The organism is Rhodococcus sp. MALMAid1271, from assembly GCF_049195265.1.
Lineage (GTDB): Bacteria > Actinomycetota > Actinomycetes > Mycobacteriales > Mycobacteriaceae > Rhodococcoides.
This window is the reverse complement of the sequence record NZ_JBMIRQ010000067.1, coordinates 172,756-280,012: the sequence shown is the minus strand read 5'-3', so window position 1 is coordinate 280,012 and position 107,257 is coordinate 172,756. Positions and strand designations below refer to the sequence as shown.

The following is a 107,257-nucleotide window of genomic DNA, read 5'->3' as shown; positions in this document are numbered from 1 at the left end:
CGGACACGTCGACTTCACCTACGAGGTCTCACGCGCACTCGAGGCCTGCGAAGGAGCGGTGTTGCTCGTCGACGCCGCACAGGGCATCGAGGCTCAGACATTGGCCAACCTGTACCTGGCCCTCGACAAAGAGCTCACCATCATTCCGGTGCTGAACAAGATCGACCTTCCCGCGGCCGATCCGGATCGCTACGCCGCCGAGATCGCCCACATCATCGGGTGCGAGGCCGACGACGTGCTGCGCGTATCCGGCAAGACCGGTGTGGGCGTGCAGGAACTGCTCAACGAGGTCGTCAAGCTTGTTCCGGCGCCGGTCGGCAACCCCGACGGCCCGGCCCGCGCAATGATCTTCGACTCGGTCTACGACACCTACCGCGGCGTCGTCACCTACGTCCGTGTGGTCGACGGTGCGCTCAACCCGCGGGAGAAGGTCACCATGATGTCGACCGGCTCGACGCACGAGCTGCTCGAGGTCGGCATCGTCTCACCCGACCCGAAGGCCACCAAGGGCCTGGGCGTCGGCGAGGTGGGGTACCTCATCACCGGCGTGAAGGATGTCCGCCAGTCCAAAGTCGGCGATACCGTCACCACCTTCCGCAAGGGTGCGACCGAACCGCTGACCGGCTATCGCGAGCCCCGGCCGATGGTCTACTCCGGTCTGTACCCGGTCGACGGTTCGGACTACCCCGACCTGCGCGACGCTCTCGAGAAGCTGCAACTCAACGACGCAGCCCTGACGTACGAGCCGGAGACCTCTGTCGCTCTGGGCTTCGGCTTCCGCTGCGGCTTCCTCGGTCTGCTGCACATGGAGATCACCCGTGAGCGGCTCGAGCGGGAGTTCAACCTGGATCTGATCTCGACCTCACCGAACGTGGTCTATCGCGTCGAGATGGAGGACGGTGCCGAGCACATCGTCACCAACCCGTCGTACTGGCCCGAGGGCAAGGCGAGGGAAGTATTCGAGCCGATGGTCAAATGCACCATCATCTCGCCCAGCGAGTTCATCGGTTCCATCATGGAACTGTGCCAGGGACGACGCGGAGACCTGGGCGGCATGGACTACCTGTCCGAGACCCGTGTGGAATTGCGCTACACGATTCCGATGGCCGAGATCATCTTCGACTTCTTCGACATCCTCAAGTCCCGAACGCGCGGATACGCCAGCCTCGATTACGAGGAGATCGGCGAGAAGAGCGGGGCGTTGGTGAAGGTCGACATTCTGCTGCAGGGTGAGGCCGTCGATGCGTTCTCGGCGATCGTGCACAAGGACGCCGCTGCCGCGTACGGGAACAAGATGACGACCAAGCTCAAGGAACTGATTCCGCGTCAGCAGTTCGAGGTCCCGATCCAGGCGGCCATCGGATCACGCATCATTGCCCGCGAGAACATCCGCGCGATCCGTAAGGACGTACTCGCGAAGTGCTACGGCGGCGACATCAGCCGCAAGCGCAAACTGCTCGAGAAGCAGAAAGAGGGCAAGAAGCGGATGAAGACGATCGGTCGCGTCGAGGTGCCGCAGGAAGCCTTCGTCGCCGCGTTGTCCTCGGAGTCCTCGGCGGACAAGCCGAAGAAGTAGGACAGTAGTTCCCGGTCGCTGGAACGAACCTCACACCCTTTTCACCGACTGCGCGCCCCTCCTCGCATCAGAGCAGGGGCGCGCGGTCGTCAACAGGGGCGCGCGGTCGGCAACAGGGGCGCGCGGTCCCCACCGAACTCTGTCGTCAACGGCGGGGGAGTACGTTTCGAACCTGTGACCACCTCGATTCTGAAGCAGTTGCGTGTTCCCATTGTCGGTGCTCCCATGGCCGGTGGCCCCAGTACTCCGAAGTTGGCCCGCGCGGTCTCGGAGGCCGGCGGATTGGGGATGATTGCCGGGGGTTTGCTGACGCTCGAAGCGTTTGCAGCGCAGATCGATTCGGTTCGCGATGTGACGATCGGAGTCAATCTGTTCCTGCCGGAAGAGTCGTCCGGTGCCGACGTCAAGGCGTACGCCGAGCGGGTGGCACCCTGGTTCGAGCGCTTCGACGCCGAACCGGGAGTGTTGCCGCGTCGAGACGACTTCTATGCTGACAAGTTCGCCTGGCTGCTGGCACATCCGGTGCCGGTGGTGTCGAGTACGTTCGCGACGTTCGATGCGGACGAGGTCGCGACACTGCACTCGGTGGGTACCGAGGTGTGGGCCACGGTCGCCACGGCGTCCGACGCGTCGGTGGCCACCGCGAACGGAGTCGACGCACTCGTGGTGCAGGGCCCCGAGGCAGGTGGGCACCGAAGTACGTTCGACGGCTCGGCCCCCGAGCTGCCCTTGACGGAACTGCTGGCCGCAGTACGCGAGATTTCCCAGCTACCCCGAATCGCTGCCGGTGGATTGATGGACGGTAACGACGTTGCGCCACTGCTCGATTCGGGTGCAGCGCACGCTGTGCAGCTGGGCACGGCGCTGCTGAACACGCCGGAAGCCGGTACCAAACCGGTACACCGACAGCAGTTGACGCGCGCGACGGACACCGCTGTGACCAGGGCGTTCTCCGGTCGTCCGGCGCGGGGTCTGGTGAACGAGTTCATGCGCGAGAACTCCGAGGCCGCGCCGCTCGCGTACCCCGATCTGCACTATTTGACGGCACCGCTGCGTGCGAAGGCAGCCGCACAGAACGATCCGTCGGCACTGTCGATGTGGGCAGGTACCGGTCATCGCCGAGCGCAGGCGAAGCCCGCGGCCGAGTTGGTCGCCGAATGGGCGAGGCAACTCGGCCGCTGAACGACACTGCTCAGGTGTTGGAGTGCGCAGGCTGGAAATGCCCTGCCGCCTGAGCCTCCTCGGCGCGGATGACGTGCACCACGGCGTTGATGAGTGCCAGGTGGGTGAATGCCTGCGGGAAATTGCCGAGGTGACGGCCGGTGCGATGGTCGATCTCCTCGGCGTAGAGCTTGAGCGGGCTCGCGTAACCGAGGAGCCGTTCGCACAGGTGCTTCGCTCGCGGGAGCTCGCCGATCTCGACCAGCGCCGAGACCAGCCAGAAGGAACAGATCGTGAATGTTCCTTCTTCGCCGGCCAATCCGTCGTCGGTGGTGTCGGTTCGATACCGCAGCACGAGCCCGTCCTCGGTCAACTCGTCGGCAATGGCAAGCACCGTCGCGCGAATACGCTCGTCATCGGCGGGTAGGAACCGCAGCAGCGGCGCGAGCAGCAGTGACGCATCCAGCGAGTCGTGGCCGTAGCGCTGGGTGAGAACACCGCGGGAGTCGATGCCGTTCGCGAGAATGTCTTCCTTGATCTCGTCGGCGATCTCGTTCCACTTGGCCGAATATTCGTCCTGGCCGTGGATGTCGGCGAGCTTGGCACCGCGGTCGAGCGCGACCCAACACATGAGCTTCGAGGACGTGAAGTGCTGCGGTTCACCGCGTACCTCCCAGATGCCACGATCGGGTTTGCGCCAGTTGGCGATCGCTTCCTCGACCTGACGCTTGAGTAGTGGCCACAGGAACTCGGGGACGTGTTCTCGCGATTTGACGTGGAGGTACACCGAGTCGAGCATCGTGCCCCAGATGTCGTGCTGTTCTTGGTTGTAGGCACCGTTGCCGATTCGGACGGGTTGGGCACCGTCGTAGCCGGACAGGTGCGGCAGCTCCTCCTCGTCGAGGGTCTTCTCGCCGCCGATGCCGTACATGACCTGCAGCGGATTGACCTCGCCGTTGGCTGTGGTCGCGACATCGGACATGAACGCGAAGAAGTCGTTGGCCTCCCGGTCGAGTCCCAAGGTGTACAGGCCCCACAGAGCGAAAGTGGAATCCCGCACCCAGGTGTATCGATAGTCCCAGTTACGTTCTCCACCAGGCGTTTCCGGAAGTGACGTGGTCGACGCGGCCAGCAGAGCGCCGGTCGGCGCGTAGGTCAGGCCCTTGAGTGCCAATGCGCTGCGCTGAAGGTATCCGCGCCACGGGTGGTCGGGGAATCGGCCGATCGTGATCCATTGCCGCCAGCATTCCGACGTCTGCCACATCTTGCTCGAGGCTTCCTCGAACGTCTGCGGCGCAGGGAGATCGGACCAGGACAGCGCGACGAACACGTTGTCGCCCTCGGTCAAGCGGGTGCGTGCGCGGGCCTCTCGTCCTTCGATGCCGATCCGCAGATTGGTGGTCAGTTTCAGCGTCGGCTGATCGCCGTCACTGCTCGCGGCGCAGGTTGCCGTCGTCTCCTCGTACACCTTTCCGGTGTATTCCCACTTGGCCGGGGCGCGGTGGTAATCGAAGGCCGGCTCGCAACTCATCTCCAATTCGACCGTCCCACTGACGCACTTGATGGTCCGAAGCAGAATGTGCTCGGCATCCCAGTCGCTCGGCGCACGTTTGTGGGTTCGTGAGCGTTGATCGGTGTTGTGCCATGGGCCCATCACCAAGGCGTCGCGTACGGTGATCCACCCGGTCTCGGTCTGCCACGTGGTTTCGACGATCAGGCCGCCGGGCAGGTAGCGGCGGGCAGCCGGGACGGACTGGCCGTACGGTCCGACCCGAAAGTGACCCGCACTGCGATCGAGAATTGCGCCGAAGACGCTGGGTGAGTCCGGCCGTGGCACACACATCCACTCGACGGACCCGTTGCGTGCGATCAAACAAGTCGTTTCGCAGTCCGAGAGGAACGCGTAGTCGTCGATCGGCGGAAAGGCGCTGCGATACGACGTCGCCGCGTACGCCGGCGAGTCGGTACGTCCCAACGCTCCTTGAACTTCGACTCCGCCCAAACCTGGATGTCCCGATCCCATAGCGGGTTCGTCGGCCACCGGGGGTACGGGCGAAGTATTTTCGAATGCCGTCATGGCGTAATCATCGACGCATCGATGGCAGTCGTCCACTGCTGGTCGTCGGTCGGCGTGGCGTGGGTGTGGAGCCGGCTGGTTTAAGCTGCGAGGGTGGAACCGGTTGCACGATGGTGGGACGGCGTCGAACTGTGGATAACGGGATTGCCGTTCGTGCCGCAGTCGGTCGTCGCGTTGCTGGTCATCGTGCCGACGGCGTTCCTGTTGGCACGGGTGTTCGATCGGCTGCTCGCAGTGTTCCTGCGCCTGCTCGGACGCGACGCCCGTGCTGCTCGGGAGGCGGAGTCGACGGCGACGGCCTCCACCACGACGAAGGACGGATAGTAATGCCACGGTCTCGGGTCACGTTGGCGCTCATCGCGCTGCTGGTGCTGGTTGTCATCGCCTGGTTGCTCACTCGGTAGCCTTTCCGGCGCCGACTCGTCTGCCGAGTTAGAGCCGACACCGATCCTCTGCTAGATTTCTGCCGTGTCGTCTGCAGCCGAGTACCGCGTCCGCCATCAGTTGGCGTTGATTGCTGTCGGCATGTTGGCAGTCGCCGATATCGACTGTTGTTGATTTCTTCCCTCGTCGAACAGGTTCCGTCGATCCGCTGTCGGCATGCGCATGCCTCGCACGCAGCCGGGATTCGTTGTTCATGCGATTGCGCACGGTGATCTCGGCCTCGGCCACACGGCTTCGGTCGACGAGGGTATCGACTCGGCCCAGTTCGTTCTCAGTGCACACCATCATGAAAGGCCCTCGCTCGATGAGGCATGGCTCTCGCTACCTGCTGACCACGTTTGCTGCCGTGGGGGCGTTGGTACTCACCGGCTGCAACGGCGGGTCGAGTGACGTCGTCGGTGGCCCCCCGGACACTGCCAGTGGTCCTTCCCTGACCCTCGTCGGCTACGCAGTGCCCAAGAACGGCTGGGACGCAATCGGTACGGCCTTCGCAGCGACCGAGGACGGCGACGGCACCGCGATCAATGCCGACTACGGCCCTTCGGGTAACCAATCTCGTAAGGTTGCCGACGGCGCGCCCGCCGATATCGTCAACTTCTCCGTGGAGCCCGATATCACGCGACTCGTCGACGCGGGCAAGATCGACGAGGACTGGAACCGCAATGCCTACGGGGGAGTGCCGTTCGGCTCCGTGGTGACGATCGTGGTTCGGGAGGGCAACCCGAAGAACATTCGCACGTGGGACGACTTGCTCGAGCCGGGTGTACAGGTGATCAGCCCGAGCCCCCTCAGTTCCGGATCGGCCAAGTGGAACCTGCTCGCCCCGTACGCGGCGATGAGCAACGGCGGCCAGGACCAGCAGGCGGGTCTCGATTTCGTTCGTACGCTCGTCGCTGATCATTTTCCGGTGCAGCCCGAGTCTGGTCGCGCGGCCACCGAAGCGTTTCTGCAAGGCCAAGGTGATGCGTTGCTGAGTTACGAGAACGAGGCACTCCTCATCGAGCAGCAGGGCCAGCAGGTGGAGCACGTCGACGTTCCCGTGACGTTCCGCATCGACAATCCGGTGGCGGTGGTCAACAGCAGCGCTCACCTGGACCGGGCGAACGCTCTCAACGATTTCGTCTATTCCGACGAGGGGCAGAGGATCTGGGCCGAAGCGGGCTTCCGTCCGGCGAACCCGGAGATCGAGTCGGAGTTCGCCGACAAGTTCTTCGCTCCCGAAAAGCTGTACACCATCGATGATCTGGGCGGCTGGGAGCAGGTCGACGCGGACCTGTTCGGTGACAACGGCGCGATCGCGAAGATCTATCAGGAAAGTACTCGGTAGATATCGATGTCACCTTCGACCACAGATACATCGACTGCGGAATCGACCGTTCCGCCCGGTACGAGATCACGGTTTCGTCCAGGCGGCGAGGGCCGCAAGTTCAGGGGGCCGGGATCGGTAGGGCCACTCGGGCTCGGGGTGGCCGTGCTGTGGCTCAGTGTCATCGTATTGCTTCCGCTGGCAGCGTTGACCGTTCAGTCGTTCGACGACGGTCTGTCCGGTTTCTGGGATGCGATCTCCGAGCCCCGGGCAGTGGCCACGTTCAAGGTGACACTCGAGGTGTCCGTCGCGGCAGCAGTGCTCAATCTGTTCCTCGGCACGCTCATCGCATGGGTGTTGGTGCGGGACGAGTTCCCGGGGAAACGGTTCGTCAATGCACTGATCGATCTGCCGTTCGCACTACCGACCATCGTCGCGAGCCTCGTGCTGCTCTCGCTGTACGGCCCGGCGAGTCCGATCGGGTTGGTGTTCAATGCAACCAAGCCCGCAGTGGTCGTCGCGCTGCTGTTCGTCACGCTGCCGTTCGTGGTGCGGGCGGTGCAGCCGGTGTTGATCGAGCTCGACAAGGACGTCGAGGAGGCGGCTGCCTCTCTCGGGGCGAACAACTGGACCATCTTCCGGCGCATCGTGTTGCCGGTGTTGTTGCCTGCCGTGCTCTCCGGCGGTGGCCTTGCGTTCGCCCGCGCCATCGGTGAGTTCGGATCGGTGGTGCTCATCGGTGGCAACATCCCGAACGACACCCAGGTGGCCTCCCAGTACATCCGTGAGCTGATCGAGTACGACAGGTCCACCGATGCAGCGGCAATCTCCGTGGTGCTGTTGGGAATTGCGTTTGCGGTGCTGTTCGTCCTGCGTGTGGTGGGCAACCGGCTGGCCCGTCGTGAGGAGCAGATCTCGTGAAGATCGGTCTACCGGTCAAGCTGACCCTGCGCACCGTCGCCCTGCTGTATCTCGCCGTACTCGTGCTGCTGCCGCTCGGGACCATTTTGTACCGCACCTTCGAAGACGGTGTCGTCACGTTCTGGGAGCTGATCACCACTCCGGCTGCACAATCGGCACTGCAGCTCTCGCTGTTGATCGTTGCCATCGTGGTGCCGATCAACATCGTGTTCGGTGTGGTCACAGCTCTCGCGCTGGTACGTGGGCGGTTCCGCGGCAGGGGCGTGCTCGAGGCGATCGTGGATCTGCCGTTCGCGGTGTCGCCGATCATCACCGGCGTTGCGCTGATCCTGCTGTGGGGTGCGAACGGTTGGTTCGGCGGCGTCGAAAGCCTGGGCTTCAAGGTCATTTTCGCGCTTCCTGGCATGGTCATCGCGACCATCTTCGTCACGCTGCCGTTCGTTGTTCGCGAGGTCGAACCGGTGCTGTACGAAATCGGTGAAGAACAGGAAGAGGCCGCCTCGACATTGGGCGCGTCGTCCTGGCAGACGTTCTGGCGCATCACGTTGCCTGCGATCCGGTGGGGCCTGACCTACGGCGTGGTACTGACCGTCGCGCGATCCCTCGGCGAGTTCGGTGCCGTCATCATGGTCTCGACCAATCTGCCGGGAATCTCGCAAACACTGACACTGCTGGTCAATTCACGCTACGAGGACTTCAATCAGCAGGGTGCGTATGCGGCCTCCACGCTGCTCATGGCGATCGCCGTGGTCGTGCTGCTGTTGATGACGGCCCTCGAGAAGAAGAGGACGAACCAATGACCGAGACATCCCCGGAGATCGAGATCTCGGTTGCCGGTGCCAACAAGCGGTACGGCGATTTCGCAGCACTCGACGATGTGGACATCGACATTCCCAAGGGTTCGTTGACGGCATTGCTGGGTCCCAGTGGTTCGGGCAAGTCCACTCTGCTGCGCTCGATCGCGGGCCTCGAGCAGCTCGACTCCGGCCGCGTGGTGCTCGCAGGGCAGGACGTGACGTGGGTGAGTCCGCAGCGTCGCGAGATCGGCTTCGTGTTCCAGCACTACGCGGCGTTCAAACACCTCACGGTGCGAGACAACGTCGCGTTCGGTCTGCAGATTCGCAAGCGGCCCAAGGCCGAGATCGCCAAGAAGGTGGACGAGCTACTCGAGATCGTCGGGCTCGCCGGCTTCCAGAGCCGCTACCCGGCGCAGCTGTCCGGCGGACAGCGGCAGCGCATGGCGTTGGCCCGTGCACTGGCCGTCGACCCGCAGGTGTTGCTGCTCGATGAGCCGTTCGGTGCACTCGACGCCAAAGTACGGGCCGACCTCAGGACGTGGCTGCGGCGACTGCACGACGAGGTGCATGTGACGACCGTGCTGGTGACCCACGATCAGGAAGAAGCGCTCGACGTCGCCGATCGAATCGCCGTGCTCAACAAGGGAAGAATCGAACAGATCGGGACGCCGGAGGATCTCTACGACCGTCCGGCCAACAATTTCGTGATGTCGTTCCTCGGCCAGGTCGCCAGACTGAACGGAGTTCTCGTCCGCCCGCACGACATTCGCGTCGGACGCGATCCGTCGTTGGCGCAGGCGCAGGCCAGCGGGACGGCGGAATCGGCCGGAGTGACACGTGCCATCGTCCAGCGCGTGGTGCGTCTCGGTTTCGAGGTCAAGGTCGAATTGGAGAACGCCGCGACCGGTGAGTTGTTCGCCGCGCAGATCACTCGTGGCGACAGCGAAGCCCTCGGTCTTCGTGAGGGCGACACGGTGTACGCGCGAGCGACTCGGGTACCGGAAATTGCCGACGCAGCTCACCAGGCTGCCTCGGCCCCTGTGAACTGACCGTCGCCGCGCATCTCACGCGGTACGGTGCCGACTCGAGCGCTGCAGGGCGGCGTCGTAACGTCGCGAGGCGATCTCGGCTACCGCCGGATGGGAGCCGATGACCTCGGCAAATGCAACGTCTGGGTGCTCTAACAGCAGACGTGTGACTCGGTCGGTCAATCTGCCCGGTGCCAGAAACCATGGTGCCACCACGATGCGAGTGGCACCCATCGAGCGCAGCTGCGCCACGGCCTCGGTAGCAGAGGGTTCGACCGAGGTCGCGAAGCAGGCCACCGCCCCGGCCCAGGAGCTTCCGGACACCAGATCCTGGGCCAGGAGTTCGGTGCGTTCGTTCGCCGAGGCGTCGTTCGAGCCGACTGCGGCCAGCGCAACGCCGACGGTCGTATCGTCGAGCGCAACCCCGGTCTGCACGACACGATCGCGAACGGCATCGACGAGCAGACGATCACCACCGAGTACGTCCGATTGTGCGATGGACAGGTGCGGATGACGACCTCGCGCTGCATTCAGCAGCGCGGGTAGGTCGACCTTAGCGTGATAGGCGCTGCCCAACAGCAGCGGAACTGCGACGATGCGCGTATGACCGGACGAGGCCAGCTCGTCGACCACCGTGTCGACGCCGGGATCGGTCAGATCGAGAAATGCAACCCGTACGTCCAGATCCGGTCGCCGTCGACGCAGCACGTCGACGGCGCGGCGGATCGAAGCGCCCGAGCGCGGGTCGCGGCTGCCGTGGGCAACCGCGATCAGAGCGGTCACGCCGGAACTGCCGACCCCAACTCGACCGCAGCCAATGCGTTCCCGACGAGCCCGGCCGCGAGGGTGTTTCCACCGGCTGGATCGATCAGCAGGAAGCTACCCGTGTGCCGGTTGACGGCGTAGTCGTCGGCCACGATCGGTTCGGCGACGCGCACGGAAATTCGGCCGATTTCGTTGAGCTCGAGCGACTCCGGATTCTCCTGCGCAGTGAGATCCTGCTCGTCGAAACGTTCGATGAGCGTGCCGACGATGGCCTGCGTCGTACGGGTTCCGTGCTTGAGCAGCAGACGGGCACCCGGGCGGAGCGGCTTCTCGGCGAGCCAGCAGACAGTGGCCTCGAAATCGCCGATGGGCTCGGGCGCGTCCTGCGGGGAGGCGATGGTGTCTCCGCGCGAGACGTCGACATCGTCGGTGAGCACGAGAGTGACACTGCGCCCGGCGTGCGCCGTACGCAACTCACCGTCCGCGGTGTCGATGCGTTCGACCGTCGTTCGGGTGCCGGAGGGCAGAATGACCACCTCATCCCCGACGTCGACGGTGCCTGCTGCGACCTGTCCTGCGTACCCGCGATAGTCGGGGAACTCTGCCGTGCGGGGTCGAATCACGTACTGCACGGGGAATCGAAGACCGACGCGGTGTGGCTCGGCGTCGACCGGTACCGACTCGAGGTGCTCGATGAGCGTGGGCCCGTGGTAGTACGGGGTTCTGTCCGACTGCACCGCGACGTTGTCACCGTGTAGCGCAGAGACCGGGATCTCGACGACGTCCTCGCTGGACCAGCCGAGGGAGGATGTCAGCGAGTTGAACTCGGCCGAGATGTCGGCGAACACCTGCGCGGGGTCCTCGACCAGATCGATCTTGTTGACCGCGAGGACCAGTCGTGGAACGCCGAGCAGAGCGAGAACCGCTGCATGCCTGCGGGTCTGGGTGATGACACCCTTGCGGGCATCGACCAGCAGGATGACGAGCTGAGCCGTCGACGCCCCGGAAACGGTGTTGCGGGTGTACTGCACGTGGCCGGGGGTGTCGGCCAGCACGAACGAACGGTGCGGCGTCGCGAAATAGCGGTAGGCGACATCGATGGTGATGCCCTGTTCGCGCTCGGCGCGCAGTCCGTCGACCAGCAGGGACAGATCCGGCGTGGCCAGGCCCTTGTCCACCGATGCCCGAGTGACGGCGTCGATCTGGTCTGCCAGAACGGATTTGGTGTCGTACAACAGCCGTCCGACAAGGGTCGACTTACCGTCGTCGACGCTCCCTGCGGTGGCGAGACGAAGGAGCTGCGTGCCGGTGCTCGAGCTGCTCATCAGAAGTATCCTTCTCGTTTGCGATCTTCCATTGCAGCCTCGGAGACACGGTCGTCGCCGCGGGTCGCTCCGCGTTCGGTCAGCCGCGAGGCGGCGACCTCGGCGAGGATTGCCTGATTGTCGGCGGCCTCGGAGAGTACTGCGCCAGTGGTGGATCCGTCGCCGACGGTGCGGTAGCGCACCGACAGAGTCTGCAGCTCTTCGTTCTCGGCGGGCCCACCCCATACGCCGGGTGTCATCCACATGCCATCACGCTGGTAGACGGGGCGCTGGTGGGCGTAGTAGATGCTCGCCAGTTCCACGTCGTCGCGGGCGATGTAGCGCCAGATGTCGAGTTCGGTGAAGTTGCTGAGCGGGAACACCCGCACCTGCTCGCCGGGGGAATGCTTGCCGTTGTACAGGTTCCACAGTTCGGGTCGCTGCTTCTTGGGCTCCCACTGGCCGAATGCATTGCGCAACGAGAAGATTCGTTCCTTCGCACGGGCCCGCTCCTCGTCGCGTCGGGCACCACCGAAGACGGCGTCGAACCGATTCTCGGAGATCGCGTCGAGAAGAGGCACAGTCTGCAGCGGGTTTCGGATGCCGTCGGGGCGCTCGGTGAGGCGTCCGTCGGCGAGGTAGTCCTCGACCCTGGCCACGTGCAGGCGCAGGTTGTACTTGGCGACCACGTGATCGCGGAAGTCCAGTACCTCCTGCAGGTTGTGGCCGGTGTCGACGTGGAGCAGCGCGAACGGCAGGGGAGCGGGCCAGAACGCCTTGATCGCCAGATGCAGCAGAACGGTCGAGTCCTTGCCTCCGGAGAACAGAATGACGGGACGCTCGAACTCGCCCGCCACCTCCCGGAAGATGTGAATGGCCTCGGATTCGAGTGCGTCGAGGGTGTCGAACCGATCTGCGTCGAGATGGGTTCGACCGACGGTGGCCGAGGTGAGGTCGAGTGTCATGAGGCGTGCAACCCACATTCGGTCTTGGCCTTGCCGGCCCAACGACCGCTACGCGGGTCGGCTCCGGGGGCAGGTTTGACGGTGCACGGTGCGCACCCGATGGACGGATAGCCTTCGTCGACGAGGGGATTGACCAGAATCGAATGCTCGTCGATGTAGGCCTGCATCTGCTCGTCCGACCACGGTGCGATCGGGTTGATCTTCACCAGGCCGAAGGCGTCGTCGAACGAGATGAGCGGAGCATTGGCGCGGGTGGGTGCTTCGACCCGTCGGATGCCGGTGACCCAAGCGCTGTAGTTCGCCAGTTCCTTCTTCAGCGGGGCGACCTTGCGCATCGCGCAGCATCGGTTGGGCTCACGTGCGAACAGGTCCTTGCCCTCGATCGAATCCTGTTCCGCGACAGTCTTCTCGGCGCGGGCATTGATGACGTGCACGCCGTACACGGCTTCGACGGCGTCGCGGGTGCCGATCGTCTCGGCGAAGTGGTAGCCGGTGTCGAGAAACAGCACATCCACACCGGGATGAACCTGTGCTGCGAGATGAACGAGAACCCCGTCCTGCATGTTGGAGGCGACGATGAAGTCCTCACCGAAGGTGTCCTCGGTCCACTGCAACAGCTCCAGTGGGCTCGCCCCGTCGAGTTCGCGGGCACCGCGCTCGGCGATGTCCTTCAACTCCTCCACCGTCAAATTCATCCTGGTACTCATCGCAAATCCGCCTCGTCTGCTCGTACGGCCCATTGAGCGAACCGTTCGCCGTCCTCGCGGTGCTTGTCGAAATTGCGCACCACTCTGTCGATGTAATCGCCCAGCTCGGAGCTGTTGACCTTGTGCTGGCGCAACTTTCGGCCGAACGCACTGTCCAGACCGAGGCTGCCTCCGAGATGAACCTGGAATCCCTCTACTTGATTCCCGGCACCGTCGTCGACCAGCATGCCCTTGAAGCCGATGTCGGCGATCTGTGATCGCGCGCACGAGTTGGGGCAGCCGTTGATGTTGATCGTGATCGGTACATCGAGTCGACTGTTGATGTCGGCCAGGCGCTGCTCGAGCTCGGGCACGAGAACCTGTGAGCGCTTGCGGGTTTCGGCGAAGGAGAGCTTGCAGAACTCGATGCCGCTGCAGGCCATCAGATTCTTGCGCCAGTGCGAGGGTCGGGCCGGCAGGCCCAACGCGTCGAGATCTGCGATCAGCTGCTCGAGCTTGTCGTCCGGAACATCGAGAACGATCAGCTTCTGATACGGCGTGAAGCGAATCCGATCAGACCCGGCTTTCTCGGCGGCATCGGCCACAGCGGCCAGGATGGTGCCCGAGACGCGTCCTGCGATGGGCGCGACACCGACCGCGTTGAGACCGTTCTTCAGCTTCTGCACACCGACGTGATCGCGAGGCCGCGTCGGCTTCTCGGGGGCCGGTCCGTCGATGAGCTTGCGGTGCAGGTATTCGTCCTCGAGGACCTGGCGGAATTTCTCGATACCCCAGTCCTTGATCAGGAACTTCAGCCGCGCCTTCGTGCGGAGCCGGCGATACCCGTAGTCACGGAAGATCGAGACGACGCCTTCCCAGACGTCCGGTACCTCCTCGAGGGGAACCCAGACGCCGACACGTTGCGCGAGCATGGGATTGGTGGACAAGCCACCGCCGACCCACAGGTCGAGTCCGGGACCGTGCTCGGGGTGGTTCACTCCGACGAACGCGCAGTCGTTGATCTCGTGCACCACGTCCTGAAGGCCGGAGATGGCCGTCTTGAACTTGCGCGGCAGGTTGGAGTACTCGGGTTTGCCGATGTACCGCTCGACGATCTCGTCGATGGCCGATGTGGGGTCGAGAATCTCGTCGACGGCCTCACCGGCGAGAGGGGAACCGAGCACCACCCGTGGGCAGTCGCCGCAGGCCTCGGTGGTCTCGAGCCCGACCGCCTCGATTCGACGCCAGATCTCGGGAACGTTCTCGACCTCGACCCAGTGGAACTGGACGTTCTCACGATCGGACAGATCGGCGGTGTCACGGCCGAACTCCTTCGAGATGTACGCGAGGGTACGCAGTTGTTCGAGGTTCAGCGCGCCTGCGTCGCATCTGATCCGCATCATGAAGTACTTCGCCTCGAGCAGATCGATGTTGTCGTCACCGGTGAAGGTGCCGTCGTAGCCCTGCTCGCGCTGTGTGTAGAGGCCCCACCACCGGAAGCGGCCGCGCAGGTCGCTCTTGTCGATGCTGTCGAACCCCTGCTTGGAGTAGATGTTCTCGATGCGGGCACGGACGTTGAGCGGGTTGTCGTCCTTCTTGGACTGCTCGTTGGCGTTGAGTGGCTCTCGGTAGCCCAGGGCCCACTGTCCCTCGGCTCGACGCTTGGTCGGCCGCGGCGTGCGCTCCCGTGGCTTGACGGAGGCAGCGTCGGTGGTCGCGTCGCTGGTCGACGACATGCAATGCTCCTGCATCTTCTGTGCGGGCCGGCTCTCGGGTTGTGCGCGTGGATGTGCGCTACCCACATGAAGGGAGTGCCGGTGAATCGAATGGACGTGCTCGAAGGAGGCTGGTCAGCAGCCGGACGTGCATCGACACGACGCGCTACAGACGCGGCCGAGATCGACATGGCGGCGCGCCACGAGTCGAACTCCTGAGTCGGTCACGGCTGCCATTGTGCCACGTCATCGCAGCATTGCCGACCGCGGAGCCTATTTGCCCCGTTTTTCGGGTAAATAGGCTGGCAGACCTGCCCGACGGCGGGTGGGCAGAGTCGATCGCCGACTCTGGGACACTGGTGAGCGTGAACAACGTCGTCTCCATCCCGTCCGACTTCGAGTTGCCGCACGAGGCATTCGCCGGCGTGGGGGACCGAGCGTTCGGCATCTACGTGCACGTCCCGTTCTGCGCGACGAGATGCGGGTACTGCGATTTCAACACCTACACGGCGGGCGAGTTGGGGACCTCGGCGTCGCCGCAGTCCTGGCTGGAGGGTCTGCGACGTGAGCTCGACACCGCCGCGGCCCTGATCGAGGTTGGGACCGGGCGAGTTCCGACAGCTGACACGGTTTTCGTCGGTGGTGGCACGCCGTCACTGCTGGGGGGCGACGGTCTGGCCGAGGTTCTCGGTGCCGTCCGGTCCAGTTTCGGACTCACCGACGGCGGCGAGGTGACCACCGAATCCAACCCCGAATCGACATCCGCGGAATTCTTCGACCGACTTCGGGGGGCAGGCTTCACCCGAGTCTCGCTCGGAATGCAATCCGCCGCGCCGCACGTACTCGCCGTACTCGATCGAACCCACACACCCGGCCGGGCGGTCGCGGCCGCCAAGGAGGCGCGCGCTGCCGGTTTCGAGCACGTCAACCTCGACCTCATCTACGGCACCCCCGGCGAGCGAGACAGTGACCTCGACCAGTCGCTCGCCGCGGTGCTCGATGCCGGTGTCGACCACGTGTCGGCCTACGCGTTGATCATCGAGGACGGTACTGCCATGGCGCGCAAGGTGCGGCGTGGCGAGTTGCCCGCTCCGGACGACGATGTACTGGCGAGCCGCTACGAGCGCATCGACACAGCCCTCGGTGCTGCTGGCCTGTCCTGGTACGAGGTATCGAATTGGGCCGCCGACGCCGATGCACAGTGCCGGCACAACATCGGTTACTGGGATGGCGGCGACTGGTGGGGTGCCGGCCCTGGAGCGCACAGCCATATCGGCGGTACCCGATTCTGGAACGTCAAGCATCCTGCTGCGTACGCCGATCGCCTCGCAGGTGGGCAGCTGCCGGTCATGGGGAGCGAACTACTCAGTGTCGAGGATCGGCACCTGGAGGAGCTGATGTTGACCGTGCGACTGCGCTCGGGGGTGCCGATGGCTCTGCTCGGCCCGGCCGAGCGCGCCGCTGCCGAGCAGACCGTCGCGGACGGGCTGATGCTGCGGTGCGGCGACCGGCTGGTACTGACCGATCGGGGCCGGCTGCTCGCGGACGCAGTGGTGCGCAGCATCGCCGCGGCGTGAGAACTCGGCCTCAGGCACCGAGTGCGTCGTAGTCGAACACCCTGGCGTGCAACACCGTTCGATTCCGTAGAGCCGCCCGCACCGCTCGGTGCAAGCCGTCCTCCAGATAGATGACGCCGCGGAACTGCACAGCGTGCGGGAAGAGGTCACCGTAGAAGGTGGAGTCCTCGGACAACAACCGGTCCAGTTCGAGCACCTTCGTGGTGGTGACGATCTCGTCCAAACGCAGTTGGCGTGGCGGAATTCTCGACCAGTCCCTGATGGAGAGTCCGTGCTCGGGGTACGGCTTTCCGTCGCGGACGCCTTTGAAGATCATCGCGAGCCCCGAGCCACTGGACCGAATCGACAGACAGTTTCCACTCGGACCACAGTAAGGCCTTGCACCATCATGCGTCGGTCGGCTACTAGACTCGAGCGGCGATTGGAAACGAGAACGGAGGTGGGCACCGATGTCGAGCACCGACGACAGGCGGTTCGAGGTTCTACGAGCGATCGTGGCGGACTACGTGTCCACTCAGGAACCCGTCGGATCACGTGCTTTGGTCGAGCGGCACAACTTGGGGGTGTCGAGTGCAACGGTGCGCAACGACATGGCGGTGCTCGAGGCCGAGGGGTACATCGCGCAGCCACACACCAGTTCGGGCCGGGTCCCCACCGACAAGGGTTACCGGCAATTCGTCGACCGGATTGCCGATGTCAAACCGCTGTCGGCGGCCGAACGCCGCGCCATCCTCGAGTTCCTCGAGAACGGCGTCGACCTGGACGATGTTCTGCGACGCGGCGTGCGATTGCTCGCTCAGTTGACCCGTCAGGTCGCCGTGGTGCAGTACCCGACTCTGTCGGCATCCTCGGTTCGACACCTCGAGGTGGTCGCGCTCACTCCGGCCCGGCTGCTGTTGGTGCTCATCACCGACTCGGGCCGAGTCGATCAACGCATCGTCGAACTCGGTGACGTCATCGACGACGAGAATCTGGCGCAGCTGCGCAGGCTTCTCGGCGGTGCCTTGGAGGGCAAGCGTCTTGCTGCCGCATCCGCCGCCGTGGCCGAACTCGCCGAGAACTCACCGCCCGGCCTGCGCGACGCGATGATTCGTTCGGCCACGGTGCTGGTGGAGACGCTGGTCGAGTACCCCGAAGAACGCTTGGTTCTCGGCGGAACGGCAAACCTGACCCGCAACGCTGCGGACTTCGCAGGCGACGCGGGGTTTCCCGGATCGCTCCGGGCGGTACTCGAGGCGCTGGAAGAACAAGTGGTGGTCCTCAAATTGCTCGCTGTGACACAGGACACCCGCACCGTCACCGTGCGGATCGGCGAGGAAACGCAGGTCGAGGAGATGCGCGGAACCTCGGTGATTTCCACCGGGTACGGCTCGGCTGGCATGGTCCTCGGTGGCATGGGTGTCCTCGGGCCGACCCGAATGGACTACCCAGGAACAATCGCGTCGGTCGCCGCGGTTGCCAGATACATCGGTGAGGTCCTGGCCGAGCGCTGAGAGCAGCACGAACCGATCGAACGCCGGTAGCGGGGGCAAGGCCGCCGGCACACAGCATCAACGAACGAGATTCATCTTCTAGGACGAAAGAGACGACGTGGCACGGGATTATTACGGGACTTTGGGCGTCGGCCAGCAGGCGACGGACCAGGAGATCAAGCGCGCCTACCGCAAGCTGGCGCGAGAGCTGCACCCGGACGTCAACCCGGACGAGGCCGCGCAGGCCCGATTCAAGGAGATCTCCACCGCATACGAGGTGCTCTCCGACCCGGAGAAGCGCCGCATCGTCGACCTCGGCGGCGACCCGTTGCAGCAGGGCGGCGGAGGCGGCGGCGGTGGATTCGGTGGTGCCGGCTTCGGCGGAGGCCTGGGAGATGTGTTCGAGGCCTTCTTCGGCGGCGGCGCAGGCGGCGCGCAGCGCGGCCCCAAGGGGCGGGTGCAGCCGGGAGCGGACTCGCTGCTCAGAACCAAGCTCACGCTCGACGAGTGCGCGACCGGGGTGACCAAGCACATCACCGTCGACACGGCCGTCCTGTGCGATCTGTGCACCGGCTCGGGCACCAACGGCGACTCCAAGCCAGTTCGCTGTGAGACCTGCGGCGGTGCCGGCGAAGTGCAGTCGGTGCAGCGTTCGTTCCTCGGCCAGGTCATGACCAGCCGTCCGTGCCCGACGTGCCGAGGTGCCGGCGAGACCATCCCGGACCCGTGCCGCAAGTGCGGCGGCGACGGACGCGTGCGCTCGCGTCGAGACATCTCCGTCAAGGTTCCGGTCGGCGTGAGCAACGGCATGCGGATTCGACTCGCCTCGCAGGGCGAAGTAGGCCCCGGCGGCGGCCCCGCAGGAGATCTCTACGTCGAAATCGTCGAACAGCAGCACGAGGTGTTCGTCCGTGACGGTGACGATCTGCACTGCACCGTGCGTGTCCCGATGGTCGACGCCGCACTCGGCACGGCCGTGACTGTCGACGCGATCATCGACGGACCCACTGAGATCTCGATCGAGCAAGGTACGCAACCGAACTCGACGACAGTGCTACGCGGTCACGGAATGCCGAAGCTCCGCTCCGGTATCCGCGGCGATCTGCACGCGCACCTCGAGGTCATCGTGCCGACCAAGCTGGACAGCAAGCAGACACAACTGCTCGAACAGCTCAAGTCCATCCGGGATCGTGATGCGGCCGAGGTCGTCACCACCGGTTCGGCGCACAGCGGCGGACTGTTCTCGCGGTTGCGGGAAGCCTTCAGCGGTCGCTGATCCATGGCCCCCACGGTCTTCTACCTCTCCCCGTTGCCGCAGGTCGGCGAACTCGCAGTCCTCGACGGCAAAGAAGGACATCACGCCGCGACGGTTCGACGCATCCGCGTCGGCGAGCGAGTACTGCTCGGTGACGGGGCAGGCGGGTTGGCCGACACGGTCGTCTCGGCTGCGGAGAAGAACCGACTGGAGCTGACCGTCCAATCACGCAGCGAGATGCCGCCGCCGACTCCTGCCGTGACGCTCGTCCAGGCGCTGCCGAAGGCAGATCGGTCCGAGCTTGCGGTCGAGCTGGCCACCGAGGCAGGCGTCGACGCGGTGGTGCCCTGGCAGTCCTCACGATGCGTGGCGCGATGGGAGGGCCCCAAGGCCGTCAAGGGCGTCGCGAAGTGGCGCAGTACGGCCGCCGAGACAGCCAAGCAGTCACGCCGGGCGTACATTCCGGAGGTTGCCGAGCTACACGATTCCCGGTCGGTCTATGCCCTGGTGGGCGACATCGTCGAGCGCGGGGGGATCGTTGCCGTGCTGCACGAGGAGGCCACCTCGGCGTTTCGTGACCTGCCGTTCGGTGAGGTGCCCGAGGTCGCGATCGTCGTCGGACCCGAGGGTGGCCTGGACGACCGCGAAGTCGCCGCCCTCACCGAGGCAGGGGCCACCCCGGTGGTGCTCGGCCCGACGGTGCTGCGGACGTCGACAGCAGGGGCCGTCGCTCTCGGTGCGCTGGGCGTACTGACCTCACGATGGACCCAATTGCCGCCCGACTTCCAGACCGCATGAGCGCACGAATCAAGATCGCCTACGGCGAACACCCGGAGCAGTTCGGCCATCTGTACCTGCCGGCCGAACCCGTCGACACGTCGACGCCGGTGGTCCTGGTGGTGCACGGTGGCTTCTGGAGTGGACAGTACGGATCGAACCTGGGGACACAATTCGCCCGAGCCCTCGCCCGCGCAGGCGCTGTGGCGTGGAACATCGAGTATCGACGCGTCGGTGCGGGTGGGCATTGGCCGCAGATGCAGCAGGACGTGCGCTCGGCACTCGACGTTGTCGCAGGTGACGTGCAGCGGCACGCGCCGGTCGGTGTCGACGATGTCCGCGTTGTCGGGCATTCCGCAGGCGGACACCTCGCAGTGTGGCTCGGCGGCGAGACCGACACGGCGGTGCGCCCGTCGCGCATCGTCGCCCAAGCCGGGGTTCTCGATCTCGAGCCGAGCGCATTCGGACGGACCAACCCCGCGGTCGAGGCGTTGCTGGAGGCTCGGTACGAGGACGACCCCGTGCTGTACCGATCGGCCTCGCCTGCGGCCCGTGCACCCATCGGCATTCCGACGATCTGTCTGCACGGATCGCAGGACGTTCAGGTGCCGGTAGCGCAGAGCGAGCGGTACGTGCAGGCCGCGCGGGCGGCCGGAGACGATGCGCGGCTGACGATCGTGCCAGGCGAGGACCACTTCGCGTTTCTCGATCCCGATTCGCGATGCTGGGCGCTCTCGCTCGACGCCGTGCTGGGCCGAGGCGACGAACAATAGGAATGCGCATCGATCCGTCGGCGTTAAACTTCACCGAACACCACTTGATGTCGTCATCGTCGAAACAAGAGAGCAGGCCATAGCCACCACGTGAGTGAACACAGCGAATTCCCCGCCGAGCGCGATGTTCGGTCCACCTTGGAGCTCGCCCCCGAAGCAGTGATGCCACTGCTGGGACAGTCGGACGAGAACCTGCGGGCGCTCGAACAGATGCTGACGGCAGATGTCCACGTACGAGGAAACGCCGTGACGCTCACCGGGAAAGTGGCAGACGTGGCTCTGGCCGAACGGGTGATCTCCGAGCTGGCAGCGCTGGCCAAACGCGCTCAACCGGTGACACCCGACGCGGTGCGGCGCTCGGTCGCCATGCTCACCGAGGGCGTATCGGATTCACCCGCCGAGGTCCTGAGCTTGGACATCCTGTCGCGTCGCGGCAAGACGATCCGGCCCAAGACTCTGAACCAGAAGCGGTACGTGGACGCGATCGATGCGAACACGATCGTGTTCGGCGTCGGGCCTGCAGGTACCGGCAAGACGTACCTCGCGATGGCCAAGGCCGTACAGGCATTGCAGACCAAGCAGGTCACCCGCATCATCCTGACGCGTCCGGCAGTGGAGGCAGGGGAGCGGCTCGGTTTTCTTCCCGGAACGTTGCACGAGAAGATCGACCCGTACCTGCGCCCGCTGCACGATGCATTGCACGACATGATGGACGACGAAGCGATCCCCAAGTTGATGCAGGCGGGCGTCATCGAGGTCGCTCCACTCGCGTACATGCGCGGTCGTACGCTCAACGACGCCTTCATCATTCTCGACGAGGCGCAGAACACCACCGCCGAACAGATGAAGATGTTCCTGACGCGTCTGGGATTCGGCTCGAAGATCGTCGTCACCGGCGATGTCACTCAGGTCGACCTTCCCGGCGGCGCGAAATCGGGTCTGCGCGCGGCGTCCGAGATTCTCACAGACGTCGACGACATCCACTTCGCTCATCTCACCAGCAGCGATGTGGTGCGGCACCGACTGGTCTCCGAGATCGTCGACGCATACGAGCGCTTCGAGTCGGCATCGGACGGTGTGATTGCGAACCGAGCCCAACGCCGTGCCGGTGGCTCGCGTGCGGCGAGACGATGAATTCAGCGGTACGGAAACGGCAATGCAGGCAACGAGAACGTGGGTAGTGGCTAGATGAGTATCGAAGTGTCCAACGAGTCGGGGATGGACATCTCCGAACCCGAGCTGGTCTCGGTCGCACGATTCGCGATCGCCGGCATGGACGTGCATCCCGCAGCGGAACTGTCGATGGTGCTGGTGGATTCGGCGACGATGGCGGACCTGCACATGCGGTGGATGGATCTGCCCGGCCCCACCGACGTGATGTCGTTTCCGATGGACGAGCTCGAGCCCGGTGGCCGCCCCGATGCCCCCGAGCCGGGGCCGGCGATGCTCGGCGACATCGTGCTGTGTCCGTCGTTCGCCGCGGACCAAGCCGCTGCCGCGGGCCATTCGCTCGAGCACGAGCTGGCGTTGCTGACCGTGCACGGGGTACTGCATCTGCTGGGCTACGACCACGCAGAACCGGACGAAGAGAAAGAGATGTTCGAGTTGCAGAACCGCCTTCTCGCCGAGTGGTACGAGGAGGCCCGGCGGGCGGAGCGGGCTGCCGAACAGGCCGTTCGAGATGCTCGGCTGCTGGGCAAGGCCGGTTTCGTCGACGGTGGGGAGCGATGATGTGTGGGTTCGCACCAGCGGGAGTGCGGGGTTCTAGCGCGTGAGTAGTGCTGTCGCACTCATAGTCTTCGCTGTTCTACTGGTGCCCCTCGGAGGCATGTTCGCCGCTGTCGACTCCGCGCTGAACACGGTCTCGCGGGCGCGCATCGACGACATGGTCAAGGACGAGCGACCGGGTGCAGCCGGCCTCGTCGTCGTGGTCGGCGACCGCCCGAGATACGTCAACTTGATGGTCCTGCTGCGCATCCTGTGCGAGATCGGCGGCGCCGTTCTGCTGGCGGGCGGACTGACTCAATTGATCGATTCGACGACAGCGCTGGTGATCACCGTGGTGGCCATGGTGCTGGTCAGCTATGTCGTGATCGGTGTCGGCCCGCGAACCCTCGGCCGGCAGAACGCGTACTCGATCGCGCTGGCGGCTGCGTTTCCGCTACGGGCGCTCGGTTGGCTCCTCGGCCCGATCTCTCGACTCCTCATCCTCATCGGTAACGCGATCACCCCGGGCAAGGGATTTCGCAACGGCCCCTTCGCTTCCGAGATCGAACTTCGGGAATTGGTGGACATGGCCCGCGAGCGCGGCGTGGTGGCCGACGACGAACGGCGGATGATCCAATCGGTGTTCGAGCTCGGTGACACCTCTGCCCGTGAGGTCATGGTGCCTCGGCCGGAGATGGTGTGGATCGAGTCCGACAAGTCTGCAGGCCAAGCCACTTCCCTGGCCGTGCGTAGCGGCCATTCGCGGATTCCGGTGATAGGCGAGAACGTCGACGACGTCGTCGGCGTCGTGTATCTGAAAGATCTCGTTCAGCGGACGTACTACTCCACCGACGGTGGGCGCGGAGTACAGGTGTCCGAGCTGATGCGTCCGGCTGTGTTCGTGCCGGACTCCAAGCCGCTCGACAGTCTGCTGGCCGAGATGCAGCGAGATCGCAACCATATGGCGCTGCTCGTCGACGAATACGGCGGCATCGCAGGTCTGGTGACCATCGAGGACGTCATCGAGGAAATCGTCGGCGAGATCGCCGATGAATACGACTCCGACGAGGTAGCGCCCATCGAGGAGCTCGACGACGGACGCTATCGAGTGTCCTCGCGGGTTCCACTCGAAGACCTCGGCGAAATTTTCGGTATGGACATCGAATCCGAGGAAGTCGACACCGTCGGTGGGCTGCTCGGCCACGAACTCGGTCGCGTACCGTTGCCGGGTTCGCAGGTGATCACCCACGGCCTGCTCCTGCGCGGTGAAGGGGGAGCGGACCCGAGGGGCCGCGTCCGCATCACCACCGTGCTCGTCGAAAAGCTCGAAGCCGACGAAGAATCCACCGAGGACGACGATCCGTCGGACGTCACCGACCAACACTGAAATCTGGAGGTGCTCGATGTCCGAGCAGCACAACGAAGAGTTCCGATCCGGATTCGTCTGTTTCGTGGGCCGACCCAACACCGGCAAGTCCACCTTGACCAACGCGTTGGTCGGCACCAAGATCGCGATCACGTCCTCGCGTCCGCAGACAACGCGGCACACCATCCGCGGCATCGTTCATCGTGAGCACGCACAGTTGATCCTCGTCGACACCCCCGGATTGCACCGTCCCAGAACGCTTCTGGGGCAGCGTCTCAACGACCTGGTGCAAGAGACCTACTCCGAGGTCGATGTCATCGGCCTCTGCATCCCGGCCGACGAGAAGATCGGGCCGGGAGACCGGTGGATTCTCGAACAGGTCCGGCACATCGCGCCGAAAACGACACTGATCGGCATCGTGACCAAGATCGACAAGGTCAAGAAGGAACGGGTCGTGCAGCAGTTGATGGCGCTGTCCAAGCTCCTCGGGGACTCCAGTCACGTCATCCCGGTGTCGGCCGAATCCGGTGAGCAGGTGGAGAAGCTGGTCGATCTGCTGGCCTCCGAACTACCGCCGGGACCGGCGTTCTACCCCGACGGCGAGCTGACGGACGAGCCCGAGGAAATTCTCATGGCCGAGCTCATCCGCGAGGCAGCACTCGAAGGCGTCCGCGACGAGCTGCCCCACTCGCTGGCCGTCGTCATCGAGGAAGTCGTTCCCCGCGAGGGCCACGACAACATGCTCGACGTGCACGCGATTCTCTATGTCGAGCGATCGAGTCAGAAGGCGATCATCATCGGCAAGGGTGGATCGCGGCTGAAAGACGTCGGCACCGCGTCACGCCTGCAGATCGAGAAGCTGCTCGGTACCAGGATCTACCTGGACCTGCACGTGAAAATTGCGAAGGACTGGCAGACCGACCCCAAGCAGATGGGCAAGCTCGGCTTCTGAACGCACGCGTCACCGCAGCCGGTGATGCACTCGGTTTCGCGGTGTGTGGGAATTCCCCAGATCGTGGTGGGCTACGAAGTTTCGCAGGCCTCGGTCCACCAGGGTTCGGGGCGTCTGCGGTGCCACTGCAGCACGTTCTCGAGTTGAGCCGCAACCGACACCAGCAGTGGCTCCGAGGACTCGTGCCCCATCAATTGCAGGCCGATGGGCAGCCCGTCTCTGGTCAGGCCTGCCGGGACGTTGACGCTCGGCCAGCCCAACACGTTCCACGGCCAGGTGTACGGGCAGTGCTCGGTGATGACGCGATCGGTGTCGGCGTTGGAGATGCCGTCGATGGCATCGACCCGCGGCGGCGGGGTGGCCGTCGTCGGTGCGAGCACGATGTCGTAGTCGTCGAAGAACCGGCCGATACGGCGTCCGATTCGCGGTTCGGCGGCGCGGGCGGCGCGCAACGGTGCTCCGGCGAGGACTCGGCCGCTTGTGGCATTGGCCCGCGTGCGCGGATCGGCAAGAGACGGGTCGGGTAGCCGATCGAGCCATGCGGCGACACCGGCCAATGAGCGAGGTAAGAAGTTCAGGCCCAACAGCATTCCGTACGCCGGATCGTCGACCACCACCGTATGGCCGAGCAATCGCAGCACCGCGGCCATCTCGTATGCGGCAGCGGCGATCTCGGGATCGAGCGCGGCAGGTGTCGGGATGAACGGCTTTCGCAGGCTCAGCGCGATTCGGAGCGGACCGCAGTCGCGACCGATGGCATCGGAGACGGTCACGGGGGCCGGACGATGCTTGTCACCGTCGTGGCTACCCGAGACCACATCGAGGAGAAGAGCCGCATCGGCGACCGTGCGGGCGAGCGGGCCGATGACGGTGATGCCGTTGAAGGCCTCGGGATCCGGCCAGGTCGATATGCGTCCGCGCTGCGGTTTGATGCCCACGAGATTGGTCCACGACGCCGGGATGCGAACCGAGCCGGCACCATCGGAACCCAGTGCAGCAGAAACCAATTCGGCCGAGACCGCGGCGGAGCTACCGCCGGATGAGCCGCCGGGGGTGCGTTCGCGGTTCCACGGGTTGCGGGTGTGGCCGAAGGTGCCGCTGGTGAACGGCCATTGGCCGAGCTCCGGGCTGTTGGTCTTTCCCACGATAACCGCGCCGGCGGCGCGTAGTTTGCGCACCACCTCCGAGTCCGCGGTTGCGGCCGGAAAGTCGCCGGCGCAGCCGAACGCGGTCGGTTCGCCGGCAATATCGACATCGTCCTTGACGGCGATCGGAACACCGAGCAGCGGAGCGCGCGTTCCGGCGGCGAGCAGGCGATCCGCCTCGGCGGCCTCGGCGAGGGCGGCACTGCGGCGCACGATGCGGAAGGCGTTGAGCGTGGGTTGGCTCCTCTCGATCCGATCGAGTGACGCGGTGACCGCCTCTACCGAGGTGATGCGACCCGACGCGAGCTCGGCGGCCTGGGCAACGAGAGTCGACCGATGAAAATCCACGTCTGCACAGTATCGACCGTGTCCAGCGCGGGAAACGGCCACCGACAGGGTGCTCGTGGGACACTGGAGACCGTGAGGCCATACCGTGACAACGCAGTCGTCCTGCGCCAGCACAAGCTGGGCGAGGCCGACCGTATTGTCACGCTGTTGACCAGGGAGAACGGGATCGTGCGGGCCGTCGCGAAGGGGGTTCGCCGTACCAAATCCAAGTTCGGCGCGCGGCTGGAGCCGTTTGCGCACATCGACGTTCTGCTCTATCCGGGGCGCAACCTCGACATCGTCACCCAGGTACACACGGTCGAGGCGTTCGGTGGAGACATCGTCGCAGATTACGGCCGCTACACCACGGGGTGCGCGGTTCTCGAGACCGCCGAACGGCTGGCAGGTGAAGAGCACGCACCCGCGCAGCGACTGCATCAGCTGACCGTCGGTGCTCTGCGTGCTCTCGCACAGCACATTCGGCCTCCCGAGTTGGTGCTCGATGCGTACCTGCTGCGCGCCATGGGTTTTTCCGGCTGGGCTCCCGCCTTGACCGATTGCGCGCGGTGCGCAGCGGCTGGGCCGCACCGGGCATTTCATGTGGCGGCTGGTGGTGCGGTGTGTGTGCACTGCCGACCTCCGGGATCGGCGACGCCGTCGACCGGTGTTCTGGATCTGATGGTGGCGCTGGAGAGAGGGGAGTGGGACTACACCGTCACCACCTCCGATGCCGTTCGCAAGCAGGCCAGCGGACTGGTGGCGGCGCACCTTCAATGGCATCTGGAACGACAGCTACGCACACTTCCGCTCATCGAACGCTCGCACCCGCATCAGGTGCCGCTGGCGCAACCTGGCTCCGTCTTCGCCGACACCGTCGGGCAGGATGGGGACCGTGATTCGACGACGAGAGCCGCAACCTCGGCCTGACGCACAGCCGACGGTGCGCCCTCCCGATCCGCATCCGTCGGGCGCGCGACCGCCGATTGTGCAGCCGGAATTGATACCTCGCCACGTCGCGCTGGTGATGGATGGCAACGGTCGGTGGGCGCAAGACCGGGGTCTGCCGCGTACCGCGGGGCACGAGCAGGGTGAAGCGGTGCTCATGGACACCGTCTGCGGGTGCATCGAGATCGGCGTGCAGTGGTTGTCGGCTTACGCCTTCTCGACGGAGAACTGGAAGCGCAGCCCCGACGAGGTCAAGTTTCTGATGGGCTTCAACCGCGATGTCATTCGGCGTCGACGCGACGAGATGAACGAGATGGGCGTGCGGGTCCGCTGGGCCGGTCGACGGCCGCGATTGTGGGGCAGCGTGATCAAGGAGCTCGAGGTTGCCGAGGAGCTGACCAAGCACAACACCGTGATGACGTTGACGATGTGTGTCAACTATGGTGGGCGTGCCGAGATCGCCGATGCCACAAGGGAAATCGCTCGGCAGGTTGCCGCAGGGAAGCTGAACCCCGAGAAGATCACCGAGGCCACTGTCGCCAAGTACCTCGACGAGGCGGATATGCCGGATGTGGATCTGTTCCTGCGTCCGTCGGGGGAGCAGCGGACGTCGAACTTCTTGCTGTGGCAATCCGCATACGCGGAGTTCGTGTTTCAGAAGAAGCTGTTCCCGGATTTCGACCGCCGGGATCTGTGGGAGGCGTGTATCGAATTCGCTTCGCGTGATCGACGGTTCGGGGGAGTGAAATATGAGTGACGATGTGAACGAGGCAGCGGCCGAAGGGCTTTCGTTACAGACACGCGCGCAGCTGGCGTTGTCCCAGTTCGCGACCGTCACGGTCGGTGAGGAGGGTTCGCTCGGTTTCGACTATGCCGGTGCACTCTGCTCGTTGCGTGCGGTTCGACTCTCGCCCGAGCTCGAGGTCCTCTCGCTCACCGCGGTACTGGCGTGGGATCGGCCGCTCAAGGCTGCTCTGCACAAGAAGGTGGCCGATCGCAATGCCGATTCGCAGTTCGGCTCCATCTCGGTCAATACCCACGACAAGCTCGCAGATGTGTTGCTGCGCTACACCTTTCCGGCCACCGGCTTGGACGACGAAGCCATGCTGACGATGCTGATTCTGGTGCTCGCCGGGGTGGAGAAAGCACGCGAGGGTTTGCTCCCCTGATCGGTCCGCCAAGGCGGGCAAGACTGCAGCGGTGGTGCTTCCGGACGACGGCACCAACTTCTACGTCCCGGTTTCGGCGGAGAACATCTCGATGCTCGATGCGGACCTGGTGCTCTACCTCGGAGCCGGTGACGGTATCGATGTGGTGGCGGAGCACCCGATCGTCGGAACTCCGACAGCCGCCCGCAACGACGCCATCATTGCGTTGTCCACCGATCAGCGCGGGGCGATCACGTACAACTCCGTGCTGTCGATACCGTTCGCCCTCGAGCGGTGGTGCCTCTTATGGCGGGCGCTGTGGCGTGAGACCGGCTCAGCGACCGGCAGCGCTGCATTGACTGCAGGTGCCGAAAATTTCGATCGTGTGGCTCACGTCGGTGAAGCCGTTGGACTCGGCGACGCTCTGCGACCACTTCTCGACGGTGGGCCCTTCGACCTCGATGGTGAAGCCGCACGACCGGCACACCAGGTGGTGGTGATGGCCGGAGGAGCAACGCCGATAGACCGACTCGCCGTTGTCGGTGCGGAGTACGTCGACAGTCCCGGCGTCGGCGAGGGTCTGAAGGGTTCGATAGACGGTGGTCAGCCCGATGCCCTCGCCGCGTTTACGCAACTCGTCGTGTAGATCCTGTGCGGACTTGAATTCCTCGATGGTGTCGAGCAGATCCGAGATCGCACTGCGCTGCTTGGTCGCTCGTACTCCGACGACAACAGGTCGTCTGGGGGTTGCGGTGTCGGTGGACTTGTCGGTCACAGGTTTCGGCCTTCCTCGGCGTGGGCCACGGCGTCGACGACGATATGGGAGAGGTGATCATCGACCAATCGGTACAGCACCTCGCGGCCGTTGCGTTCTCCACGGACAACGCCGGCTGCCTTGAGTACTCGCAGGTGTTGGCTGATCAACGGTTGGGTGACTCCGAGAGCGACCACGAGTTCGTGAACGCAGCGCTCGGATTCGCGCAACTGAAGCACGATGGCGATACGCACCGGGGCCGCGAGCGCGCGGAGGATGTCGCCTGCCGCGGCCAGCGTCTCCTTCGGCGGAATCGCAGCCGGGGGAGCCGCAGCGAACGGGTCGTCCTGGTGCATCGGATGCTCTGGGTCCTGCCGATGCTTCGAGTCTGATTCCACGGCCTGCTCGGTGGACACGGTTGCGGCTCCTTCGGTCGCCGATTCGGTCTCGGCGCACTCGCCCTGCGTGGTCGACGTCATGACGTCAGGGTAATGCAGTTGTTGTTATTGCAAATCGTAATCATTGTGATATGCATAGGTGCGCATGTCAATTTCCGCGCCCGACCGCTGTTCGGACGCACCCGCCGCGCCAGATAGTCTGATCAGGTCCGAAACCGCCCGCGGCACCCCCCGATACGCCGTGACCGAAGATGGAGAGCTCCGCCAGTGGCACCCAAGTCCAAAGTCGACACCGTCGCCAACCTCGCCAAGCGCAGAGGCCTCGTCTACCAGTGCGGCGAGATCTACGGCGGCACCAAATCGGCCTGGGACTACGGCCCGCTCGGCGTCGAGCTCAAGGACAACATCAAGAAGCAGTGGTGGCGCAACATGATCACCAGCCGCGAGGACACCGTCGGGCTCGACTCCTCGGTGATCCTGCCGCGTGAGGTGTGGGAGGCGTCCGGTCACGTCGAGACCTTCTCCGACCCGCTGGTCGAGTCACTGCACACCCACAAGCGCTACCGCGCGGATCACCTCATCGAGGCCTACGAGGAAAAGCACGGTCACCCGCCGGAGAACGGCTTGGCCGACATCCGCGACCCGGAGACCGGAGAACCGGGTTCCTGGACCGAGCCGCGTGCATTCTCGGGCCTGCTCAAGACCTTTCTCGGCCCGGTCGACAACGAAGAGGGCTTGCACTACCTGCGCCCCGAGACCGCGCAGGGCATCTTCGTCAACTTCGCCAACGTGCTGACCACCTCACGCAAGAAGCCGCCGTTCGGCATCGGCCAGATCGGCAAGAGCTTCCGCAACGAGATCACTCCAGGAAACTTCATCTTCCGCACCCGCGAGTTCGAACAGATGGAGATGGAATTCTTCGTCAAGCCGGGCGAGGACGAGCAGTGGCATCAGTACTGGATCGACTACCGCATGAAGTGGTACACCGATCTCGGCATCGACCCGGAGAACCTCCGCCTGTACGAGCACGCTCAGGAAAAGCTCTCGCATTACTCCAAGCGGACCGTGGACATCGAGTACAAGTTCGGGTTCCAGGGCAGTGCATGGGGTGAGCTCGAGGGTGTCGCGAACCGCACCGATTTCGACCTCTCGGTGCACTCGAAGGCATCGGGCCAGGACCTGAGCTACTACGAGCAAGCCACCGACACCCGCTACACCCCCTACGTCATCGAGCCGGCCGCAGGCCTGACGCGTTCGCTGATGGCGTTCCTGGTCGACGCATACAGCGAGGACGAGGCTCCCAACGCCAAGGGCGGAGTCGACAAGCGGGTAGTGCTCAAGCTCGATCGCCGTCTTGCCCCGGTGAAGGTTGCGGTGCTGCCGCTCTCACGCAACGCCGATCTGACGCCCAAGGCGAAAGATCTTGCGCAGCAACTGCGTCAGTACTGGAATGTCGAATTCGACGACGCCGGGGCCATCGGCAGGCGCTACCGTCGTCAGGACGAGATCGGCACCCCGTTCTGCATCACGGTCGACTTCGAGACCCTCGACGATCACGCAGTCACCATCCGCGAACGCGACACGATGGCTCAGGAGCGGGTGGCTCTCGATCAGGTCGAGGGCTACCTCGCCGCTCGCCTGATCGGCGCATAACACCACACCTTCAGCAGCAGGGCCCGATCTCACGGAGAGATCGGGCCCTGCTGCTGTGTCGTGGACGGTCAGAAGCGGCCGCCGCCACCACCGAATCCGCCACCGCCCCCGCCTCCGCCGAAGCCCCCGCCCCCACCGAAGCCGCCACCCCCGCCGAAGCCGCCACCGAATCCTCCGCCACCGCCACGCAGCACGCTGTTGATCAGGATTCCGCCGAGCACGGCACCGGCGACATTGCTGCCGCTACCTCCGCCACGTGGGCCGTGACGGTTTTCCCAGTTCCGCACATCGGACTGGGCGATCTGCGACGCGCGCGAGGCCAACTGGCTGGCGGCATGCGCATGCTTGAGGGCCTCCTCGGGGTTCTCGGGTTCGAGCTGACGAGCCGCCGCGAGATGTCGTTCGGCCTCGGACAACCGAGTTCGAGCATCGGCACCCACCCCGCCGCGCCGTGTCGAGATGTAATCCGCCGCTGCGGTGATCTGCGCCTGAGCGGCCGCGATATCTCGATCCAGCCGCGCCCGCAACTGGTCCTCGGCGGCTTTCTCCTTCGAGGCCTCGTCGACGATCTTCTCGAGTTCGGCGTCGGCCTCGGACAACGCGGTGTAGCCACCGAGCGGATCCGAGGACTGCGCCGTCTCTGCGTTCTTCAGTGCTGTCTGCGCCGCGGAGACTGCCGCCTGCAACTCGGCACCGCCGTGTTCGACCAACCCACGTGCCTGCTCGATGTCGCGTCGGACGTCGGCGATGGCGTCGGGCAGGGTGGCGATCGCGTGGCCGATGTCGTCCCGGGCGTGGTCGACGCCATCGAGCAGGGTTCTGGCCTGATCGACAGCTCGCTCGGCCGTCCGAATCGCGGTCACCGCAGGACCTTGCTTTCCGGGCGGCAGCGCCGCAGCTTTGCGGCCGGCCTCGATGTTCTCCTCGGCCAGGGCCAGCCGTTCCTTGGCCATCGTGACGTTGTCTGCGATGGAGGACAATGCGGTCGCGGCGAAGTCCGAATGTAGCTGAGCAAGAACCGATTCGGACTGAGGAATTCTCACCGTCAACTCGACGACGGCTTGGGTCAGTTCGTCGAGGTGGGATCCGGCGTTCATCACCAGGTCACGGAATCCGTCGAATTCCTCGACGCGTGAATCGAGTTCGCGATCGGCTTGTCCGCAGGAGGAGATGATCTCGACCAGCATCGCCCGCCGCTGGTCCGGGGTTTCGGGAATGGCGTCGTCCAGGCGTTGTCTAATTTCGAAGGCAGAGGCCAGGGCTTTTTTGGCGTTGTCGTGGGCGGTGATGAACGGCGCGGCCGCGGAATCTCCGAATTCGCCTCGTGCGAGGGACAATTCCTCGTTGCTCGCACGAACGGCGTTGTCGGTTTCGATCAGAATTTCCTTGGCCCGGGTGTCGAGTACATCGATCGGGAATCGAGCGAGGGCAGCCGGATCGCTCGGATCGATCTCGGCTATCGCGTCGACCTCGGCGGCGACGCGCGCCTTCTTGCGCCGCGAGGAGTAGACAACGGCTCCGCCGCCCGCCACGGCCAGGGCTCCGACGCCGATCAGCAGCGGAACCGACGATCCACCGCTGCCGCTCGAGGCGTAGGCGTCGCCGAGGGCACCGGCCGCTGCTATCGCGGCACCGGACCAATCTTCCTCGCGCAGGGCTGGTTCGAGGTCGTTGACTCGAATGTCGTCCTGCTCGGAGCTGGTGATCTGCGACAGCCCGGTATTGACGCCGAGGTAGTACGAACGGTCGACGGTCGCCACTGCGAGAAGGATGTCGCGCTGACCGAGGTCACTTCTCTGAGCGGTCTGTTCAGCCCAGTTCGCTGCCGACATGTTGTCGAAATCCGCAACGTAGGTGACCCACAACCGAAGCTGGCTGCTGCTGTAGAGGTCGTCGATGGAGGTCTGCACCTCCGCCATCGAGTCGGGGTCGAGGGCCTGGACGGTGTCGGTGATCTGAGTAGCGAGCCGCGACGGTGCCTCGGCGGACGCGACCCCCGGAGCGAGCAGGACCGCGGCGAACAGGGTCAGCGCGCCCGTGGCGGCGAGCCGACGGAATCGATGGACTGACCTTCTGACGACTGTGGCGTTGGTGTGCCGCCGGTGCTGGACTGCCATGGCGTGAAATCTACCGGCTGTGCGCCGGCGAGATCGAGAAGGTCGATGTGCATGCATGACAGTTGTCACTGCGCAATCGTGACGGTCGGACGAGGTCGATGCTCCTCGATCGCGGGAGAGTTGTTCCCATGACCACAACGAACGCAGTCGAACTGCGAGACGTCACCAAGACTTACGGCTCGGTCCGGGCGGTGGACGGGCTCAGCCTGTCGATCGAACCGGGCGAGGTCGTCGCGTTCCTCGGACCGAACGGAGCGGGAAAGACCACGACGATCGACATGATGCTCGGCCTCGCGACACCCACGACCGGTTCGGTCTCGGTGTTCGGCGGTACCCCCGCGGACGCGATCTCCCAGGGACGTATCTCGGCCGTGATGCAGACCGGTGGCTTGCTCCGCGACCTGACCGTCCGCGAAACCGTCGAGCTGACCGCGGCGTTGTTCGCCCACACCCGGTCGGTGCAGGAAGTGCTCACCCGGGCAGGCATCGCCGACATCGGAGATCGCCGAGTCGCGAAGTGCTCCGGTGGTCAGCAGCAACGGCTGCGGTTTGCGCTCGCGCTGCTGCCCGATCCGGATCTGCTGGTGTTGGACGAGCCGACCACCGGCATGGACGTCGAAGGACGGCGCGACTTCTGGAATGCCATTCGCGAGGACGCCAGCACGGGTCGAACAGTCCTCTTCGCAACGCACTACCTCGACGAGGCCGATGCCTATGCCGATCGCATCGTGCTGGTTCGGCACGGCAAGATCGTTGCCGACGGCAGTGCCGCCGAGGTGAAGAACCTGGCCGCAGGACGCACCGTCACCGCCACGCTGCCCGGCGTCGACCCGTCGCAGTTGCTCGCACTGCCCGGGGTGGACAGCGTCGAATCGCGGGGCGATCGGGTGATCGTGCACGGACGCGATTCGGACGCCGTGGCTCGATACCTGCTCAACGACGCGCACGCGACCGACCTGGAAATTGTCTCGCGCAACCTCGAGGACGCGTTCCTCGCCCTGACAACCGATTCCGAAAACGACCTCGCTGGGAGCGTCCGATGACTACCACCACCACTCAACTCACCACCCGCACGGGCGGCAGAGCCGTTGCCTGGGGCGGATTCTCGCCGACGTTCCTGAGACTGGAAATTCGCCGTCTGTTCCGCAACAAGCGGACGCTGATCTTCACGTTGGTGATGCCGCCGGTGTTCTTCGTCATCTTCGGTACGCAGTCGGACTTCAAGACCGACTACGCCTTCGCGCACGGCAACGTCACCGGTTACATCGCCATCAGTATGGCCGTCTACGGGGCGATGCTCGCCACTACCAGCGGGGGAGCGATGGTCTCGGTCGAGCGCGCCCAAGGTTGGAGCCGCCAGCTGCGGTTGACTCCGCTCAAACCCGTCGCGTACATCATCACCAAAGTTCTCGTGGCCATGACGATGGGTGCTGCCGCAATCGTCGTCGTGTGCGTCGTCGCGAAGTTCTTCGGTGCCGACATGCCGATCTGGGTGTGGCTTGCCTGCGCAGTGATCGCCTGGCTCGGGTCCGCTGTGTTCGCCGCGTTCGGTTTGTTCATGGGCTACCTGTTGCCGTCGGAGAACGTCATGCAGATCCTCGGACCGGTGCTCGCCTTCCTGGCGTTGGCCGGCGGATTGTTCGTCCCCCTCGGCGACAGCGGCTGGTTTCCGATGCTGGCCAAGTTCACCCCGCTCTACGGCCTCGCCACGGTGGCCCGGGCACCGTTCACCTCGGCCGATACCGGCACCCTCGTGATCGCCGTGATCAACCTGGTGGTGTGGGCCGCGGTGTTCGTCGCCGGAGCGGCCCTGCTGTTCCGAAAAGACACCAAGCGTGCCTGACGCGGAAACCGCTGATCGTGTCGCCCACGGGGATACCGTGGGCGACATGGCCACGTTCACCGCTGATCTGCCCGAGGGCAGGGTGTGGCGATACGGTTGGTTGTTCGGGGCCATCTGGCTGATCTATCTGATCTATCCGCTGAACGAGATACTGGGCCTCGAGTCCGTGGTTGCTCGGGTTTTCGGCATCATCGTGATCGTCGCATTCTGTGTCGTGTTCACCACCACGTTCTGGCGATTCCGCAACGGCCATCGCCGTGGACATCCGCTGCCGACCTCGCGGGCGTGGATTGCGTTGGCTGCCATGGTCGCATTGACCGTGGCAATGAGCGCCTTGATCGGAACCTCCGGATTCGGCGCGACCGTCTACGTCGCGGTCCTGGCGATGATGACCCTGCCGGTCCGGCAAGCGTGGACGTTGGTCGCGGTGATGGTACTGATCATCGAGACAGCACCCCGAGTCGTTTCGTCCTGGGAGCCCGACAATTTCTTCGTATTCCAATTGCTGATCAGTTCGGCTGCGGCGTGGGGCATCACTCAGGTGTTCCAGCGCAACCACGAACTCGCGGTGGCGCGGCAACAACTGGCAGATCTGGCCATCGTCGCAGAACGCGAGCGAATGAGTCGAGACGTCCACGACATCCTCGGCCACTCGTTGACGGTCATCACCGTCAAGAGCGAGCTGGCCGGCCGTCTGCTCGAGATCGATCCGGAACGCGCTGCCGTCCAGATCGCCGAACTGGAAGTCCTCGCAAGGCAAGCTCTCGCGGATGTTCGCAGCACTGTCGGCGGCTTGCGGCAGGTCGATATCGGGACCGAATTGGCCAACGCACGGACGGCTCTGACGGCAACGGGCATCGAGGCCGATCTTCCAGCCGACGCCGACCTCGTGCCGCTCCGTCATCGAGAGCTCTTCGGTTGGGTCATCCGGGAGGCGGTGACCAACGTGGTGCGACACTCCAGCGCCCGGCACTGCCGGGTGACGTTGACGGCATCGAGCATCTCGATCGTCGACGACGGCTGCGGGCCCGCCGAGGGGACCGGTGACGGCAACGGGCTGCGCGGTCTCGGCGAACGAGTGGCGGCCGCCGGTGGTTCACTGACGATCGGCCGGGTTCCGACCGGTGGATTCAAGGTGGAGGTGCACTGTGAATAGACCTACAGCGAAGAGAACTACGGCGAAGAGAACTACGGCGCGATGAGCATCAGACTGTTGTTGGCCGACGACCAGGCGCTGGTGCGGGGCGCTCTCGCGGCGCTGTTGGGGCTCGAACACGATCTCGACGTGGTCGCCGAGGTGGGCCGGGGTGACGACGTGATCCCGGCCGTGCTCGAACATCGGCCCGACGTCGTTCTCCTCGACGTGGAGATGCCGGGCAAGAACGGTATCGATGTCGCTGCCGAACTGGCACTGGTGGCACCGGAGGCGAGAGTGCTGATCGTCACCACCTTCGGTCGACCCGGATATCTACGTCGCGCGATCGACGCAGGCGCATCGGGATTCGTGGTCAAGGACACCCCCGCCAAACAACTGGCCGACGCCGTCCGGCGTGTGCACATGGGACTTCGCGTGGTCGATCCGACCCTCGCGACCGAGACCCTGACCGACGGAATATCACCACTGACGGCCCGCGAGCAGGAAGTTCTTCGCGCGGCGGCGCAGGGTGGGACGGCCGGCTCCATCGCCGCAACAGTGCACCTGTCCGAAGGCACGGTGCGCAATCACCTGTCCTCTGCGATCGGCAAGACCGGTACCAGCACCCGGGCCGAAGCTGTCCGGGTTGCCGAGGAGCGCGGCTGGCTGTAGCTCGGCCCGCGAGATCGACTCGAGGCGCGCCGTGACCGTACCGATGCGCGGGCCTGGCAAACTCGAGGTGTGAATTCAACTCTCGACCGAGATTCGTACGGCGATCCGTACGACGATCGGTATGCCCCCGACTCCGGTCCCGAGCGCCTCGGGTTCTTCGGCACGCTCGGGCGCTGGACCGGCCGGTTGGTCGCGGGAGTGGTCCTGATGGCGGTGGTGCTGGTCGCCGGAACAGCGATTCGCGTATGGCAGGTCGCTCGCATCGACGACTACTCGAAGGCAGATGCCATCGTGGTGCTCGGCGCTGCGCAGTACAGCGGTACGCCCTCGACGGTGTTCGAGGCCCGACTGTCTCAGGCCGCTGCACTGTACGAACGGGGCATCGCTCCCGAGATCGTCACCGTCGGCGGCAAACAGGAGGGCGATCTGTTCACCGAGGCGGCGTCGGGGCGCAACTATCTGATCGACCAGGGCGTTCCGCCGGACGCGATAGTGGCCGTCGAGACCGGCTCGGACACTCTCGAGAGCATCGAAGCTGTGAGCGAGACACTCCGCGCACAGGGCAAGTCGTCCGTCGTACTGGTCAGCGATCCCTGGCACTCGCTTCGCACTCGGACGATGGCGCGCGATGCCGGACTCGACGCGTGGACCTCACCGACACGCACCGGCCCAGCTGTCTACACCCGAGAATCGCAGGCACACGGGATCGCCAGGGAGACCGGCGCTCTGCTGTGGTACCAGCTGACTCACTTCACCGCAGACTTCTCCTACACGGCAGGCCAGTGACATGACCGGCACCTATTCGGCGCACGACGTCGAACGATTCGTCCCCGAACCCCCGAAGACAGCCGGGCTACGTCCGGGAGCAGACAACGCCTCGCATCGAAGTGCGTTCGCGCGCGACCGGGCCCGAGTGTTGCACTGCGCCGCATTACGACGGCTCGCAGACAAGACTCAGGTGACCGGGCCCCGAGACGGGGACACCCCACGTACGCGGTTGACGCATTCGCTCGAAGTGGCGCAGATCGGCCGCAGTATCGCCGAAGGGCTCGGCAGTGACCCCGATCTGGTCGACCTCGCCGGGTTGGCTCACGACATCGGTCACCCGCCCTATGGGCACAACGGTGAACGGGCCCTCGACGAAGTGGCCAAGGACTGCGGCGGGTTCGAGGGCAATGCGCAGAACCTGCGCATTCTCACCGGACTCGAGCCGAAGATCCTCGACGCCGACGGTGCCAGCGCCGGATTGAACCTGACCCGAGCATCTCTCGACGCCGCGACCAAGTATCCGTGGATCCGGCCGGCCCCCGGTGCGAAATTCGGTGCCTACGACGACGACTCCGCGATTCTGGACTGGGTCCGCGACGGTGCTCCGAACAGGCACAAGTGCCTCGAAGCGCAGAGCATGGATTGGTCCGACGACGTGGCGTACTCGGTCCACGACGTCGAGGACGGGGTGATCGACGCCCGAATCGACTTGCGGGCGCTCTCCGATCCGATCGAGCAACGCGGACTCGCCGAACTCGGCGTTTCGGAGTTTCGTGGACTCGATGTCGACGAACTGATCGAAGCCGCGAACCGGTTGTCGCGGATGCCTGTGGTGATTGCGGTGGGGCGCTACGACGGCACGCTGGCCGCGTCGGTGGCGCTCAAGCACATGACCAGCGAACTCGTCGGGCGCTTCGCGACCGCGGCGATCGAGGGCACCCACGACAAGTACGGCACCGCGCCGCTGAGCCGATACGACGCAGATCTCGTCGTGCCGTCGATCGTCGGCTCGGAGGTAGCGCTGCTCAAGACGATGGCGCTGCGGTACGTGATGTCCGACGCCGGTCACAAGATTCGCCAGGAGCGCCAGCGCGATCGAATCCACCGCGTCGCGCAATGGTTGCTGCGCTCGGCCCCGGGAGAGCTCGATCCGATCCTGGTCCCTGCCTGGCAGCGCGCAAGCAGTGACGGCGAGAGAACCCGAGTCGTCGTCGACCAGATTGCCTCGTACACCGAGAGCAGACTCGAACTGATCGACAAGCGCTCACTGGGAGCTCAGGCCAGCTGGGGCTGATCGTGCTGCTGCGGGTGTCTGGTTCGGCGCTAGACTGCCCTTCGTGGCCGGCCGAATTCCTGAACGCGACATCGCCGCCATTCGTGAACGCACGCGGATCGAGGACATAGTCGGCGACTACGTCTCGCTCAAGCGTGCGGGAGGCGATTCGATGAAGGGACTCTGTCCCTTCCACGACGAGAAATCCCCGTCGTTCCACGTGCGCCCCAATCACGGTCACTATCACTGCTTCGGTTGCGGCGAGGGTGGCGATGCCTACTCCTTCCTGCAGAAGATCGAGCACATCTCCTTCGTCGAGGCCGTCGAGCAACTCGCCGACCGGCTGAACTACTCGATCTCCTACGAGGGCGGGGGGCCGTCGGTCCAACGTGACCGCGGTACCCGGGCGCGCCTCATCGCCGCCAATGCCGCGGCGCAGGAGTTCTACGCGGGCAGGCTCAGCGGTCCCGACGCCCAGGCCGCACGGGACTACCTCACCGAACGCAACTTCGACGGGCACGCCGCACTGGCGTACGGCTGCGGATACGCGCCCGACGGCTGGGACACCCTCACCAAACATCTGCTGGGCAAAGGCTTCGAGGCCAAGGAGATCGTCGACGCGGGGCTGGCGACACCAGGCAAGCGCGGAACTCCGATCGACCGTTTTCGGCGCAGGTTGGTGTGGCCCATCCGAAGTCAGAGTGGTGACGTGATCGGCTTCGGCGCGCGCAAACTGTTCGACGACGACACGATGCCGGGCAAGTACATCAACACCCCGGAAACCATGCTGTACAAGAAGTCTCAGGTGCTGTTCGGTCTCGATCTGGCACGCAAGGAGATCGCGAAGTCGCATCAGGCCGTCATCGTCGAGGGTTACACCGATGTGATGGCGATGCATCTGGCCGGCGTCAAGACGGCGGTGGCGTCCTGCGGCACCGCATTCGGTGAGGATCACCTGGCGATGCTGCGCAGACTGATGATGGACGACAGCTATTTTCGCGGTGAAGTGATCTACACCTTCGACGGAGACGACGCAGGCCAGGCCGCCGCGATGAAGGCGTTCGAGGGCGATCAGAAGATTGCCGGTCAGACATTCGTCGCCGTCGCACCGGACGGTATGGATCCGTGCGACCTACGCTTGAAGTCCGGTGACAACGCCGTTAGAGACCTCGTCGCACGACGCACCCCGATGTTCGCGTTCGTCGTCAAATCACTGTTGCGAGAACATGATCTGGACACTCCTGAGGGGCGCGTCGAGGCGTTGAGGCGGACCGTTCCGGTGGTCGCACGCATCAAGGACGCGTCGTTGCGGGACGAGTACGCGCGGCAGTTGTCCGGCTGGACCGGTTGGGACGACACCGCGATGGTGCTCGCTCGCGTGCGCGACGAGGCAAAGAAGGGGGCCCGAGGGGAGCCCAGTGGCGCACGCGTTCCCTTCGCCAAGCGCCAACAGGAGCCCGCGGAGGCACCCGCTGGACCGCCCCGGCCCAACCCGACCGATCCGACACTGTGGCCCCAGAGAGAGGCCCTCAAAGCGGTACTGCAGATGCCCGCGATGGCGGGCACGGTGTTCGACTCACTCCCGCCGGAGAGCTTTCACCACCCGGCGTACTCGGCCGTGCGCGATGCGGTGGCCGCGGCAGGCGGCACCGCCGCAGGTCTGGGCGGAGGGGAATGGGTCGATGCCGTGGCCAAGCAGGCCAAGGACGCCGTTGTCGTCTCGTTGGTGACAGAGCTGGCGGTCGATCCGATGCGGGTGGCCGACGACGCCCTCACGCGCTACATCTCGGGTGTACTCGCGAGGCTGCAGGAAGTGTGGGTCGGCCAACAGGTCGCCGAACTGAAATCGAAGCTACAGCGGATGTCGCCGGCCGAGAAGCCCGACGATTACAACGCGCTGTTCGGCGACCTGATTGCCCTGGAGCAGTATCGCCGAAGTCTGCTCGAGCTCGCCGTCGGAAGTGTGGCCGAGGTCGGCTAGCGGCGGAGCTGATCGCGCGGAACGTAGACCTGCGTCTCGTCGTCGATAGGCCGCATCGGCTCGAGTCGGGGCTGGGTGTTGAGGGAGTCGGAGAGCTTCTGGCGGCCGACCTCGATCGCCTTCTTGGTGGCCGGAGACGACGCGACCGCGCTGGCCGTCTTACGAATCTGCTCGTACCGGCCACGGCCCGCCTTGGCACCGAGCACGTATGCAGCCCCAGCCGCCAGTACCAAACGAATCATCAGTGGGTCCTTCCGTAGAACGTGCGGCTGTGCGTCCATCTTGCCCGATGACGCTCGGGCAGGCCGATCAGGTAGGCGAGCGTCTCGCTGCGGGAGTCCGTAGCCCCGATTTGGTGGTTGGCAGGGGGCATGCGCTATTGTTTCCAACGGCTCACGCGAGAGTGTGCAGCAGCACGACAATCCCCCATAGCTCAATTGGCAGAGCATTCGACTGTTAATCGAAGGGTTCCTGGTTCGAGTCCAGGTGGGGGAGCGCAGTCCCCGTCCGGTTCTCCGGGCGGGGGCTTTCTGTATTCCCGGTTTCGATCCACTCGACCGTAACGCTCGTGGCGAGCGCCCACATCTTCAGCACGACGCCCTTGAGGCGAGTCGTTGATCCACTCTCGTAGTTGCTGACCGTTCCGCGTGAGACGCCGATGTGATCGGCGAACTCGGTCTGGTCCATTCCTGTGCGCTCACGGGCCTTACGTAGGCGGTCGTGTGCGGTGAACTCTGGGAACCCTCCGAAACCGGCGTCTGTGCTCATGTGCCCAACGTTAGACGTTCTGGGTAAAGAGCGCAACAGATTGTTTCCGTGTTTCCTTGCACAACGTTCGACAACGATGTAATTTGTGCATGTGAGCAAAAACGAACCAACGCGCATATCTGTCGCAGAGGCTGCGCTCACACTCGGTGTCGATGTCCGCACCATTCACCGCATGATCCGAAGGGGTCAGCTACGTGGCAACAAGGTGCACGAGGGCCTACGGGCTCCATTCCTCGTCGACAAACGAGATGTAGTGAGCATCAGCGCAGCGCGCGAAACAGCCTGAACCGCAAAAGAAATGCCCGCCGAGTTCCAGCTCGACGGGCGATGACAAACATGAAAGGCATTCCGTTGTCTCTTCCCAGTGTACCAACCAGCTCCCCATTCGACCAGACTCGACAGATCGCCGCCGACGGCACCGAGTACTGGTCCACGCGATCCATCCAAGACCAGATGGGCTACCCCACCTGGCAGCACTTCGAGGCGGTCCTCGAGCGCGCCATGAACGCCGCCTCGAACCAGGGCTACGACGTCGATTCCCTTTTCACGGTCAACCGTGAAAAGACTGGTGGGCGTACGCGTATGGACTACAACGTCACCCGATTCGCCGCCTACCTCATCGCCATGAACGGCGACCCCCGCAAGACCGAGGTGGCCGCAGCCCAGGCGTACTTCGCGATCCGTACCCGTGAAGCAGAAGTGACCGCGCCGGCATTGACCGAAGAGCAGATCGTTCACCAGGCCTTGCAGATCACCGTCCGCAAGGTGAAGGAACTCGAATCGGCTGTCGCTGAGATGGCCCCGAAGGTCGACGCGTACGACCGATTCATCGACACCGACGGAACGTACAGTGTCGGGTCGACCGCGAAGATGCTCGGCCGGTCGCAGAACAAGCTGTTCACGGAACTGCGTAACAGCGGGATTCTGATCACGAAGGGCGCGATGCGGAACACCCCGTATCAGCGGTACATGCATCACTTCGCGGTGAAGGCATTCGACTTCGAGCGTTCCGACGGTTCACATGGAACGTCCTACAGCACAAGGGTTCAGCCCTCTGGTGTTGCTTTCATTGCCCGCAAGCTCGGCTTGGCCGCTGTACTCGAATTGGAGGCATCGGCATGACCGATCCGAAGACACTGCCCGTAACGTTCTCCATCCAGAGTCGTGAGTTCGTCGACACCCTGACGACTGCGCTGACCTTCGCACTCCGTGACAGCACCCTTCCGATGCTCGACGGTGTCGACCTGAACATCTTCAAAGGCCAGCTCGTCACCACTGCGACTGACCGGTTCCGTCTCGCACTGATCCGCTCGGAGATCGACGAACTCGACGGTGCCGATGGCCGTCTCGGCTTCCTGGACTACGCAACAGCCCGCAAGCTGATCGCCCTGATGAAGCCTGCCGGTCGTGGTCGTGGGATGACCTTGGCTCCGCTCACCGTCACGGTTGCCGACGGGAGACTCACTGTCGACAACCGCCTCGAGAAGGTCACGGTCGCCATCAGCACCGTCGTGACACCCCCGGATGTCATCAAGCTCATCACCGAATCCATTGCCCGCGAGGCCAAATCGTCACGAGACTGGGCGGTTAACCCGAAACTGCTGGCCAGCTTCGCAAGAGCCAGCAGCGGCGAGATGGCGGCTGTCCGCGTCAACGATCCGACTCGTCCGCTCATCGTGTCGATCGGCGACAACTTCATCGGCCTCCTGATGCCGGTCCGCATGGGCGACCCCGAGGCCGGGCACGACAAAGCGCTCGCGTCGTGGAGCGAGTTCTTCACACCACCGAAGCCCGCCCGTAAGCGCGCACCTCGGAAGGCTGCTCCCCGCAAGGCCGCGCCCGCGAAGGCCGCGGCACCGAAGAAGCGCGCACCGGCCAAGAAGGCGGCGAAGGCATGAGAGACCACCGAGACGACGGCAGCGCACTCTTCGGAGTCGTTGTGTCACTGGCAATCCTGGCCGTCGGCGTCCTCGCTGCGGTCGTCGGCATGAACATCGGAGACTGGCTGTGAGCGTTCAACAGATCTACGAGGTCGCCGGGTATGTGTACCCGCGTACACCGAAGTCCCATGCCCGCCCGGGCTTGTGGTCGAAGGTCACAACCTGGCTGGGGTGGGCTCGATGATCGACCTCGCTGCCCTCCAAGCTCAGGCGGAGCGGTGCGCCGACAGGTTCGACTGCACCCGTTCCGACGCGGATGCTGGCGCGTGGGCTCGTTCGATCGAGCGCCTCGCTGCGGCACGGACGCTGCCGATCAGCGCTGCCCGACTCAAAGCCTTGCAGCTCGAGGTCCAGCAGATGCAACGGAAGGTCAGCTGATGGCGAGCGTGAACGTCTACACCGTGTCCGACACGGTCGGTGTGCGGCTCGCGCATGTGTCGCGGGCCATCGTGATCACCGTCGGCGACAGTGAGATCCGTCTGTCCCCCGACGAGTTCCGGTACATCGTCGAGACCACCAAAGAGTTGCTCAGCGAAAACGCTGCAGCGTGTGCGGAGTTGGGCCTGTGACCATCATCGGCCACCTCATGCAGGCAGCACTGCTGTCGCCATTCATCATCGGCGCGGTGATGGTATTTATGCCAGCCGTCCACGACGCCGAAACGGCATTCGATTCCAACCGATTCTTGTTTGAAAGCGAGTTTCAATCATGACCAGTGCAGTGAAGAACCGCGAGCTGACCGAGGTGCAGGCATCGAAATTGTGGTCTGATCTGCGCGGACACTTTGTCAACGCCGAAAAGAAGATCATCGAGATCATCGAACTGAAGGCCTGGGAGCCTCTCGGATTCGAGTCGTTCGCTGAGGCATGGGCATCGAAGATGGCTGGCGTCCGTCTCGCTACCGACGAGGTTCGGGCGCACGTCGTGTACGCAATGTTCGACGGCGGAATGTCGGACACAGAGATAAACGACCAATTAGGTGTCGGGTCAGGCGTGACCGACCGTCAGGTGAAAATGCTGCGCCGTCAGAAGTCGAACGGCGTTCCTCCCTCTTGTGCCACGACCCGTGTTCGGTCGCACCTGCGAAAGAGTCCATCGACACCGCGAACAATCCACGTGCAGTTTGGTAGTGACGAGTACCTCCAGTTCCGGGACCTCGCCAAGTCGGCCGGGCGTGATGTCGAAGATATTGCAGCCGAAGCTATTCGGGGAGCTTTCGAGGCGCTTCGATGAAACATGGGACTACGACGGGCTACGACCGACACGGCTGTAGGTGCATCCAATGCAAACAGGCAAAGTCTGTGGCGTCGAAAAGGTACTACGAAAAGAAGCGTAGCCACTTGAATGAGAAGAGTAGAAAATACTACGAGGAGAATAAGGAAGCTGCAGCAGAAGGTCAGAGAAGGAGATATTCTCAGAATAGGGCTGCGACCCAAGCGCGGGTAAAGAAGTGGCGCGAGGAAAATCGCGACAAGGTGGCGGCGTATAACCGTGAGTGGGCACTTCGAAATCCCAGCCGAATTCGAGAAATCCGCCGGAAAGCCAGTAGAAAATATCAAGAAGTAAATGCAGAACGTTTAAATGCGGATCGTAGAGCATCCCGCCGAGAGGACTACGAATTCGAGCGTAAGCGTGCAAAGGATTACTACACCGGAAACCGGGACCAGATCCTTGCTCGGAAGTACCAGCGGTTACGCGAGAGCAGCGCCACTGCGGATCGAAAAGGTCAGCCTTGGTCGGATGTAGAGGATCAAATCGCCTGCGATGCATCTATTTCAGCGCGCGAAGCTGCGTACATTCTGCACCGATCCGAAGCGTCTGTTTACACCAGGCGATACAACCTAGCTAATCGAAAGGTCGCGGCATGAGTAACGCCACCGAAGTGATTGAGGCTTTCACGCCTGCGCAATTGGCCGCTAAGGCTGTCATTCAAAAACAGTTCATCAAGCTCATGTCCGACGAGCTACGAAAGACCACAAATCTTGCGCTCGAACAGTTCTCGAAGGGGTCGAACGAGGCCGCGCGATTGGTGATTGATGGTGAGGACACGAAGCTTGGGAAGCTGTCGAAGTCCGACCCGGCGAAGGTCGCGACGGTCGTCGACTACGAGAAGTTCGAGGCGCACCTGCGGGCGACATACGCGGACAAGCTCGAAGAACGGAATGTGCTCGGCGAGCTGTCCGAGATCATCCCGGTGTTGCTCGAGCATGCACCGCATCTCGTCGACATGCAGACCGACGTCATTCCCGACTGGTTGGCGCGCAACGAGTTGGAGCTGGCGAAGTCGACACCGATCCCCGGGGTGGAGGTGCGGGCACCGGAGGGGGTCATGTCGATCACCACCACCGCGGCTGCCGAGACGTTGGTGCGCAGCATGTTGGCCGCGTCGCCGATCGAGCTCCTGACATTGCCGGCCGGTGCGAAATGACACTCTCCGAAATCCTGAACCGTGCCGCTGACCTGCTCGCAGATAAGGGCTGGAACCGCGGCTACTACCAGTCACCGGAAGGCTGCCTGTGCGCTGTCGGGGCGATCACGTTGGCGGCGGGTGGCTGCTTCAGCTACGACGAGGACGGAACTCCCGATGACTTTCAGGGCCCGAACGATGATTCGCGTGGAATCTACGCGGCGATGGAGGCTGTCGAGCAGGCGGTGAGCGGGTCGGTCGGTGTCGATGCTGCACGGGATCTGGTGACGTGGAATGACGACCCGGATCGTACGCAGCAGGAAGTCATCGACACGTTCCGTTCCGTCGCGAAGGAGTACGCGCGATGACCAACTTCGAAGGCGCAAATCGAAGTTCGATTGCCGCCCGCGCAATGGGATCTCATCACTCAGCAAATGCGGGCACCACCACTTGGCTCACGCCGCCGCATGTCATCAAGTCGTTGGGGAAGTTCGACCTGGATCCCTGTGGTGCCCCCGGTTGGGCCACTGCTAACCGACACATAATCCTTCCCGAGGACGGACTCACCGCCGAATGGTCGGGTCGAGTGTGGCTCAACCCACCCTACGGAACCGCCGTCTGGACGTGGCTGAGCAAACTTGCCGAACACGGAGAAGGAACCGCACTGATATTTGCTCGAACCGAAACCGCAGGGTTCGTGGAACAGGTGTGGCAGAAGGCATCAGGGATCCGCTTCCTACATGGACGCCTCAATTTCCACTACCCGGACGGTAAGCGCGCCGCCGCCAATGCCGGTGCGCCGTCCTGCCTTGTGTCTTACGGACGGTCGGATGCCGCCATCCTGGCAGATTGCGGACTGCCCGGATCCTTCGTAACAATCAATTCCACGGCAGGGGCAATCGCATGACCACCACGGAACCGACCGCTGAGACAGGTCTGACCGCCGTCGAGATCGAGAACGGGCTCGCGTTGCTGCGTGCACCGTTCGAGGGCAGTGCGATCAGCCAGCTACCGAAGCCGACCCGCAAGGATGCACCAAAGGGCAACTGCCCGGAGTGCGGCGGCTACCACGGGCTTCCGGCTATTCACCTCGACTATGTCGGGCATGCGGCCCTCACTCACAGATTCCTCGACGTCGACATCCGGTGGACGTGGAAGCCGTTGGCGCGCGACGAGTTCGGCCTGCCACTGTTCGACAAGAACGGTGGACTGTGGATCAGCCTGACGATCCTCGGCGTGACCCGCCTTGGGTATGGCGATGCACCAGGCAAGAGCGGCGGGAACGCGGTGAAGGAAGCGATTGGCGATGCACTCCGCAACGCGGGTATGAGGTTCGGTGCCGCCCTCGACCTGTGGCACAAGGGCGACCTGCACGCGGCGAAAGCCGAACTGCAGCCGCCGACAGCCGCGGACATCCTCCGGGGCCTGATCATCGAAACGCTCGACGGGAAGAAGATCCCCCGTGTCAGCGCCCGGGACAAGTTCGCGGCCGACAACGACGGCGAGAACATCGAGACGACGACGAACGAGCTCGCTCTGCAGTCGCTGCTGGACTTCTTCCGGGCGTTGGATATGTCGGCACCGGATTCGAGTGCTGCTGCTGAGCAGCCGCGTGCGGCCGAACAGGAACCGGCGAAGCCGGAACCGACCGCGACGGACAAAGCACGTGTCGCTCTGCGGGAGCAGCTGAAGTTCCTCGGCATCCCCGATCAGGACGCGGTCGAGAAGTTCGCCCGCGACAACGACGGTGCCTCACTGAAAACCACCGAGGACACAGGCGCGGTCCTGCGTCTCCTCACTCACTATCGGAGCAAGTCGAAATGAGGACGCCGTACATCGGTCGGCCGCTGACTCGGATACCGGTCACCGATCGATCGCAGATGGTTCCGTCGGGCCCGATCGTTGAGCATGTCGGTCGCCTCCTCGGTGTCGGGATGACGCGCAGCATGATCGTCCGCGCGGCAGGTGTCTCACCTATGGCAGTCGTCCGCATCATGTCGGGGCAGCAGAAGGAAACCCGCAAGGTCATTGCCGACGCGATCCTGTCTGTCGACGGCCGACCGAGTAAGCATCAGGCTCTGGTGTTGTCGGTCGGCACGCATCGACGCCTCGGCGGCCTCTTCGCCCTCGGGTACCCGACAGTGGAGATCTCCGCCGCTCTCGGCGTGGACACGTCGTGGACGCTGAAGATACTGCGTCAGCGGTTCGTGACGTGGGAGACGCACATGCAGGTCGCTGAGGTGTACGACGGGTTCGGCATCAACGGCGGCAACGCGAAGGCCCGGGCGTTCGCCGCGCGGCGTGGGTTCATCCATCCGATGCAGTGGGACGACATCGACGACCCATTCGAGGTGCCGACCACGCGCACCGATTCGGGCGAGCCGGACCCTGTCGTGGTCGATCGGTTGGTCGACGGCAAGTCGGTGCCGGCTACTCGGTCGGAGCGGTGGGCGGCGTTTGAGTTGCTTCGTCGCCGAGGCATGCCTGAGTCGGCGATCGCTGAGCGTATCGGTGTGGAACCTCGCACAGTGCAGCGCTATTCGCAGCGAGCAAGGCAGGTGGCAACATGCTGACCGGGTCACTGTTCAGCGGCTACGACGGCCTCGGCCTCGCAGTCGACCAACTGTTCCCCGGCAACGAACGCGCCTGGTTCTGCGAGTACGACGACGCACCATCGAAGATCCTCGCCCACCACTGGCCGACAGTCCCGAACCACCGCGATGTCACCGAAGTCGACTGGTCCGCAATCGAACCCGTCGACATCCTGACCGGTGGATATCCGTGCCAGCCGTTCAGTGCGGCCGGCCAACGCAAAGGTACCGACGATGAACGACACCTCTGGCCCTTCGTCCGAGAAGCAATTCGCCATTTACGACCACGATTCACACTCCTGGAAAACGTGGCCGGGCACCGGTCTCTGGGGTTCGACCGAGTTCTCGGAGACTTGGCCGAAGACGGGATGCATGTTCGGTGGACGAGCATTCGTGCTTCCGACATCGGTGCACCGCATCACCGCGAGCGTGTCTTCATCCTTGTTACCGACCCCGGTGACGCAGCCCGACACGGGGAATGGGCACGCTCGGAATCTCACGAAGGAGCTGAAGGCGTTGCCGACGCCGAACGCAGCGGACGGGACAGGGGGGCCGTTCAACTCGAAGGGTCATCAATCGACTCTGCCGGGAACGGTCCGGATACTTCCTACCCCGAAGGCTACGGCGCGGGGAGAGTGCGCATCGGAGATCGCCAGGCGGTCGCCGGATCTAGTCGCAGTGAGTCACTACTTCCCGACTGTGACGGCGTCGGACGCCGACAAGCAGCGGGACAACCCGGCACAGGCGAACCGCAAAAGCCCGCCGATCTCTGCAGTGTCCGTTCACTTTCCGACGCCCGTCGCGACGGACTCAAAGGACACCAGGAACAAGACGGCGAATCGGAGCAACCCGGATTCGAAGCACCATTCGGGAACGACGCTACTGGACGCGGTGTCGGTGTTGAGTGGGGCAGCTACGCTCCCGCTGTTCGACGTTGGGAGCGACTGACGCGGCCAGCGCCTGCCCCGACCGAGTTGAACTCGAATGGGCGTCCTCGGCTGAATGCTGCGTTCGCCGAATGGATGATGGGTCTCCCGCATAAACACGTCACGGGCGTGCCTATCTCGCGCGCTCATCAGCTCAAGGCCATAGGTAACGGCGTGTGTCCGCAGCAGGCCGCAGCCGCGTATTCGACGCTCCTCGCGGACGTGGCCTAATGGCCGGCGAGTTCACGAATGACGTTCGGACGGTCGGGAATCACGGAGTCCGTGACCCGGAAGTCCGGTTCAAGCGCGCGACCGAATGGGGCGAACGGCCGGAATATCGGCCCGAACTCGGACCCTGCCTGATGTATCTCGGTGCCGACAACGGAAATGGCTACGGTCAGTTCTCCTACCGCCTGTTCGATCGGAAGGGTCAGTACGCGCACCGCTACGCATGGGAGCGCGTGAACGGGAAGATTCCCGACGGTCTGACTGTGGACCATCTGTGTCGAGTTCGCATGTGCGTCAACGTCAATCACTTCGAGCTGGTCTCTGGTGCCGAAAACTACCTGCGCGGCGTCGCGACCCGCACCCATTGCCCCAACGGTCACCCGTACGAAAAGGGAATGGTCGGAGCAGGTAACAGGAGGTGCTCTATCTGCCATACGGCCCAGGTCAAACGGAGCGGCATTCGACGCACCAACGCCTATCGCGGATTGCCTGACGGGAAGGTCAAGTATGACCCGGTCTTGAGAGACGCAATTGTCGAAAGGATCGTTCGGCGCGAATTGACGGTCAGTGAAGGTGCTGCCGAGTTGGGGTGCGCCCTGAAGTACATGGACAAGCGCGCACGTATGCGAAGGCGAGAGCTTGGCCTGCCGGATCTACGCCCGCGGAATTCGTCGTGAACGAGCGGACGGCGCGTGTTGCCGTCTACAACCGATCGCAGGGCCTCTGCGAGGTCGGTGTGCCCGGGTATTGCATCGGTGTCGGCCAGTCTGTGCACCACCGAAAGAACCGGTCTCAGGGCGGCACATGGGATGTGGTCAACCTGCTGCATACGTGCGGTGATGGTGTCCGCCACTGCCACGGCTGGATCACGGCCCATCCGAAGGCGGCGCATCGTGCCGGTTGGGCGGTCAAGTCCTACGAGGACCCTGCGGATCACGCCGTCAAGATGCACGGCCGGTTCGTTCTCCTGACCGCCGACGGCCGCTACGAGGATCTACCAGAGGAGGCAGATTAGATGCCGTATTTCCGTATCGACGATGCCTTCGCGATGCACCCGAAGATCATGTCGCTGTCTCCTGAGGCGGGTTGGTTGTGGGTTCGGTGCGGTACGTGGTGCGCCCAGAACGTGACGGATGGGATGGTCCCGTCTGCGGTTGTCACGGCGTTCGGGGGTCGCCCGGAACTCACCGATGAACTTGTCGACGCGGCGTTGTGGGATGAGACGGGTACCGGGTGGGGGTATCACGATTGGGCGGATCATCAGTTCTCTCGGGAGCAGGTGATGGAGAAGCGTGCGTCGGATCGTGAAAGGCAACGTCAGGCACGGGAGCGCGCCAAGGTTCGGCGTGAGTCTGAAACGAAAAACGCCATGACTCGCGGGGGAGTCGCAGAGGTGTCACGCCGTGACACCGACCGTGAATCACGGGTTCCCAAACCAAACCAAACCAAACCAGAAATACAAGAGACAAAAGATCTTTCGTCGGCAGAGCCGCCGAGAGCAGATGTCGAGCAATTGTGTGAGCGTCTCCGGGATCGCATGGCCGAGAACGGCGCGAAGGGATCGATCACTGCGAAGTGGCGGACCGAGGCTCGGTTGTTGCTCGACAAGGATGGCCGCGACCTCGACCGGGCGTTGCGGTTGATCGATTGGGCTACGGCGGATTCGTTCTGGAAGTCGAACATTTTGTCGATGCCGAAGTTCCGTGAGAAGTACGACCAGCTGCGGTTGAAGGCGAACGAGGAGCTGGCCGCACGCAAGACGGGTCCGATGTCGGCGTCGGAGAAGGTCGCGGGCTGGGGAGCTATCGCCGCTCAGATGGCGTCTGAGACAAATCAAACACAGATCGGGGCATGACCATGACTGATGGACCGACAGCAGCTCGTGTGCTCGCTGAGGCGGGCGCAATCGATGCCACCATGCCGAAGCCCGATGCAGCGATCGCTACGACGTGGGCGGCGACCCTGTCGAAGTACAACCTCCCGATCGACGTGATGCTCGAGGCGGTCCGTGAGCACTACGCCGACGAGACCCGCCGAATCCTGCCGGCTGATGTCACGAGGATCGGCCGGAAGATCCGGCAGGCGCGCGGCGATCAGGAGTCGGAAGCGGAACGCGATGCACGTGCTCTCCGCAATGATGCCCGGCTCGGGTTGGAGCCGTCGATTCAGATTGGGCCTCGGGAGTTGAACGGGGCACCTCGAAATGTGAAGGCGCTTATCGCGTCACTGGCCGACTCGAAACGGGTCGCGCCTCTTACCGACTTCGAACGAGAGCAGGCAAAGAAATGACCGTCTGGAATCAGCAACCGCTGCAGCAGAACATGGAAACCGAGCAGATGGACCGGATGTCGAAGGCAAAGCGCGCACAGCGGCTCGCCAAGGTCACGACCGAGCTGAAACTCGAAGCGCCCAATGCCATCACTCTCGCTGATCTCGACGAGGTCTTGAACCAGACCGCCGGCTGGGACCGCAACACGATCGTCTCGGTGACGAGTCGCTCGGTCGGACAGCGTGACGAGTCGTACGTCCACACCATTTCGATCATCGAAGGGCGGTTGGCCCGATGACTACGACCGAACAGAAGACCGTGGTGCTGACCATCGTCGATCCGAAGCATCCAGGACGCCCCCCGCTCACCATGAACGAGTGGAGAAATTCGCATTGGGCAGTCAAGTCGGAGGCGAAGAACCGCATCCATTGGCAGGTGCTGAAAGCTTTGCAGACGGCTGGCGTGAAGCGGGCGGCCACACCGAATTTCGGGTGCATCTCCGTGCGGATCGTGCAGTGGGCACCGGACGGCCGAAAGCGGGACCGTGACGGTCTCGGCGCATACCGGAAAGACGTCCTCGACGCCATGAAGAACTGCGGTGTCATCGTCGACGATTCCCGCGAATACGTCCTGGACGGCGGGAACGACATCGAGATCGATCGCAAGTTGCCCCGCATGGAGATTCACATCACGGAGGTGCTCGCATGACCGCACGACAGCCGGGAATCACCGTCATCACTGCCCGTGGTATCGGCGAGAAGATCGGGCAGAACATGCTGACGGACACGGTGAAGCGTCTGCCCGCTGACCGGTTCCGTATCCGGGAGCTCGACTACTCGGCAGCGTATGGGCGGGTCGGTGGGAACGAGGCGTTCGGGGTGTCGCAGGAGCAGGGCCGGCAAGCCTTGTTGGCGATGATCGACGCTGACCCGAATCCGGTTGTGTTGTGTGGGTTCTCGGCGGGCGCGAAGCTCGTCGGGGATGTGGCTGCGGAGATCGCAGACGGGAAGCACCCGCACTTGATCGTGGCGGCTGTCGGTTTGATCGCGGACCCGGCCCGGCATGGCTCGCAGATCGTCGGCGACGACCGCGGCGGCTACGGCATCACCGGTGACCGGTGGATCGGGACATCGAAGTTCCCGGTGTGGCAGTTCAGTGCCCCGGGTGACCCGATCTCGGAGTTGCCGATCGGGAATCCGTTGCGGACGTTCGCTGACTTCACCGAGTTCTGGGGCCCCGATCAGGGCCGCTGGATGCAGGAACTCGCTGATCGGGCGCGCGTGAATCAGTGGCAGAAGTGGTGGTCGGCGAAGAATTGGCAGTCGTGGTCGGGTGCGATTTATTGGGCGCAGAACTACTTGAATCGGCAACGGCATATCCGGTATTCGGTGGAGAACATGGTCGGTAGGAACGTCACGTACACGGCGCGCCTGGCCGAGCTGATCGCGGGTCTCCGATGAAGCTGTTCATCGACGACGAACGGCCAGCCCCCGAGGGATGGGAACTCGCACTCACATCAGCCGAGGCCATCGCCATGATAGACGAGCAGGGCTACAAGCTCGCAGCGCTCGAGGCGGTGTCGTTCGATCACGATCTGGGTGGCGACGACACAACCCGCCCGGTTGTTCTGTGGATGTGCGAGAACGACTACTGGCCCGAGTCCGTCTACGTCCATACCGGCAATCCGATCGGTGAGGAGTGGCTAGTGGGCATGGTCCGTCGCTACGCCCCCGCTGGGACGTTGAAGGGCTACGGCCTGAATTACTGGGGCACTGGCCCTGATGCGGTGATTCGACATACGGAGGCATCGTGACTGAAACGAAATGCGTTCTGCCACACCGATATGTGCACGAGAGTGGTACCGTGGAGTGGAACCACTTAGAGCCGAGAAGTGCTGCGGCAGAGGGTTATTTACTTTGCAAAGGTCATTTGTCTCGGCTGCGGGAGATCATCGCATCGACACCGAAATCTGTTGCGTGGATGCGTGAACAGCTCGAGCCCGCGAAGGGTGACGGTGAGAGGACGGCATCGGTGAAGGCAGGGTCGAAGCTCCCGATCTCCGCTGCTGCTGTCGATTCGGCGGATGAGACTGTCGCACTGCTGTGTTCGTGGGTGTCTCATGCTGCGGAGGCGATGCACAATACTGGCCCGGATATGTCGCGGACGTGGCAGGTGTTGGCGTCGCGTCATACGACGGATGGTGAGCGTCGGGTGCAGGGTGTCCGTGCCGAGGATCTGACGGTGGTGGATACGTGTACTCGGTGGTTGTTGGATCGGATCGAGACGATCGCGGGCTGCGATTGGGTGGGTGATTTCATGTCGGAGTTGGCGTCTCAGCGTTCGACAGCACTCGCTCGGTGGCCGTACGAGGAGCGCCCTCGGACGGTGCAGGGTATCCGCTGCGATGTGTGTGAACGTTGCACCCTGGTGGTGTATGCGCCGGCGTTCGAGCCGAAGTATGTGACTCAGCCGCTGCTGGTGGACGGTCAGACGGTGCCGTTGGTCGATCACGTGAACGTGTACGAGCGAACTGTTGACCCGGAGGACGGGACCATCGTCACCCGCACTTCGCAGGTGATCGTCGAGCCACGGTTCTACGCGGACGGCACCCCCGTCGTCGCGACGATCAAGGTCCTGCAGTACGCGCCTCCGCTTCTCGTCCAGTGTCAGGCACAGGACTGCGGTTACGTCGTACTCCCTGCCCGCTGGGATGTCCTGTCGGGCCGCAAACTCGAAGAGAAGGCACACTTATGAGCACTCGACAGCTGGTCATCGTCGATATCGAGACCACATCCCTGAACACCAAGACCTGCGCAATCCTCGAAGTAGCTGCGGTCAACACGGCCACAGGTGCGAGTGTGCGCTTCGTGCCGTTCGTCCACGACGACGACCTTGTGCACGTCGACCCCGTCGCAATGCAGATCAACGGCTACCACGACCGAGGTCTCTACGAGGAGATGCTGTCGCCTGCAGACACCGAAGAGTGGTGGGACATCCTCCGTGGGATGCTCACCGGCAACACATTCGGGGGCTCGAACCCTCGGTTCGATTCGGATCTCGTTGCCCGCGAGATCGACCCAACGGTGTGGCATCACAGGCTCGCGGATATCGCCAACTACACCGCAGGAGCTCTGAAACTCTCGCCGACCGAGTTGCCGGGCCTCGACCGATGCTGCGAGCTCCTCGGTGTACACAATGACGGACCGCACTCGGCTCTGCACGATGCCATCGCGACGGCACGGTGTTTCGCTGCAATTGAGCGCCTGCATGGCGAAGATTCGGAGTGGATTCGATGAGCGCGGTGGTGGCCCGTATCGCGGCCGCACTCGCAGACAAGCTGCGTGAGGACGATGACGCCGACAACTACCACACGATCGACAGGCTCGCGTTGGAGTTGGCGTCTGTGGTTGCTGCCCTCCCCGACATCGCCATCGTGCCCACAACGTCAGTCGAGTACGCGCCGTGTTGGCAGAACGAACATGGCGTTCACCCACTGAACAGCACCACGGCATGGCGCAAGGGTGCTGAGGATGACGTCGAGCGGTTGAGTGCCGATGATCCCGAGATCTTCCTCGGCAAGCACTACCGGACGCCCTGGATCGCTGCTCGCGCTGCGGAAGGCCAAGCATGACCACCTGCAAGAAATGCGGCCGTCCGATCAGCCGCGTCAACTACGCGCTCGGCCCGGAATGGATGCACGGCGGCGGACCTCACGGTGATCAATATCCAATCGGTAGTTACGACATGTTCGCCGCCTACCGCGAGTGCCGCACAACCGTCGCAGAACCAGCCGAGAAGGACGCCGACCATGAGTGACATCGACGCCGAGGGTTTCCAGCGCGGAAGTGCGACGTGCACCTGTGGACCTCTCTATAGCTACGGCGGTCACATCGAGCCCGGCCAGTACAACCCAAGCTGCCCCGAACACTCCACCGAGGAACTGTCGTGACGCCCGTGGAGTTGGCGGCGATCGAAGCCCGAGCGTCGGCATCGTTGCGTGAGATCAGGGCTGAACACATCTTCCAGTCCGGTACTGCGGGGGACGGTGTCCACGAGCCGCAAGAGACTTGGGAAGGCTGCTCGTGCGGGGTTCTTTACGACGAGTGGCAGCAGCACGTCTGCCCTGAGGATTGCCCCTGCCGGGATGCGGAGCCCGTCGACATTCCAACCGCTCATGCTGAGCACCTACTTTCGGTGGCTCTGCGTGCTCGCCTGGTCGGCTTGGCTGCGCTGCGGGAACGGGACAACACCATCGCACGAGTACGGGCCGAAGTCGAAGCCATCGAAGGTCTCTCGCGAGAACCATTGGGCGAGGACATGACGTCTGCATTCAACCTCTGCCTACGTGGCCTCCGCGCTGCCCTCGACCCGCAGGAGACGGAATGAGCATCTGCACCGAAAGCCGAGAGTGTGCCTTGAACGCTGGGCACACCGGAATGCACGCCACCGAATCGGCTGCGCAAGAGATCGTCGCCTGCGAGACGTGCGATCACCGGTACCGCTTCTACGCGCTCAACGACGGCGTGTGCCATCGCTGCATCGCCGAGGATCAAGCGGGGGAGTCGGGGGTGGTGTTGTGAGCACACCGAACCCCACACACATCGACGTCGCGGCAATGGCACTACTCGACGCACTACGCAACGACGAGACGAACTGGCTCAATCAGCGTCGATGGGATCCGGCAACGGCTCGACATCACATCGCGCATGTGGTGTCGAAGCTGACGGACGCCGGCTACAGCATCGCGCCCACTTCCGGCAAGCATCTCGAGATCGAGCCGGACACAGAAATGCGGGGGGTCGTATGCAGGGAATGCGGCTGGCATTTGGCCGGTATCCATGTCGACGTCGATACCCAGAAGCGAAACCATGATGAACACGTTGCTGCCGCTGAGGGGGAGAAGGCATGAGCGCGCTCGAATTGCCGTGGGGCACGAGCCTGAAGATTCACGGCGGCGTCAGTGACAGTGGGGAGAAGTTGCCGCCGTTCGCGCTGTGGATGTGTCCTCGATGCGTAGCGATGGTGGTCGAAGAGTTCCGTGATCACCACGAGCGGTGGCATCGGACCGCTGTCGGTGAGGTGATCCCATGACCGGCCCGATGATCGTGTGCGCGTTGGTGATCGTCCCCCATGTCATCGCTGCATGCATCCTGGTCGCCGCGGCTAGCTCGTGGGTGTATGACCGGCTCTCGGGTGCGTCGGATCGTGCCCGTACGTATCCGGTGGGCAGTCCTGAGCGTCGAGCATTGGAGCGGGTATGAGTGATCGTGAGGCTGAGATTCAGTCGGAGGTGTGGCGGATCAAGGGTCGGGCTCGGGATCAGAAGCGGGGCTTGTCGCGGGGGGAGCGGGCACGGCTCGCGGAACTGCGGTCGGAGGAGAACCGACTGATGGTGGAGGCGGATAAGGCGCGTTCTGCTGCATTGCGGCTCCCGGTCCCGAAACCGGCCATCACCAGACCTGCCGCACCCCGCCCACCTGCCTGGTATCCGCAGGGTAAGAACAAGGGGGACTGGGCGAATGGAGTCTGACGAGCTGGCACCCATCGACGGCGAGATCGTCCCGATGGGTGAACCCGCCGAGATTTACAACCCGGTGTCCATCGAGCAGGCAATCCGGGATTGCGCGAACCGTATCGCGAAGGGTGTGCGGATCTGCAATTCGCGGTACAAGGAGTTCCTCGAGGCCGATCATGCGTACGAGTTGGCTTTCGCGCGTGCATGGGTCGCCGACGACGGAGCCGCAAACGCCAAGAAATACGTCTGCGAGGTCGCGACCGAGACGGAACGCCAAGCCCGCGATGTCGCCGATGCGGCGTACCGGTTCGCGGACCGGCAGGCGAAAGCACTCGAATCAGAGCTCCGCGCTTGGCAATCCGTGGGGGCCAGCGTAAGGCAGGCCTACGCAACAGCAGGGAGAGGTGAGGGAGCGTGACGACCAGCAACGACGATCTGACACGGCTGATGCAGGACATCGCCGAGAAGCGGGATGCGAGACGTGCCGAAGAGGAGCGAATTGCCGCTGAGCGCACCGAAAGACTGCGGGCTGCTGGGATGTCCGACGATCAGATCCGTGTCGCGTGTGGCGTGATGCAGGAACTGCTTGACGAGCAGGTAGCGCTGTGTCGGAAGGAATGGGACCGGGCGATGGAGAAGGTTAAGCGCAGAGTGCGATCGGGTCGGAACACAGGCAGGGGTGACGGATCATGAGCGAGGGTCTCGAGGAAATGAAGGCTATGGAGACGTGGGCCAATCCGTTGCTGCCGCCCGTGTTCCCCGCCCGCCTGGAACTACCGAACAGGAAGGCGATCGACGTCGATATGCTGGACCATCTGATCGCGGGCCTGCCGCCGTGGCAACAGGAATTAGCGCGGAAAGCTTTCGGCCCCGGTGAATTGCAGATTCTGATTCCCCCTCGGGGCTATGGTCCTGCTTACGGATTCGATCTGATGAAGCTGCTTTTCGATGAGGTCAAGCTCCTGCAAGACGGTGGGCACGACGCAGCTGAGCCCGCCGCAAAGTCACTGGCCTCGGTGCCTAAACCGTCGTCGAAGGTTCCGTTCTGGGCCTATGACGCCAATAAGTCTCGCCGGCCCCGGAAGCGCCGTGGCCAACCGAATAGTCAGGGGATCGCATGACAGTCTGGTTCACGTCCGATCTGCACCTCGGGCATCAGAAGGTCGCGCAGGAACGCGGATTCGATGACCCGGATGCGCATGATGTGGCGATCTACGACAGTCTCGAATCCACCTTGAAGCGTGGGGACCAACTGTGGATTCTCGGAGATATGACGGTCGGTGGGAGCGCTGCGGAAGCGGCAGCCCTGTTCGGGCTCGGGGCGATCGCTGCACCAGCACACGGGATCGAACTGCATCTCATCGCGGGCAATCACGACTCGTGCCATCCAATGGCGAACCGCAACAGTCACAATCGTCAGCGCGCATTCCTTGAGACGTTCACGTCAGTGCAGTTGTTCGCCCGTCGTCGGATCGCTGGACAGCCGGTGATGTCGTCCCACTTCCCGTATCGGGGCGATCACAGTCCGCAGGACCGCGGTGTCCAGTATCGACTACCCGACCTCGGGGAGTATGTGCTGCACGGTCATACGCACAGTCCATCGGTTGGAACGGGCAAACAGATCCACGTCGGCTGGGACGCCTGGCACGGTCTGGTGGAACTCGACGAGATTGCCGCGCTCATCGAAGATGACCAGGCGCAGCTGTGAGGGACTACCTGGATGTGGACAGTCCGACGTTGCTGACGATCGCTGATGCCGCCGAGAAGGTGGGTCGTACACCTGCGGCACTGCGGAAATGGATCGAACGGGGCTTGCTGAAACCGGTCGTGACGAAGCCACCGTTCGGGCATCTCGTGGATTTCGATGAGGTGTCTCGGGTAGCTGCTGCGACACGGCATCGGAAAGGTTGCTTAGCCGAAGGAACTATGTCACACTGATTGCCAGCAGCACCCTTGTCTCTATGGCACGGGTGCTGTTGTCGTTGCGTGGGACGTTGCGCCCGAGGCGGTTTCAACCGTGAGGCGACGATGACAACTGAATCCCCGCGCCGCCCCAATCGGTAGCGGGATCATGGAGAGTGAACCGCGATCGGTTCGCGGGACCGCCTCGAAAGCGGCTCGGGTGTAACAGCCAGGGGTTCGATCCCTCCGCTCTCCGCAGCAGGGAAGGTTAACCGGACAGGGTTCCGGGATCGCTTGCTAAGCGAATTGGACGTAACTGTCAGGGGTTCGAGTCCTCAACCTTCCGCAACTCGACACTGCGTCAAGCCCTTCCGCATTGGGGTAAGCGCGCTCATGACCCAGTCCATTGTCTTCGCGGTGAGGCGTCAGCTGCGTGGTGTCGAGGTCTTCTTCTGCCACAACAACATAGGGGAGCCAGTCATGCTGTTCGGTATCTCGTTCGAGACGTATCTGGCTGTCGGCAAGGCGATCATCGGGATCGTCGGCATCATCCTCCCGCTGCTGTCCCTGTTCTGATGCGACCGCCGTGGTGGTTCTGCTGCGGATGGTGGTCGCCATGGTGCGTCCTCGATGTGTACGCACACAAGCTGTTGCCGCATGTGGGCATCTCGTACTTCTGCGGCAAGCATGACGCTGCCGCCATACGCGCCTTGGAACTGTCGTGATCGGCGAACTGTGGGCCGAGTTGGTGGCTGCGATCGTCCGATGGGTGATGAGTAGACCGGCTCACTGACCAGCATGAAAGCTACGGGTTGGTTGCAAGTCGTTGAATCTTTCTCAGTGTCGACTCAAGCTCCTCAACCCGTCTTTCAGTCGCGGTACTGACCGCTATTTCAACGAAGCTTCCGTCATAGAGTGCCCGCGGCTCAACTCTCAGTTGCTCGGCGAACGACATGAGTTCGCTGACACGCAGTGGCCGAGAGCCGGACTCTATTCGGAGAATCGTCTGTTGATGCCAACCGTCGCCTAGCCGTTCGGCAAGTTGGGCTTGAGTCATGCCTCGCATGACCCGGACGTCTTTCACTTTGCCGCCAATGAACTCGTTCAAGGTATCAGTTTTCATGCCTAGGAGAATATCATTAATAGTGTAACCAAGTGGCTCAAAGGACCCCCGGTTACTGCATGAACAGAGTCTCGGGCATAGCAATGAGGGCTTCCACCGACGGGTAAAGCGAGGTTCTGCGATGCAGTCGTTGACCGATCAGATCGAACACGAACTGCTGTTGGTCCGTGGCGCACGGGAGCGCCGCAACATCGTGGAGGAATGCGAGCATCGGAACCTGCTCGATGACCTGCTTGCGAGGGTCCCGCACGACACCCGCTTCTGATGGCAGCCACGAAGACCACCACCCAACGCGGTCTCGGCTGGTCCCACCAGAAGCAGCGTGAACGCCTACTGCGGCAGCATATCGACGGCACACCCTGCTACTGGTGTGCATTGCCGATGTTCCGGGACAGTCGATCGAACTGGGATGGCGACGTCCTCGCGGCTGACCATTCACTGTCCCGTGCGTTCGCTGCCTCAGCTGGCGTCACCTCGAAGGCTGACCGCCTGTTGCACAGCATCTGCAATAAGCGCCGCGGTGATGGCAGCAAGGACGACACGAGACCGGCTCTGACTGGGCTACCCCTCGAAGCTCTCACCCCATCCGAGAAGGCCCTCGGCTTCCGCGCTATGCCGTGGCCGTGATCGAAGGAGACCCGCATGACGACACCGAGACACGCGCTGGACCATCCGACCGAGGCACCCTTCTACGGCGATGATGTGCAGCATCTGCTCAACCAGTTCGAGTACAGCCATCTGCCACCGCATCTAGCTGAGGTGTCACGCCCTCACTCCGAGCTGGCTCACGCGATGGCAGGCACCCTGTTCCCGGGGCCTGAACTGTTGGTCGGTCTCCGCAAGCTGATCGAGGCGAAGGACTGCCTCGTTCGCCAAGCCGTCGAAGACGCGAAAGCATGAGCCTCGGTGAATACCCTGACCTCACTGAGCCGGGGTGGACGTCACTCGAACAGCATGGCTCAGGCATCGAGTCGGTGCACTACCCCGATGGCCGCATCCGCATCAGGCATGAGTGCACTCGGCCACGTGACGGTCGCACCTTAATCGTCGCTCCCGCATTGCAGCTCGAGTTCAAGCCGAACGGACACCACGTCCTCACTCGCAACCCACTCACCGTGTCGCCCTCCATCATGTGCGGCGACTGCGGGTTGCATGGCTTCATCCGTGAAGGCCGATGGGAAGGATGCTGATGGGCGAGTACCGCAGTCTGCGACTGCCGACGCTGATCAGACTGAGGGGGAAGCTCACACGACTCCTCAGCAGACACCACAAGCCCAGTAAACGCCAGCCCTGACCACCTACCCCACCCCCTCGATATTCCTAAGGCCCCCCGGGTAGGGCTCCTGACTGCCTCGGTAGCCAGGAAATTTTTTGACAGGGTCCAAAAGGCCTCACGAAGTGGGGATTCATGCCTTCCGAAGATGTGCTCAATCTGGATGCGGCTGGCCGTCGGTTGTACGACGATCTGGCCGCGGAGACTGACCCGTATTCGCTGACGACTCTGATTGTGGAGGCTGCTCGGACGAAGGACCGGCTCGACAAACTGGACCAGTTGTTGCGCGGTGAAATCGAGACGTGGGCGGTGTTGGTTCACGATCTCCGTACCGAGGATTACGAGCTGAAGATCAACTCGGCCGCAGCGGAGGCCCGCCAGCTTGCGTCGGTTCTGCGGCAGTTGCTCGCTGAGATCCAGCGCCAGAAGGGTGACGGTGGGGGTCCAGATGAGCAGTCCGACGACCTCGCTGGACTCACCGGTACATGAGCATTTCCCGAAGCTGACCGGTCGGCAGGAGCCGCACTTCTTGTCGCGGCAGCCGGGTTCGTCGGAGCACGGCGAGAAGGCGATCGAGCTGTCGGTCCGCATCGGGTCGCGCCCGTTCCCGTGGCAGGCCGATTCGCTGGATGCGATTCTCGCGAAGAACCCGGACGGGACTTGGACGCACCCGGACTGCTGCATCTTGTGCCCGCGCCAGAACGGCAAGTCACTGATTCTGACGCTTCGGATTCTCTACGGGCTGCTGGTCCTCGGAGAGACGATCATCTTCACGGCGCAGCGCTGGACGACGGCCGAGGACATCTACAAGCGGACGTACGCGCTGATCTCGAAGCGGCCATCGTTGGCCGGCCGAATCGCGAACACGACGTGCTCGCAGGGCCGCGGTGTGATCGAGATGAAGAACGGCAACAAGGTCGTCTTCACTACTCGTTCTCAGGATTCCGGCAAGGGCCTGACGAAGCTCGACCTGGTCATCTACGACGAGGCGTACAACCTCACTGAGGGTGAGATGACGGCTCTCGGTCCGACGCAGCTCGCTGCGTTAGATCCGCAGACGATCTACGCGTCGTCGCCGGTCGACGAGGACAAGGACGCGAACGGCAATGTGCTGGCCGCGATCCGTGAGCGGGGACTCGCCGAAGAGCTCGAAATGTACTTCGCAGAATTCATGGCCCCCGAGGAAATGGACCGTGAAGACGAGGAGACCTGGAAGTACGCGAACCCGTCGTACGGCGTGATCCAGACGGCGAAGAAAATCCGAAAGCTGATGCGCGGTATGAGTACCGCTCGCGGCCGGAAGAGCTTCGACGTCGACATGCTGGGTCGTGGTGATTGGCCGGTCGAGGTTGTCGAGTTCGATTCGTTCTCGGTCATTTCGGAGGAGAAGTGGTTGTCGATGGTCGACAAATCTCCTGGCTTGACTGGGCCCATCGCACTCGGGCTGGATCGTTCGATCGACCACAAGTGGTGGGCGATCTCTGCTGCGCAGCGAACGATGGATGGCCGAATTCACGTGGAGGTCGGCTACTTCCAATCAGGCTCGCATACCGAGATCGTCGATCTGCTCGTCGATCTGATTGCGCTGTGGGACCCGTGCGTACTGGTGACGGACTCCCGGTCGTCAGCGGCGATCATCGAACCGCAGCTGCTCGAGGAAGAGATCGAGCTGGTCAAGACGTCGGCGCAGCAGATGGTCACCGCGTGCGGTGGCTTCTACGACGACACCGTCGAGACGCCGATCATGTCGCACACCAATCAGCCCGCCCTGACAGACGCAGTTGAGGGTGCCGTGAAACGCACACTGCCGAAAGGCGACTGGGCGTGGGACAAGCAAGCCGACGCGGTCATCGCTCCGCTCGTCGCCGCGACGCTCGCACGCTGGGGACTCATCACGTACGGGTCCCGGCAGAAGAGCACACCGGTAGCGAGCCCCGCCGTAGAGGAACTCGTCGAAAGAAACGCCAACGACTTCGACGTACTCGAAGACTTCGATGCACTCGAAGCCGCATTCTGAGGGAGGTGAACGATGGCAGATTCTGTTGTGACACCGTCAGTTACAGAGGCTGGGTACGTCAATGGACGCGGCAAGGACTTCCAGAACTGGGACGAAGACGAGAAGGTCCCGGACCTGCAATGGCCGGCGTCGGTTCACGTCTTCTCGCAGATGATGGCCGATGACCCTCGGGTGTCTTCGGTGCTCGAGGCGATCTGGCTGCCGATCATTTCGACGGCGTGGCGTGTTGAGAAGAACGGTGCAAGCCCCGAGGTGACTCAGTTCGTCGCCGACAATCTGGGGTTGCCCATCGACGGCGTCGAGACATCGGTGACGGCGCGGTCGAAGGGCCGGTTCTCCTGGTCGGAGCATCTGCAGGATGTGCTGCTGATGTTGCCGTACGGGCATTCGTTCTTCGAGCAGATATACCGGCTCGACGACGACAAGATGTACCGGATTCGGAAGCTTGCCCCGCGACCGCAGAAGACCATCAGTGAGGTGAATGTCGCGCTCGATGGCGGGCTCGAATCGATTCGCCAGGCGAACGCCATTCAGAACCCGTTGAAGGTGACTGTCAACGACATGCTGCAGAAGCCGATCCCGGTGAGTCGGCTCGTGGCGTACGTACGTAAGCGGGAGCCGGGAGTGTGGACCGGACGGTCGATGCTTCGTCCGGCGTACAAGCACTGGTATTTGAAGAACGAGTTCATGCGCGTCCAGGCCGCTGCAGCGCGACGCAATGGCATAGGCCTCCCGGTTGGTACCGCTGCTTCGGAGGATGACGAGGACGAAGTGAAGAAGATGCAGAAGATCGCATCGGCGTCACGGAGCGGCATGAACTCGGGTGTCGGTCTCGCGAAGGGGCAGACGCTCGAACTGATGGGTGTGACGGGCAACCTCCCGGACATCGGATGGGCGATCACGTACCACGACAAGGCGATTGCTCTGGCGGGTCTCGCGCATTTCCTGAATCTTGACCGAGGCGGTAGTTACAACCTCGCGTCGGTGCTGAACGACACGTTCGTGCAACAGGAGAACAGCATCGCCAAAAGCATCCGCGACACCGCGAATGCCCACATCGTCGAAGACCTTGTCGACATCAATTTCGGGCCGGACGAACCGGCCCCGCGAATTGTGTTCGACGAGATCGGATCTCGGCAGGATGCGACAGCGGCCGCGCTCGCCATGCTCGTTCAGGCCGGACTGCTCGACGTCGACGACCTGATGAAGGTCTCGATCCGGCAGAAGTTCGGTCTGCAGACGGGTGAGGCCGAGCCTGAACCGGAACCGGAGGTGCCAGCAGCGTGACGGCTCCTACAGTTCCGCAGGCTCTTCCGCTTTCCCATCAGCCGAACGTGGAGTTGATGCACGCGGGAACATGGTCGGCATCGACTGGTGTCCACACGTTCACCGCAGATGACTTCGCCTATGCGGTAGCAGCGCTCGACTGTCCTGCTGTGCGCCGCCCGATCCTGAAGCTCGGTCACACCGACCCGCGCTTCGACGGTCAGCCCGCTGTCGGCTACATCGACAACCTGGCTACGGCCAGCGAGGGTCGCGCGCTGAACGGTGACTACGTGGGAATGCCGGGGTGGATGACGACAGAGGTCCTCGCGTCGGCGTACCCGGACCGGTCCATCGAAGGGGCGTGGGACTTCCAATGCGCCCTCGGTCATTCGCATCCGTTCGTGCTCACTGCGGTCGCGCTACTTGGTGAGACTCCGCCAGCTATCGGAACTCTCGCATCACTCCAGGACGTCGCAACTCTGTACGGCGTCGCTGCCAGCGGCACCAGCGGCGGCACCCCCGTAACGGTCCACATGAAAGGCAACACCATGCCCAACCCACGACCCACCACGGTCGCGGCCGGCGTCACCACCGAGGACGTGCGCCGCGCGTACTACGACACAGCCGGCTGGTCCATCTGGATCGAAGAGATGCACCTCGACCCGCTGCAGCTAATCGTCATCGATGACGACACCGGCCAGCGTCTCCGGGTTCCGGTGACCGTGGCCGGTGACGGCACGGACGGTGTCACCTTCGGCCAGGCCGTCCCGGTTGTCGTCCGCTACGAGGACGCCAATGCTGTCGCTGACCCCACTACGGCAGAGCCCGCGCCCGCTGTGGCCGCATCTGCTGCCCTACTTCGGTTCGCGAATCGAACCGAGTCACGCCCGGGCGCAACGCCTCGGGCATCCACAACCCCCGTCGCCGCACCAAGCCCGACCGGGTCTACACAAGAAGGAGGCTCGACAGTGGCACTGACACTGACCGACGAGCAGGAAACCTCCCTCCGCGAGGCCCTCGGGCTTGCAGAGGACGCCGACGTCGACGCGTTGATCGCGGCGATCGAGGAGCTGGCCACCGCGCCGGACCCCGTACCCGCCACCGCGGCAGCGTCGTTCGCGACACCCGCAGCACTGAAGAGCGCGGCAGCGAAGCTCGGCATGAGCGTGCACGACGACGCATCGCTCGAAGCTCGCCTCGCCCGCGGCGATCAGGCGTTCGAGACGCTGCAGAAGCGCGACCGCGATGCTGTCGTCGACACCGCACTCTCCAAGGGCAAGATCGTCCCCGCTCGCCGAGAGCACTACGTCGGCATGATGGCGATGGACCCCGAGGGAACGAAGGCGTTCCTCGAAGGCCTCCCCGACGAGTGCGCTGTACCGATTACCGAAATCGGTCACGGTCAAGGCGATGTCGTGAACGCATCTGCCAACGCCGACGTCCGAACCAGCGACGCCTACAAGGGATTGGAGGGCTTCTGAGATGCCCGGAATAACCGTCAAATTCGAGAAGGGCCGGATCACTCACACGGCCGAAGCGGCTATCGTCGGCGGGCAGGTTGTGATGCCCGGTGCAGGCGTGCGCAGTGCAGTGCCCGCCACCGCCGACACCAGCAAGCCCCTTGGTGTCGCACTGACCGATGCAGCACCGAAGGCCACCCCGGCACCGGGGATGCTCTACGTCGGTACCGATCAGGTCACCGTCGCCTCTGCACCGGCAGTCGTGCCAGTCAAGTCCGATGGCTCCGCGCTCCCCGGCGATCTCGTGGTCGTCGGTACCGGCGCTGGCGTCAAGAAGGCAGCGGTCGAATCGACTGCCGCTCAGATTCTCGGTCGCGTGATCGAGAAGAACACCGACGTGGACAACACCGTTCTCGTCCGATTGGGAGGCTGACCACATGGCACCGAACACACCAGTCGTCTCGATCGACGACGGTAAGAATGTCACTGTCAACCAGGTGATGGGCGATCCCCGTGCCATCCCGCAGCGTGTCATCGATTTGGTGCGCGACAACATCATCGGTGAAACCCTGTTCCGCAACGCGGGCAACCCGGGTGGGCTGCTCGTGCAGTTCCAGCGGTCGACCCCGCTGTTCCTGGATGGTGACCCCGAGGTTGTCGCCGAGTTCGGTGAGATCCCCGTCTTCGACCTGGGGGAAGGTCTTCCTGAGGTTGCTCGCGGCGTCAAGACCGCTGCGGCAGTTCGTGTCTCACGTGAGATGCGCGACTTCAACCAGATCGACAAGGTCCGCAAGCAGGTGACGGGAACCGCCAACACGGTCATCCGCGCCAACGACGCGGCGTTCCGGTCGGCACTCGACGGCGCTTCGGTTCCCGAGATCGCCGCTACCGCTGCATGGGAGGACGCCATCAGCAAGATTCGGACTGACATCAAGGAAGCCGCGAAGACCATCGCGAGCGCTCTCCATGATGGAGACCCGACGAAGCCGAAGGGCTACGTCCCCGACACTCTGGTGCTCAACAGCGCGCTCCTGTACGACTTCATGGACGACGAAGACTTCAACAAGATCTACGTCGGCAACATCGCGGACCAGAACATCAGCTACACAGGCAAGCTCCCGAACAAGGTGCTGAATCTGAACGTGCTGCACTCGCCGCTGTGGCCGATGGACCGAGGCCTGGTCTGCCAGCGCGGCGTGACCGGCTTCTATGCCGACCCGCGACCGCTGGAAAGCACCGGCCTCTACCCCGAGGGCGGTGGACCCAACGGTGGTTCGACCGAAACGTGGCGGTCCGACACCACTCAGATCCGCATGATCGGTGTCGACGAGCCCGAGTCCGCCTGCTGGATCAACGGGATTCAGTGATGGGGGCGAAGTACCGGCTCACGGTGAACTCGTGGCGAGACCTCAAGGGTGTTCGCCACCGTCGCGGCGATGTCGTGGAGCCGCCCGAGTCCGACATCGATCGCCTGTTGAGGGCTCGTGCAATTGCACCGCTCGACGACGAAGCCGCCGAGGTCGGATCAGCGGACTCCGCAGAGCGGGCGGCGGCGCAGGTCGAAGCGGATCGGGTAGCTGCCGAGCAGGAGGCATCACGCGCTGCCGCGATTCAGGTATCCAGCAAAGTTCCGGACCGGCCGAAGATGACCGCCCCGGACCCCGTGTGGATCGCATACGGCACAGCTCGTGGAGTTGCTGTCGACGGGCTCGACAAGGAAGCGATCATCGCTGCTGTCGACGAGCTCGACAAGAAGTAGGACGGGAGGGGTCGCGTCATGGGCGCTTTCGCATCGAAGCAGGATCTGACGGCGCAGTGGCGCGCCCTCCGAGGAACTGAAAGTAAGTGGGCCGAGGAACTTCTCGAGGCCGCTGCTCGGTGGATTCGCAACAAGAGACCGGACATCGCAGACGACGATCCCGACGCGAAGTTGGTGTCGATCGCGGTGGTTCGTTCGGCTATCGGGCTCGGCGAACATCAAGGCCTGAGTCAGTTCTCGTCGGCCCTCGGGCCTCGCTCGAAGTCGGGGACTCTCGTCAACCCTGAGGCTGCACTGGTCTGGCTGCCGTGGATGAAGGAGCAACTCGGCATCGGCGGCATCGCTGACCCGCAGGCGTATTTCGGGGACGGTGATTTCCGTGAGCGATGGTGAAACAGTCCGCATCGTTCCCGGGGAAACACTGGACGCGCAACAGAATCCGATCCAAGCGAACGGCACCGAGTTCGACATCGACGGCTGCATCATCGAGCCACTCGGCTCCGACGAATCGTCGGAGTACGGGCGGTCCGGCACCGTCACCCGGATACGCATCTACACGCCCGGGCCCGTCGAGCGACCGATCACCGCGACAGACACCGTCCGTGTTCGCGGCCGGGACTGGGACATCGAAGGCGAAGCCGACGACTGGCTCTGCGACGACCCGGACCTGACCGGTCCGGTCATCACCGCGCAGAGGGGCATCGGATGAGCAAAGGTCCAAACTTCCGGTTGAACTACAAGGGCCTCGGCGAGGTCCTCCGTTCACCGCGTGCCGCCGCCCTCGTCAACGATGCTGCCGCTCAACTGAGAGATCAGGCCGGTGACGACGCCGAGATGTCGGAGTACACGACGGATCGTCGTGCCGCGTCAGTGTCGGTGCCGGCGAATCTTCAGGCCTCCGACGGGCTCCTCACCAAAGCCGCTGCCGCGGTCGGTCTGACGGTGAGGAACCGATGAAAGCGTTACGTGCTCCCGGTGATTCAGCTGCCCGCGTTCAGGAGTACCTCTCCGAGACGCTGCCGTCTCTCGCGATCGAACCGGTCGTGGTGACACTTGGCCTACCCGATGACCAGTGGTCACCGAAGTCGATACCGCACATCGGGATCTTCGACGACGGCGGCGCGTCGCAGTGGCCGGTCTCGTCGAGCCCGCTCCTGCGGGTCACCGTCTGGTCGAATGGCCGGACACGTTCCCGTGCTGTCGCGGGCTGGGTGATGGGTGTCCTTCTCGCGCACAGAATCCCGGGTGTCGCGAACGTCCGCGAACCGTCGACACTCCTCGATGCCCGGGACCCGAAGAACAAAGGCTTGACCGCCTCTTTCACGGTCCGCACCACCGTCAGAACTTCAGCACTTTAACCGCCACCTCGGTGGCTTTCTCGCCCTTGAAAGGGGTGTATTTGTCATGGCCGGAACTGTCCAGCCCACCGCTTCTCACATCTGGGACGAAGCCGAGGTGTACGTGATCGCGAAGAACGCGGTCGACGACATCGAAGCTCTCGTCCCCGCGACCCTCGCCGAAGAGCTCGATGCTCAGTGGCTCTCCGGTTTCGTCGGACTGCTCGACGCTTCGGCGGGTATCCCGATCACTCCCGAACTCGAGATCACGCACTACGACGCATTCGGTCACGCCCGGTACCGCAGCAAGGCGAAGAAGGGAACCATCACCACCGGGTTCACCGCCTTCGAAGACAACGCGGTCACGAAGCAGTTCGTGCTGCCGGGTTCGCGTGCAGGCAAGGTCGGCGCTCCGAAGACGCTGCACTTCTACACCTGCTACGTCACCCGTGACGAGGACATCGCGACTCGCATCCTGATCTCGTCGGAGCCTGCCCTGCTCGAGCTGTCGTCGCATAGCGGCATGGTCGAAGGTGAGCAGGAGTCGTACGAGATGACTGTCCACCACGCGAACGATGCGGACCGTGACGTGTTCTTCTCCGTCGACAACTCGACGACCGGTGCTGTCGCCGACGATCTGGTGCTCACCACGAGTGCTCTGCCTCCGGGTGTCGTCGGTGCACCGTACACGCAGACGCTGGCCGCGACCGGTGGCACCGGCGCGAAGGTGTGGTCGAAGACGGGCACCCTCCCGGCAGGTCTGACCCTGTCGACGGCTGGTGTCCTGTCGGGTACCCCGACTGCCGCATCGACGGGATCGGTCACGTTCACGGTCACGGACTCCGCCACCCCGACGCCGGATACCGCGTCGAAGGCGATCACGGTCACCGTCACCGCGTCCTGATAGCTCCGGTCGCCTGGTGGTGTGCAGCCCGCCAGGCGACCGGTCCCCATCCGCTGCACGAATCCTTTCTGCACGAAGGAGTCCGATGGACACGACCCGCATTCCGCACACTCTCATTTTCGCGATGATCATGGCGTTCGGCGCATGAAGCGCGTCCCGTCGATGGCTGAACGTGAATCTGCTGCAATCGAACTCGGCATCATCGAGCTGGGTGAGACGCTGTCGCCGCAGTTGCAGAACAAGATGGCGAAGGTCCTCGCTGTGCGCGATGATCTCGCCGCGCAAGAAGTCGCACAGGAAGCCGAGTCCTCTGGATTCGTCACCCCTGTCGCCGACACGTACTCCGGTCTCATCGAGGCCGGCCTGCCCGAATCAGCCGCTGCACAGGTGGTTGCTGCTGTCGCGCCGTTGATTTGGCGTGCGAACCGAGGAGCTGCACATGCCCCAAACTGATGACTTCGAAGATTTCGCCAACACTGATCCGACTGAGGAGCAGCTCGAGGAAGCTCGCCGTGTCCTCGCGAAGTCGGTCGCTGCTACCGAGGCACCCGCGCGCAAGCCCGCTAAGAAGGCTGCCACGAAGAAGAAGCCTCGTAAGTCCGCGGCTACGATCCCCGCGAACGCGCCGAAACCGCAGGACCACAAGCCCAAACAGTCACCCGCCGAGAAGGAAGTGAAGGCCGGGACGATCAACCTCACCCTCTTCGGTGAGGACGTCGACATCGATCAGCGATCGATGCTCGAGTCCTGGGACTGGCAGGTCGGTGTCATCCAGAAGAACCCGCTGCAGATGGTGAAGGGGCTCCTCGGGCAGAAGCGGTTCTCGTGGTTCTGCCTCCGGTCGCAGGCTGCCGGGATGTCCCCGATCGGTGCCGCCACCGAACTGATCGAGATGTTCAGCAAGGAAGCAGGGTTCGAGAGCACGGGAAACTCCTAGGCCTCCTCGCCCTGCTCGACAGCAAAAGCGACATTGTCGAGGCCGATCTCAGTCGATTCCACAACGGAATGGATCTGCGGGACTTGTGGCGTACCGACGACGATGGCCGGCCCCGCCTGACGTTGCGTCAGGTGTGGGTTCGGGTCCGTCGGCTCCCGCACAATTCGGCGCTGGCGATCGACGACAACGGCGGGCAGATGCCGTTCACGATGACCGAGAACCTTCTCGCTGACATCTGGCTCATCGATGCTCGCGTCCACTCGAAGAAAAGCAAGGCACCGAAGGACCATCCGGCTCGCGAGAAGCAACGCAAGACCAGGGCCGTCGGTCAGGCGGAACGTAAGCGTGGCGCATTCGAGCGCGCGAAGGCACGTAATGCCGAAAGGCTTGCGCGCACAAATCAATAGGGGGAGACGATGGCGTCGATCGGTTGGGCCACACTCTCCGTCATACCGGAAGTCCAGAAGGTTCCGTCCGGCATTGCCAAGCGGATCGGTGCGCCGTTGCGTGCCGCTGGTACGCAGGCCGGGCGGGACGCTGGCGATGCTATCGCGGGCGGTATCGCTGCCGCTCAGATGAAGGTCGACAAGGCGACCGAGGCTTTGGCGAAGTCTCAGGACAAGGTCGCCGACGCGGCCGGTCGTACCCGGGTCGCTCAGGCGCAGTTGAATGCGCTCACCGATAAGGGTGTCACCGATTCGGCTCGCCTGACTGCAGCGAACGAGAAGCTCGAGGCGGCTCGACGCAAGGAACTCGCGGCGACTCGCGACGCGACGAAGGCCGCGGACAACCTTGCTGACGCGGAGCGCCGCGCAGCGACCGCAACAGACGACGTCGCTGACACGGCTGAGCGGGCTGGTGGCGGCTTCAAGTCCATGTTCTCGGGTGTCGGTGACGGCACGAAGAAACTGGCCGGTCTCGCAGCAGGTCTGGCGGGTGTCAGTGTCGCAGCCGACGGCATGGGCAAAGCGATGGAGCAGGGCCAGATCGGCAGCAAGCTCGCAGCATCGTTCGGTGAGACCGCCGAGGAAGCGAAACGCTACGGGCAGGTAGCGGGCGACCTCTACGCATCCGGCGTCGGCAGTTCGATAGACGACATATCCGAAGCTGTTTCCGCGGTAGGTGGATCGTTCGGGTCACTCGACTCGATGGGTGCTGGCCGACTCGAGGAGCTGTCCGCGAAGGCGTCCGGTTTCGCGACGATCTTCGACCAGGACATCGCCGGCTCTGTGCAGTCCGCCAGCCTGCTGATGACCAACGGACTCGCAGCGAATGCCGACGAAGCGTTCGACCTGATGACCCGCGGTATGCAGGAAGTGTCCGTCGAGATGCGGAGCGAGCTCCCCGAGATCCTGAACGAGTACGGAACCAACTTCCGCGCTTTGGGTTTCGACGGTGCCGAGTCGTTCAACATACTGATCGCGGCATCGCAGAACGGCGGCATCGCGCTCGACAAGACCGGCGATGCGTTGAAGGAATTCACGATCCGCGCGACTGATGGCAGCAAAGCCACGGCGGAGGCATACGCGGCGATCGGCGGCGACGCCGATCTGATGGCGAACGATGTCGTCGTCGGCGGCGAGCAGGCACAGTACGCGCTGCAGGAGACTGCCCGAAAACTGCTGGAAATGGAAGATCCGGCTGCTCGTGCACAGAACGCGATCGCCCTGTTCGGTAGCCCTCTCGAGGACTTGTCTGTCGATCAGATCCCCGCTTTCCTCGAGGGGATCGCCGGCGCTGACGATGTGATGGGTGACTTCAACGGTGCCCTCGATGGGTCGATCGATGTCCTGAACGACAACGCTGGATCGAGCCTCGAAACGTTCAAGCGTGGCCTCGAGCAGAACATCACGAACATGATCGGCGACAACGTTCTGCCGATGCTCGGCGATTTCACTGGTGCGCTCGAGGAGAACGAGGGCTCGGCCATCGCCGCGGTCGTCGGTATGACCGGGCTCGGTGGCGCTATGGCCGGATTCGAGACTGCCAAGGGCACTTTCGATTCTGTCAAAGAAGGCGTCTTGGGCGTCAAGGATGGGCTCCTCGAGGCGAAGGACACCGCTGCGTCCGCGCTCGATGGGCTGAAGACGGGTGCGTCGGCAGTCAAGGATGGGTTCGGTACCGCGAAAGCTGCGGCCGGGACTGCCGCGTCGTCGGCGAAAGCTGCCGCGACATCGGTGGCGGCCGGGACTGCCGCACTCGCAGCGAATACGGGTGCATGGGTCGCGAACGGCATTGCCACCGCGCGGGCCGGTGTCGCCTATGTCGCGCAGAAGGTTGCGCTCGTCGCATCCACCGTCGCCACGGCTGCCGCTACCGGTGCGCAGTGGCTGCTGAACGTTGCCCTGTCGGCGAACCCGATCGGCCTGATCATCGCTGCTGTCGCCGCTCTCGTCGCCGGTCTGGTGTGGTTCTTCACCCAGACCGAGATCGGTCAGAAGATCGTCACGGCCGCATGGGACGCGATCCTGTCCGGCTGGAACTGGATGTACGACAAGGTCTCGTCGGGCATTCAACTGCTCGGCGACGGCCTCGGCTACATCGGCGAGAAGGCCGGCGAAGCGAAGGACTGGGTCGTCGAGAAGTTCGACAGCCTGGTCGCATTCGTCACCGGCCTGCCGGGGCGTATTGCCTCCGCTGCGAGCGGAATGTGGGACGGCATACAGTCCGCCTTCAAGGGCGCGATCAACTACATCATCCAAGCGTGGAACGCACTCGAGTTCCGTATCCCGGGCTTCGAGGTCGGGCCGATCAAGTGGGATGGATTCACCCTCGGGCTTCCCGATATCCCGATGCTGGCGGGTGGTGGTGTTGCTGGCCGACGTTCTAACGGTGAGCTGTACGGCCCGGGGTCCGGGACGTCCGACTCCATCCTCGGCGTCGACGCGTTCGGCATGCCGACAGCCCTCGTGTCCAACCATGAGGGGGTCGTCAAAGAGACCGCGATGAACGCTGGCGGTGACCGTATCGTCGCGGCCCTCAACGCCGGTTGGGTCCCGACGGCGGACTTCCTGCACGGGATGCTGCAAGGCGACTTCCGGGCGAACTCGCTGGGCATTCAGGAAGACAACCCGCTGGTTGGTGGCGCACTCGATCTGCACCGGATGCTCAGCAGCCTCCCTCGGTTCGCCGACGGCGGCGAGCTGGGTGGCGGAACGATCAACGCGTCGATCTGGGATGTCATCAGTGCCAAGTTCCCTGACGCACAACTGAGTTCGGGATACCGTCCTGGCGACCCCGGATTCCACGGGGTCAAGCAGGCGATCGATGTTGCCGGACCGGACATGCAGGGATACGCGGACTACGCGTTCAACGAGCTGCGCGGGGATCTCGCGCAGATCATCTGGAACAACGGGCCTGTCTGGTACAACGTCAAAGACAACCAGCTGGGTACCGGGGTTGCGACAGCGGAAGGCGCGGAGGCTCGCGGGATCTACGGCGAGGGAACAATGGCCGGCCATGCCGATCATGTGCACCTCGCCGCCGAGAAGCCTCTCGGTCCGGTGGTTGCGCCCACGTCGCCAGATCTCGCGTCGGCTGCGCCTGCTGATATGGGTGCGTGGACTGATTCGACCGCGCCGTCAGCTGCTTCGCCTGCGGGCGCAACCGCGGCATCCCCAGACGTTGAGAAGTCGTTCTCTGCCAGGGATCGGTACAAGAAGATGTTCACCGATATCGGTGGCATCTGGGCTGATGCTTCCCTCGAGATCTTCGGGGCGGGTGAATGGCTGGACCTCGCCGATCGGTACACGATCAAGTCGAGTGACAGCCCGGTATCGACGGTCGGCACTTCGGTGCCGGTCACCCCGATGTCCCCTGACTCGGCAGCCGCAGCAGACCCGGTTACCGCACTCACTGATGTTCCCGACATTAACCGCACGGGCGCGGACTTGTACTCGTACGAGATCGCCCGCGCGGCCAAGGAAATGGGACTCGGTGAAGCGGCAGCGGTAATCGGTGAGGCGACAGCTCTGGTCGAATCCGGTGACCCGCTGAAGATGTGGGCCAACCAGAAGCTGCCCGAGTCGCTGAACCTCCCACACGATGCCGTCGGAAACGACGGCACCTCGACGGGCCTGTTCCAGCAGCAGGACAACGGGGCGTGGGGATCGCTCGAGCAACGGATGAATCCGTTCGAGTCGGCGAAGTTGTTCTACGACGCCCTGCCATCAGGCTGGGAAGGGATGGACCCGGGCGCTGTCGCGCAGCAGGTTCAGCGGTCGGCGTTCGGTGAGAAGTACGGGCCGATGATGGGCCGCGGTCAAGAGCTCGTCGATCAGGCGAACCTCTTCGACACGGGCGGTGTCTGGCAGCCGAATACGTGGGGCTTCAACGGACTCAGCAAACCCGAGCTCGTTCTGAAGGACGCGCACTGGAAGGTCGCCGAGGCGAACATCAGCAAGATCGATGAACTCGTCGGCGCGGGTGGTGGTGCCGGTAATTCCGGCGCGACCATCAACCAGACGTTCCACACCACCGTCGCCGATCAGGCCGGGTTCCATCGTCGGGCCAACCGTGATCGGTCCCTCGCAATGATGCAATACGGAGGGAGGCCCGAAATTGGCCGTTGATATCACCATCATCGGCGCGGATGGGACTCGGCTCGATGTCAGTGGACGTAACGCCGGCCGTCAGGGAATCATCCTGGCGGCCGGTCAGGTCCAGGGCATCTACGATGCTCCGATCACGCGTGAATGGTCCTCGGCCGCTAGGGAGATCGGTGGCCGTCCGAAGGGTACGAGCTACGAGGTTCGTGATCTGATCCTCGGGTTTCACGTGTTCGGTGACGATGATCCTCGCGGTTACGAGTGGCTGGATTCGACGTTGCGGAAATGCTTCACATCCGAGGTCGACAAGTGGGATGTGAACGAGAAGCTGTGCCGTATCTACTACAAGTCGAAGCGTGACCATCGTGTGTTGCATGTGGCGCTCAACGACGTCGTCAATTTCACGCCGGATATGGACCCGACCGAGGACGAGTACGGCAATCCGCAGTATCCGTTGCGTGCTGGTCAGCCGATGTGGGAAGGCAAGAAGGACGTCACCTTCTGGCAGACAACGTCGTCGTCCGGCTCTGGCTTCATCGAGGTGTCGAACCCGACGGACCGGCCACTGCTGCAGACGTGGGTTCTCACGCGCGGTACGTGGACGGTCCCTGACCCGTCGTGGGTCGGGCCGAAGGGTGCCCGTGTGCTCGGCGGGGAATTCCCGACGCGCGCACTACCACTCGCCCCGATCGACTCGGTTCACGGCGGTGCTCGGATCAATCTCGACCCGATGCGGTTGATGGTCGAATCGTGGACGGGAACCAACCTGCTCGGCGAGTTGGCGGGGGAGCGGTTCTTCATGCACGAGATTCCGCCGTACACACCGACGACGCTGTTGCCGATCTCGGTGTCCGGTGCGCCGTCGGGTGGTGCTCGAGCGGAACTGCATCAGCGCCGATTCTGGTCCCGCCCGTCTGGGCTTCAATGGAGGTAGGTGGGTCCGATGGCACTGGCACAAGCTGACTTCGGGCTTTCTCTGATCGATCAGTGCAACGCGATCATGGAGGCCACCGAGGCTCGCCATCAGGAGATGGAGGCCATCCGAGCGAAGGACCCACTGGTCCGGCTGTTCGACGGTAACCGCAAGCTGCAGCACCTGATTCAGAACGATGACGAGTTCACGTTCGACGACCCGGACAACGACACCGGGCCCGGACAGATCACGATGGACTTCGAGTTCGAGGCCGCTCAGTACCTGCACGACATGTACGGGCGCAAGCAGCGCGGTGAGTCGATCAACGTGCTCGTCGTCGTCGATCACTGCGGTGGTCGATGGTCGGGTCTGCTGGACCGCACCGAGGTGGTACAGGACGAGACCGGTCAGTCGAAGCTGATCGCGCATTTCCTGTCCGACTACGAGCAGCTGAAATGGAAGCAGCTGTGGTCGAACCCTGTCCTGCCAGCGTTCATTCAGGCACCTCGCGTGTTCATGCTCGGCGGTCCCGCCCGGTGGGTGCTCCTCACCGCGCTGCTGCTGAACCTGTGGCGTGAGAACCTCAGCCTCTGGCATCTGCCCGACGACCCCCTGAAAATCTCGTCGTGGTTCTCCGGTCTCGACCAGTACAACTGGCCGGTCCGGGTGAAACCGATCTCGTTCCTCGACGACCTCGCGGCGGGCACACCGATGGCTTTGCTGTCGTCTCGGTGGAAGACGTGGCACGACGCGGCGCAGATGATCCTCGAGGACGCGGAACTGTCCGTGACGTGGCGTCGCTGGTTCGAGGGTGACGAACTGCCGTGGCCGGGTGCTGTCATCAAACCGGGCACGCTGATCATCGGCATCGAGGACAAGTCGGGTGTCTACGAGGGAACCGCGAACGGCGGCACCATCTTCGACGGCTTCACCCGCATCTTCCGTGACGTCGCCGAGGACCTCTACGAGGACACCGACTACGCGGCGACGGGCGCGATCCCGACGATCGCCGACTACCGGGTGCCGGGGCGGTTGCTGACGAATCGTCGTGCACCGTACGTGTTCTATCCACCGGACTCGCCTGGTGTGACGCATTCGAGTTTCATCCAGTCACCAGCCAAGGGCAAGCAGATCAACACTGGTGGCGCGTCCATGCCGGGCGTCAACGAGACGATCTCGGCGGCTGTGCAGGGAATTTTCGATGTCATCGGAAATGCGTTGCAGGTGGGAAGCATTGGCGGATCTGTGGATGCCATCGCGAAGATGTTCTACCAGGACACCGTGCTCGCGTGGATCTCGGTGAAGCTGTACGAGAGAGCGCAATCCGGTGGCGACTTCCAACTCTACGAGTATTTCGTGGACTCGGGAGGCAAGGCCTACACACTGTCGTCGTTCATGGTGATCCGAGCTGGCCGGTACGCGACTCGCACCTGGTTCTCCTGCTCGATGGATATCGCTGATGCCGCACCGTATCTCATTGGCGATCAGGGTCAAGGTCACTTCTGGAAGGGTGACCGCGTCTCGACGATGATCAAGGGCGATCGTTCTCGCCGACTCCATATCGATCGAGTCCGCAGGTTGACCCTTTCGCGTAAACGCGGTGAACGCGCAGCGTATGCGCTCGCTATCGGAAACGATGCGGCGCAGGAAGATCCGCTGGTCCGGCTGATGGCCCGTATGGAGCGTGTCAAGTCGGAGATGAAAGACCTCGGGGTGTTTTCGTAAATTCGATCAACTCGAAAGGCTGGCTGCACCATGCCTCCACGCAAGAGAAAACAGTCGACGGCGAAGCGGGATGCACCCGTCGACACGCAAGAGGAACGGTTCCCGACCCGGGAGAACTGCGATCCCACCGACCCGCAAGAGATGTTCTGGTGGATGTTCGCGTCACTCCCGGGGATGAACAATGCGTTCTTCCTGATGCCGATCATCTACTACCGCATCGTGTCCGAGCGCCTGTACCAGTTGGGTGCTCGGGTGAAGTGCGAGAACTGTGGCCATTCGGCTGAGCCGACGCTGAAGTTGCAGATGCCGAACAACGGTGATCCGCACTGGATGTCGGGGCAGGGCAAGTGGGTTCCGATCGACACCCCTGATCCGGTCATGTCGCCGATCAAGAAGGCCGTCGACGGACTGTCGCAGGCCGACCGGGCGGCGTTCTTCCGTGAGCTCGCACGACGCCAACAGGCAGAACAGGAGGGGACCGATGGCAACTGAACAGCAGCTCGTGTACGCGCGGGCCATCGTCGCCGAGGGGCGTCGCCTCGGGGTCACGGACCGCGGTCTGGTCATCGGACTGGCAACTGCGCTCGTCGAGTGCGACCTGGTCATGTACGCCAACAAGGCGGACCCGGAAACGCTGAAGTACCCGCACGAGCGCATCGGGAAGGACTCGAAATCGTCGGGTCTGTTCCAACAGCAGCCACCGTGGTGGGGCACCGCTGCAGAGCGGATGGACCCGACCGCGTCGGCACGCATGTTCTTCGAGGCACTGAAGAAGCTGGACTACAACGGGCCCCGCTCGGCTGGCTGGTATGCGCAGCAGGTCCAGCGGTCCTCGTTCCCGGACCGCTACGACGAGCGGATGCCGCAGGCCGCGGCACTGTTCGCATCCCTCACTGCCGCTCCCGCACCACAACCCGCGAAGGAGGCCGGCGTGTCCGTCCAGGAATTCGACCGATCGGACGAGGGCAACAGCAGCTCCCGCAACGGGGCCAAGGTTCGACTGTTCGTTCTCCACACGGAGGAAGGCAACCAGGATGCCTGGGGCTTGCACGAGTGGATGAAACGCAATCAGGTGTCGTATCACTACATCCTCGCGAAGGGTGTCTGTGTCGACCACGTCAACACGGATCGGTCGTCGTGGTCGGTGCTCGATGCGAACCCGTACTGCATCAACCTCGTGTTCGCGGGGTCGAAAGCATCACAGACCAGGCAGCAGTGGCTCGACCGGTACGCCCTGGAAATCGACTACGCAGCAATGCTGTTCGTGCAGGACGCGAAGAAGTACGACCCGCTCGTCCCGGTAGTGCTCGGCAAGGATTACAAGGCGATCGGCCGCGGCGCTGCCGGTGGCATCGACCACTCAGGGATCACGTACGGCGTCGGCCTCGGGTCGCACACCGACTGCGGACCGAACTTCCCGTTCGATGTGTTCGCCGCCTCGGTAGCCAAGTACGCGAACGAGCAGCAGGTGCCTGTCGTCGTGACACCGCCGCCGAACGAGATCGACCTGATGGCCAAGGCTGCACCCTGGCTCGGCGCTCGGCTGACGGTAGGGGAGATCACACCTGCTGATGGCCGTGGCCGGATCGTGCACTTCGAGAACGGTTCCATCTACTGGACCCCGACGACCGGTGCCCGACCGATCCCGGCGCGCCTGTTCGAAGTGTTCGCCGGACTGAACTTCGAGTTCACCCTCGGCTACCCGGTGGCGTACCACTCGGTGCTGCCTGACGGCGACGTGCAGGCGTTCGAGAACGGTGTCCTGTACCGGAAGAACGGTCAGCCCGGTTTCTGGGTGCACGGTGCGATCGGGGAGCGGTGGCAGCGCTCCGGTTACGAGACCGGCATTTTTGGCTGGCCGACGTCGAACGAGCAGACGTTGCCTGACGGTTCGATCGTGCAGCACTTCGAGAACGGGCAGATCGTCTGGTCTCCCGACAACACGGTCGCGCTCATCCCCCTCGACGGCCCGGACGAAATCGTCCCGGACCGCACCCACTGAAAGAAGGAACCGCTATGTCTTTCCTCACCAAGCTCCGCGCGAACGAACCCGTCCGCCTGTACGTCTACCCACTCTTGGTGGCACTGTTGGTCACCCTCGTCGGCAAGGGCGTCATCGATGCCTCGGTCGGCGACCTCGTCACCGCTGCCGTGACGGCACTCCTCGGCCTGACCGCGACCGAGGCAGCGCGCGCGCAGGTGACCCCGCAGGCGAAGGTCGTCGAAGCGGCTGTCGTCGTCGCCGAGCAGGTCCGCGACGCTGTCAGCAACGGTGTGTCGCCCGAGGTGCAAGCCATCCTGGATCGGGCCCGTGAGACAGCGGAGACGGTCATCGGTAAGCACCGCGCGGCCAACTGATGCCGCGCCCGCTGCGGCACCTCGCCAGGCGTGTGCTCACTGCCAGGCGGGCTATCGACTCGTACCGCCTCGACACGGTGATCGGTCGTAGCGGTACGGACCTGATTCAGGTCGGTGCATTGTTCGTCGCGTTCTCGCGTGGCATCGACTACATCCGGCTGCCCGGTGAGGTGTCGGTGTCGACCCTGTCGGTTGTCGAGCGGGCACTCGCACTCGACACGTGGGGGTGGATCTTTCTGTCGGTCAGCGTGATTGGTTACGCGGGCTTGTTCATTCCACGCCTGCCGGTCACAGCAATCATGCATGGCCTACTCGTCGCGGTGTACGTGATGTTCGCTATCGGTGCGCTCGCTGACGTCGCCAACCGTGACACGTTCTATGGCTGGCGGACCGCTATCGGCTGGCTGTTCGGGGCTGCGATCGTCCATCTGGTGCTGTCCGATTCGAGCAAGGATGCATGGAGGCGAGCCGGTGCCGACTGAAGTGTCGAATGTCCTTGACGGTAACCCGTGGCTGCTGTTGATTTTCGGTGCTGCCATTGCGTTTCGGTTCATCGGTGGCGTGTTGGCGGAGGCGTCGGAGTCGTGGGCGAAGGTGCTCGGCCCGGTCGGTGGTCATCGGTGGCGTGATCGTGCGGAGCGGAAGAAGGCTGCTCGGCGGTCGTCTCAGGCGCAGGACTACGAGGACATGCATGACGAGATCAGAAGGCTCACACGGCGGGTCAACACGTTGGCACCTGCGATGGAGATCCTCGAGGACTATCTGATTTACGACGCGAGTTATCACACGACACTCGAATTGCAGATGATTCAGAACGGCTACACGATGCCTGAGCCTCGGCATATCGGGTGGCTGGAATACAAACGCCAGCATACGTTTTCGGAACCGGAAGGTGGGGCGACATGACGAGTGGCGGACCACTTCCCGAAGGTACTCTCAGCGGTGTCGGCGGTATCGAGGCGTGGGGCCAGAAGACCGGCGATGAGTACAAGCAGGAGATGTACCAGGGTGTAGCGGTGCCCGCGAACAAGACGTCGGCGTTCTCGAATGGCATCCCGGGTGTGATCGGGTTTTTCATCGACCAACTGGTCTCGGCGCTGGTGTTCGGGCTGAAGGGAATCACCGGTGGCCTGATCGACTTGACCGGGGCGTTGAAGGCGACGGACACGAAGGCCGACACGGCGATCAACACCGCCACCGGTGCCGCACAGACCGTGGTGAACGTGCAGAAGGAGATCATCCAGAAGATCGCCGTCTTCGATATCAGGTCACCGACCCCGGGATACGTCGCGATCAATGGCACTGAATGGCCATCGATTCCGCACTCGGATCTGAAAATGCTGGCAGACGAAGTGAAGATCCCTCGACATCGTCACAAGGAAAACAACCAGACCGGGTCTTTCGCGTACACCGACTATGACCCGTCGGTCGGTACGAACGATGTCGCTGTCCAAATGACCAGGCTCCCGGAAAAGCTGCTTCCAGCGAATCAGCAGTGGTTTGCGTTCATTCGGGTACCGGTGGATACGGCACTGTCGGGTCTGAATTTCTATGCGCGGGGCACCCCGACCGAGCTGTACACGCGGGTCTATTCGATGTCGCCGACAGGTGACATGGCCGCGTTGACTCCGACGTCGCCGAACCTCGCGAGCCTGCTCACAAATGCGGAACATATATCCACACCGACCAATTTCGAGGATGCCATCGTCGAAGCCGGGACGTGGGTCGCGGTACGGTTCTGGTCGGTCGGCACGGTGCATCTGGCCGGCACGGAGAACTTCACCCCGGAGCGTCCATCAGGGTTCTACCCCCGGCAGATCAGTGCCACCACGGCTATCTCATCGGCCAGTGCCGCACCTGACACCATCGCAGAGTCCGACGTCACCTGGCCGGTCTACCCGTCTGGCTTCGTTCCCTACGTGGCAGTCGGAAACAACATCGTTGTTGCGCAGCCGAAAAGGTTTTTCGAGGACAACTTCGACCGCGAGGATGCGGGCGGCCTGTTCTCCGGTATCGGCGGCAGTTGGTCGACCAGCCTCAATGTGGGCATACGGTCGAACGACCTCGCGTACATCAGCACCAGTGACGGCATCGGGCATGCCATCTACACCAAGCCACTGACGACGGATTACCAACTCCACGGCTGCCGCGTCGGGCTTCTGCCTGATCCTGGCCAATCACAGGTCGCGTTCTCGCGCATGTACTTCCGGTGCACGCAGAACCGTTCGACGGGCCTGTGTGTCGCGTTCCGGCAGGGGGCGATCATCCTGCAATCGGTCGCCAGCCAGTCGACGTTCACGAACCTGGTGTCCACAACTCGGACGCTGGCGCTGACAGATTCCATCCAGACGCAGGAGGGCGAATGGGTCGACGAGGTGTTCTACCCCGACCGCGTTCTCGTGTTCCATAACGGTGTCGAGATCATCCGCACCGATGTTACCAACGCGACCGTCCCGTACGGGCCGCAGCGGCGATACGGCGGCCTCGGTCTGCAGCGCACACCGTTCCAGAACTCGCCTCGCATCATGGACTGGTTCGAGTCCGACATCTCCGATGTGGAGGCGGCATGACCGAGCATGTGACGTTCACCCAGTTCGTGGAAGTGCTCGAGCACAACAAGGGCAACGACCGCGACACCGACATCTGGGTCCTCCACGAGGACGGGTCGACGTCGATCATCCCCGACCAGGACACCACCGAGTTGCAGTCGCGGCGGTCGTGGCCGATGTACATCTGCCGTGCCGCCGCGATCAACGCTCATGTCACCACCGACACCGAAGCATCGTCCAACCCCGCCACACCGGGGGCCGCGGTGGACGGACTTTTCAGGGCCTACGAGTACCTGAACTGGGCGATCTCGGTGACAGTCGTCGCCGCGTCCCCGACGGAGATCCTGGCGTTCGCCGTGAAATCCGGTTACCGCGCGATCCTCGCAGGCCTCGGCCGCGACACCTGACCAACCCCTGAGCACTGAAAGTGAGGCCGGCTGATGCCTGTCGTGAAGGCCACCATCAAGGACATCGTGAAAGCGCCTGTCGGTGAGGGCACGGTCACGTACGTCTCGTACGACATTCGTGCTGCCGCCGAGGGCGGCAATGTCATCACCGCGCCCGGTTCGTGGGCGCAGCCGATCGAAGACGGGGTCGCGTTGACACCGAGTCTCGACCCGGGCCTGTACGAGGTGGAGATCTCCATCGGCTGGTTCGTGGAGAAGTACAACATCGTCGTCCCCGCGGTGGAGACCGAGCAGCAGTTGAAGACGCTCATCGACGATTTTCTTGCGCTCCCACCCGACACGCCTGCTGTGCGTCTCGCGGCGGCGATCGGGTCCTATTTCGCCGAGAACCCGGTGGATGGGTCGGGTCTCGATCAGACCGCTGTCGACGCCCGCATCGAAACAGTCGGTGACACACGTTATGTCCCGCTTTCTTCGGTCTCCACCAAGATCTTCGCCGACACAGACGGCGTCCCTTATTTCGATCCGGCCGCATCCGGTCCGGGCATCTCAGTCGGCGCAGACACAGACGGCGTCCCCTACCTGATCGGAGCATGACCATGGTTCAGCCAGCATCGAAGAGGCTCATGACCGAGGAGAACAGCGAACGGCCCAACGTCGTCGCGAAACTCCCCACCGGAGTCGCCGCAACAGACACGGCCAATCTCCTCGCGGCAATCGCAGCCGTCCCCGAAGGCGGGCGGCTGTTCATCCCGTCTAGCGCCACGTTCTACAACCTGAACGCGCCTCTCGTGATCACCAAGTCAATGACCATAGAGGGATCGTCACTCACCGAGACGTGGAAGCCGCGGGCGAACGGCGGTGCTCTCAACCATCCGAACGCTCCCGGCGTTGCTGGCGCGGTACTGATGCAGTCGACCGCAGCCGCGGACGTTCTGCAGATCACCGGGTCGGCCATCTCGGTCAACCTCAAGAACCTCGGAATCACCTGGGCACCGGCGATCCTGAACACCAATACCGGTCACGGCGTCACCGCACGGCCGACACTCACTCGGCCCGCTGGTGGACACGACTCCGGACTCCTCGGGTTCAAGTGGGACAACGTCACCGTCTACGGCCACGACGGAAACCACTGGGCCTTCGACCTGCTCAACACCATGTACTTCACCCTGACCCACCTACATTCCTACGGCGGCGGCGGCATCCACTTCGAGTGCGATTCCTTCGAGGGCAACTACGGCAACGCGGTTGTCATCGAGCCGTACGCCGAAATCATCAATACGGGCAACAAGGACGGCTACCGACTGACAGCGCGCACGAAGTACGCCAACACCGGCGTCCTCAATCTGCTCACCTTCGTCCGGCCCCAGGCGAACGTCACCGGCCCCGCTGCCGCAGCTCAGACACAGAAAGCATGGAACAACGTCGCAGGGACCGCGACCCCGTCGTACGTCGACATCATCAGCCCGGACTTCGAGGGCGTCACGTGGGCAGGGGCTGTCGACTTCGGCGGCGCGAATGGTGGCACCATCGTTCGACGTGGCGGGCTCATCACGTCGAAGCCGGTAGGTGGAATGTCCACCGACGCGGGCTACCAAAAATTCACCACGACCGGGAACTTCTTCGTCCCCGAGGGCGTGTATGAACTGCGCTACCGGGTGACCGGCTCGGGCGGTGGTGGCGGTGGCGGCGGATCGAACGCAGCAGCAGCCGCCAACGTCGGTGGTGGCGGCGGCGGTGCAGGTCTGGTGGCAGAAGGCACCATTGCCGTGACACCGCGCCAGACCATCATCATGACCTGCGGACTCGGCGGCACTGGAGGCGCAGGCGGAGCAGCAGGCGGCAACCCCGGCATCAAGGGCAACGACGGCGCGCAGACCAAGATCGCCGAGGACGTGAAGGTTATCGGCGGCGGTGGCGGTGCGCCCGGTCTCGCATCATCGACGACCGCAGCAGCGGGAGGCTGGTATGCACGAACCGGCTCGGTGAGCATGGTGAACTCGCCAGGGTTCGGAGGCAACGGACAATCCCCGAACGGCATCGCAGCAGTGCAGTTGCCGCCTGGAGTAGTCGGTGGCGGTGGCGGCGGCGCGGCGACAGCCTCGCTCGGTGGTGGACCAGGAACAGCGTCGACCGTCACCGCGGGACTCCCGGCCCTGTTCCACGTTGCCGGTGGCAACTCGGGAGCCTCGAGCACAGTTGACGGCGTCAACGGTGTCGCGGCGGTGACCCCAGGCTGCGGTGGTGGCGGTGGCGGCGGCGCGACAATCGGCGGCGCGGGTGGAGCTGGCGGCGCAGGTGCGCCGGGATCTATCGAACTATGGTGGTGAGCTAGCCCTTCGGGGCAGCGGGTAGCAGGCGACCGAGACCGACGTCGAGTTTCCCGTCGATGAGTGTCGCCTGGTCTGCAAAGAACGCCCCGTGATGATCATGGACGCATCATGCCGCACCGCTCGGGTTGCCCGCTATTGGACCGCCTGTACGAACGGGTGCATAACGCGAGATGGTCACGTGGCAGCAGTTCGCGACCGAATATGCCGCCCGTAGTGGCGTGACGGTCGACTTTCTTGCTCTGAGTGGGCAGGCCGTCGCACCATGCGCATGCGGGGAGGACGGCTGCAACGGGTGGCAGATGATCTCGCAGAGTCAGATCGGGTTCCTCACCATGACGGGCAAGGCGCGGCCTGACGAGATCCATGCTCTGGCCGTGGCAGCTGGCGACGGCTGATCTACCAGCCAAGTTTCCTTTTGCCGAAGACTGGCCGCGTAGATGCGATCCAACTCCTGCAACTGCAAGTGCGATTCCGCAAGAGCGATACGGGCGTTCTTCAACGGGCTCTGCTTCGGTTCCATAGCGAGTGATCATGCCTGAGCGGGGTGCAATCGCCTGTCGATTCATCCGTCCGGCCCACCCGGGCGGCGGGTAACGCGAGGGCCCGCACACCCGCCCATAACACCAAGTCTGCTCCCCACCTCCTACCCGGGGGTGGGGAGCATTCGCGTGTGCGGAGAGGGTAGATCGTTCGTTACGCAAAGGAACGAGTATCAACCAATAGGCGCGGCTCGTGATCTCTCCGATGAGGTGTGATCGTTCGTTACGCACACGAACAATGTGACGCCAGGGGCCGAGGCCCTTGGCCCTCAGGCTGCTGCCAGCCAGGGGCAGAGCTGGTAGCTGGTGCCCTGGGTCCCGGTCTCGTCCAGCCACTCGGTGGCGGTCTCGATGTCCACCGGGGCCTCGGTGCCCTCGTCTTCGTTGTGGGCGGTGATGGCTGCGAGGGTGGCCTTGATGTCGAAGTGGCGAGGGTTGTGGCCGGCTGCGGTGATGATGTCGGTGAGTGTCTTTGCGGTGATCTCTGCTTTGCTCATGAACTTAGTCTAGCATGCTGGACTAGCAAGGCGCAAGCCACAATTGGAGAAATCGAGAAATATTTCTACCGCGCTGGACTGAGCCGCTAGACTGGGCCGCATGGAGCCAGAGATCATCCTCGCCAAAATCACTGCTTTGCGTAACGAACGATCTAGAGCCGAGTCAGAGATCGAACGAATCGACGCCGACACCCGGGCGGCGATCGAGGCAGCCTTCGCCGCCGGGATTCACAACACCGACATAATTGAGGCTTCGCAACTATCCAAAGCCCGCGTGTACCAGATCAGGAAAGGCACCCGCAGGTAGTAATGCGGGGGACCAGCGGGCACGAAACCGTGCCCGCTGGAAAGCGCCTTACAGACCAACGCTGAGCTGGCGAAATGGATTGTTTCAGCAACCGTTTCCAGTGTCTGCTTGACCCGCACATGTCGAACATCGAATCCGGCCGAAAACGCTGCACCCCTGAAATGGCCCGCCGCATCGCCGGCGTACTGGGCGTCCCCCTCGCTGCCATCACCACAACGTTCGACGTCGACCAAGTCGCCTGAACGCAAAAGAAGCCGCCCCGGTGCAACGGGACGGCTTCAACGACACAGAAATGAGGATCAATGTCTACACCCATAGTACGACACGGGGCGTCATCTCCGTTCGACGAAATCCGCCGAGTCGGACCAGACGGCTCGGAGTACTGGTCGGCCCGCGAATTGTCGAAAGCTCTGGAATACGAGACCTGGCGCAACTTCGCCGCGGCAATCGATCGAGCGAAGTTGTCGTGTGAGAACAGCGGATCTGCTGCTCGGGATCATTTTGTCGACACCAGCAAGATGATCGAGCTGAGCCAGAACGCGCCGAGCGCGATCAGGACGGTGCCCGCGATCGAGGTCGCGGAAGGAAAACGGGACATGATCATTCCTTCGGGTAAGTAACGATTGTCAGGCTGCGGCGAGAGCGTTCACGGCGGCGCGCAAGTCGTCGTTGCTGGTGGCGAGGTAACGCTGAGTGGTGGCCACGCTCGAGTGACCGAGGAGGCGGCAGACGATCATGATGTCGCGCCCGCACGCCCGGTACATCCGTGTGGCGAATCGGTGGCGGAGCTTGTGCATGGTCCATCCGGGTGGGAGGAGATCACCGACGAGTTTGCCGACGTAGTGCGCCGAGATGTGTCCGTCGACGGCACCGGGGAAGAGGTACCCTCGGCGGCCGAGTCCGTAAGTGTGTCCGCCTGGTCCTCGGAGGATGTCTTTCGCCAGTTTGTCGGTGATCGGAACGGTGCGTTGCTTGCCGCCCTTGCCGTGGACGACGAGCTCGTACCCGTCGAACGATTCGAGTACGTCACTGGTGTGGCACTTGGCGACTTCGTCTCGGCGCATGCCGACCTCGTCGGCCAGCCGCGCTGCCATGAGCTCGCGGGGGTCTGCGTGGACGATGAGCTGTGCCCACATGTTGTCGGGGACCGGTCGAGGGCGGGGCCGTGATTCGGAGACCTTCGGTAGATCGATAGCGGGGTTGGTGGTGGTGATGCCGACCGCGATGGCCCAGTCGAAGAACTTGATCAGCGACGACTTCAGTCCCCGGCGGTGATCCTTCGACCAGTCCTGGTGCGCAGTCACGTGGACGATGTCGTCGGCTGTGACAGTGTTCGGCGATTGCGATCCGAGTTTGCGGGCGACGCCGCGCACATGACTGCGGCGGGTGCGGATGGTGGTGGCGGGGGCCCCGCCGGAGATGAGCCATTCGACCCATTTGATGACGGCGTCTTCCCACGCTGCGGGTAGTGAATACATTTGCTTGTGCATGGTCTGACTGTGATGCAGGTAACGGACCGCATGGTTGTGTTTCGAGACATCCGTCCCTGATCCCGCGTGTACATCTAGCGTCTGATGTACCTGTGTCTGTGTCATGGCAAACTCACGCTACCTGCGGAAACGCGAGAGCCACCACGTTCTGAGACTGGTAATCGAAGGGTTCCTGGTTCGAGTCCAGGTGGGGGAGCGCAATCCCCGTCCGGCATGCCGGACGGGGATTTTTGTTTCCCACCACGAGATCGGGGGACTCGGTTGGTTATCAGACTGCGACGCAGTTGGCTGTATATCGAACGGATGAATCCCTCCTTCGGATGTCAGATTTGTCGGTACCGCACGGGATACTGAACTCACGGTCCGGGAGGCTCAACAGTGCTATAACAAACCGGATCGGTCGGTTTTAAGGGGCTCCATGAGTTTGAGTTACGCGTCCACAGTTCCACGTCACCTCGTCCATCGGCGTTCGCCGGCAGATGTGTTGCTGACCGACTTCGAGACCGTCGACGGGACGCATCGGGCGGCCGTGCAGCTCCCCACGTCTCATCGGACGTTCGCGCCGGTGCGACGAACACACGACTCGCTGATGGTGGCCGAGGCGCTGCGGCAGGCGGTCAGCCTGTTCTGTCACGTCGACCACGGGGTACCCACCGATCATGTGGTGCTCATCGAGCACTTCCGCTTCGATATCCTCGAGCCGCTGTCGGTGGACGACATCGATGATTCGCTCGTGGCAGAGTCGGTGACGTACGACGTGAGCTATGCCAGCGATCGCATGGACGAATTGACGCTCTCGGCCCGGCTGCTCAACGGCACTCACGTCGTGGCGTCGGGGACGGCAACTGTCCGGCCCATCGATCCCGAGATGTTCTCGCAGCACCGCACACCGACCATGGCCGATCCACATTTCCGGCACCTCCCTGCCGGCACCGAAGTGGTTCCGGCCGCCATCGTCGGACGCCTCGATCCCGCCGATGTGGTGTTGGCTCGGCATACGTCCGACGGAACCCTCGTCGTGGCACCCGACCCGCGCAACATGGCGTTGTTCGATCACACGACCGAATACCTACCGGGGGTGACGATGCTCGAAGCAGCACGCCAGGCCCTACGGTTGACCACTGGCATTCGCGAGCTCGATTTCATCTCGCTCGAGGTGACGTTCACGGGGTTCGCCGAGTGGGGCAACCCGTGTTCGGTGACGGTCGATGGTGAGTCGGACGGCGTTCACCAGATCCGATTCGAGCACGACGCGTCGTTGCTGTCGGCGATGTCGGTCAGAGCGACCTCCGAGCCGTGGCTGGCGGTCACCGAGCGCTCCAGTCGGTAACTGGCCCATCGGCCACCGACCGGATCCGCGCGAGCCGTCGACGCGGCACCACCGACGGCAGCACCATGTGCCACAGCTCGGTCATTCGGTCTTGGAGGTCGGCTCGGCCGGTCAGCATCTCCGACACGGTCTGCACGCCGGTGAACGACGCGACGATCAGCCTGGCCAACGACGTCGTATCCACATCCTCGGAGATATCGCCCTCAGCCTGAGCGCGGTCGGTCAACGCCGCGATCCGTCGTATCCAGTCGTCGAACGATTTGGCGTTCGGGTTCTCTGCAGAGGTCGATTCCAACGTCAGCCTCATCCCGCCGCGGGCAATCACCTCGGACTGCAACTGACGCGCCAACTCCTTGGTGATGAGGATCAGCGCGTCGATAGCTTTCGGTGTGTGCTCGATGATGGCGGCAGCCGCCGCCTCGGCCATTGCCATCTGCGCCTCGATGACGGCCTGGGCGAGGTCTTCCTTGGACGAGAAGTGGAAGTACATCGCGCCTTTACTGACGCCCGCGTTGGCAATAATGGTGCTCAAACTGGCTGTGCCATAGCCGAACTTGTCAAAACTGGCCGCAGCACCCTCGAGTACGGCTTGCCTGGTCGATTCTGCGCGCTCCTGCATCGGTAGACCATAACCGCTGCCTGGATCGGCGGCATCGCGTGTGGTGCAGGAAGCACTTCACCGGTAGTCGGTGTCCGAGCCCAACGGCCGAGCCTCACGGCACTGCTCCAGTCGACCCTTCAGATACGTTTCGATCCACTCGAACGACGGCGAACCCAGAGGTAAGCGCAGTGGGGGAGCCTCCGAGGAAATCGCGGTAAGAACAGCATCGGCTCCGCGGCGGGGGTCGCCTGCCTGCTTTCCATGGGTGGCCTCGAATGCCTCCCGAGCGGGTCCGATCAGCGCGGCGTAGTCGTCCAACGGCGTTCCCCACCGCATCGATCGGCCGCTCGCGTCGGTGCGAAACGGGCCCGGTTCCACGATGGTGACTCCGATACCGAGATGGCGCACTTCCGCGGCGAGGGCCTCGGAGAACCCTTCGAGTGCGAACTTGGTTCCGGCATACGCGGTTCCGCCTGGCCCGGGAACCACCCCGATCACCGATGACATCTGAACGATATGGCCGCTACGGCGCGCGCGCATCGAGGGCAGGACTGCCCGGGTGACGGCAAGCGGCCCGAAGAAATTGACCTCGACATTGCTCCGGAACTGATGGTCGTCCATCTCCTCGAACGCGCCGAGCAGTCCGTAGCCTGCATTGTTGACCAGGACATCGATGCGTCCGAATCTGTCGAGAGCGTCGGCCACGGCAGAATCGATCGACCCCTGATCGGTCACGTCGAGCCAAGCGTGCAGCACTCGATCGCTTTCCGGGATCTCGAGATCGGTGACGTCGCGAGCGGTAGCGACCACTCGATCACCCTCGGTGAGGGCCGCACGAACGAATTCGCGTCCGAATCCCGAGCTCGCGCCAGTGATCAACCAGACCCTGCTCGATCCCGTGGTGCTCATTTTCGGTCTCCTCGGGCGTTCTGGATCGGCTGTGAACTGCGAAGACGGTAACGACGGCAGACAACGGCGAGCAAGCGATTTTGATGGCACGCTGACGTGATGGTCGCTACGAGTGCAGGAATTCTGTTGTATCGCCTCGGTGCCGACGGTCCCGAGGTCCTGATCGCTCATCCCGGCGGGCCGTTCTGGTCGCGCAAGGACGAGGGAGCGTGGTCGATCGTCAAGGGTTTGTTGGCCGAGGGTGAAGATCTGTGGACTGCGGCCCGGCGGGAGTTTCGAGAAGAAATGGGTATCGATGTGCCGGCCGGAGCGTACGTGGAACTCGGCACCGTCACTCAACGCGGCGGGAAGATCGTCACGGCGTTCGGTGTCGAATCGGATCTCGATGTTTCGAATGCGGTCAGCAACACATTCGAGATCGAGTGGCCGCCGAAATCCGGTCTGATGAAGTCGTTTCCCGAGGTAGACCGCATCGAATGGTTTCCGCTGGAGCAGGCGAGACAGAAGCTGCTGCCCTCGCAGCTTCCGTTTCTCGACGCGGTGGAGGCGATTGTTGCTGCCAACTAGTTTCGGTGCGGACCACAGGGGTATCCAGCGGCCGGAAATGACGACAGTGGCAGATGCCGGGTGGGAAGCGAATCATGACACAGACGGACACGACCAGTGCACAAGCTCTCGTGGAGACGCAGTGGGGCGGACGCGTCGTCGCCTCGTCGTTCGTGGTGTTGGCTGCGGGACTGTCGTGGGTGTTCGCCGCGACTGCGATGATCAGCTAGCAATAACAGGCCTTTTGGTCGACACTGCTCATCGACTACTGAGAAGGGCAGCAATTTGACCGACGGCATCGCCTCCGGAACTCCGCCTGCGACACAGGTACCCAAGCGTGCGTGGCAGGCGCTCGTGGTGCTGCTGCTGGGCATGTTCATGGCACTCCTGGACACCACGATCGTCAACGTGGCGCTCCCGACGATCCGCACCACATTGGACGCCTCGGAGTCGGTTCTGTCGTGGATCATCTCCGGATACGCACTGGCGTTCGGGCTCGCTTTGATTCCGGCGGGCAAGGTCGGTGACCGCATCGGCCACAAATGGGTGTTCTTCACCGGGCTCGCGCTGTTCACCCTCGCGAGCTTCGCGTGTGGACTGGCGCAGGACGATCTGCAGCTCGTCGTCGCGCGGGTGGTCCAGGGTTTGGCAGGCGGCATGTTCGTGCCCGCTGTGACCGCGTTCATCCAGCTGCTGTTCCCGGCTCCGGTGCGGGGCAAAGCCTTTGCCATCATGGGTGCCGTCATCGGAGTGTCGACCGCGCTCGGGCCCATCATCGGGGGCTTGATCATCCAGGTGTTCGGCGACGAGAACGGGTGGCGGCTGGTCTTCTGGGTCAATCTGCCCATCGGAATCGTCGGACTCGTTGCGGCCGCTGTATTGCTACCGAACAAGAGCGATTCCGCGCCCACGGGTCTCCCCGGAATCGACTGGCTCGGCCTGGTTCTGATCTCCGCGGGCCTCGTCGCTCTGCTCGTTCCGTTGATCGAAGGCCAGGAGCTGGGCTGGCCGCTGTGGACCTACCTGACGATCGCCGCGGGACTGGGTCTGATCGCACTGTTCGGATGGTGGGAAGTGATCCACACCCGTCGCGGCCACAACCCACTGGTTCCACCGCGACTGTTCACACACCCGGCCTTCACCGGGGGTGTGATGCTTGCACTCGTCTATTTCGCTGCCTTCACCAGCATCTTCTTCACCATCTCGTTGCTGTGGCAGACCGGACTCGGCAACACGGCTCTGTCGGCCGGACTGGTGTCGATTCCGTTCGCGATCGGCAGCATCGTCGCTTCCTCGCAGAGCAACAAGTTGACGATCCGACTCGGGCGCACGGTGTTGGTCCTCGGCGCGTCTCTGGTCTCGATCGGCCTGATCTGGTTGTGGATCATCCTGGCGACCAGCTCCGCCGACACGATCTCGCATTGGACCCTGCTGGTGCCGCTCTTCGTGGCGGGCTTGGGCAATGGTGCCTTCATCGCACCCAACGCGCAGTTCATCGTCGCGACCGTGGATCGCGGTGATGCAGGTGCTGCGAGCGGGGTCATCTCGACCATGCAGCGAATCGGTTCGGCAATCGGCATCGCAGTGATCGGCAGCGTCCTGTTCGGATCCTTGAACATCACGGGCCCCGACACCGTCGGATCGGGCTTTCTGCATGGAGCGGCGATGGCGATGGCCGTCAGCGCAGCGTTCAGTGTCGTGGCGCTGGCGCTGGTCTTTGCTCTCCCCAAGAAAGTTCAGGGCGCACACTGAGCAACGGCGCTCAGTTCTTCGAGCCTTTGCTGTGCCTCTCGACAACGCTGGACGCGAGGTCGGCAATCTTGACGTTCAAATCCTGGGAGGATTTGCGAAGTAACGCGAACGCCTCGTCGTCGGAGACGTCGTGCAACGCCATGATCAACCCGACCGCTTTGCCGATCTCGCGGTTGCTTTCCAGGCCGCCACGTAGCGTCGAGGCTTCCTGTCCGTTCATCATCGCGGCGACGGTGACCGCTGTGAACGCGGTCAGGATAATCGCTTCGCCTGCGGTGTCGGAATCGAAGACACCGGGAGTGTCTGTGAACAGATTGAGCGCGCCCACCTTGTGCTCGTTGACCTTGAGCCGGAAACCCATCGCGCCGCGAACGGGCGTTCGATTGAGCACGCCGCGAGCCATCGCAGGCCACTGAGTCGGCGTCTGGAAGTCGGTCTCGAGCTGCGCTGCTTCGCTGGTGATGGCATCGAGACACGGTCCCTCGCCGGTAGCACGCTCGATATCGTCCACCACGCGGGCAATGTCGTCCGAGGCAGCGACTGTGACGGCTTTTCCATGCTGCATCAGCATCAGGCTTGCGTGATCGCAGTGCGGGATCAGGAGGGGAGCCGCATTGCAGATGGCGGTGTAGACCTGTTCGGCGCTGCTGCCGCGGTACACGATGTCGGCCAAGGCGGCGAATACGGTTGCCGGATCGGTCGAAGGCGCGGAAGCAACCGGAGAGGCGTCGAACTGCGAATTGTCGTTCACGTGCTGCTCCCGTCCAGAGTGTCGTAGTTCGAGTGACCAGGACTCGAGATGGCTCAACCGTACCGTTGCCCCGTGGGGTACTCGAACGGGCGGGTACCGACAGTAGCCTCGACGCGTGAGCGATGAGCAGGAGCCGACCGGGTTCGAGTACGGCCACGACGGCCCGAAGTCGATCGTGGTCGGGGTCGACGGTTCCGATTCGTCCTGGCGCGCCGCTGCCTACGCCGCGGGACTCGCCCGCAGGCAACGATCGCTGCTGGTGCTGGTGTACGTCCAACCGATTGTGACCGCATCGTGGGGCCAAGTCGGCATGTCGCTCGTCGAAACCGGTAAGCAGATCGCCGACGAGCTCCTCGACTACATCCGAGCGTCGGCCGCCAAGTTCGGCGACCGGGAGCGCGTGCGGTGGGAGTTCCGCACCGCACAAGGCGATCCGTACAACGGGCTGATCTCCGTGGCGGAACAACTCCGCACCGACGCTGTGGTGGTGGGGGCGTCCGAGCACGCGGGGCACCGACTTGCGGGTTCGGTGGCGGTCCGGTTGGTCAAAGCAGGACGTTGGCCGGTCACAGTGGTGCCCTGAACGAGGCGAAATCGATCCAATACCGGCGTGTGCCCTGTAAAAATAGGCAGTCACCTCGTCGGATGCGAGGCGTACGTGGTACCGATTTCGGAGTTCGAGGAGTTCCATGACCGGTTTGTCACGTAGGCAGTTCATGGCTCGGGTGGGCACCCTCGCGGCGGTGTGGGGAATCGCGCCCCATGTGCTGGGTCAGGCCTCGATCGCGCAGGCGCAGCCGGCAGAACCCACCGGAACCCTGGCGCAGACCATCCTTCGGACTGCGACCGGTCCGGCACGGTATCGCGTGCTCGGTGCCGGGCCCGCGGAGCCGTACGTGACTCGCCTGGACGTATTGGGCCGAGCGCCCCAGGCGTCTCGGGTGCAGTCACGGCGGTCGTTGCTCTATCTCGGGCACCTGTCGGATATGCACGTCATCGACGCTCAGTCGCCGGGCCGGATCGAGCCCATGATCGTGTCCGATCACGCCGCGTGGGGATCGGCATTCCATCCGCAGGACCCGCTGACCGTGCACGTCACCGCGGCGATGGTCAAAGCCTTCGCCGACGCTCGGATCAGCCCGGTCACCGGCGCACCGATGGGAGCCGCGGTGGTCACCGGAGACAGCGCAGACATGCATTCGCATCTCGAATTACGTTGGTACATAGACGTTCTCGATGGTGTTCCGGTTCGGCCCACGAGCGGTTCGGCCGATGTCTTCGAAGGTGTCCAAGCATGGCCGGAGGCACAGTGGGCCTATCGTCCGGGCGATCCGGCGGGAGGGTCATTCGGCGACTACGGATTTCCGATGCTTCCCGACCTTCTCGACCAGGCCATGTCGGGGACGGTCGAATCTGTGGGGCTACCGGTGCCGTGGTATTCGGTGTACGGCAATCACGACACCCTGTTGCTCGGAACGTTCGATCTGTCCTCGCAACTGCGTGCGCTCGCCGTCGGGGGACGCAAGGCCTACACACTCGAAGCGACGGCCACGTCTGCCCTGGCCGGTTATGCGTCGACGGCCAGTCCGCTGCAGCGGATGGCGGACGCGCTGGGCGTCGCATCCGGCGCACGACCGGGATTTCGGGCAGTATCTGCCGATCCAGCTCGATACCTCTTCGAGCAACGTGAGTTCATGCAGGAACACTTCGAGACCACCCCGACGCCTGGGCCGATCGGGCACGGCTTCACCCAGCACAATCTCGATTCGGGCGAGACCTGGTGGACGGCCGATCCCACCCCGAACATCCGCACGTTCGGGCTCGATACCTGCAATGCCGTCGCCGGACCCGACGGTGCCGTGCCGGAACAGCAATTCGACTGGCTCACCGACCAATTGAAGCGTGCGCAGGCCGAGAACAAGCTGGTGCTGATCTACACGCACCACAACAGCCTCACACTCGAGAACCGGGCACAACGGCCCGGGCAGTCGGTGAAGCTCTACGGCGCAGACGAATTCATCGATCTACTGTTGAGGTATCCCGTGGTGATCGGGTGGCTGAACGGTCACACCCACCAGAATCAGATCCTTGCGCATTCGCGAGACGGGCGAGGATTCTGGGAGATCACCACCGCGTCGTGCATCGATTTTCCGCAGCAGCAGCAAGTGGTCGAGATCGTCGACAACCGGGACGGCACAATGTCGCTGTTCACGACGGTGCTGGACCACGCCTCGCCGATCACTCCGGGGAACAGCGGGAGCTATCTGGATCTCGCATCGCGCAGTCGGGAGCTGGCGGCCAACGATTGGGCCGAGAATCCGCTGATGCGACGAGGCTCGCGTCTCGATCGCAACACCGAACTGCTGCTGCCCGCGCCCTTCGACCTGAGCACCATCACCGACGCCGCTCTGGAGAAGCAACACCTCGAAGAGCACGCGAGACTGATCGCCTACCAGACGAGGCAGGGAAGATGACCGGTGTGTGCAGGAAACTCCTTCTGGTGTCGGCTGTCTCGGTGGCATGCGCTGGATGCTCGCAGACCGCTGCGCTCGCCCCGGTCGGTGGTGCCGAGCTCGGAGACCTCCGCTACGCAGTCAACGACGTCCTGACGGATAAGGGGATCGAGATATTGGTCGCGCCGGTGTGCTCCGGCACTGGGGCCGAGATCACCTGCACCGGGACGACGACCGGCAACGAATCGATCACGGCAACAGCTACGTCGGACGACGCGAGCACCGTGAAGATCGAGGTCGGTTCCACTGTTCTGTACTCGGGTTCGGTGCAGGACGTGCTCGATCGGAACTCCACGGTGGGTGCGCCGTGAGGGGGAGTCTGGTCCTTGCGGCCGTCGTGGTCGTGTCGGCTCTTGTGCAGGCGCTGACTGTGTTGGGGGATCCGGTTCCGACGTCGTCTCTCGGTTTCGCGGGATTGGTTCTGGCTTCTGTTGCCGCGGTGGTACTTGCACTGTGGATCACCGCGTCGACGGCACTCGATGTAGTGGACGGCAACGCGTCCGGTGCGCTGAGTCGGGCTTGGCGACGGCCGGGAGTCCTGGTGTGGTGTGTGGGGCTGACTGCCGTCGCCGTTGCGCTCGCAATCCTGTTCCCGATACTTCCCGTCGTGGCGATTGTGGTTGCGCTGCTGATACTCCCGGCGGTAGCGGATGGCAGCAGGAATCCGATCCGCGCAGCACTGCATACTGTCCGACGGTCCCCGGGGCGGAGCGCGATCGCCGTCGCCGTCACGAGTGTTGTCTTCTTCCTCGCCTGGGTCGTGGCGCTGGTACTGGGATTCTTCGTCACCGGTGTGGTGGCGGCGTTCCTGACCTGGCTTTGGTTCGGGGCCAATGCTGCTGCGCTACTGGTGTACTGGTCGCGGCTGTACCGACGGGCAGCGCTGCTCTGACCGGTGTTCAGCCGCGAGCTCGTCGACCGGCTGCGGCCTCGGTGACGATATGAGTGATTCGACCTGCACGAGTGTCGTCTCGCACGGCGCTGACCACCCACCACAGCATCTGCTTGCGGGCGCTCGGCGGAAAGCTGTCCCAGTTGCTCCTTGCGTTCGTGTTTCTGTCCAGCGCAGTCGTCAGCTCGGGTGGTTCCAGGAGGTCCTCGACCTGATCGGCAATCGTCCACCAGCCGTTGGACTTCGCCGCAGCGATGGCGCGGCGGCCTGCGTCGGTCATGAGGCCGCGGCCCTCCATATCGGCGGCGCGTTTCCGGTTGAGCCGGGTCCACGGGCTCTTGGTCCTACGCGGCGTGAACAGCTGCAGGCTGCGGTCCTTGTCGAGATTGCTGCCGGTGGAATCGATCCATCCGAAGCAGATGGCTTCCTCGACAGCTTCGGGGTACGGGCAGCGTGGTAGGTCGGTGGTGCTGCGCCACGAGCACAGCCACACGCCTCGGACGGATGCGTGATTGCGCTCCAGCCAGGTACGCCACTGCGAGCGAGTTTCGGCATGAACGATCGGATAGTCGAATTTCCATGAAGCCGGGTGGTCGGATGCCGACGACGTAGATTTCTCAGCAGTCACGTGCGCGCTCCATCTACTCGTCGTGGTGTTGCACACCGGGCTTTGGATGCGTTCAGTGTGCCCACAATCGAGGACATTTTCTGTCCGCAATGAGGTCGAGGTATTTCATCGATCGGCGCGAATTCCGGCTCGGCTATCGACACCGTGGTGGGGCGGGCGGGGCTCGAACCCGCGACCAATGGATTATGAGTCCACGGCTCTAACCGACTGAGCTACCGCCCCATACTCGTACCAGGTACGAGCCTGCAGAATCGTACAGAATCCGGCCCTCTCAGTGGTGCATCGGGTGCACTACTTGGCCCGGACCTGCACCGGGACCCCGTTGAGGATCGCGTTGGCCGAGACACCGTCGACGCGGCCAGGGTCGGTGATGTCGTTGACACTCGGTCCTTGCACCGTCGTCGCGACCGACAACTGGACACCGGGGCGCTGATGGCCGAAGCCGTGCGGCATGCTCACCACGCCAGGCATCATCTTCTCCGATGCGGCCACCTCGATATCGATCGTTCCGGCAGCGGAGGTGACCGACACCATCGCCCCGTCCTCGATACCGCGGTGCGCGAGATCGTCCGGGTGGGCCAGAAGCTGATGTCGCGCTTTTCCTTTGGTGAGCCGGGTGGTGTTGTGCATCCACGAGTTGTTGCTCCGCAGGTGTCGCCGACCGATCAGAAGCAGCTCGTCACCGCTCGGGACGACGCTCGAGAGCATCAAATCCGTCAGCGCGGGAAGTTCGGCAACCACGACGTCCTGAATCAGCTGGACGCGCTTGTCCCTGGTCTTCAGCTTCTGTGGAAAGCCGGGACGAAGTGGGCCGAGATCGATACCGTGCGGGTTGGCTCGAAGTTTTCTCAGAGACAGCCCTTTTCGCCGACTACGGAGCAGGAGGTCCAGGGTGCGGGCGGGGGACAGGCGTAGGCGGGCTTCGCCGACCAAGCTCTTCGGACTCAGGCGAGACTTCAACCGACCGATCGTCGAACCGGCCAGTTCGTTCTTGTAGCGCAGCGACAGATCTCGGAAGATCTCCCAATCATGCTTGGCATCGGCCTTCTTGGGCAGAACCGCCGGCGAGTACTTTGCCGTGTTGTGTACTGCGAAAGAGCTGAAGATCAAGTCGTAGTGATCTCGTTCGAGCGACATCGTGGGCGGCAGAATCACGTGCGCGTGGCGTGATGTCTCGTTGATGTAGAAATCGAACGACACCATGAAATCCAGCCCCGCGAACGCGTCGTTCAGCGTGGTTCCGCCGGGCATCGACAACACCGGATTACCCGACAGCACGGCCATGGCACGAATCTGGTCTTTGCCCTCGGTGGTGATCTCGTCGACGAGCGTCGAACAGGGGTACTCGCCCGAGAACTCGGGTAGGTCGCGAACGCGGCTGCGCCACTTGTCGAAATGACCGCGGCCGACGATGCCCTGCGAGATCAGATCGATCGCCGGATCTGTCACCATCGCACCACCCGGGCGGTCGAGATTTCCCGTCACGATGTTCAGCACCTGAATCGCCCACTGGCACACGGTGCCGAACTGTTGGGTCGAGACCCCCATGCGCCCGTACGCCACGGCTGATTTCGCTGCAGCGAAATCGCGTGCCAGGGTGGAGATCTCGTCCGCCGGGATACCGACGACGGGGGCCACGGCTTCCGGGGTGAACTCCGCGACGAGGTCGGCGAGTCGATCTGCTCCATCGATGTAGTCGGCTACCCGGGAGATGCCGTCGGCGACGATCGTGTGAATCATCGCGAGGAGCAACAGTGCATCGCTACCGGGGCGGATGAAGAAATGGGTATCGGCGATATCGGCGGTCTCCGTCTTGCGAGGATCGACCACGACGAGCCTTCCGCCCCGTTTGCGCAGTGCCCGTGCACGTTTGGCGAAATCGGGCACGGTCATCATGCTGCCGTTCGACGCCATCGGGTTGCCGCCGAGGACGAGGAAGAAGTCGGTTCGGTCTATGTCCGGGATCGGCAACAGCAGTTGGTGGCCGTACAACAGATGATCGACGAGCTGATGCGGCAACTGATCCAGCGAGGTGGCCGAGTAGCGATTGCGTGTCCGGAGCAACGACGTGAACGGAATCCCGTGAGTCATCGCGCCCATCGAGTGGACATTCGGATTGCCCTGATAGAGACCGACCGCGTTGCGCCCGTACTTCTTGCGCGTCGAGACGAGGCCGTCGACGACGAGGTCGTACGCCTCGTCCCAGCTGATTTTCTGCCACGTGTCACCGACCCGCTTGACCGGCGTGGTGAGCCGATCGGAATCGGCGTGCAGATCGATCAACGAGAGAGCCTTGGGGCAGATGTGACCACGCGAGAGCGGGTCGTTCTCGTCCCCGCGGATCGACACCACAGCGTCGTTCTCCACCGTGAACTCGAGTCCACAAATTGCCTCGCACAGATTGCACGATCCGAACACGACCGACATCGCATGTCTCCCATCCCTGTGGACCGAGAGTAGCCCGGCAGGGGACCGGGCCACGCTGTTCGGCCGACAATTAGGCTCTCAGGCGTGTCTACCCTCGATCTCACCGCCTCGTGGCCCGTCGACCATGTCAGCGCCGCTGTCGTCACAGACTCCGGCGTTCGTGAGGAAGTGGGTGAGGCCGAGCGCGTGTACGAGCTTGCGTCGGTCACCAAGTTGCTCAGTGCATACGCGGTGCTCGTCGCCGTCGAGGAAGGCGCGGTGGAGCTCGATCAGCCCGCGGGGCCGGAAGGGTCGACAGTGCGTCATCTGCTGGCACACGCGTCGGGATTGGCATTCGGCGAACGGACGGTGCAGGCACCGGCCGGTACCAAGCGGATCTATTCCAGCGCCGGGTTCGAGGTGTTGGCCGAGCTGATCGAAACCGAGTCGCACATCGCGTTTCCCGATTACTTGGACGAGGCCGTGTTCCGTCCACTGCAGATGACGAATACCTCGCTGTCGGGATCGGCAGGCCACGGTGCGAGCTCGACCGTGGCAGATCTGACCAGGTTCGCCGCCGAATTGCTCGCACCGACGCTCCTCGCGACGCAGACACTCTCGTCCGCGACCGACGTGCACTTCCCCGGTCTGAACGGAATCGTGCCCGGATACGGATCGCACAAGCCGTGCGACTGGGGGCTGGGGTTCGAGCTGCGCGGAGAGAAAAACCCGCACTGGACCGGGGGCACCAACTCGTCGGCCACGTTCGGCCACTTCGGGCAGGCCGGAACGTTTCTGTGGGTGGATCCCGCCGTGCGGACGGCATGCGTTGTGTTGACGGATCGGGCGTTCGGAGACTGGGCGAAACCGTTGTGGCCCGAACTCTCCGACGCAGTGCTCGCGCGATGAATCTCATTCGTCAACAGATTGCACTGGCGCAACAGGGGCAACTCGGGGCACACTAGTACACACACGTGTTGATTCACTGCATCCACGCGAAGCATGTCGAGGTCGTTGGGGAAGACGTCCCTCGTCGAAGCTGGAGGTAGTGCAATGCGTGGATCGAATCAGTTCGCAGAAGCGACGTCGGGTGTCGTGTACATCCACTCGTCGCCCGCTGCGTTGTGCCCGCATGTCGAATGGGCGTTGACCGACGCTCTCGACTGCCGGGCGAATTTGAAGTGGTCCGTGCAGCCCGCCTCCGATGGGCAACTGCGCGCCACCACCGACTGGGTGGGTCCGGTGGGTACCGGAGCCACCCTGGCCGGCATTCTTCGCTCCTGGCAGATGCTGCGTTTCGAGGTGACCGAAGACCCCAGCGAAGGCGTCGACGGCGAACGGTTCTCGCACGTGCCAGGCTTGGGCCTGTGGCGGGGAACGACGAGCGCGAACGGCGATGTCGTCCTCGGCGAGATGCGCCTGCGCGCCCTCATGGAGAACAACCAGGGCAATTTCACTGCGGCTGTGGAGCACGCACTCGGATCGGACTGGGATGCTGCCCTCGAGCCGTATCGAACCGGTGGGGCCGGAGCAGAAGTGACGTGGTTGAGCCGCAACGTCGGCTAGAAGCAGGAGTTGCCGGGGGGAGTGCATCCCGGTAGTTTCGCGGGCGTGCCTGGTTCGGCATGTGGGAACGACCGTGGAGTGGGTGGGTTCGATGTTGTCGACCGGAAAAGTGATTCGATTCGACGAGTTCAAGGGGTACGGATTCGTAGCGCCGGACGAGGGCGGCGAGGACGTGTTCATTCACGTCAACGATCTGGATTTCGACAAACGACTACTAGCACCGGGCGTTCGCGTCGAGTACGTGGCCGTCGAAGGCGACCGGGGCCTCAAGGCCACCCAGGTACAGATCATCGACGGGCCGGCATCGACCGCGCTGGTCACCCGACACAAGCCGGATGTGCCGTACCACAACACCGTTCCGATCTCTGAGCATCAGCAGCTGGAAGACGTCCTCTGCGACGTGCTGTCCGAGGCCGAATTCACCGCCGAGCTGACCGATACTCTGCTATCTGCCAACGGCACGTTGACGGCGACGCAGATTCTCGACATTCGATCGGCGATGCTGCGGTTGGCTCACGACCACAAATGGATCGAGAGCTGACCGACCCGGCTGACGCCCACCCCGGCCCCGGCTCGACCCACGGGGTCCAGTGCACCTCGAAGCGGCACTGATTCCAACTGGGAGTCAGAGCGGGATGTTCTTGTGATTGCCGCGCGCCACCGGGGCCGCTGCGAGAGCCTTGGCGACGGTGCTGCGAGTCTTGCTCGGCTCGATCACCTCGTCGACGACACCGATCGCCACCGCACGGTCCACGCCGCCTGCGATGCTCTCGTGTTCGACGGTGAGGCGATCATGCAGCGCCTCACGCTCTTCCTCGGGCGCGGCGGCGAGAGCCTTCTTGTGCAAGATGCCGACGGCTGCCTTCGCGCCCATGACAGCGACCTCGGAGCCGGGCCAGGCGTACACAGCGGTGGCACCGAGAGCGCGCGCATTCATCGCGATGTAGGCACCGCCGTAGATCTTGCGGGTGACGAGGGTGACGCGGGGGACGGTCGCTTCGGCGAAGGCATGCAGTAGTTTCGCTCCGCGCCGGACGACGCCTTCCCATTCCATGCTGACGCCGGGGAGGTAGCCGGGTACGTCGACGACCACGATGAGCGGGATTCCGAACGCGTCACACAGCCGCACGAAACGTGCTGCCTTTTCGGCGCTTTCGGAGTTGAGGCAGCCGCCGAGTCGGATGGGATTGTTGGCGATCACGCCGACGGTGCGGCCGCTGATGCGTCCGAGACCGACGACGATGCTGCGCGCCCAGCCACCCTGGAACTCCTCGAACGTCGATTCTCCTTCGACGTTGTCGAGTAGTTCGTGAACGATCGGGTGGACGTCGTATGCGCGGCGGTTGGATTCGGGCATCAACGCCCGCAGGTCGGTATCGCCGTGCTCGGCAGCGGCGATGTCGAACTCGCCCTGCTCACAGAACATCGACACCAGACGGCGGGCGCGGGTGAAGGCGTCCATCTCGCTGTCGGCGACGATATGGCAGACACCGGATTTCTTGTGGTGAGTGTCGGGGCCGCCGAGCGAGGCCATGTCGACCTGCTCACCGGTGACACTGCGGACGACGTCGGGGCCGGTGACGAACACGCGACCCTCGGGAGCCATGATGACGACGTCGGTCAGCGCAGGACCGTAGGCGGCGCCGCCGGCGGCAAAGCCGAGGACGACGGAAATTTGGGGGACGAGGCCGGAGGCTCTGACCATGGCCTCGAAGACGAGTCCGACGGCATGGAGAGCTTCGACGCCCTCGGCGAGGCGAGCACCGCCGGAATGCCAGACGCCGACGATCGGGGCGCGCTGTTCGATAGCGGTATCGATGGCGGCGACGATGTGCTTGCATCCGTCGACACCCATGGCACCACCCATGACGGTGGCATCGGAACAATAAGCGATGGTGTGGACGCCGTCGATCTCTCCCGACGCTGCGAGGATGCCGGACTTGTCCCGATCGTGCAGCGGCACAGTGGTTCCGGTGTCGAAGAGATTCTCGAGGCGGGCGAGAGGATCGCGGGGATCGGTGGAGGTACCGGATCGAGTGACGGGGGCCAGAATTGTCATCGCTTGTCCTTCTTCAGGGCCCCAGTGGGGCGAGGCCCGGGCCGGGGCGTTCCGTGGGAACGACCCCAGCCCGGATCATGCACTGCGAGAGCGTGATTCGCCGAGTCGAACAGTCGACTCAGCGAATCACGCCTTACCGAAGGCGAGCGCTACGTTGTGCCCACCGAATCCGAACGAGTTGTTGATCGCGTAATCGATCTGTCCGACGCGGGGCTCGCCCTTGACGACGTCGAGATCGATCTCGGGATCCTGATTCTCCAAATTCAGCGTGGGAGGGATGATTCCCTCGCGCACTGACAGCACCGTCAGGACCGACTCGAGGGCACCGACAGCACCGATCGAGTGGCCGAGAGCGGATTTCGGTGCGTACACCGCTGCGTGATTTCCGACGGCCTGGTTGATTGCCAGCGCCTCGGCGGTGTCCCCGATGGGAGTTGCCGTTGCGTGGGCGTTCACGTGGGTGATGTCGGACTTCTGCAGGCCAGCGGTCTCGATCGCGCGCTTCATGGCGCGTGCGGCACCCTTGCCCTCCGGATCGGGAGCCACGAGGTGGAATCCGTCCGAGGTGATTCCTGCACCGAGCAGGCGGGCGTGAATCGTTGCGCCGCGTGCCTTGGCGTGCTCTTCGGTCTCGATGACCATGAGCGCACCCGCTTCACCGAACACGAAGCCGTCACGATCCTTGTCGAACGGACGTGAGGCTCCCTTCGGATCGTCGTTGTTGGTGCTCATCGCCCGCATCATGGAGAAGCTGGCGATCGGAACCGCGTCGATGTAGCCCTCGACGCCGCCGGTGACGACCATGTCCGCGTCGCCCATCACGATCATCCGCCATGCATGCGCAATGGCTTCCGATCCCGAGGAGCATGCGGAGACGGGGGTGATGACGCCTGCCTGTGCTTTGAGCTCGAGTCCGACGACCGCGGCGGGACCGTTCGGCATGACCATCTGAACGGCGAGCGGGGATACCTTGCGGTAGCCGCCGTCCTTCATCTTGTCGTTGGCGTCGATCAGTGCGTCGCCGCCGCCGAGACCGGTACCGATCGACACACCGAGGCGAAGCGGATCGACGTCGGGTGTTCCGGCGTTCTTCCATACTTCGCGACCGAGCACGGTGGCCAGCTGCTCCACGTAACTCAGGCGACGAAGTTCGACCCGGGAGAGCAGGCTCTGCGGCTTCACCGCGAGGTGCCCACCGATCCGTACGGGCAAGCCGTACTCGGTGACGAAATCGTCTTCCAGAGCGTGGATACCGCTGTCGCCGTTCAGCAGACCCTTCCACGTTGCATCGACGTCACCCGCGAGTGACGTGGTCGCAGCGAGGCTGGTGACGACGACACTGGGGAAGCGTCCGTTAGCGGTGGATGGGTTGGTCATGGGCCCTGTCACTCGCTCGCGGAGTCGTCGAGCTTGGCCTTGATAGCTTCTGCGGCTTCGGGGTTCTCCGCTTCGAGCTTCTGGATGTAGTTCACGGCGTCGCCGACGGTGCGCAGACCTGCGAGGTCCTCGTCGGGGATCTTGACGCCGTACTTGTCCTCGGTCTGCACTGCGATCTCGACCATGGAGAGCGAGTCGATGTCGAGGTCGTCCACGAAGGACTTCTCGATGGTCACCTCGGACGGTTCGATGCCCGTGACCTCTTCGATGATCTCTGCAAGTCCGGCGATGAGGTCTTCCTGGCTGGCCACTGTTGTGGGTCCCTTCTCTTGAAGTGTAGAACGCCGAAGTCATGTGCTTCGAGACGCGGTTGTGCATTTTTCTGCCACTCGGGGAGTGGAAGTCGATCCGCAGTGCCGAGACTGCGGGGTGTGCTACCGAGCTATCCGAGCTCGGCCAGTGCGGAAATGTCCGCCGGTGTCTTCAGGCCGAGGTTGGCGACGCCGCGCAGTTCACGTTTGGCGATGCCGACCAATGCGCCTGCCGGGGGCAGTTCCACAAGTCCGGTGACCTGCGCGGTGCGCAGGTAGGCGTTGCACAGATCCCATCGCACGGGGCGTGTGACCTGAGCAGCAAGTTTGTCGAGTGCGTCGGCACCGGACGCGACCGGCTGACCGTCCGAGTTGGACAGCAGGGTGCGGGTCGGCGCGGATGCCGTGATTGCGGCGGCCGCAGCGGCAACGGTATCGCCCGCCGAGGCCATGTACTCGGTGTGGAATGCGCCGGCCACCGGGAGGGCGCGAACGCGAGCCTTCTCGGGCGCGCTCTCGGCCAGTTCGGCCAGCTTGGTCAGCAGC

Annotated in this window: 135 protein-coding genes, 4 tRNA genes and 1 pseudogene (2 of these 140 running past the window's edge); 114 read left to right on the top strand and 26 right to left on the bottom strand. The window is 63.6% G+C overall.

Going from position 1 to position 107,257, the window contains the following annotated elements:
* Both lepA and ACOQFP_RS10205 read left to right on the top strand, forming a co-directional pair.
* On the top strand, positions 1-1,576 hold the 3' portion of the coding sequence (gene lepA, locus ACOQFP_RS10210; RefSeq protein ID WP_421584246.1) for a translation elongation factor 4. It extends 272 nt beyond the left edge of the window; only the last 1,576 of its 1,848 coding nucleotides appear in the window; its start codon lies beyond the left edge, outside the window; its stop codon occupies positions 1,574-1,576.
* Positions 1,577-1,750: 174 nt separating this feature from the next.
* The gene (locus ACOQFP_RS10205) at positions 1,751-2,758 is read left to right on the top strand and encodes a nitronate monooxygenase (protein ID WP_421584235.1); all 1,008 of its coding nucleotides are present in this window, start codon (positions 1,751-1,753) and stop codon (positions 2,756-2,758) included.
* Between the two features lie 10 nt (positions 2,759-2,768).
* On the opposite strand, the gene ACOQFP_RS10200 is transcribed toward ACOQFP_RS10205, so the two are convergent.
* Positions 2,769-4,814: a glycoside hydrolase family 15 protein gene (locus ACOQFP_RS10200; protein ID WP_341244013.1), complete on the bottom strand. Its 2,046-nt coding sequence runs from the start codon at positions 4,812-4,814 to the stop codon at positions 2,769-2,771.
* A 93-nt stretch (positions 4,815-4,907) separates the two neighbouring features.
* On the opposite strand from ACOQFP_RS10200, the gene ACOQFP_RS10195 reads away from it, so the two are divergent.
* The 6 genes from ACOQFP_RS10195 (at position 4,908) to ACOQFP_RS10170 (ending at position 9,331) form a co-directional block, all read left to right on the top strand.
* On the top strand, positions 4,908-5,138 hold the full coding sequence (locus ACOQFP_RS10195; RefSeq protein WP_206489352.1) for a hypothetical protein: 231 nt from the start codon (positions 4,908-4,910) through the stop codon (positions 5,136-5,138).
* A 144-nt stretch (positions 5,139-5,282) separates the two neighbouring features.
* Entirely contained in the window at positions 5,283-5,372 is a 90-nt protein-coding gene (locus ACOQFP_RS10190; protein WP_310180897.1) for an Ms4533A family Cys-rich leader peptide, read from the top strand.
* Between the two features lie 190 nt (positions 5,373-5,562).
* Positions 5,563-6,585, top strand: a complete 1,023-nt coding sequence (locus ACOQFP_RS10185) for a sulfate ABC transporter substrate-binding protein (RefSeq protein ID WP_421584234.1) — start codon at positions 5,563-5,565, stop codon at positions 6,583-6,585.
* A gap of 6 nt (positions 6,586-6,591) precedes the next feature.
* The gene (gene cysT, locus ACOQFP_RS10180) at positions 6,592-7,485 is read left to right on the top strand and encodes a sulfate ABC transporter permease subunit CysT (protein ID WP_241256629.1); all 894 of its coding nucleotides are present in this window, start codon (positions 6,592-6,594) and stop codon (positions 7,483-7,485) included.
* On the top strand, positions 7,482-8,285 hold the full coding sequence (cysW, locus tag ACOQFP_RS10175; protein ID WP_206489350.1) for a sulfate ABC transporter permease subunit CysW: 804 nt from the start codon (positions 7,482-7,484) through the stop codon (positions 8,283-8,285). The genes cysT and cysW overlap by 4 nt, the downstream gene beginning before the upstream one ends.
* Positions 8,282-9,331 carry a TOBE-like domain-containing protein gene (locus ACOQFP_RS10170; protein ID WP_341244015.1) on the top strand — a complete coding sequence of 350 codons (1,050 nt, stop codon included), beginning with the start codon at positions 8,282-8,284 and terminating at the stop codon, positions 9,329-9,331. Before cysW ends, ACOQFP_RS10170 begins: the two co-directional genes overlap by 4 nt.
* Before the next feature lie 15 nt (positions 9,332-9,346).
* Here ACOQFP_RS10170 and ACOQFP_RS10165 read toward each other — a convergent pair whose 3' ends face one another.
* From ACOQFP_RS10165 to ACOQFP_RS10145, 5 genes are read right to left on the bottom strand one after another with little or no spacing between them, the layout of a single operon-like run.
* Positions 9,347-10,093: a sirohydrochlorin chelatase gene (locus tag ACOQFP_RS10165; RefSeq protein ID WP_421584233.1), complete on the bottom strand. Its 747-nt coding sequence runs from the start codon at positions 10,091-10,093 to the stop codon at positions 9,347-9,349.
* Positions 10,090-11,400, bottom strand: a complete 1,311-nt coding sequence (locus ACOQFP_RS10160; RefSeq protein WP_421584232.1) for a sulfate adenylyltransferase subunit 1 — start codon at positions 11,398-11,400, stop codon at positions 10,090-10,092. The genes ACOQFP_RS10165 and ACOQFP_RS10160 overlap by 4 nt, the downstream gene beginning before the upstream one ends.
* On the bottom strand, positions 11,400-12,344 hold the full coding sequence (gene cysD, locus ACOQFP_RS10155; protein WP_206489346.1) for a sulfate adenylyltransferase subunit CysD: 945 nt from the start codon (positions 12,342-12,344) through the stop codon (positions 11,400-11,402). The genes ACOQFP_RS10160 and cysD overlap by 1 nt, the downstream gene beginning before the upstream one ends.
* Positions 12,341-13,039: a phosphoadenylyl-sulfate reductase gene (locus ACOQFP_RS10150; RefSeq protein WP_421584245.1), complete on the bottom strand. Its 699-nt coding sequence runs from the start codon at positions 13,037-13,039 to the stop codon at positions 12,341-12,343. Before ACOQFP_RS10150 ends, cysD begins: the two co-directional genes overlap by 4 nt.
* Before the next feature lie 8 nt (positions 13,040-13,047).
* Positions 13,048-14,766 (bottom strand): nitrite/sulfite reductase, encoded by a 1,719-nt coding sequence (locus tag ACOQFP_RS10145; protein ID WP_421584231.1) that lies wholly within the window; start codon positions 14,764-14,766, stop codon positions 13,048-13,050.
* Positions 14,767-15,110: 344 nt separating this feature from the next.
* Between ACOQFP_RS10145 and hemW the strand changes: the two genes are divergently transcribed.
* The gene (gene hemW / locus ACOQFP_RS10140; RefSeq protein ID WP_421584230.1) at positions 15,111-16,322 is read left to right on the top strand and encodes a radical SAM family heme chaperone HemW; all 1,212 of its coding nucleotides are present in this window, start codon (positions 15,111-15,113) and stop codon (positions 16,320-16,322) included.
* A 10-nt stretch (positions 16,323-16,332) separates the two neighbouring features.
* Here the strand turns inward: hemW and ACOQFP_RS10135 are convergent, their stop codons facing one another.
* Positions 16,333-16,638 (bottom strand): type II toxin-antitoxin system VapB family antitoxin, encoded by a 306-nt coding sequence (locus ACOQFP_RS10135; RefSeq protein ID WP_008715485.1) that lies wholly within the window; start codon positions 16,636-16,638, stop codon positions 16,333-16,335.
* 133 nt (positions 16,639-16,771) lie between these two features.
* On the opposite strand from ACOQFP_RS10135, the gene hrcA reads away from it, so the two are divergent.
* The 8 genes from hrcA to era all read left to right on the top strand — a co-directional run bounded on the left by hrcA (position 16,772) and on the right by era (position 24,624).
* Positions 16,772-17,815, top strand: coding sequence for a heat-inducible transcriptional repressor HrcA (hrcA, locus tag ACOQFP_RS10130; RefSeq protein WP_206489342.1), 1,044 nt, complete (start codon positions 16,772-16,774; stop codon positions 17,813-17,815).
* 97 nt (positions 17,816-17,912) lie between these two features.
* Positions 17,913-19,070, top strand: coding sequence for a molecular chaperone DnaJ (dnaJ, locus tag ACOQFP_RS10125; RefSeq protein ID WP_341244021.1), 1,158 nt, complete (start codon positions 17,913-17,915; stop codon positions 19,068-19,070).
* Positions 19,071-19,073: 3 nt separating this feature from the next.
* Positions 19,074-19,847 carry a 16S rRNA (uracil(1498)-N(3))-methyltransferase gene (locus ACOQFP_RS10120; protein ID WP_421584229.1) on the top strand — a complete coding sequence of 258 codons (774 nt, stop codon included), beginning with the start codon at positions 19,074-19,076 and terminating at the stop codon, positions 19,845-19,847.
* The gene (locus tag ACOQFP_RS10115) at positions 19,844-20,599 is read left to right on the top strand and encodes an alpha/beta hydrolase family protein (protein ID WP_421584228.1); all 756 of its coding nucleotides are present in this window, start codon (positions 19,844-19,846) and stop codon (positions 20,597-20,599) included. Before ACOQFP_RS10120 ends, ACOQFP_RS10115 begins: the two co-directional genes overlap by 4 nt.
* A gap of 90 nt (positions 20,600-20,689) precedes the next feature.
* Positions 20,690-21,733: a PhoH family protein gene (locus tag ACOQFP_RS10110; RefSeq protein ID WP_421584227.1), complete on the top strand. Its 1,044-nt coding sequence runs from the start codon at positions 20,690-20,692 to the stop codon at positions 21,731-21,733.
* A 54-nt stretch (positions 21,734-21,787) separates the two neighbouring features.
* Complete coding sequence (gene ybeY / locus ACOQFP_RS10105; RefSeq protein ID WP_206489337.1) at positions 21,788-22,330, top strand: rRNA maturation RNase YbeY; 543 nt, start codon at positions 21,788-21,790, stop codon at positions 22,328-22,330.
* Between the two features lie 40 nt (positions 22,331-22,370).
* A complete protein-coding gene (locus ACOQFP_RS10100) occupies positions 22,371-23,693 on the top strand; it encodes a hemolysin family protein (RefSeq protein WP_206489336.1) in 1,323 nt (440 codons plus the stop codon).
* 16 nt (positions 23,694-23,709) lie between these two features.
* Entirely contained in the window at positions 23,710-24,624 is a 915-nt protein-coding gene (gene era / locus ACOQFP_RS10095; protein ID WP_206489335.1) for a GTPase Era, read from the top strand.
* A gap of 71 nt (positions 24,625-24,695) precedes the next feature.
* On the opposite strand, the gene ACOQFP_RS10090 is transcribed toward era, so the two are convergent.
* Positions 24,696-26,117, bottom strand: coding sequence for an amidase (locus tag ACOQFP_RS10090; RefSeq protein WP_341244026.1), 1,422 nt, complete (start codon positions 26,115-26,117; stop codon positions 24,696-24,698).
* A 72-nt stretch (positions 26,118-26,189) separates the two neighbouring features.
* On the opposite strand from ACOQFP_RS10090, the gene recO reads away from it, so the two are divergent.
* The 3 genes from recO to ACOQFP_RS10075 are packed head-to-tail and all read left to right on the top strand — an operon-like array spanning position 26,190 to position 28,210.
* The gene (gene recO / locus ACOQFP_RS10085; protein ID WP_206489333.1) at positions 26,190-27,023 is read left to right on the top strand and encodes a DNA repair protein RecO; all 834 of its coding nucleotides are present in this window, start codon (positions 26,190-26,192) and stop codon (positions 27,021-27,023) included.
* Positions 26,980-27,798, top strand: a complete 819-nt coding sequence (locus ACOQFP_RS10080; protein WP_341244027.1) for an isoprenyl transferase — start codon at positions 26,980-26,982, stop codon at positions 27,796-27,798. The genes recO and ACOQFP_RS10080 overlap by 44 nt, the downstream gene beginning before the upstream one ends.
* A complete protein-coding gene (locus ACOQFP_RS10075; protein WP_341244028.1) occupies positions 27,791-28,210 on the top strand; it encodes a hypothetical protein in 420 nt (139 codons plus the stop codon). The genes ACOQFP_RS10080 and ACOQFP_RS10075 overlap by 8 nt, the downstream gene beginning before the upstream one ends.
* Before the next feature lie 313 nt (positions 28,211-28,523).
* Here ACOQFP_RS10075 and ACOQFP_RS10070 read toward each other — a convergent pair whose 3' ends face one another.
* Both ACOQFP_RS10070 and ACOQFP_RS10065 read right to left on the bottom strand, forming a co-directional pair.
* A complete protein-coding gene (locus tag ACOQFP_RS10070; protein WP_206489329.1) occupies positions 28,524-28,964 on the bottom strand; it encodes a Fur family transcriptional regulator in 441 nt (146 codons plus the stop codon).
* A complete protein-coding gene (locus tag ACOQFP_RS10065) occupies positions 28,961-29,299 on the bottom strand; it encodes an ArsR/SmtB family transcription factor (RefSeq protein WP_206489629.1) in 339 nt (112 codons plus the stop codon). Before ACOQFP_RS10065 ends, ACOQFP_RS10070 begins: the two co-directional genes overlap by 4 nt.
* 309 nt (positions 29,300-29,608) lie before the next feature.
* On the opposite strand from ACOQFP_RS10065, the gene ACOQFP_RS10060 reads away from it, so the two are divergent.
* Complete coding sequence (locus ACOQFP_RS10060) at positions 29,609-30,994, top strand: glycine--tRNA ligase (RefSeq protein ID WP_206489328.1); 1,386 nt, start codon at positions 29,609-29,611, stop codon at positions 30,992-30,994.
* Positions 30,995-31,062: 68 nt separating this feature from the next.
* On the opposite strand, the gene ACOQFP_RS10055 is transcribed toward ACOQFP_RS10060, so the two are convergent.
* A complete protein-coding gene (locus ACOQFP_RS10055; RefSeq protein WP_421584226.1) occupies positions 31,063-33,111 on the bottom strand; it encodes a TPM domain-containing protein in 2,049 nt (682 codons plus the stop codon).
* Between the two features lie 128 nt (positions 33,112-33,239).
* Between ACOQFP_RS10055 and ACOQFP_RS10050 the strand changes: the two genes are divergently transcribed.
* From ACOQFP_RS10050 to dnaG, 7 genes are all read left to right on the top strand, one after another.
* Positions 33,240-34,154, top strand: coding sequence for an ABC transporter ATP-binding protein (locus ACOQFP_RS10050; protein ID WP_341245021.1), 915 nt, complete (start codon positions 33,240-33,242; stop codon positions 34,152-34,154).
* Complete coding sequence (locus ACOQFP_RS10045) at positions 34,151-34,954, top strand: ABC transporter permease (protein ID WP_341245022.1); 804 nt, start codon at positions 34,151-34,153, stop codon at positions 34,952-34,954. Before ACOQFP_RS10050 ends, ACOQFP_RS10045 begins: the two co-directional genes overlap by 4 nt.
* Before the next feature lie 46 nt (positions 34,955-35,000).
* The gene (locus ACOQFP_RS10040) at positions 35,001-36,110 is read left to right on the top strand and encodes a sensor histidine kinase (protein ID WP_241256627.1); all 1,110 of its coding nucleotides are present in this window, start codon (positions 35,001-35,003) and stop codon (positions 36,108-36,110) included.
* Positions 36,111-36,152: 42 nt separating this feature from the next.
* Positions 36,153-36,761: a response regulator transcription factor gene (locus ACOQFP_RS10035; protein ID WP_341245024.1), complete on the top strand. Its 609-nt coding sequence runs from the start codon at positions 36,153-36,155 to the stop codon at positions 36,759-36,761.
* Positions 36,762-36,830: 69 nt separating this feature from the next.
* Positions 36,831-37,547, top strand: a complete 717-nt coding sequence (locus tag ACOQFP_RS10030) for a YdcF family protein (protein WP_341245025.1) — start codon at positions 36,831-36,833, stop codon at positions 37,545-37,547.
* A 1-nt stretch (position 37,548) separates the two neighbouring features.
* Entirely contained in the window at positions 37,549-38,823 is a 1,275-nt protein-coding gene (locus ACOQFP_RS10025; RefSeq protein ID WP_206489322.1) for a deoxyguanosinetriphosphate triphosphohydrolase, read from the top strand.
* 43 nt (positions 38,824-38,866) lie between these two features.
* On the top strand, positions 38,867-40,783 hold the full coding sequence (gene dnaG, locus ACOQFP_RS10020) for a DNA primase (protein ID WP_421584225.1): 1,917 nt from the start codon (positions 38,867-38,869) through the stop codon (positions 40,781-40,783).
* Here dnaG and ACOQFP_RS10015 read toward each other — a convergent pair.
* Positions 40,780-41,025: a hypothetical protein gene (locus ACOQFP_RS10015; protein WP_037151265.1), complete on the bottom strand. Its 246-nt coding sequence runs from the start codon at positions 41,023-41,025 to the stop codon at positions 40,780-40,782. The two genes, dnaG and ACOQFP_RS10015, sit on opposite strands and share 4 nt — an antisense overlap.
* 180 nt (positions 41,026-41,205) lie before the next feature.
* Here ACOQFP_RS10015 and ACOQFP_RS10010 point away from each other — a divergent pair.
* A tRNA-Asn gene (locus ACOQFP_RS10010) sits at positions 41,206-41,278 on the top strand.
* Here ACOQFP_RS10010 and ACOQFP_RS10005 read toward each other — a convergent pair.
* On the bottom strand, positions 41,240-41,551 hold the full coding sequence (locus ACOQFP_RS10005; RefSeq protein ID WP_421584244.1) for a helix-turn-helix domain-containing protein: 312 nt from the start codon (positions 41,549-41,551) through the stop codon (positions 41,240-41,242). The two genes, ACOQFP_RS10010 and ACOQFP_RS10005, sit on opposite strands and share 39 nt — an antisense overlap.
* 85 nt (positions 41,552-41,636) lie before the next feature.
* On the opposite strand from ACOQFP_RS10005, the gene ACOQFP_RS10000 reads away from it, so the two are divergent.
* From ACOQFP_RS10000 to ACOQFP_RS09805, 40 genes and pseudogenes are all read left to right on the top strand, one after another.
* Positions 41,637-41,837 carry a helix-turn-helix domain-containing protein gene (locus ACOQFP_RS10000; RefSeq protein WP_421584224.1) on the top strand — a complete coding sequence of 67 codons (201 nt, stop codon included), beginning with the start codon at positions 41,637-41,639 and terminating at the stop codon, positions 41,835-41,837.
* 41 nt (positions 41,838-41,878) lie between these two features.
* Positions 41,879-42,673, top strand: a complete 795-nt coding sequence (locus tag ACOQFP_RS09995; protein ID WP_421584223.1) for a phage antirepressor KilAC domain-containing protein — start codon at positions 41,879-41,881, stop codon at positions 42,671-42,673.
* Positions 42,670-43,449, top strand: coding sequence for a hypothetical protein (locus tag ACOQFP_RS09990; protein WP_421584222.1), 780 nt, complete (start codon positions 42,670-42,672; stop codon positions 43,447-43,449). Before ACOQFP_RS09995 ends, ACOQFP_RS09990 begins: the two co-directional genes overlap by 4 nt.
* Positions 43,450-43,671: 222 nt before the next feature.
* Entirely contained in the window at positions 43,672-43,869 is a 198-nt protein-coding gene (locus tag ACOQFP_RS09985; protein WP_421584221.1) for a hypothetical protein, read from the top strand.
* Positions 43,869-44,060: a hypothetical protein gene (locus tag ACOQFP_RS09980; RefSeq protein ID WP_421584220.1), complete on the top strand. Its 192-nt coding sequence runs from the start codon at positions 43,869-43,871 to the stop codon at positions 44,058-44,060. Before ACOQFP_RS09985 ends, ACOQFP_RS09980 begins: the two co-directional genes overlap by 1 nt.
* Positions 44,057-44,203 carry a hypothetical protein gene (locus ACOQFP_RS09975; protein WP_421584219.1) on the top strand — a complete coding sequence of 49 codons (147 nt, stop codon included), beginning with the start codon at positions 44,057-44,059 and terminating at the stop codon, positions 44,201-44,203. Before ACOQFP_RS09980 ends, ACOQFP_RS09975 begins: the two co-directional genes overlap by 4 nt.
* Positions 44,200-44,724 carry a hypothetical protein gene (locus tag ACOQFP_RS09970; RefSeq protein ID WP_421584217.1) on the top strand — a complete coding sequence of 175 codons (525 nt, stop codon included), beginning with the start codon at positions 44,200-44,202 and terminating at the stop codon, positions 44,722-44,724. The genes ACOQFP_RS09975 and ACOQFP_RS09970 overlap by 4 nt, the downstream gene beginning before the upstream one ends.
* A 107-nt stretch (positions 44,725-44,831) precedes the next feature.
* The gene (locus tag ACOQFP_RS09965) at positions 44,832-45,359 is read left to right on the top strand and encodes a hypothetical protein (protein ID WP_421584215.1); all 528 of its coding nucleotides are present in this window, start codon (positions 44,832-44,834) and stop codon (positions 45,357-45,359) included.
* Positions 45,356-45,919, top strand: coding sequence for a hypothetical protein (locus ACOQFP_RS09960; RefSeq protein ID WP_421584213.1), 564 nt, complete (start codon positions 45,356-45,358; stop codon positions 45,917-45,919). Before ACOQFP_RS09965 ends, ACOQFP_RS09960 begins: the two co-directional genes overlap by 4 nt.
* Positions 45,916-46,266: a DUF6197 family protein gene (locus tag ACOQFP_RS09955; protein WP_421584211.1), complete on the top strand. Its 351-nt coding sequence runs from the start codon at positions 45,916-45,918 to the stop codon at positions 46,264-46,266. The genes ACOQFP_RS09960 and ACOQFP_RS09955 overlap by 4 nt, the downstream gene beginning before the upstream one ends.
* Positions 46,263-46,805 (top strand): DNA N-6-adenine-methyltransferase, encoded by a 543-nt coding sequence (locus ACOQFP_RS09950; protein WP_421584209.1) that lies wholly within the window; start codon positions 46,263-46,265, stop codon positions 46,803-46,805. Before ACOQFP_RS09955 ends, ACOQFP_RS09950 begins: the two co-directional genes overlap by 4 nt.
* Complete coding sequence (locus tag ACOQFP_RS09945) at positions 46,802-47,722, top strand: hypothetical protein (RefSeq protein ID WP_421584207.1); 921 nt, start codon at positions 46,802-46,804, stop codon at positions 47,720-47,722. The genes ACOQFP_RS09950 and ACOQFP_RS09945 overlap by 4 nt, the downstream gene beginning before the upstream one ends.
* Positions 47,723-47,832: 110 nt before the next feature.
* Entirely contained in the window at positions 47,833-48,471 is a 639-nt protein-coding gene (locus ACOQFP_RS09940) for a helix-turn-helix domain-containing protein (RefSeq protein ID WP_421584205.1), read from the top strand.
* Positions 48,465-48,890, top strand: a pseudogene (locus ACOQFP_RS09935) (DNA cytosine methyltransferase); the annotation flags it as partial. The gene ACOQFP_RS09940 and the pseudogene ACOQFP_RS09935, both read left to right, overlap by 7 nt.
* Before the next feature lie 755 nt (positions 48,891-49,645).
* On the top strand, positions 49,646-50,320 hold the full coding sequence (locus ACOQFP_RS09930) for an HNH endonuclease signature motif containing protein (RefSeq protein WP_421584203.1): 675 nt from the start codon (positions 49,646-49,648) through the stop codon (positions 50,318-50,320).
* Positions 50,317-50,658 (top strand): HNH endonuclease, encoded by a 342-nt coding sequence (locus ACOQFP_RS09925; protein WP_421584201.1) that lies wholly within the window; start codon positions 50,317-50,319, stop codon positions 50,656-50,658. Before ACOQFP_RS09930 ends, ACOQFP_RS09925 begins: the two co-directional genes overlap by 4 nt.
* A 522-nt stretch (positions 50,659-51,180) precedes the next feature.
* A complete protein-coding gene (locus ACOQFP_RS09920) occupies positions 51,181-51,498 on the top strand; it encodes a hypothetical protein (RefSeq protein ID WP_421584200.1) in 318 nt (105 codons plus the stop codon).
* The gene (locus ACOQFP_RS09915; protein ID WP_421584198.1) at positions 51,495-51,932 is read left to right on the top strand and encodes a hypothetical protein; all 438 of its coding nucleotides are present in this window, start codon (positions 51,495-51,497) and stop codon (positions 51,930-51,932) included. The genes ACOQFP_RS09920 and ACOQFP_RS09915 overlap by 4 nt, the downstream gene beginning before the upstream one ends.
* Positions 51,929-52,210 carry a hypothetical protein gene (locus tag ACOQFP_RS09910; RefSeq protein ID WP_421584196.1) on the top strand — a complete coding sequence of 94 codons (282 nt, stop codon included), beginning with the start codon at positions 51,929-51,931 and terminating at the stop codon, positions 52,208-52,210. The genes ACOQFP_RS09915 and ACOQFP_RS09910 overlap by 4 nt, the downstream gene beginning before the upstream one ends.
* Entirely contained in the window at positions 52,207-52,620 is a 414-nt protein-coding gene (locus ACOQFP_RS09905; RefSeq protein WP_421584195.1) for a hypothetical protein, read from the top strand. The genes ACOQFP_RS09910 and ACOQFP_RS09905 overlap by 4 nt, the downstream gene beginning before the upstream one ends.
* Complete coding sequence (locus ACOQFP_RS09900; RefSeq protein ID WP_421584194.1) at positions 52,617-53,372, top strand: hypothetical protein; 756 nt, start codon at positions 52,617-52,619, stop codon at positions 53,370-53,372. Before ACOQFP_RS09905 ends, ACOQFP_RS09900 begins: the two co-directional genes overlap by 4 nt.
* Positions 53,369-53,725: a cyclic-phosphate processing receiver domain-containing protein gene (locus tag ACOQFP_RS09895; RefSeq protein WP_421584192.1), complete on the top strand. Its 357-nt coding sequence runs from the start codon at positions 53,369-53,371 to the stop codon at positions 53,723-53,725. Before ACOQFP_RS09900 ends, ACOQFP_RS09895 begins: the two co-directional genes overlap by 4 nt.
* A gap of 167 nt (positions 53,726-53,892) precedes the next feature.
* Positions 53,893-54,666 (top strand): hypothetical protein, encoded by a 774-nt coding sequence (locus ACOQFP_RS09890; RefSeq protein WP_421584190.1) that lies wholly within the window; start codon positions 53,893-53,895, stop codon positions 54,664-54,666.
* Positions 54,663-55,208 carry an exonuclease domain-containing protein gene (locus tag ACOQFP_RS09885; RefSeq protein WP_421584188.1) on the top strand — a complete coding sequence of 182 codons (546 nt, stop codon included), beginning with the start codon at positions 54,663-54,665 and terminating at the stop codon, positions 55,206-55,208. Before ACOQFP_RS09890 ends, ACOQFP_RS09885 begins: the two co-directional genes overlap by 4 nt.
* Positions 55,205-55,543, top strand: coding sequence for a hypothetical protein (locus ACOQFP_RS09880; RefSeq protein ID WP_421584187.1), 339 nt, complete (start codon positions 55,205-55,207; stop codon positions 55,541-55,543). Before ACOQFP_RS09885 ends, ACOQFP_RS09880 begins: the two co-directional genes overlap by 4 nt.
* Complete coding sequence (locus tag ACOQFP_RS09875) at positions 55,540-55,728, top strand: hypothetical protein (protein WP_421584185.1); 189 nt, start codon at positions 55,540-55,542, stop codon at positions 55,726-55,728. Before ACOQFP_RS09880 ends, ACOQFP_RS09875 begins: the two co-directional genes overlap by 4 nt.
* A 129-nt stretch (positions 55,729-55,857) precedes the next feature.
* Positions 55,858-56,298: a hypothetical protein gene (locus ACOQFP_RS09870; protein ID WP_421584184.1), complete on the top strand. Its 441-nt coding sequence runs from the start codon at positions 55,858-55,860 to the stop codon at positions 56,296-56,298.
* Positions 56,295-56,492 (top strand): hypothetical protein, encoded by a 198-nt coding sequence (locus ACOQFP_RS09865; RefSeq protein WP_421584183.1) that lies wholly within the window; start codon positions 56,295-56,297, stop codon positions 56,490-56,492. The genes ACOQFP_RS09870 and ACOQFP_RS09865 overlap by 4 nt, the downstream gene beginning before the upstream one ends.
* Complete coding sequence (locus ACOQFP_RS09860; RefSeq protein WP_421584182.1) at positions 56,489-56,821, top strand: hypothetical protein; 333 nt, start codon at positions 56,489-56,491, stop codon at positions 56,819-56,821. The genes ACOQFP_RS09865 and ACOQFP_RS09860 overlap by 4 nt, the downstream gene beginning before the upstream one ends.
* A complete protein-coding gene (locus tag ACOQFP_RS09855; RefSeq protein ID WP_421584181.1) occupies positions 56,818-57,003 on the top strand; it encodes a hypothetical protein in 186 nt (61 codons plus the stop codon). Before ACOQFP_RS09860 ends, ACOQFP_RS09855 begins: the two co-directional genes overlap by 4 nt.
* Complete coding sequence (locus ACOQFP_RS09850) at positions 57,000-57,173, top strand: hypothetical protein (RefSeq protein ID WP_421584180.1); 174 nt, start codon at positions 57,000-57,002, stop codon at positions 57,171-57,173. The genes ACOQFP_RS09855 and ACOQFP_RS09850 overlap by 4 nt, the downstream gene beginning before the upstream one ends.
* Complete coding sequence (locus ACOQFP_RS09845; protein ID WP_421584178.1) at positions 57,170-57,442, top strand: hypothetical protein; 273 nt, start codon at positions 57,170-57,172, stop codon at positions 57,440-57,442. Before ACOQFP_RS09850 ends, ACOQFP_RS09845 begins: the two co-directional genes overlap by 4 nt.
* A complete protein-coding gene (locus ACOQFP_RS09840; RefSeq protein ID WP_421584177.1) occupies positions 57,432-57,845 on the top strand; it encodes a hypothetical protein in 414 nt (137 codons plus the stop codon). Before ACOQFP_RS09845 ends, ACOQFP_RS09840 begins: the two co-directional genes overlap by 11 nt.
* Complete coding sequence (locus ACOQFP_RS09835; protein ID WP_421584175.1) at positions 57,842-58,120, top strand: hypothetical protein; 279 nt, start codon at positions 57,842-57,844, stop codon at positions 58,118-58,120. The genes ACOQFP_RS09840 and ACOQFP_RS09835 overlap by 4 nt, the downstream gene beginning before the upstream one ends.
* Positions 58,117-58,548 carry a hypothetical protein gene (locus ACOQFP_RS09830; protein ID WP_421584173.1) on the top strand — a complete coding sequence of 144 codons (432 nt, stop codon included), beginning with the start codon at positions 58,117-58,119 and terminating at the stop codon, positions 58,546-58,548. The genes ACOQFP_RS09835 and ACOQFP_RS09830 overlap by 4 nt, the downstream gene beginning before the upstream one ends.
* Complete coding sequence (locus tag ACOQFP_RS09825; RefSeq protein WP_421584172.1) at positions 58,545-59,135, top strand: metallophosphoesterase; 591 nt, start codon at positions 58,545-58,547, stop codon at positions 59,133-59,135. Before ACOQFP_RS09830 ends, ACOQFP_RS09825 begins: the two co-directional genes overlap by 4 nt.
* Entirely contained in the window at positions 59,132-59,365 is a 234-nt protein-coding gene (locus ACOQFP_RS09820; RefSeq protein ID WP_421584171.1) for a MerR family transcriptional regulator, read from the top strand. Before ACOQFP_RS09825 ends, ACOQFP_RS09820 begins: the two co-directional genes overlap by 4 nt.
* Before the next feature lie 135 nt (positions 59,366-59,500).
* Positions 59,501-59,585, top strand: a tRNA-Ser gene (locus ACOQFP_RS09815).
* 6 nt (positions 59,586-59,591) lie between these two features.
* A tRNA-Ser gene (locus ACOQFP_RS09810) sits at positions 59,592-59,675 on the top strand.
* 47 nt (positions 59,676-59,722) lie between these two features.
* Entirely contained in the window at positions 59,723-59,905 is a 183-nt protein-coding gene (locus ACOQFP_RS09805) for a hypothetical protein (protein WP_421584170.1), read from the top strand.
* A 229-nt stretch (positions 59,906-60,134) separates the two neighbouring features.
* On the opposite strand, the gene ACOQFP_RS09800 is transcribed toward ACOQFP_RS09805, so the two are convergent.
* A complete protein-coding gene (locus ACOQFP_RS09800) occupies positions 60,135-60,452 on the bottom strand; it encodes a helix-turn-helix domain-containing protein (RefSeq protein WP_421584169.1) in 318 nt (105 codons plus the stop codon).
* A 121-nt stretch (positions 60,453-60,573) separates the two neighbouring features.
* Here ACOQFP_RS09800 and ACOQFP_RS09795 point away from each other — a divergent pair, with 121 nt between their 5' ends.
* From ACOQFP_RS09795 to ACOQFP_RS09645, 31 genes are all read left to right on the top strand, one after another.
* Positions 60,574-60,717, top strand: coding sequence for a hypothetical protein (locus ACOQFP_RS09795; RefSeq protein ID WP_421584167.1), 144 nt, complete (start codon positions 60,574-60,576; stop codon positions 60,715-60,717).
* Positions 60,717-61,079 carry a hypothetical protein gene (locus ACOQFP_RS09790; RefSeq protein WP_421584165.1) on the top strand — a complete coding sequence of 121 codons (363 nt, stop codon included), beginning with the start codon at positions 60,717-60,719 and terminating at the stop codon, positions 61,077-61,079. The genes ACOQFP_RS09795 and ACOQFP_RS09790 overlap by 1 nt, the downstream gene beginning before the upstream one ends.
* Before the next feature lie 15 nt (positions 61,080-61,094).
* Positions 61,095-61,352 carry a hypothetical protein gene (locus ACOQFP_RS09785; protein ID WP_421584164.1) on the top strand — a complete coding sequence of 86 codons (258 nt, stop codon included), beginning with the start codon at positions 61,095-61,097 and terminating at the stop codon, positions 61,350-61,352.
* Positions 61,353-61,860: 508 nt separating this feature from the next.
* Positions 61,861-62,214 carry a hypothetical protein gene (locus tag ACOQFP_RS09780; RefSeq protein WP_421584163.1) on the top strand — a complete coding sequence of 118 codons (354 nt, stop codon included), beginning with the start codon at positions 61,861-61,863 and terminating at the stop codon, positions 62,212-62,214.
* Positions 62,174-63,742, top strand: a complete 1,569-nt coding sequence (locus ACOQFP_RS09775) for a hypothetical protein (RefSeq protein ID WP_421584161.1) — start codon at positions 62,174-62,176, stop codon at positions 63,740-63,742. Before ACOQFP_RS09780 ends, ACOQFP_RS09775 begins: the two co-directional genes overlap by 41 nt.
* 12 nt (positions 63,743-63,754) lie before the next feature.
* The gene (locus ACOQFP_RS09770) at positions 63,755-65,029 is read left to right on the top strand and encodes a phage portal protein family protein (RefSeq protein ID WP_421584160.1); all 1,275 of its coding nucleotides are present in this window, start codon (positions 63,755-63,757) and stop codon (positions 65,027-65,029) included.
* Positions 65,026-66,489 (top strand): phage protease, encoded by a 1,464-nt coding sequence (locus tag ACOQFP_RS09765; RefSeq protein ID WP_421584158.1) that lies wholly within the window; start codon positions 65,026-65,028, stop codon positions 66,487-66,489. The genes ACOQFP_RS09770 and ACOQFP_RS09765 overlap by 4 nt, the downstream gene beginning before the upstream one ends.
* A gap of 1 nt (position 66,490) precedes the next feature.
* On the top strand, positions 66,491-66,901 hold the full coding sequence (locus ACOQFP_RS09760) for a structural cement protein Gp24 (protein WP_421584157.1): 411 nt from the start codon (positions 66,491-66,493) through the stop codon (positions 66,899-66,901).
* A gap of 4 nt (positions 66,902-66,905) precedes the next feature.
* Complete coding sequence (locus tag ACOQFP_RS09755; protein WP_421584156.1) at positions 66,906-67,835, top strand: hypothetical protein; 930 nt, start codon at positions 66,906-66,908, stop codon at positions 67,833-67,835.
* Positions 67,835-68,227 (top strand): lipase chaperone, encoded by a 393-nt coding sequence (locus ACOQFP_RS09750; protein WP_421584155.1) that lies wholly within the window; start codon positions 67,835-67,837, stop codon positions 68,225-68,227. The genes ACOQFP_RS09755 and ACOQFP_RS09750 overlap by 1 nt, the downstream gene beginning before the upstream one ends.
* Positions 68,228-68,245: 18 nt before the next feature.
* Entirely contained in the window at positions 68,246-68,620 is a 375-nt protein-coding gene (locus ACOQFP_RS09745; RefSeq protein WP_421584154.1) for a hypothetical protein, read from the top strand.
* On the top strand, positions 68,607-68,936 hold the full coding sequence (locus tag ACOQFP_RS09740) for a hypothetical protein (RefSeq protein WP_421584153.1): 330 nt from the start codon (positions 68,607-68,609) through the stop codon (positions 68,934-68,936). Before ACOQFP_RS09745 ends, ACOQFP_RS09740 begins: the two co-directional genes overlap by 14 nt.
* Positions 68,933-69,184, top strand: coding sequence for a hypothetical protein (locus ACOQFP_RS09735; protein ID WP_421584152.1), 252 nt, complete (start codon positions 68,933-68,935; stop codon positions 69,182-69,184). Before ACOQFP_RS09740 ends, ACOQFP_RS09735 begins: the two co-directional genes overlap by 4 nt.
* On the top strand, positions 69,181-69,585 hold the full coding sequence (locus tag ACOQFP_RS09730; protein WP_421584151.1) for a hypothetical protein: 405 nt from the start codon (positions 69,181-69,183) through the stop codon (positions 69,583-69,585). Before ACOQFP_RS09735 ends, ACOQFP_RS09730 begins: the two co-directional genes overlap by 4 nt.
* A 46-nt stretch (positions 69,586-69,631) precedes the next feature.
* Positions 69,632-70,468, top strand: a complete 837-nt coding sequence (locus ACOQFP_RS09725; RefSeq protein ID WP_421584150.1) for an Ig domain-containing protein — start codon at positions 69,632-69,634, stop codon at positions 70,466-70,468.
* Between the two features lie 162 nt (positions 70,469-70,630).
* Positions 70,631-70,921: a hypothetical protein gene (locus ACOQFP_RS09720; protein WP_421584149.1), complete on the top strand. Its 291-nt coding sequence runs from the start codon at positions 70,631-70,633 to the stop codon at positions 70,919-70,921.
* On the top strand, positions 70,908-71,405 hold the full coding sequence (locus ACOQFP_RS09715; RefSeq protein WP_421584148.1) for a hypothetical protein: 498 nt from the start codon (positions 70,908-70,910) through the stop codon (positions 71,403-71,405). The genes ACOQFP_RS09720 and ACOQFP_RS09715 overlap by 14 nt, the downstream gene beginning before the upstream one ends.
* Positions 71,406-71,473: 68 nt before the next feature.
* Complete coding sequence (locus ACOQFP_RS09710; RefSeq protein ID WP_421584147.1) at positions 71,474-71,812, top strand: hypothetical protein; 339 nt, start codon at positions 71,474-71,476, stop codon at positions 71,810-71,812.
* Between the two features lie 9 nt (positions 71,813-71,821).
* Positions 71,822-75,976, top strand: a complete 4,155-nt coding sequence (locus ACOQFP_RS09705) for a phage tail tape measure protein (RefSeq protein WP_421584146.1) — start codon at positions 71,822-71,824, stop codon at positions 75,974-75,976.
* Positions 75,966-76,886 (top strand): hypothetical protein, encoded by a 921-nt coding sequence (locus tag ACOQFP_RS09700; RefSeq protein WP_421584145.1) that lies wholly within the window; start codon positions 75,966-75,968, stop codon positions 76,884-76,886. Before ACOQFP_RS09705 ends, ACOQFP_RS09700 begins: the two co-directional genes overlap by 11 nt.
* 9 nt (positions 76,887-76,895) lie before the next feature.
* The gene (locus ACOQFP_RS09695; RefSeq protein WP_421584144.1) at positions 76,896-78,590 is read left to right on the top strand and encodes a hypothetical protein; all 1,695 of its coding nucleotides are present in this window, start codon (positions 76,896-76,898) and stop codon (positions 78,588-78,590) included.
* Between the two features lie 30 nt (positions 78,591-78,620).
* Entirely contained in the window at positions 78,621-79,082 is a 462-nt protein-coding gene (locus tag ACOQFP_RS09690; protein ID WP_421584143.1) for a phage gene 29 protein family protein, read from the top strand.
* Complete coding sequence (locus ACOQFP_RS09685; protein WP_421584142.1) at positions 79,072-80,592, top strand: LGFP repeat-containing protein; 1,521 nt, start codon at positions 79,072-79,074, stop codon at positions 80,590-80,592. Before ACOQFP_RS09690 ends, ACOQFP_RS09685 begins: the two co-directional genes overlap by 11 nt.
* 14 nt (positions 80,593-80,606) lie before the next feature.
* Entirely contained in the window at positions 80,607-80,948 is a 342-nt protein-coding gene (locus ACOQFP_RS09680) for a hypothetical protein (protein ID WP_421584141.1), read from the top strand.
* Positions 80,948-81,430 carry a hypothetical protein gene (locus tag ACOQFP_RS09675; RefSeq protein ID WP_421584140.1) on the top strand — a complete coding sequence of 161 codons (483 nt, stop codon included), beginning with the start codon at positions 80,948-80,950 and terminating at the stop codon, positions 81,428-81,430. The genes ACOQFP_RS09680 and ACOQFP_RS09675 overlap by 1 nt, the downstream gene beginning before the upstream one ends.
* A complete protein-coding gene (locus ACOQFP_RS09670) occupies positions 81,420-81,854 on the top strand; it encodes a hypothetical protein (protein WP_421584139.1) in 435 nt (144 codons plus the stop codon). Before ACOQFP_RS09675 ends, ACOQFP_RS09670 begins: the two co-directional genes overlap by 11 nt.
* Entirely contained in the window at positions 81,851-83,518 is a 1,668-nt protein-coding gene (locus tag ACOQFP_RS09665) for a hypothetical protein (RefSeq protein ID WP_421584138.1), read from the top strand. Before ACOQFP_RS09670 ends, ACOQFP_RS09665 begins: the two co-directional genes overlap by 4 nt.
* On the top strand, positions 83,515-83,904 hold the full coding sequence (locus tag ACOQFP_RS09660; RefSeq protein WP_421584137.1) for a hypothetical protein: 390 nt from the start codon (positions 83,515-83,517) through the stop codon (positions 83,902-83,904). The genes ACOQFP_RS09665 and ACOQFP_RS09660 overlap by 4 nt, the downstream gene beginning before the upstream one ends.
* A gap of 33 nt (positions 83,905-83,937) precedes the next feature.
* Positions 83,938-84,501, top strand: a complete 564-nt coding sequence (locus ACOQFP_RS09655; protein WP_421584136.1) for a hypothetical protein — start codon at positions 83,938-83,940, stop codon at positions 84,499-84,501.
* A 29-nt stretch (positions 84,502-84,530) separates the two neighbouring features.
* Positions 84,531-86,234 carry a hypothetical protein gene (locus ACOQFP_RS09650; RefSeq protein ID WP_421584135.1) on the top strand — a complete coding sequence of 568 codons (1,704 nt, stop codon included), beginning with the start codon at positions 84,531-84,533 and terminating at the stop codon, positions 86,232-86,234.
* Between the two features lie 173 nt (positions 86,235-86,407).
* On the top strand, positions 86,408-86,632 hold the full coding sequence (locus tag ACOQFP_RS09645) for a hypothetical protein (RefSeq protein WP_421584134.1): 225 nt from the start codon (positions 86,408-86,410) through the stop codon (positions 86,630-86,632).
* Positions 86,633-87,045: 413 nt separating this feature from the next.
* Here ACOQFP_RS09645 and ACOQFP_RS09640 read toward each other — a convergent pair whose 3' ends face one another.
* The gene (locus ACOQFP_RS09640; RefSeq protein ID WP_421584133.1) at positions 87,046-87,273 is read right to left on the bottom strand and encodes a hypothetical protein; all 228 of its coding nucleotides are present in this window, start codon (positions 87,271-87,273) and stop codon (positions 87,046-87,048) included.
* 100 nt (positions 87,274-87,373) lie between these two features.
* Here ACOQFP_RS09640 and ACOQFP_RS09635 point away from each other — a divergent pair, with 100 nt between their 5' ends.
* The 3 genes from ACOQFP_RS09635 (at position 87,374) to ACOQFP_RS09625 (ending at position 88,200) form a co-directional block, all read left to right on the top strand.
* The gene (locus ACOQFP_RS09635; RefSeq protein ID WP_421584132.1) at positions 87,374-87,580 is read left to right on the top strand and encodes a hypothetical protein; all 207 of its coding nucleotides are present in this window, start codon (positions 87,374-87,376) and stop codon (positions 87,578-87,580) included.
* A gap of 119 nt (positions 87,581-87,699) precedes the next feature.
* Positions 87,700-87,822 carry a hypothetical protein gene (locus tag ACOQFP_RS09630; RefSeq protein WP_421584131.1) on the top strand — a complete coding sequence of 41 codons (123 nt, stop codon included), beginning with the start codon at positions 87,700-87,702 and terminating at the stop codon, positions 87,820-87,822.
* 60 nt (positions 87,823-87,882) lie between these two features.
* The gene (locus ACOQFP_RS09625) at positions 87,883-88,200 is read left to right on the top strand and encodes a hypothetical protein (RefSeq protein ID WP_421584130.1); all 318 of its coding nucleotides are present in this window, start codon (positions 87,883-87,885) and stop codon (positions 88,198-88,200) included.
* A 6-nt stretch (positions 88,201-88,206) separates the two neighbouring features.
* Here the strand turns inward: ACOQFP_RS09625 and ACOQFP_RS09620 are convergent, their stop codons facing one another.
* Complete coding sequence (locus ACOQFP_RS09620) at positions 88,207-89,070, bottom strand: tyrosine-type recombinase/integrase (RefSeq protein WP_421584129.1); 864 nt, start codon at positions 89,068-89,070, stop codon at positions 88,207-88,209.
* A 418-nt stretch (positions 89,071-89,488) separates the two neighbouring features.
* On the opposite strand from ACOQFP_RS09620, the gene ACOQFP_RS09615 reads away from it, so the two are divergent.
* The gene (locus ACOQFP_RS09615; protein ID WP_421584128.1) at positions 89,489-90,400 is read left to right on the top strand and encodes an AfsA-related hotdog domain-containing protein; all 912 of its coding nucleotides are present in this window, start codon (positions 89,489-89,491) and stop codon (positions 90,398-90,400) included.
* Here ACOQFP_RS09615 and ACOQFP_RS09610 read toward each other — a convergent pair.
* Both ACOQFP_RS09610 and ACOQFP_RS09605 read right to left on the bottom strand, forming a co-directional pair.
* Entirely contained in the window at positions 90,378-91,019 is a 642-nt protein-coding gene (locus ACOQFP_RS09610) for a ScbR family autoregulator-binding transcription factor (protein WP_341245070.1), read from the bottom strand. The genes ACOQFP_RS09615 and ACOQFP_RS09610 overlap by 23 nt on opposite strands.
* Positions 91,020-91,076: 57 nt before the next feature.
* A complete protein-coding gene (locus ACOQFP_RS09605) occupies positions 91,077-91,910 on the bottom strand; it encodes an oxidoreductase (protein WP_421584127.1) in 834 nt (277 codons plus the stop codon).
* A gap of 99 nt (positions 91,911-92,009) precedes the next feature.
* On the opposite strand from ACOQFP_RS09605, the gene ACOQFP_RS09600 reads away from it, so the two are divergent.
* The 3 genes from ACOQFP_RS09600 to ACOQFP_RS09590 all read left to right on the top strand — a co-directional run bounded on the left by ACOQFP_RS09600 (position 92,010) and on the right by ACOQFP_RS09590 (position 94,208).
* The gene (locus tag ACOQFP_RS09600; RefSeq protein ID WP_421584126.1) at positions 92,010-92,477 is read left to right on the top strand and encodes an NUDIX domain-containing protein; all 468 of its coding nucleotides are present in this window, start codon (positions 92,010-92,012) and stop codon (positions 92,475-92,477) included.
* Between the two features lie 74 nt (positions 92,478-92,551).
* On the top strand, positions 92,552-92,686 hold the full coding sequence (locus tag ACOQFP_RS09595; protein ID WP_341245068.1) for a hypothetical protein: 135 nt from the start codon (positions 92,552-92,554) through the stop codon (positions 92,684-92,686).
* Positions 92,687-92,741: 55 nt separating this feature from the next.
* Entirely contained in the window at positions 92,742-94,208 is a 1,467-nt protein-coding gene (locus ACOQFP_RS09590; protein ID WP_421584125.1) for an MFS transporter, read from the top strand.
* Between the two features lie 10 nt (positions 94,209-94,218).
* Here ACOQFP_RS09590 and ACOQFP_RS09585 read toward each other — a convergent pair whose 3' ends face one another.
* Positions 94,219-94,959 (bottom strand): GAF and ANTAR domain-containing protein, encoded by a 741-nt coding sequence (locus ACOQFP_RS09585; protein WP_421584124.1) that lies wholly within the window; start codon positions 94,957-94,959, stop codon positions 94,219-94,221.
* Between the two features lie 115 nt (positions 94,960-95,074).
* Between ACOQFP_RS09585 and ACOQFP_RS09580 the strand changes: the two genes are divergently transcribed.
* The 4 genes from ACOQFP_RS09580 to ACOQFP_RS09565 all read left to right on the top strand — a co-directional run bounded on the left by ACOQFP_RS09580 (position 95,075) and on the right by ACOQFP_RS09565 (position 98,364).
* On the top strand, positions 95,075-95,542 hold the full coding sequence (locus tag ACOQFP_RS09580) for a universal stress protein (RefSeq protein WP_421584123.1): 468 nt from the start codon (positions 95,075-95,077) through the stop codon (positions 95,540-95,542).
* 106 nt (positions 95,543-95,648) lie between these two features.
* On the top strand, positions 95,649-97,433 hold the full coding sequence (locus tag ACOQFP_RS09575) for a TIGR03767 family metallophosphoesterase (protein WP_421584122.1): 1,785 nt from the start codon (positions 95,649-95,651) through the stop codon (positions 97,431-97,433).
* Positions 97,430-97,783, top strand: coding sequence for a hypothetical protein (locus tag ACOQFP_RS09570; RefSeq protein WP_421584121.1), 354 nt, complete (start codon positions 97,430-97,432; stop codon positions 97,781-97,783). Before ACOQFP_RS09575 ends, ACOQFP_RS09570 begins: the two co-directional genes overlap by 4 nt.
* On the top strand, positions 97,780-98,364 hold the full coding sequence (locus tag ACOQFP_RS09565; RefSeq protein ID WP_421584120.1) for a hypothetical protein: 585 nt from the start codon (positions 97,780-97,782) through the stop codon (positions 98,362-98,364). Before ACOQFP_RS09570 ends, ACOQFP_RS09565 begins: the two co-directional genes overlap by 4 nt.
* A gap of 7 nt (positions 98,365-98,371) precedes the next feature.
* Here the strand turns inward: ACOQFP_RS09565 and ACOQFP_RS09560 are convergent, their stop codons facing one another.
* The 3 genes from ACOQFP_RS09560 to ACOQFP_RS09550 all read right to left on the bottom strand — a co-directional run bounded on the left by ACOQFP_RS09560 (position 98,372) and on the right by ACOQFP_RS09550 (position 101,419).
* Positions 98,372-98,992: a YdeI/OmpD-associated family protein gene (locus ACOQFP_RS09560; RefSeq protein WP_421584119.1), complete on the bottom strand. Its 621-nt coding sequence runs from the start codon at positions 98,990-98,992 to the stop codon at positions 98,372-98,374.
* Positions 98,993-99,137: 145 nt separating this feature from the next.
* Positions 99,138-99,214: transfer RNA gene (locus ACOQFP_RS09555), tRNA-Ile, on the bottom strand.
* Between the two features lie 69 nt (positions 99,215-99,283).
* The gene (locus tag ACOQFP_RS09550) at positions 99,284-101,419 is read right to left on the bottom strand and encodes a molybdopterin-dependent oxidoreductase (protein WP_421584118.1); all 2,136 of its coding nucleotides are present in this window, start codon (positions 101,417-101,419) and stop codon (positions 99,284-99,286) included.
* 84 nt (positions 101,420-101,503) lie between these two features.
* On the opposite strand from ACOQFP_RS09550, the gene ACOQFP_RS09545 reads away from it, so the two are divergent.
* From ACOQFP_RS09545 to ACOQFP_RS09535, 3 genes are all read left to right on the top strand, one after another.
* Positions 101,504-102,307 (top strand): serine hydrolase domain-containing protein, encoded by an 804-nt coding sequence (locus tag ACOQFP_RS09545; protein ID WP_206489268.1) that lies wholly within the window; start codon positions 101,504-101,506, stop codon positions 102,305-102,307.
* Between the two features lie 144 nt (positions 102,308-102,451).
* The gene (locus tag ACOQFP_RS09540) at positions 102,452-102,964 is read left to right on the top strand and encodes a DUF3145 domain-containing protein (protein ID WP_206489267.1); all 513 of its coding nucleotides are present in this window, start codon (positions 102,452-102,454) and stop codon (positions 102,962-102,964) included.
* Between the two features lie 91 nt (positions 102,965-103,055).
* Positions 103,056-103,505, top strand: a complete 450-nt coding sequence (locus ACOQFP_RS09535) for a cold-shock protein (protein ID WP_206489266.1) — start codon at positions 103,056-103,058, stop codon at positions 103,503-103,505.
* 84 nt (positions 103,506-103,589) lie between these two features.
* Here the strand turns inward: ACOQFP_RS09535 and ACOQFP_RS09530 are convergent, their stop codons facing one another.
* The 4 genes from ACOQFP_RS09530 to ACOQFP_RS09515 form a co-directional block, all read right to left on the bottom strand.
* Positions 103,590-105,023, bottom strand: coding sequence for an acyl-CoA carboxylase subunit beta (locus tag ACOQFP_RS09530; protein ID WP_206489265.1), 1,434 nt, complete (start codon positions 105,021-105,023; stop codon positions 103,590-103,592).
* Positions 105,024-105,149: 126 nt separating this feature from the next.
* Positions 105,150-106,400 (bottom strand): KasA/KasB family beta-ketoacyl-ACP synthase, encoded by a 1,251-nt coding sequence (locus ACOQFP_RS09525; RefSeq protein WP_206489264.1) that lies wholly within the window; start codon positions 106,398-106,400, stop codon positions 105,150-105,152.
* An 8-nt stretch (positions 106,401-106,408) separates the two neighbouring features.
* Positions 106,409-106,711 (bottom strand): meromycolate extension acyl carrier protein AcpM, encoded by a 303-nt coding sequence (gene acpM / locus ACOQFP_RS09520; RefSeq protein WP_027497448.1) that lies wholly within the window; start codon positions 106,709-106,711, stop codon positions 106,409-106,411.
* Between the two features lie 131 nt (positions 106,712-106,842).
* Positions 106,843-107,257 carry the 3' end of an ACP S-malonyltransferase gene (locus tag ACOQFP_RS09515; RefSeq protein ID WP_206489263.1) on the bottom strand. It continues 494 nt past the right edge of the window, so only the last 415 of its 909 coding nucleotides appear in the window; its start codon lies off the right edge, out of view; the stop codon is at positions 106,843-106,845.

Excerpts from the sequence above, each read along its gene's own strand:
- ACOQFP_RS09825 (WP_421584172.1), top strand. The coding sequence starts at position 58,545 with ATGACAGTCTGGTTCACGTCCGATCTGCACCTCGGGCATCAGAAGGTC.
- ACOQFP_RS09680 (WP_421584141.1), top strand. The coding sequence starts at position 80,607 with ATGTCTTTCCTCACCAAGCTCCGCGCGAACGAACCCGTCCGCCTGTAC.
- ACOQFP_RS09620 (WP_421584129.1), bottom strand. The coding sequence starts at position 89,070 with ATGCACAAGCAAATGTATTCACTACCCGCAGCGTGGGAAGACGCCGTC.
- ACOQFP_RS09685 (WP_421584142.1), top strand. The coding sequence starts at position 79,072 with ATGGCAACTGAACAGCAGCTCGTGTACGCGCGGGCCATCGTCGCCGAG.
- ACOQFP_RS10120 (WP_421584229.1), top strand. The coding sequence starts at position 19,074 with ATGGCCCCCACGGTCTTCTACCTCTCCCCGTTGCCGCAGGTCGGCGAA.
- ACOQFP_RS09930 (WP_421584203.1), top strand. The coding sequence starts at position 49,646 with ATGGCCGGCGAGTTCACGAATGACGTTCGGACGGTCGGGAATCACGGA.
- ACOQFP_RS09550 (WP_421584118.1), bottom strand. The coding sequence starts at position 101,419 with ATGTCGGTCGTGTTCGGATCGTGCAATCTGTGCGAGGCAATTTGTGGA.
- ACOQFP_RS09840 (WP_421584177.1), top strand. The coding sequence starts at position 57,432 with ATGGAGTCTGACGAGCTGGCACCCATCGACGGCGAGATCGTCCCGATG.
- ACOQFP_RS10145 (WP_421584231.1), bottom strand. The coding sequence starts at position 14,766 with ATGTCGTCGACCAGCGACGCGACCACCGACGCTGCCTCCGTCAAGCCA.
- ACOQFP_RS09575 (WP_421584122.1), top strand. The coding sequence starts at position 95,649 with ATGACCGGTTTGTCACGTAGGCAGTTCATGGCTCGGGTGGGCACCCTC.
- ACOQFP_RS09785 (WP_421584164.1), top strand. The coding sequence starts at position 61,095 with ATGACGACACCGAGACACGCGCTGGACCATCCGACCGAGGCACCCTTC.
- ACOQFP_RS09720 (WP_421584149.1), top strand. The coding sequence starts at position 70,631 with ATGGCTGAACGTGAATCTGCTGCAATCGAACTCGGCATCATCGAGCTG.
- ACOQFP_RS09780 (WP_421584163.1), top strand. The coding sequence starts at position 61,861 with ATGCCTTCCGAAGATGTGCTCAATCTGGATGCGGCTGGCCGTCGGTTG.
- era (WP_206489335.1), top strand. The coding sequence starts at position 23,710 with ATGTCCGAGCAGCACAACGAAGAGTTCCGATCCGGATTCGTCTGTTTC.
- ACOQFP_RS09800 (WP_421584169.1), bottom strand. The coding sequence starts at position 60,452 with ATGAAAACTGATACCTTGAACGAGTTCATTGGCGGCAAAGTGAAAGAC.
- ACOQFP_RS09715 (WP_421584148.1), top strand. The coding sequence starts at position 70,908 with ATGCCCCAAACTGATGACTTCGAAGATTTCGCCAACACTGATCCGACT.
- ACOQFP_RS09955 (WP_421584211.1), top strand. The coding sequence starts at position 45,916 with ATGACACTCTCCGAAATCCTGAACCGTGCCGCTGACCTGCTCGCAGAT.
- ACOQFP_RS09660 (WP_421584137.1), top strand. The coding sequence starts at position 83,515 with ATGACCGAGCATGTGACGTTCACCCAGTTCGTGGAAGTGCTCGAGCAC.
- ACOQFP_RS09950 (WP_421584209.1), top strand. The coding sequence starts at position 46,263 with ATGACCAACTTCGAAGGCGCAAATCGAAGTTCGATTGCCGCCCGCGCA.
- ACOQFP_RS09725 (WP_421584150.1), top strand. The coding sequence starts at position 69,632 with ATGGCCGGAACTGTCCAGCCCACCGCTTCTCACATCTGGGACGAAGCC.
- ACOQFP_RS09830 (WP_421584173.1), top strand. The coding sequence starts at position 58,117 with ATGAGCGAGGGTCTCGAGGAAATGAAGGCTATGGAGACGTGGGCCAAT.
- ACOQFP_RS09775 (WP_421584161.1), top strand. The coding sequence starts at position 62,174 with ATGAGCAGTCCGACGACCTCGCTGGACTCACCGGTACATGAGCATTTC.
- ACOQFP_RS09750 (WP_421584155.1), top strand. The coding sequence starts at position 67,835 with ATGGGGGCGAAGTACCGGCTCACGGTGAACTCGTGGCGAGACCTCAAG.
- ACOQFP_RS09735 (WP_421584152.1), top strand. The coding sequence starts at position 68,933 with ATGAGCAAAGGTCCAAACTTCCGGTTGAACTACAAGGGCCTCGGCGAG.
- ACOQFP_RS09600 (WP_421584126.1), top strand. The coding sequence starts at position 92,010 with ATGGTCGCTACGAGTGCAGGAATTCTGTTGTATCGCCTCGGTGCCGAC.
- ACOQFP_RS09640 (WP_421584133.1), bottom strand. The coding sequence starts at position 87,273 with ATGAGCAAAGCAGAGATCACCGCAAAGACACTCACCGACATCATCACC.
- ACOQFP_RS09845 (WP_421584178.1), top strand. The coding sequence starts at position 57,170 with ATGAGTGATCGTGAGGCTGAGATTCAGTCGGAGGTGTGGCGGATCAAG.
- ACOQFP_RS09570 (WP_421584121.1), top strand. The coding sequence starts at position 97,430 with ATGACCGGTGTGTGCAGGAAACTCCTTCTGGTGTCGGCTGTCTCGGTG.
- ACOQFP_RS09855 (WP_421584181.1), top strand. The coding sequence starts at position 56,818 with ATGAGCGCGCTCGAATTGCCGTGGGGCACGAGCCTGAAGATTCACGGC.
- ACOQFP_RS10170 (WP_341244015.1), top strand. The coding sequence starts at position 8,282 with ATGACCGAGACATCCCCGGAGATCGAGATCTCGGTTGCCGGTGCCAAC.
- ACOQFP_RS10115 (WP_421584228.1), top strand. The coding sequence starts at position 19,844 with ATGAGCGCACGAATCAAGATCGCCTACGGCGAACACCCGGAGCAGTTC.
- ACOQFP_RS09905 (WP_421584195.1), top strand. The coding sequence starts at position 52,207 with ATGACTACGACCGAACAGAAGACCGTGGTGCTGACCATCGTCGATCCG.
- cysT (WP_241256629.1), top strand. The coding sequence starts at position 6,592 with ATGTCACCTTCGACCACAGATACATCGACTGCGGAATCGACCGTTCCG.
- ybeY (WP_206489337.1), top strand. The coding sequence starts at position 21,788 with ATGAGTATCGAAGTGTCCAACGAGTCGGGGATGGACATCTCCGAACCC.
- ACOQFP_RS09795 (WP_421584167.1), top strand. The coding sequence starts at position 60,574 with ATGCAGTCGTTGACCGATCAGATCGAACACGAACTGCTGTTGGTCCGT.
- ACOQFP_RS10135 (WP_008715485.1), bottom strand. The coding sequence starts at position 16,638 with ATGATCTTCAAAGGCGTCCGCGACGGAAAGCCGTACCCCGAGCACGGA.
- ACOQFP_RS09595 (WP_341245068.1), top strand. The coding sequence starts at position 92,552 with ATGACACAGACGGACACGACCAGTGCACAAGCTCTCGTGGAGACGCAG.
- ACOQFP_RS09635 (WP_421584132.1), top strand. The coding sequence starts at position 87,374 with ATGGAGCCAGAGATCATCCTCGCCAAAATCACTGCTTTGCGTAACGAA.
- ACOQFP_RS09890 (WP_421584190.1), top strand. The coding sequence starts at position 53,893 with ATGCGTGAACAGCTCGAGCCCGCGAAGGGTGACGGTGAGAGGACGGCA.
- ACOQFP_RS09980 (WP_421584220.1), top strand. The coding sequence starts at position 43,869 with ATGGCGAGCGTGAACGTCTACACCGTGTCCGACACGGTCGGTGTGCGG.
- ACOQFP_RS09960 (WP_421584213.1), top strand. The coding sequence starts at position 45,356 with ATGAGTAACGCCACCGAAGTGATTGAGGCTTTCACGCCTGCGCAATTG.
- hrcA (WP_206489342.1), top strand. The coding sequence starts at position 16,772 with ATGTCGAGCACCGACGACAGGCGGTTCGAGGTTCTACGAGCGATCGTG.
- ACOQFP_RS10005 (WP_421584244.1), bottom strand. The coding sequence starts at position 41,551 with ATGAGCACAGACGCCGGTTTCGGAGGGTTCCCAGAGTTCACCGCACAC.
- ACOQFP_RS09540 (WP_206489267.1), top strand. The coding sequence starts at position 102,452 with ATGCGTGGATCGAATCAGTTCGCAGAAGCGACGTCGGGTGTCGTGTAC.
- ACOQFP_RS09985 (WP_421584221.1), top strand. The coding sequence starts at position 43,672 with ATGATCGACCTCGCTGCCCTCCAAGCTCAGGCGGAGCGGTGCGCCGAC.
- ACOQFP_RS10055 (WP_421584226.1), bottom strand. The coding sequence starts at position 33,111 with ATGGCAGTCCAGCACCGGCGGCACACCAACGCCACAGTCGTCAGAAGG.
- ACOQFP_RS10025 (WP_206489322.1), top strand. The coding sequence starts at position 37,549 with ATGACCGGCACCTATTCGGCGCACGACGTCGAACGATTCGTCCCCGAA.
- ACOQFP_RS09865 (WP_421584183.1), top strand. The coding sequence starts at position 56,295 with ATGAGCATCTGCACCGAAAGCCGAGAGTGTGCCTTGAACGCTGGGCAC.
- ACOQFP_RS09625 (WP_421584130.1), top strand. The coding sequence starts at position 87,883 with ATGTCTACACCCATAGTACGACACGGGGCGTCATCTCCGTTCGACGAA.
- ACOQFP_RS09760 (WP_421584157.1), top strand. The coding sequence starts at position 66,491 with ATGCCCGGAATAACCGTCAAATTCGAGAAGGGCCGGATCACTCACACG.
- ACOQFP_RS10200 (WP_341244013.1), bottom strand. The coding sequence starts at position 4,814 with ATGACGGCATTCGAAAATACTTCGCCCGTACCCCCGGTGGCCGACGAA.
- ACOQFP_RS09850 (WP_421584180.1), top strand. The coding sequence starts at position 57,000 with ATGACCGGCCCGATGATCGTGTGCGCGTTGGTGATCGTCCCCCATGTC.
- ACOQFP_RS10075 (WP_341244028.1), top strand. The coding sequence starts at position 27,791 with ATGAGTGACGATGTGAACGAGGCAGCGGCCGAAGGGCTTTCGTTACAG.
- ACOQFP_RS10080 (WP_341244027.1), top strand. The coding sequence starts at position 26,980 with ATGGGGACCGTGATTCGACGACGAGAGCCGCAACCTCGGCCTGACGCA.
- ACOQFP_RS09605 (WP_421584127.1), bottom strand. The coding sequence starts at position 91,910 with ATGAGCACCACGGGATCGAGCAGGGTCTGGTTGATCACTGGCGCGAGC.
- ACOQFP_RS09805 (WP_421584170.1), top strand. The coding sequence starts at position 59,723 with ATGACCCAGTCCATTGTCTTCGCGGTGAGGCGTCAGCTGCGTGGTGTC.
- ACOQFP_RS10150 (WP_421584245.1), bottom strand. The coding sequence starts at position 13,039 with ATGAATTTGACGGTGGAGGAGTTGAAGGACATCGCCGAGCGCGGTGCC.
- ACOQFP_RS09745 (WP_421584154.1), top strand. The coding sequence starts at position 68,246 with ATGGGCGCTTTCGCATCGAAGCAGGATCTGACGGCGCAGTGGCGCGCC.
- ACOQFP_RS09885 (WP_421584188.1), top strand. The coding sequence starts at position 54,663 with ATGAGCACTCGACAGCTGGTCATCGTCGATATCGAGACCACATCCCTG.
- ACOQFP_RS10160 (WP_421584232.1), bottom strand. The coding sequence starts at position 11,400 with ATGAGCAGCTCGAGCACCGGCACGCAGCTCCTTCGTCTCGCCACCGCA.
- ACOQFP_RS09790 (WP_421584165.1), top strand. The coding sequence starts at position 60,717 with ATGGCAGCCACGAAGACCACCACCCAACGCGGTCTCGGCTGGTCCCAC.
- ACOQFP_RS10065 (WP_206489629.1), bottom strand. The coding sequence starts at position 29,299 with ATGCACCAGGACGACCCGTTCGCTGCGGCTCCCCCGGCTGCGATTCCG.
- ACOQFP_RS10040 (WP_241256627.1), top strand. The coding sequence starts at position 35,001 with ATGGCCACGTTCACCGCTGATCTGCCCGAGGGCAGGGTGTGGCGATAC.
- ACOQFP_RS09730 (WP_421584151.1), top strand. The coding sequence starts at position 69,181 with ATGAAAGCGTTACGTGCTCCCGGTGATTCAGCTGCCCGCGTTCAGGAG.
- ACOQFP_RS10035 (WP_341245024.1), top strand. The coding sequence starts at position 36,153 with ATGAGCATCAGACTGTTGTTGGCCGACGACCAGGCGCTGGTGCGGGGC.
- ACOQFP_RS09945 (WP_421584207.1), top strand. The coding sequence starts at position 46,802 with ATGACCACCACGGAACCGACCGCTGAGACAGGTCTGACCGCCGTCGAG.
- ACOQFP_RS10050 (WP_341245021.1), top strand. The coding sequence starts at position 33,240 with ATGACCACAACGAACGCAGTCGAACTGCGAGACGTCACCAAGACTTAC.
- ACOQFP_RS09915 (WP_421584198.1), top strand. The coding sequence starts at position 51,495 with ATGACCATGACTGATGGACCGACAGCAGCTCGTGTGCTCGCTGAGGCG.
- ACOQFP_RS09910 (WP_421584196.1), top strand. The coding sequence starts at position 51,929 with ATGACCGTCTGGAATCAGCAACCGCTGCAGCAGAACATGGAAACCGAG.
- ACOQFP_RS09675 (WP_421584140.1), top strand. The coding sequence starts at position 80,948 with ATGCCGCGCCCGCTGCGGCACCTCGCCAGGCGTGTGCTCACTGCCAGG.
- ACOQFP_RS09710 (WP_421584147.1), top strand. The coding sequence starts at position 71,474 with ATGGATCTGCGGGACTTGTGGCGTACCGACGACGATGGCCGGCCCCGC.
- ACOQFP_RS10185 (WP_421584234.1), top strand. The coding sequence starts at position 5,563 with ATGAGGCATGGCTCTCGCTACCTGCTGACCACGTTTGCTGCCGTGGGG.
- ACOQFP_RS09650 (WP_421584135.1), top strand. The coding sequence starts at position 84,531 with ATGACCGAGGAGAACAGCGAACGGCCCAACGTCGTCGCGAAACTCCCC.
- cysD (WP_206489346.1), bottom strand. The coding sequence starts at position 12,344 with ATGACACTCGACCTCACCTCGGCCACCGTCGGTCGAACCCATCTCGAC.
- ACOQFP_RS09630 (WP_421584131.1), top strand. The coding sequence starts at position 87,700 with ATGTCGAACATCGAATCCGGCCGAAAACGCTGCACCCCTGAAATGGCC.
- ACOQFP_RS09665 (WP_421584138.1), top strand. The coding sequence starts at position 81,851 with ATGACGAGTGGCGGACCACTTCCCGAAGGTACTCTCAGCGGTGTCGGC.
- ACOQFP_RS09610 (WP_341245070.1), bottom strand. The coding sequence starts at position 91,019 with ATGCAGGAGCGCGCAGAATCGACCAGGCAAGCCGTACTCGAGGGTGCT.
- ACOQFP_RS09920 (WP_421584200.1), top strand. The coding sequence starts at position 51,181 with ATGGCCGAGAACGGCGCGAAGGGATCGATCACTGCGAAGTGGCGGACC.
- ACOQFP_RS09755 (WP_421584156.1), top strand. The coding sequence starts at position 66,906 with ATGGCACCGAACACACCAGTCGTCTCGATCGACGACGGTAAGAATGTC.
- ACOQFP_RS09530 (WP_206489265.1), bottom strand. The coding sequence starts at position 105,023 with ATGACAATTCTGGCCCCCGTCACTCGATCCGGTACCTCCACCGATCCC.
- ACOQFP_RS10045 (WP_341245022.1), top strand. The coding sequence starts at position 34,151 with ATGACTACCACCACCACTCAACTCACCACCCGCACGGGCGGCAGAGCC.
- ACOQFP_RS09705 (WP_421584146.1), top strand. The coding sequence starts at position 71,822 with ATGGCGTCGATCGGTTGGGCCACACTCTCCGTCATACCGGAAGTCCAG.
- ACOQFP_RS09690 (WP_421584143.1), top strand. The coding sequence starts at position 78,621 with ATGCCTCCACGCAAGAGAAAACAGTCGACGGCGAAGCGGGATGCACCC.
- ACOQFP_RS09895 (WP_421584192.1), top strand. The coding sequence starts at position 53,369 with ATGAAGCTGTTCATCGACGACGAACGGCCAGCCCCCGAGGGATGGGAA.
- ACOQFP_RS09995 (WP_421584223.1), top strand. The coding sequence starts at position 41,879 with ATGACAAACATGAAAGGCATTCCGTTGTCTCTTCCCAGTGTACCAACC.
- ACOQFP_RS09875 (WP_421584185.1), top strand. The coding sequence starts at position 55,540 with ATGACCACCTGCAAGAAATGCGGCCGTCCGATCAGCCGCGTCAACTAC.
- ACOQFP_RS09655 (WP_421584136.1), top strand. The coding sequence starts at position 83,938 with ATGCCTGTCGTGAAGGCCACCATCAAGGACATCGTGAAAGCGCCTGTC.
- ACOQFP_RS09970 (WP_421584217.1), top strand. The coding sequence starts at position 44,200 with ATGACCAGTGCAGTGAAGAACCGCGAGCTGACCGAGGTGCAGGCATCG.
- ACOQFP_RS10015 (WP_037151265.1), bottom strand. The coding sequence starts at position 41,025 with ATGATTCGTTTGGTACTGGCGGCTGGGGCTGCATACGTGCTCGGTGCC.
- ACOQFP_RS09900 (WP_421584194.1), top strand. The coding sequence starts at position 52,617 with ATGACCGCACGACAGCCGGGAATCACCGTCATCACTGCCCGTGGTATC.
- ACOQFP_RS09645 (WP_421584134.1), top strand. The coding sequence starts at position 86,408 with ATGGTCACGTGGCAGCAGTTCGCGACCGAATATGCCGCCCGTAGTGGC.
- ACOQFP_RS09535 (WP_206489266.1), top strand. The coding sequence starts at position 103,056 with ATGTTGTCGACCGGAAAAGTGATTCGATTCGACGAGTTCAAGGGGTAC.
- ACOQFP_RS09940 (WP_421584205.1), top strand. The coding sequence starts at position 47,833 with ATGACGCGCAGCATGATCGTCCGCGCGGCAGGTGTCTCACCTATGGCA.
- ACOQFP_RS09525 (WP_206489264.1), bottom strand. The coding sequence starts at position 106,400 with ATGACCAACCCATCCACCGCTAACGGACGCTTCCCCAGTGTCGTCGTC.
- ACOQFP_RS09880 (WP_421584187.1), top strand. The coding sequence starts at position 55,205 with ATGAGCGCGGTGGTGGCCCGTATCGCGGCCGCACTCGCAGACAAGCTG.
- ACOQFP_RS09615 (WP_421584128.1), top strand. The coding sequence starts at position 89,489 with ATGAGTTTGAGTTACGCGTCCACAGTTCCACGTCACCTCGTCCATCGG.
- ACOQFP_RS09990 (WP_421584222.1), top strand. The coding sequence starts at position 42,670 with ATGACCGATCCGAAGACACTGCCCGTAACGTTCTCCATCCAGAGTCGT.
- ACOQFP_RS09770 (WP_421584160.1), top strand. The coding sequence starts at position 63,755 with ATGGCAGATTCTGTTGTGACACCGTCAGTTACAGAGGCTGGGTACGTC.
- ACOQFP_RS09695 (WP_421584144.1), top strand. The coding sequence starts at position 76,896 with ATGGCACTGGCACAAGCTGACTTCGGGCTTTCTCTGATCGATCAGTGC.